Source organism: Geodermatophilus sp. SYSU D00684 (assembly GCF_054050455.1).
In genome coordinates, this window is record NZ_JBJGZI010000001.1 from 1 (window position 1) to 112,782 (window position 112,782).

Genomic DNA, 112,782 nt, shown 5'->3' on the forward strand with positions numbered 1-112,782 from the left:
CGGCGGCCTGCCGCGAGCCGGGCGGGCGCGCGGCCGGGCACCGCGGGCGGCGCGCGCCGAGGTCGTCGCCGGGGGCGGCAGAAATGGCCATAACTGCCACTCCGGTCAGACGTTGCGGCGGTACTGGCCGCCCACCTCGAAGAACGCGTCGGAGATCTGGCCGAGCGAGCACACCCGGACGGCGTCCATCAGCGCGTCGAAGACGTTGCCCCCCGACGTCGCCGCCTCCTGCAGCCGGGCGAGCGCGGCCGGCGCCTCGTCGGCGTGCCGGGCGTGGAAGTCGGCCAGCCGGTCCAGCTGGGACTGCTTCTCCGCCTCGGTGGCCCGGGCCAGCTCCAGCTGCTTCGGCGGGGCCTCGTCGCGACGGGGGTCGAGGAAGGTGTTGACGCCGACGATCGGCAGCGAGCCGTCGTGCTTGCGGTGCTCGTAGAGCATCGACTCGTCTTGGATCCGGCCGCGCTGGTAGCCGGTCTCCATGGCGCCCAGCACGCCGCCGCGCTCGGCGATCCGGTCGAACTCGGCCAGCACCGCCTCCTCGACCAGGTCGGTGAGCTCCTCGACGATCGCCGACCCCTGCAGCGGGTTCTCGTTGCCCGCCAGCCCCCACTCCCTGTCGATGATCATCTGGATGGCCAGCGCCCGGCGGACCGAGTGCTCCGACGGCGTCGTCACCGCCTCGTCGTAGGCGTTGGTGTGCAGCGAGTTGGCGTTGTCGTAGATCGCGCACAGCGCCTGCAGGGTGGTGCGGATGTCGTTGAAGTCCATCTCCTGCGCGTGCAGCGACCGCCCCGACGTCTGCACGTGGTACTTGAGCTGCTGCGACCGCGCGCCGGCGCCGTAGCGGTCCCGCATCGCGACCGCCCAGATCCGCCGGGCCACCCGGCCGATCACCGTGTACTCGGCGTCCATCCCGTTGGAGAAGAAGAAGCTCAGGTTGGGCGCGAAGTCGTCGATCGCCATGCCGCGGGCGAGGTAGGCCTCGACGTAGGTGAAGCCGTTGGCCAGCGTGAAGGCGAGCTGGCTGATGGGGTTCGCCCCGGCCTCGGCGATGTGGTAGCCGGAGATCGAGACCGAGTAGAAGTTGCGCACCCGGTGCTGGATGAACCACTCCTGGATGTCGGCCATGCAGCGCAGCGCGAACTCGGTCGAGAAGATGCAGGTGTTCTGCCCCTGGTCCTCCTTGAGGATGTCGGCCTGCACCGTGCCGCGGACGGTGGCCAGCACCCAGGCGCGGATCTCCTCGGCCTCGGCGGCGTCGGGCTCGCGGCCCTCCTCCTCGCGGAAGCGGTCCAGCCGCTGCTCGATCGCGGTGTTCAGGAACATCGCGAGGATCGCCGGCGCGGGGCCGTTGATCGTCATCGACACCGAGGTCGTGGGCGCGCACAGGTCGAACCCGTCGTAGAGCACGCGCATGTCGTCGAGGGTGGCGATCGAGACGCCGGAGGTGCCGACCTTGCCGTAGACGTCCGGCCGGGGCTGCGGGTCGCGGCCGTAGAGGGTCACCGAGTCGAACGCCGTGGACAGCCGGGTGGCCTCGTTGCCGGCCGACAGCACCCGGAACCGCCGGTTGGTGCGGAACGCGTCGCCCTCGCCGGCGAACATCCGCGCGGGGGCCTCGCCGGCGCGCTTGAACGGGAAGACGCCGGCCGTGTACGGGAAGGCGCCGGGCAGGTTCTCCCGCCGCAGGAAGCGCAGCAGGCCGGCGGCGTCGGAGGTCCGGGGCAGCGCGACCCGCGGCACCTTCGTGCCGGACAGCGTCTCCCGGGTGAGCGGCGTGCGGATCTCCTTCCCGCGGACCGTGTAGACGAACTCGTCGCCGGAGTACTGCTCCACCCGCGCCGGCCACTCCTCGAGCAGCTGGCGCACCTCGGGCAGCAGCTCGGCGTCGGCGGCCTCGGCCGCCGCCCTCGCCGCCTCGGCGGCGTCTCCGTCGAGCACCTCGGCCGCGGTGGTCAGGTGCTCGCGGCGCCGCACGACGGCGGCCTGCTCCTCGGTCAGCCGGTGGTGCGCGCGCACCGCCTCGGCCACCTCGGCGAGGTACCGCGACCGCGACGACGGGACGACGCTGGCCAGCCCGGTCGAGGCGCGCACGTCCACCCGCGGCAGCACGCCGGTGCCCGCGGGCAGGCCCTTCTCCACGAGCAGCCCGAGCAGGTGCTGGTAGAGCGCGGTGACGCCGTCGTCGTCGAAGCGGGCGGCGCTCGTGCCGAACACCGGCATCTGCTCCCACGGGACGCCGAACGCCTCGCGGTTGCGCACCATCTGCCGGGCGACGTCGCGGCGGGCGTCCTCGGCGCCGCGGCGCTCGAACTTGTTGATCGCGACGACGTCGGCGAGGTCGAGCATGTCGATCTTCTCGAGCTGGCTCGCGGCGCCGAACTCCGGCGTCATGACGTAGAGCGAGACGTCGCTGAACGGCACGATCGCCGCGTCGCCCTGCCCGATGCCCGGCGTCTCCACGATCACCAGGTCGAACCCGGCGGCCCTCACCGCGGCGAGGACGTCGTCGAGGTGCTCGGGCACCTGGGCGCCGGCGGCGCGGGTGGCCATCGAGCGGAAGAAGGTGTGCGCCCCGTCGCCGGACTCCAGGGCGTTCATCCGGATCCGGTCGCCGAGCAGCGCGCCGCCGCCGCGGCGGCGGGTGGGGTCCACCGCGACGACGGCGACCCGCAGCTTGTCCTCCTGGTCGCGGCGCAGCCGGCGCAGCAGCTCGTCGGTGAGCGAGGACTTGCCCGACCCGCCGGTGCCGGTGATGCCCAGCACCGGCACGGTGCGGGCCGCGGCGGCCTCGCGCACGCGGGCGGCGAGCGCCGGGTCGGCGCCGGCCTCCAGCACGCTGATCCCCCGCGCCAGCGCCCGCGGGTCGCCGGTGAGCAGCGCGTCGACGTCGGGGCCCTCGGTCGTCAGGTCGACGTCGCAGGCGCGGACGAGCTCGTTGATCATCCCGGGCAGGCCCAGGCGGGCGCCGTCCTCGGGGCTGAACACCCGCACCCCGCGCTCGGCGAGCAGGGCGATCTCCTCGGACACGATGACGCCCCCGCCGCCGCCGAACACCTGCACGTGTCCCGCCCCGGCGTCGGTCAGCCGCTCCTTGAGGTAGCTGAAGTACTCGACGTGCCCGCCCTGGTAGCTGGAGATCGCGACGCCCTGCACGTCCTCCTCGACGGCGGCGCGCACCACCTCGTCGACGCCGCGGTCGTGGCCGAGGTGCACCACCTCCGCGCCCTGGCTCTGCAGCAGCCGCCGCATCACGTTGATCGCCGCGTCGTGCCCGTCGAACAGGCTGGCCGCGGTGACGAAGCGGACGGGGTGGACGGGCACGTGCAGCTCCGCAGACGCCATGGCTGCACGGTAGGCCCGGTTTAGTAGGACGTCCAACCATCTCGGCGTGTCCCGCACGGGGCGTCGCGGACCGGCCCGGCGACGGCGCCCGGGTGGGAGGCTGGGCGGCGCTCCCACAGCCGTCCCGGGGAGGCCGGCCGATGACCCCAGACGACGTCCGCGCGGTCCTCGACGACCCGGTCGCCCGCCGCCTGCTCGACTCGGCGAACCCGGCGCGCCTGGCCTACGTCGCCCGCGACGGCGCGCCCCGGGTGGTCCCGGTCGGGTTCCTCTGGAACGGGACGACGATCGTCGTCGGCACCGTGCCGGGCTCGGCGAAGGTCGCGGCGCTGCAGGCGGACCCGGCGGTGGCGCTGACGATCGACACCAGCCCGCCGGCGTGGCCGCCGAACGTGCTGCTCGTCCGCGGGACCGCGCAGGTCACGCTCGTCGACGGCGTGTTCCCCGAGTACGTCGAGGGCGCCCGCAAGGTCACCCCGGCCGAGGTGTTCCCGCAGTGGGAGCAGGGCGTGCACGCCCTCTACGACCGGATGGCGCGGATCGACGTCACGCCCACCTGGGCCCGCGTCCACGACTTCGACAACCGCATCCCGCAGGCGGTGGAGGACCTCGTGCGGCAGAAGACGGGCACCTGACCGGCACGCGCGGGAACCCCTCGTCAGGTCCCGGCCGTCGTGTCAGGGTGCCCGCCGTCCCCGAACCGAACGGAGCAGCACCACCATGGCCTTCCGCAACCTGATGGCGAAGATCGGCGCCGGCAACGCGAGCGTCGACGCCGTCCTCGACCGCCCGGTGACCACCCCCGGCGGCACCGTCACCGGCACCGTGCACCTCACCGGCGGGCAGGTCGCCCAGGAGATCAACGAGATCCGGGTGTCCCTGCAGGCCACCGTCGAGGTCGAGAGCGGCGACAACGAGTGGAAGGAGAACGTCACCTTCGGCACCGCGCCGATCGCCGGCGCCGGCCGGATCGAGGCGGGCGCGAAGGCGGCGATCCCGTTCAGCTTCCCGGTGCCCTGGCAGTGCCCCTTCACGACGCTCGACGGCTGGACGCTGCGCGGCGTGAAGATCGGCCTGCGCACCAAGGTCGACATCCCCGGCGCGGTCGACCCCGGCGACCTCGACGCGGTGACGGTCGAGCCGCTGCCGGTCCAGCGCACCGTCGTCCGGGCGCTCGACGGCCTCGGTTTCCGCTTCCGCGGCGCGGACGTCGAGAAGGGCCGGCTGGCCGGCAGCGACCTGCCCTTCTACCAGGAGGTCGAGTTCGCGCCGCCGTCCTCGCTGCGCGGGCGCATCAACGAGCTCGAGGTGACCTTCCTGGCCGGCCCGCACGGCGTCGAGGTCGTGCTCGAGGTGGACCGGCGCGGCGGGCTGCTCACCGAGGGCCGCGACGTGGGCGGCCGGCTGCGGTTCGGCCACTCCGACACCGACGTCTCCGCGGTGGCCGCGCAGCTCGACGCCGCCGTCCGCCAGCTCGGCGCCCGGCGCGGCTGGCTCTGAGCACCCCCGACCGGGACACGGCGGCCGCGCGCCTGCGGGACCTCCCGCGGCGCGCGGCCGGCCGCCCCGACCTCCGCCAGGCCGCCGTCGCCGTCTGCGTCACCTGCACCGGCGACGTGCCGGCCCTGCTCGTCACCCGCCGCGCGGCCGGGCTGCGGGCGCACGGCGGGCAGTGGGCGCTGCCCGGCGGCCGGCTCGACCCGGGCGAGACCCCGGTGCAGGCCGCGCTGCGCGAGCTGGAGGAGGAGGTCGGGCTGGTCCGCGGGGAGGACGACGTCGTCGGCCTGCTCGACGACTACGTGACCCGCTCCGGCTACGTCATGACGCCGGTGGTCGTGTGGGCCGGCGACGCCGGGGAGCTGCGCCCGGCCGAGGCCGAGGTGGCCGCGGCGTACCAGGTGCCGCTGGCCGACCTCGACGTCGAGCCGGTGCTGGTGTCCATCCCCGAGTCCGACGCCCCGGTCATCCGGCTGCCGCTGCTCGGCGGCTGGGTGCACGCCCCGACCGCCGCGGTCGTGTACCAGTTCTGCCAGGTGGTGTGCCGCGGGCAGCCCACCCGCGTGGCCCACCTCGAGCAGCCGGTCTTCGCCTGGCGCTAGCGCGTCTGGTCCGGCGTCAGCGGCGGTGCCAGCGGGCGGCGCCGTAGGAGGCCAGCCCCAGCACGATCCCGGACAGGACGGCGCTGCGCTTCGCCACGTCGCCCTCGGCGCGGGAGGTCCACACCGCGGCGGCGTCCAGCGCGGTGAGCAGCAGCGTCACCTCGGTGGTGCGCCGTGCGTGAGGCGCCGGGGTGACCAGCAGCGCGGCGCCCATCGCGATGTTGCGGGCCGCGCCCAGGCGCACCAGCAGCGGCAGGGCGACGTCGCCCCGCGCGGCGTCGGGGCGCACCCCGAGCGCCCCAGCGATCCACCGGGGCGCGAACAGCGCCGCCGTCCCGATCCACATCGACAGCGACCCGACGGTCCTGCGGGTGACGTCCCAGTCGTGACTGCTCACGGGCGGCCCTTGCCCGCGGACGCCCTGCCCGAACCGGCGGTGTGCACCAGCACGACGGCGAGGAACGGCAGGGTCGCCCAGCTGGCCACCACGTCGCTGACCGTCGCCACGGTGAACGCCGCCGCCGACGGCGCGTCCAGCGGGCCGACCACGTGCTCGGGGCCGAGCGCGGCCACCGACGCCGGGACGGTCAGCAGCGCCGACACCGCGCCGCCGAGCACCACCCCGGCGAGGACTGCGGCCGGCGAGGTGCGCACCGCGCGCAGCGCGGTCGCCGTCCCCCGCCCGAGCGCGCCGGCGGGGCGCACCCGGCCGTCGCCGGGCAGGCCGGTGAGCGCGCCGGTCAGCCACAGCTGGGCGAGCAGGCCGGTGGCGAAGCCGACGACGTCGACCAGCAGCGCGTGCGCGAGGCTCGGGTCGTCGTAGACGAGCAGCTGGCGCAGCACGTCGGGGACGGTGTTGACCAGCGTGACCGCGAGCGAGAGGGCGTAGACCCGCCCGGCGTGCCGGCGCAGCAGTGCCAGGGCCTCGCGGACGACCGCGGGGACGCGCACGCCCGCCGTCGTCGTGCGCGGTGTCGTCACGTCCTCGTCGCGACGGCCTGGACCCAGCGGTCGCCGGCCGCCCGCCGCAGCCGCCCCGGCGGCACCTCCAGCCCGTGCGCGCTCAGCTCGGCCAGCAGCTGCTCGGTGGAGAACCGGTCGGCCGGGTGGCGGGAGACCGCGCGCAGCCACGGCGCGTCGACGAACCGCGCGGTCATCTCGGTCAGCGCCAGCTGCCCGCCCGGGCGCAGCACCCGCGCGACCTCGGCGACGGCGGCCCGCCAGTCCCGGATGTGGTGCAGCGCGTGGAAGTCGACGACGAGGTCGGCGCTCGCGTCGTCGACCGGGAGCGCGGTGGCGTCCCCGACGCGGAAGGTGACCCGGTCGGCGAGGTCGGCGCAGGCGATGCGGGCGCGGCCGACGGTGGCCGGGTACAGGTCGAACGCCGTCACCTGCGTGGCGCCGAGCCGCTCGACGGCGACCCGCGCGCCCAGGCCGCGGCGGCCGGTGCCGATCTCGACGACGCGCTCGCCGCGGGCGCCGAGGCGGCGCAGGATGCGCCCCTCGACCCGCAGGCCGATCTCGTACCGGAGGCGGGAGTCGACCCACAGGCGGTTGGCGTCGACGTAGGTGGGGGGCACGGCGCGGCTCCCGTGCGGGGCGGTCATGCCGGGCGGCTACCCACTCCGCGGGCGAGCGCACCGTAGACGTCGCGGGCGTGGTCGAAGACGAGGAAGTGCCCCTCGCCGGCGTGCCAGTGCGCGGTGACCGACGGCAGCATCCCGGCCAGCACCCGGCCGAGCGCGACCGGCACCTGCCAGTCCTGGGTGCCGTGCCAGATGTGGACGTGCTGGCGGACCTCCCCCACGGGGAAGCCCCACGGCCGGAACAGCAGCGCCCGGTCCTCGGCCAGCACCCCGGCGCCCTGGCGCAGCCCCTCGGTGAACGTGCGCGCCAGCACCCGCCGCACCGCGGGCCGGCCGATCACCCGCCGGTCGGCCGGGTTCAGCCGCAGCTGCAGGTAGCGGGGCAGCAGCTGCGGGCGGACGGTCAGCGGCGCGAACACCGGCAGCAGCAGCGCCGCCGTCGCCGGGGACGGGCGGTGCGCGGCCGCGCGGACCGACGTCGGCAGCCAGCCCGGCCACGGCCACGGGACGTCCGGCGGCGGGGCGCCGCCGAGGATCCCCACGGCGTGCACGCGGTCGGGCAGGGCGTGCGCGCAGGCCAGTGCGTAGGCGGCGCCGCCGGACAGCGAGAGGGCGGCGAACCGGTCGATGCCCAGGTGGTCGAGCAGCTGGACGACGTCGCCCGGCCAGTCGGTCACCCGCCGGCCCGGCTGCGGGTCGGAGGCGCCGAAGCCGGGCCGGTCCGGGACGACGAACCGCACGCCCCAGCGGCGGTAGGCGGCGGGGTCCTCGACGTGCCGCTCGAACCGGGAGCTGGGCGAGCCGTGGCAGCCGAGCACGGGCCGGCCGTCGGGGTCGCCCCACTCGGCGTAGGCCATCGTGCGGCCGTCGCGCAGCTGCAGCCGGCCCTCGCGGGGCCCGTCGGCGGTGTCGGTGCTGCCGGGGTGCATGCCCCGGGGCTACCCGGCGCAGGGGCGGGTCAGGCGCGGCGGCCGAGCAGCGCCAGGACCCGCGTCGGCCGGTCGGCGCCCTCCGGGGCGTCCACCTGCCGGCAGATGCCCTCCAGGTACAGGGCGTCGCCCCAGCTGCGGGCGCCGGACTCGATGCGGTCGAGCTCGGCCTCGGTCAGCGTCGCGTCCTGGCCCGTGGCGCGGGCGAGGTCCCAGCGGTGGACGACCATGTCCCACACGTAGAACTGCGCCAGGGTCTCCCCCACGGTCGTCGGGCCGGAGAAGCCGTCGTACCCGGCGTCGGCGACGGCCGGGTCGGCGACGACGGCGAGCACCCGGGCGGCGTGCTCGCGCAGCGCCGCGGCGGGGCCGGCGGCGACGTCGGGCGCGGGACCGAGGTCGACGCCACGGCCGGTGAGGAACTCCCGCTGGGTGCCGACGACGTGCGCCACCAGGTCCCGGGCGGTCCAGTCCTCGCAGGGCGTGGCGGCGTCCCACCCGGCGGCGGGCACGGCGTCGGCGACGGCGAGCAGCGGCTCGAGGACGGCGTCGTAGTCGGTGGCGATCGGGGTGGCGGTCGTCGTGTCCATGGCCCGAGCCTGGCCGGGTGCGGCAGCCTGCGTCTTGATGGAACCCGACAGCACCGCCGTCCCCCGCCGCGACACCATCGAGCGGGCGCACCTGCGCGACCCGCGCGACGCCTCGCACGTCATGTACCGCTACGAGGTCACGGGTCCCCTCGCCGCGCTGGTGCAGCGGTTCTGGATCCCGGTGTGGTCGGTGCCGCCCGGCGAGGAGGCGGTGCAGCGGGTGCTGCAGTACCCGGTCTGCCTGCTCGTCGTCGCGCCGGACTACGCCCGCTTCTACGGCGTCGTGTCGGGGCTGTCGACGACGACGCTGGCCGGTGACGGCTGGGCGGTCGGCGTCATGCTCACCCCCGCCGCGGGCGCGCTGGTGGCGGGCGGCCCGGTGGCCCCGTTCACCGACCGGCACGTCGACGTGGGCGAGGTGCTCGGCGACGACGGCGCCCGGCTGGCCGCCCGGGTCCGCGCGGCGATGGCGGCCGACCCGCACTCCCCCGCGGCGCACGCGGAGGCGCGGGCCGCCTACGACGACGCGCTGCGCCGGTTCCTGCCGGTCGACGAGGAGGGCGCGCTGGTCGACCGGCTGGTGGCGCTGGTCGAGTCGCGGCCGGACCTGACCCGTGTGGACCGGCTGTGCGCCGAGACGGGGCTGTCCGAGCGCGCGCTGCAGCGGCTGGTGTCCCGCCGGCTGGGGCTCACGCCCAAGTGGCTGGTGCAGCGGCGGCGGCTGCAGGAGGCCGCCGGCCGGCTGCGCGACCGGACGGCGACGCTGGCGGGGATCGCCGCCGACCTGGGCTACGCCGACCAGCCGCACCTGACCCGCGACTTCGCCCGGGTCACCGGGATGACGCCGGGCGAGTTCGCCGCGCGGTACGCGCAGGAGGAGCACGGCGCGGTAGGCACAGGAGGAGCAGCGCGCGGCACGGGGACTATCCCGTCGTCGTCTGCCGTTCCGGCTCGATCCAGACGGTGACCCGCTCGGTCCTGATGTTCTCCGGCGGGTAGGGCCGGCCGTCGTAGTTCTGCGACAGCTCGTCGATCTGTGCCCGTGCCTCGGGGCCGGTGGTCGTGTCGGTCACCCGGCCGCGCACCTCGGCGTGGCGGTAGGGGTCGGACTCGTCCCGGATGGCCAGGGTCACCCGGGCGTCGCGCTGGAGGTTCCCGAACTTGCGCCGCCCGGTCTCGGTGTTGACGAACAGCCGCTCCCCGTCGGTGCCGACCCAGATGTACTGGGTCTGGATGCGCCCGCTGGGCAGCAGCGTGCTGATCGCCGCGTAGTTGGGGCCCTCCGTGAGCTCGCGGGTGACCGGGTGGAGCGCGGGGCCGTCCTGGGCGTCTGCCACGGCGGCGCCGGTACCCCCCGCCGGAGGTGCGGCACGCGCCCGATCGCGCCGCACCGGCCGGCGGCCGACCGTGGGGAGGACCGCCCGAGGAAGGTCCGGGACCGTGGCGACCTGGCCGGCCGACGCCGCCGCGCCGGCGGCCGAGCAGGACCGGCTGGCCGCGCTGCGCCCGCCGCCGTGGTCACCGCCGGCGCAGCCGCGGGTCGGCGCCGTCGTCGCGGTCGGGGACGGGGACCGGCTGGTGGCAGCCGCGGTGCTGGGGGACGCGGCCGCCGTCGCGCGGGGACCGGCGGCGGGCCCCTACGCGCCGGCGCTGCTCGCGCTGCGGGAGGGGCCGCTGCTGGCCGCCGCGGTGGCCGCGCTGCCCCGCCGGCCCGACGTCCTGCTGGTCGCGGCGGCGGGACGGGACCACCCGCGGCGGGCCGGGCTGGCGCTGCACCTCGGTGCGGTGCTGGACCTGCCGAGCGTCGGCGTCACCGACCGCCCGCTGGCCGCCCGCGGCGACCCGCCCGGGCCGGCGCGCGGGGACACCGCTCCCCTGCTGCTCGGCGGCGAGGAGGTGGCGCGGGCGGTGCGCGTGGTGCCCGGCGTGCGCCCGGTGGTGGCCTCCGCCGGCTGGCGCACCGGCCCGGCGACCGCGGCCGCCGTCGTCCTGGCGACGACGGCCGGTGCCCGCACGCCGGAGCCGCTGCGCGCGGCCCGCCGGCTCGCCCGGCTCAGCCGCGCAGACCCTCGATGACCGCGGCCCCGTCTCCACCGCACCCGGGTCGCGGAGCAGGCGGCGTGTGCACGCCGCGGAGCACCGGCCGACCCCGCAGGGTCCTCGTCGGCCGTGGACGGGCCCTACCCGTGGGCGGGGTGGCCGTGGCTGTGCACGCCGTCGGGTCCGCGCCGCTCGTCGGGCACCGGGCCGCCGTCGTCGGCCGCGCGGCCGGCGGCGTCCTCGGCGCGGTTGCGGCGCAGGTCGACCACCCCGAGCACCAGCGCGGCGCCGGCGCCGAGGACGGACACGGCCAGCCCGGCCGCGGCCGCCGTCGGGTGGTCGCCGGACGCCGACAGCACGAGGTAGAAGAGCCCGGGCAGCGCCGCGGTGCCGACGGCGGCGCCGAAGCGCTGGGCCGTCTGCAGGCCCCCGCCGGCCGACCCGGCCATGGACACCGGCACGTCGCGCAGGGTCATCGTGATGTTGGGCGAGATGACGAACCCGCCGCCGATGCCGCCCACCAGCAGCGCCGGCGCGATCGCCCACCCGGCCGCCGACGGCGGGACCAGCAGCAGGACTCCCGCGGCCGCGGCGAGGCCGACCATGACGCCCGACAGCCCGAACACCGTCAGCCGCCGGCCGTGCCGCTCCACCAGCCGCCCGGCCACGACCGCCGCCGACGCCGACCCGAGCGCGAACGGCGTCACCGCCAGCCCCGACTGCAGCGGCGTGTAGTCCAGCCCGGTCTGGAAGAACAGCGCGAACACCAGCCAGATGCCGCTGAACCCGACGAAGTAGACGGTGCCCAGCGCCGCCCCGATGCCGTAGCCGCGTGTCTGCGTGACCAGCCGCGGGTCGAACACCGGCTGCCCGTCGCGGGCCACCACCCGCCGCTCCCACGCGACGAACACCGCGAGCAGGGCTGCCCCGACGAGGAACAGCCACCACAGCCGCGCCAGCCCGCCGGACTCGGCCTGCACCAGCGGGAAGAGCACGGCCAGCGCCCCGGCGCCGAGCAGCAGCACCCCGGCGACGTCGATCCGCCCGCGCCCGCCGCCGCCGCCGCGGGGCAGCAGCCGCAGGGCGAGCGCGAACGCGGCGACGCCGATCGGCACGTTGACGTAGAACAGCCACCGCCAGCCGCCCGGCCCGTCGGCCAGGCCGAGGATCGCGCCGCCCACGACCGGGCCCACGGCGGTGGAGATGCCGACCGTGGCGCCGAACAGGCCGAACGCCCGCCCGCGCTCGGCGCCGCGGAACAGCTGCTGGATGAGCGCGGAGTTCTGCGGCGCGAGGCACCCGGCCGCCAGCCCCTGCACCAGCCGGGCGGCGACCAGCCAGCCCACCGACGGCGCCGCCCCGGCCGCGGCGCTGGAGAGCACGAACCCGGCCAGCCCGAGCAGGAACAGCCGCCGGCGGCCGAAGGCGTCGCCCAGCCAGCCGGCGGGGACCAGCATCAGCCCGAAGGTCAGCGCGTACCCGGACACCACCCACTGCACGGTCGCGGGCGTCGCCCCGAGGTCGGACTGCAGCGAGGGCAGCGCGACCGACACGATGCTGACGTCGAGCAGGCTCATGAAGCCGACGACGAGCGTCACCGACAGCGCGGTCCACCGCTTGGGGTCCGGGCGGTACCCCTCGTCCCCGGCGGGGGCCTGCGGCGGGGCGTCGGTGGATGCGCGTGGCGGCACGGGGAGGGCCTCTTCCGGTGGTGCAACGGGGGCGCGGCCGCCGTCCGGCCGGCCGCGCCGTGCTGCCCTACCCGGTCGTGCCCCACCGACACCCGCGGGTGCCGGAGGCCGCGGTCGGCGTCCGCCGGCTGACACGGCGCAAGAACGGTCGGGCCGCGCGGCCGCCCGCCTCGCCAGACTCGACGCGTGACCCCGCCCGGCCGCGACCGCCTCCGCGAACTGCTCGACGCCGTCCTCGACGAGGACAACCGCACGCTGTCCGACATGGCCGGCGACGCGTACGCCTCGCCGTTCCACTTCAGCCGGCAGGTGTCCGGCGGCGCCGGGGAGTCCCCGGTCGCGCTGCGCCGCCGGGTGGTGCTCGAGCGCGCGGCCTGGCAGCTGCGGCAGGGCACGAGCGTCACCGACGCCGCCTTCGCCGCGGGCTACGAGTCGGTCGAGGGGTTCAGCCGGGCGTTCGCGCGGGCCTACGGCCGCAGCCCGGGCTCCGCCCACGCGGGCAGCGCCGCGCGGGACGGGCACTGGCTGCCCGCGCCCAACGGCATCCACTTCCACCCGCCGGCGTCGCTGTGGGTGGCGGACGAGCCCGCGCGCCGCGGTGGCGACGAGGTCGCCGCGCTGCTCGTCCACCACGGCGTCGAGGACACCCGCGCCCTGCTCGAGCTGGCCAAGGGCCTGCCCGGCGAGGAGTACCGGCGGGTGCGGGCGCCGGGCCTGACGGTCCTCGCCTGGGACGGCGCCGAGGAGACGCTCGCCGCCGTCCTCGACACCCTGGTCTGGTCGCTGGAGGTCTGGGTGGCCTCGATCGAGGGCGGGGAGCACCCCGTGCGCGGCGCCGACGACCCGGCCGCGCTCATCGACCGGCACGACGCCGTCGCGCCGCGCTGGCTGGCCGCCGTCCGCGAGATCGCCCGCCGCGGCGCCTGGGGCGACCGGCTGGTCGACGCGCTGTGCGAGCCGCCGGAGAGCTTCGTCCTCGGCAGCGTCGTCGCGCACGTCCTCACCTTCTCCGCGCACCGCCGGCTGCTCGCCCGGCACTGGCTGCGCGACGCCGGCGTCGCGGTCGACGCCGGCGACCCCATCGAGTGGCTCTCCCGGAGGGACCGATGACCCGCACCGTCTACTACACCGCCACGACCCTCGACGGCTTCATCGCCGGCCCCGGCCACTCGCTGGACTGGCTGCTCACCCGGGAGGCCGACCACGAGGGGGCGATGGGCTACAAGGCGTTCGAGAAGACCGTCGGCTCGCTGGTCATGGGCGCCTCCACGTACGAGTGGGTGCGCGAGCACGGCGGCCCGGACGCCTGGAGCTACGACCAGCCCGCGTGGGTGCTCACCCACCGGCAGCTGACGCCCTACGAGGGCGCGGACATCCGCTTCACCGCCGCGGACACCCCCGACGAGCTGCGCGCGCTGCACGCGGAGATGACCGCCGCGGCCGGCGACCTCGACGTGTGGGTCGTCGGCGGCGGCCCGGTGGCCGCGCAGTTCGCCGGGGCGGGGCTGCTGGACGAGGTCGTCGTCTCGATCGCGCCGGTCACCCTGGGCGCCGGGATGCCGCTGCTGCCGGCGCACGTCGAGCTGGTCACCCGGGAGGTCGCGCAGAACGGCGAGTTCGCCGTCGTGCGGTACGACGTCGTCCGTCCCGGCTGAGCCGTGGACCCGGGCGGCCCGTCCGAGGGGGCGGAGCGGGCCGCCGGGGTACGCCGCTCCGACCGGGACCACGGTCCCGTGTCGACACCTCGACGCGGCGACATGCCTCCGTGCCGATCCGGCGACGTGGCGACAGGTCGCCGGGTCGACGGCCGGTCAGGCGGTGCGGATCACCGAGACGTCGAACTCGACCTGGATGCGGTCGCTGACGAGCCACCCGCCCGTCTCCAGCGCCGTGTTCCAGGTCAGCCCCCACTCGCTGCGCTTGATCGCCAGCGCGCCCTCGAAGCCGACCCGGGTGTTGCCGAAGGGGTCCTTCGCCGAGCCGGTCATCGCGAACCCGACGGTCACCGGGCGGGTGACGTCGCGGATGGTGAGGTCACCGGTCACCTGGTAGGCGTCGTCGTCGACCTGCTCGATGTCGGTCGAGGTGAACACCATCTCCGGGAACCGCTCGACGTCGAGGAAGTCCGGCGACCGCAGGTGCGCGTCCCGGTCGGCCTGGCCGGTGTCGATGCTGGCCGTCCTGATCCGGATCGACACGCTGCTGGCCCCGGGCTTCTGCACGTCGAGGTGCGCCTCGCCCGCGAAGTCGGTGAACGACCCGCGGACGGTCGTCACCATCGCGTGCCGCGCCCGGATCCCGATCCGGGTGTGCGCCACGTCGATGGTGTAGTCGCCCGTGACGTCGGCCAGCGCGGCCGTCGCCGCGTCGAAGTCGGTGGGGTCGCTCTCTGCTGCCCGGTGCTTCGCCACGTGTCCGTCCTTCCCCCTCGCTGACACCCCATCCTCGCCGATCCCCGAGACACCGCCACCGCCGGGCTCCGGGAACGGGCCGCGGAGGGCGTCAGCGACCCGGGCGGAACGGGTTGCGGCCCGGCCGGAACAGCGTCTCCTGGGTCAGGCTCGCGGCCAGGACGCCGTCGCGGGTGGTCACCGACCCGGTGTACCAGCCGCGCCCGCCGGAGACCGTGTGCGGGACCAGGTCCATGAGCACCCAGTCGTCGAGCCGGGCCGTCCGGTGGAACCACACCGCGTGGTCCAGCGTCGGGCCGGGCGCCGCCTCGTCCTCGGGCAGCGCCGACAGCCCGGTGCCGATGTCGGACAGGTACGTGAGCGCGCAGGCGTGCACCAGCGGGTCGTCGGGCAGCCCGACGGTGGACCGCGACCAGAACCGGGTCGGCCAGGAGGCGGCCGGGTGTGGCTGCGAGGGACGGCGGCCGTCCATGGTGAACAGCCGGGGCAGCGCGAACGGCTCGCACTCCGTGGGGTCCTCGGCCGCCGGCGCAGCGGCCACCTGGACGTCGGGCCCGGCGGTGGGCGCCTGGAACGACGCCGACATCGACAGCACCACCTCGCCGCCCTGCACCGCGACCACCCGGCGCGCGGAGAACGACCCGCCGTCGCGGTCGCGGTCGACGCGGAAGACCGTCGGCCGGGCGGCGTCGCCGCTGCGGAGGAAGTAGCCGTGCAGCGAGTGCGGCAGCCGGTCGGGCGCCACCGTGCGACCGGCGGCGAGCAGCGCCTGCGCCGCGACCTGCCCGCCGTAGAGCGGGAACGGGTCGGTGAACACCAGCGTGCTGCGGTAGAGGTCCCGGTCGACCTCCTCGAGCGTCAGGACGTCGAGCAGGGTCGGGTCTCCCGCGGTCGCTGTCACGCTCCGGAACGTAAACGGACCCGGGGCCGCCGTCGGAGGCGACCCCAGGTCCGCGGGGCGGGGCGTCGTTACAGCAGTTCGAGGATGGTGGCGTTGGCCTGGCCGCCGCCCTCGCACATCGTCTGCAGGCCGTAGCGGATGCCGTTGTCCCGCATGTGGTGCACGAGCGTCGTCATGATCCGCGCGCCCGAGCCGCCGAGCGGGTGGCCGAGGGCGATGGCGCCGCCGTTGGGGTTGAGCGACTTCTCGTCGGCGCCGAGGTCCGCGAGCCACGCCAGCGGCACCGGCGCGAAGGCCTCGTTGACCTCGAAGACGCCGATCTCGTCGATCGACAGCCCCGACTTCGCCAGCGCCTTCTGCGTGGCCGGGATCGGCGCGGTCAGCATGACCACCGGGTCGGCGCCGGCGAGCACCGCGGTGTGCACGCGGGCGATCGGGCGCAGGCCGAGCTCGGCGGCCTTCTCCGACGTCGTCATGAGCAGCGCGGCCGAGCCGTCGGAGATCTGCGAGGAGTTGCCGGCGGTGATGACGCCGTCCTCCCTGAACGCCGTCTTCAGGGTGCCGAGCTTCTCCACCGACGACTCGCGGATGCCCTCGTCCTGGCCGACGACGGTGCCGTCGGGGGTGGTCACCGGGGCGATCTGGGCGTCGAAGCGGCCCTCGGCGCGGGCGGCGGCGGCCTTCTCGTGGGAGGCGACGGAGAACTCGTCGCACCGCTGGCGCGACAGGCCCCACCGCTCGGCGATCGTCTCCGCACCCAGGCCCTGGTTGATCTTCGCGCCGCCGTAGCGCTCGAAGAACCGCGTCCCGAACGGGTTGGCGTCCTGCCGCGCGCTGCCCATCGGCACCCGCGACATCGACTCGACGCCGCCGGCCACGACGACGTCGTACTGGCCCGAGACCAGGCCGGCGGCGGCGAAGTGCACCGACTGCTGCGAGGACCCGCACTGCCGGTCGACGGTCACGCCGGTGACCGTCTCCGGCCAGCCCGCGGCGAGCGCCGCCGTCCGGGCGATGTCGAAGGTCTGCTCGCCGACCTGGGACACGCAGCCCCAGATGACGTCCTCGATCTCGGCGGGGTCGATGCCGGCCCGCTCGGCCAGCGACGTGAGGACGTGCGCGGACAGGTCGACCGGGTGCACCCCGGACAGCCCGCCGTTGCGCTTGCCCACGGGCGTGCGCACCGCCTCGACGATCACCGCGTCACGCATGTCTGCTCCCTCCGACCTGGTGTGGTTCCCGGCACACTAACCCGCGCTCCTGGCCCGCTCGGCGGTCCGGGCCGGGCGGCGGGCCAGGAGTCCCGCCGCGAGGGCCGCGAGCAGCGCCGCAGTGGCCCAGCCCAGGCCGCTGCCGGCCAGCGGCAGGCCCGTCCCCTCGGTGGCCCGGACGACGAGCAGCACGGCGGCCACCCCGAGGGCGGTGCCGAGCTGCGCCGCGGTGTTCACCGCGCCGGCCGCCGTCCCCTGCAGCTCCGGGCCGACGTCGGTCCCCAGCGACGTCGCGGCCACCGAGGACAGCCCGATGCCCAGCCCCGCGACGGCGACCGCGGCCGGCACCACCCCCGTGCCCAGGCCCGCGCCGAGCAGCGCCGCGTCGCCGACGGCGATGACGGCCAGCCCCGCCGCGGCGGTGACCCGCGCCGGGGTGCGCCGCAGCACCCGCGCGGCCAGGCCCGCCCCGGCGACGACGCACAGGCTGAACGGCACCAGCGCCAGCCCCGCGGCGGTCGCGCCGAGGCCGCCGGCGTCCTGCAGGTGCAGCGTCGCGACGGTGACCGCCGAGCTGGTGGTCGCGGTGTTGGCCGCCGAGGCGAGCACGCCGCGGCGCAGACGGGGGTGCCCGACGGCGGCCCGCGGCAGGAGGGGGTCCGGCGAGCGCCGCTCGACCGCCGGCAGGCCCGCGGCGGCGGCGAGCCCGGCGAGCAGGAGCGCGACGCCGGCGGTCCGGTGCGCGCCGCCCTCGAGCAGCGACGCGCCGGCCACCACGGCCGCCACCGCGCCCGTGAGCACCGTGGCGCCGGTCAGGTCGAGCGCTCCCCCGCTCCGCCGCGCCGTCGGCGGCGCCGTGCGGCGCACCGCCGCCAGGAGCAGGGCGGCCAGCGGTACCTGCACCCAGAACAGCACCCGCCAGCCGGCCAGGTCGGTGAGCACGCCGCCGAGCACGAGCCCGCTCGCGCCGGCGGCCGCGCCGGTCGCGCTCCAGGCGGCCAGCGCCCGCCGCCGCGCGCTGCCCTCCTCCGTCGCGGCGGTCAGCAGGCGCAGCGCGGTCGGCACGGACAGCGCGGCCGCGGCCCCGAGGGCGCCGCGCGCCACCACCAGCACGCCGGCCGACGGCGCGACCGCGGCCAGCAGCGACGCCGCGCCGAAGCCGGCCAGCCCGGTCCCCAGGACGCGCGCGTGGCCGAACCGGTCGCCCAGGCGCGCGGCCGGCATGAGCAGCGCCCCGAACAGGACGGCGTAGACGGTCACCACCGGCGCGGCCGCCGACGGCGGCGCGCCGAGGTCGGCCAGCACCGTGGGCAGCGCCGCGACCACCAGCGTGGTGCCGAGGACGTCGACGAACTGCACCGCGCACAGGGTCGGGACCGCTGCTAGACCTGCCACGTGGAGCCGGATACCCGCTTCTTCATCGATGAAGCGCGCATCGGTTCCGATCAGCCCGAGGGGAAGCGGGGCCGCCCGGTGTCGCGGGCCCCACAGGAGCGCCGCACGCCCCTAACCTGCGCCGCGTGAGCCGAGACCGTCCCGAGCCCGGCGATCCCCCGGGCCGGCCGATCCCGCCGCGGCTCGACCCGCGCGCCGGTCGCCCGCCCCGCGACCGCACCCCCGGTGCCGCCCGGGCCGGCGCCCGCGGGAACCCGGCGCCGCGCCGCCGCTCCTCCGGGGGCGCCGTCGCCGCCCGCGTCGTCGCCGCCGTCGTGTCGGTCGTCGTGCTGGCCGGGAGCGGGTGGGGCTGGTACCTGGGCCGGCTGGCCGACTCGACGGTCAACCGCACGGACGCCATCCCGGCCGACGGCAACGCCGAGTCCGGCGGCATGCCCGAGGCGGTGAACCTGCTGCTGGTCGGCAACGACAGCCGGGCCGACCTCACGCCCGAGCAGCTCGCCGAGCTCGACGCCGGGGTCGACTCCGGCACGAACACCGACACGATGATCCTGGTGCACGTCCCGGCCGACGGGTCGGGAGCGTCGTTCGTCTCCTTCCCGCGGGACTCCTGGGTGGAGATCCCCGGGCACGGGACGGACAAGCTCAACGCCGCCTACGCCTACGGCGCCGCCGAGGTCGACGACGCCGCGCCCGAGAGCGAGAAGCAGGCCGCCGGCGCCCAGTTGCTGATCCGGACGATCAACCAGCTGTCGGGACTGCGGATCGACCACTACGCCGAGGTCGACCTGCTCGGCTTCTTCGAGCTCACCAGCGTCGTCGGCGGCGTCGAGGTCGACCTCTGCCACGCCGTCGACGACTCGCGGTACTCCGGCGCCGTGTTCCCTGCGGGGAAGCAGACGATCTCCGGCGCCGACGCGCTGAGGTTCGTCCGCCAGCGGCACGGCGTCCGGCCGGACGGCTCCCCCGCCCTCCCCCGCGGCGACCTGGACCGCATCGTCCGCCAGCAGGTCTTCATCGGCGGGGTGCTCCGCAAGATCCTGTCCCAGGACGTGCTGCTGGACCTCGGCAAGCAGCGGGAGCTGATCCGGGCGGCGTCGGAGTCGCTGACCATCGACGAGGACCTCGACCTGCTCGACCTCGCGCAGCAGATGCAGTCGGTGACGGCCGGAGACATCCGGTTCCAGACCGTCCCCATCGCCGACCCGAACGCGGAGAACGAGGCGGGCTCCTCGATCGTGGAACTGGCCGACGAGGACACGCTGCGCGCGTTCTTCGCGGGCCTGTCCGCCGAGCCCGAGGCGCCCGCGTCGGAGGCCCCGCCGCCGCCGGCGACGGTCGACCCGGCGGAGGTGTCGGTCGCGGTCTACAACGGCTCGGGCATCTCCGGGATCGCCGCGGAGGCCACGGCCGACCTGGAGGCCGCGGGCTTCCCGGTGGTCAGCACCGGCAACGCCGACAGCACCGACTACGAGCGGACGACGATCCGGCACGCCGCCGGCGACGAGGCGCTGGCCGCCACGCTCGCCGCGCAGGTCCCCGGAGCGGTCACCGAGGTCGCCGACGACGCCACGTCCGGCACCGTCCAGCTGATCCTGGGCGCGGACTTCACCGGCATCGGCCAGGCCACCACCCCGCCCGCGGACACCGGCGACACCGCTGCACCCACCGAGGAGCCCCGGACGGCGGCCGACACCGGCTGCATCAACTAGGACCCCGGCCCGCGGATGCCGCCTGCCGCCACGCCCGACGCGTACCGTCGTCTGCGCGGGCCGGCCCGAGCCGGCGGACCCGCGGCACCCTTCCTCTCGACGCGTCGGCGGGCGAGGAGGCCGAGATGACTGCCCATCCCGAGGACGTCCGGCCGCTCCCCGGATCGATCACGGTCCGGGAGGAGGGCGACGACCGGGTGCTGTGCCTGCGGGGCGAGGTGGACACCGCGGTCGCCACGCGGTTCAAGGAGCGCCAGGGGCGGACGCCGCTGCTCGTCGACGTCATCGACGCCGCCGGGGTGTCCTTCATCAGCTCGACCGCCGTCAGCGTCCTGGCCCGGTGCGTCGAGGCGTCCCACGCCGTCGGCCGGCGCCCGGTGCTGCGCGCCGCGTCGCCGATCGTGGAGCGCATCCTGCAGCTCAGCGGGCTGCAGGGCGACTTCGACCGCCCGCCCGCCCCGTCCGGCCGCTCCGAGACGCCGGGCTGACCGCCGGAGGGCGGGCTCCGGGCGGGGAGCCCCCCGCAGAATGGCCGCGTGCCCGCCGACCGCGCCCGCCCGGTGACCCTGCGGGACGTGGCCGCCGAGGTCGGCGTCTCGGCGAAGACGGTGTCCAACGCCTTCTCCCGGCCCGACCAGCTCTCCGCGGCGCTGCGCGAGCGCGTGCTCGCCGCCGCCCGCCGGCTCGGCTACCCGGGGCCCAACCCGCTGGCGGCGGGCCTGCGCCGCGGCCGGGTGGGCGCCGTCGGCGTCGCCTACGACAACGGGCTGTCCTACGCCTTCGCCGACCCGGTGGCGGTCGCGCTGCTGGCCGGGGTCACCGAGGTCGCCGAGCCCGCAGGGTCGGGGCTGCTGCTGGTTCCTGGCTCGACCGACCCCGCCCGGCGCCTGGCGGCGGTCACGGACGCCGTCGTCGACGGGCTGGTCGTCTCCTCGGTCGGCGACGAGGACCCGCTGCTCGCGGCGGCGATCGCCCGCGGCCTGCCGCTGGCCGTCGTCGACCAGCCGCGCCCGGACCGGCTGGCCGCCCTGGGGGCCCCGGCGACGCCGTGGGTGGGCGTCGACGACCGCGCCGCCGCGGCCGCCGTCGCGGGGCACCTGCTCGCGCTGGGCCACCGGCGGCTCGCCGTCGTCTCCTTCGGCATGCACCGCGACCCGATCAGGCCGGGGCTGGTCGACGTCGCCACCCAGGAGGCGGCCACCTACGCGGTCACCCGCGACCGGCTGGCCGGCTACCGCGACGCCGCGGAGCGGGCCGGGCTGGACTGGGCCGCCGTCCCGGTGTTCCACGGCGGGGACAGCACGCCCGCCGTCGGGGAGGCCGGCGCCGAGGCCGTCCTCGCCACCGCCCCCCGGCCGACGGCGCTGCTGTGCCTGAGCGACCGGCTGGCCGAGGGCGCCCTGCGCGCGGCGGCCCGCCGCGGGCTGCGCGTGCCGGAGGACCTGTCCGTGGCCGGATTCGACGACGCGACGACGGCGGCCGGGCTGGGCCTGACCACCGTGCGCCAGCCGACCCGGGAGAAGGGGCGGGCGGCCGGTCAGGCCCTGCTGGACCTGCTCGCCGGCCGGCCCGCCCCGCCGCCGCGCACCCTGCCCACCGACCTGGTCGTGCGGACCTCGACCGGCCCGGTCGGCTAGCGGCCGCGCCAGACCGGCGCGCGGCGCTCGGCGAACGCGGTCGCGCCCTCGCGGGCGTCCTCGGAGGAGAACACCGGCTCGATCAGCTCCTGCTGCCGCGCCCAGCCCTCCTCGGCGGTCCAGTCGGCGGTGCCGCGGGCGATCTCCTTGGTGGCGGCGACCGCGAGCGGGCCGTTGGCGGCGATGACGCCGGCCAGCTCGACCGCGGCCTCCAGCGCCCCGCCCTCGGCGACCACCCGGTTGACCAGCCCGACCCCGGCCGCCCGCTCGGCGTCGATCGGCTGCCCGGTCAGCAGCATCTCCATCGCCACCGCCTGCGGGATGCGCCGCGGGAGGAACAGCGCGGCGCCGGCGGCGGCCACCAGCGAGCGGGTCACCTCGGGCACGCCGAAGCGCGCCGAGGACCCGGCGACGACGAGGTCGCAGGCCAGCACCAGCTCGAACCCGCCGGCCAGCGCCCACCCCTCGACCGCCGCGACCAGCGGCTTGCGCGGCGGCGTCTGGGTGATCCCGCACAGCCCGCGGCCCTCGATCGCCGGCCGCTCGCCGCGCAGGAACGCCTTGAGGTCCATGCCGGCGGAGAACGTGCCGCCGGCGCCGGTGAGCACGCCGGCGCGCAGCTCGTCGTCGGCGTCCAGCTCGTCGACGGCCGCGGCGACGCCGCGGGCCACCGCGCCGTCGAGCGCGTTCTTCGCCTCCGGCCGGTTGATCGTGATGACCTGGACGGCGCCGCGGCGCTCCACCAGCACGGGCTCGGTCACGGTCCCTCCTCCTCCGCGGCGCACCGCGGCTCGTGCGCTCCCGTCATCGGGGGCGCGACCACTCCTCCAGGACGGCGGCGGCGTCGGCCGGGCCGGGGCTCACCGGCGCGGCGGGGCCGGCCGGGGTGCGCGAGAAGCGCGGCGCGGGGGCGGCCTGCCGGACGCCGTCGACCTCGACGAGCGTGCCGCGGGCGGCCAGGTGCGGGTGCGCGGCCGCCTCCTCCGTCGTGAGCACCGGGGTGACGCAGGCGTCGGTGCCGTCGAAGACGCGCTCCCAGTGCTCCCGCGGGTGCGCGGCGAACGCGGTGGTGAACAGCTCGCGCAGCCGCGGCCAGCCGCGCGGGTCGGTCTGCGCGGGCAGGTCGTCGCCGGCCAGCCCGAGCCCCTCCAGCAGCGCCGCGTAGAACTGCGGCTCCAGCGCGCCGACGGCGACGAACCGGCCGTCGGCGCAGGCGTAGACGTCGTAGTAGGGCGCACCCCCGTCGAGGACGTTGGTGCCCGGCCGGTCCGACCACAGCCCCATGCCGCGCATCGACCACAGCATCTGGGAGATCAGCGCGACGCCGTCGACCATGGCGGCGTCGACCACCTGGCCGCGGCCCGAGCGGGACCGCTCGTGCAGCGCGGCGAGGATGCCGACCAGCACCAGCATGGAGCCGCCGCCGTAGTCGGCGACCAGGTTCAGCGGCGGCCGCGGCACCTGCCCGGGCCGGCCGAGCGCGGCGAGCGTGCCGGTCAGCCCGAGGTAGTTGACGTCGTGGCCGACCCGGTCGGCCCACGGCCCGTCCTGGCCCCAGCCGGTCATCCGCGCGTACACCAGCCGGGGGTTGCGCTCGAGGCACGCGTCGGGGCCGAGCCCCAGCCGCTCGGCGACGCCGGGGCGGAAGACGTCGAGGAACACGTCGGCGTGCCCGGCCAGGCCGAGCACGAGGTCGCGCCCCTCGGGCGCCTTGACGTCGACGCCGAGCGAGCGCCGGCCGCGCATGACGACGTCGCGGGCGGCCCCGCCCAGGGACAGGCCGCCGGAGGGCCGCTCCACCCGGACGACGTCGGCGCCGAGGTCGGCCAGCACCATCGCGGCGTGCGGGCCGGGCCCGATCCCGCCGAGCTCGACGACCCGCAGGCCGGTCAGCGGGCCGCTCGCGCCCCCGCTCACGCCGCGGCCCGCAGGTGCCGGTCGAGGAAGCGCAGGATGCGCGCCCAGGCGTCCTCGGCCGAGGGGCCGTGGTATCCGACGCCGAGCACCTTCTCCAGCGCCGTGAACGGCCCGGCGTTGTGCCGGTTGAGGAACGAGTGCCCGGCGTCCGGGTACTCCTCCACGTCGTGCTCGACGCCGAGGTCGGTGAGCACCCGGTCCAGCCGGCCGGCGGCGCCGCGCAGCGCCCGGTCGCGGCCGCCGAAGCTGGCCACCACCGGGCAGGCGCCCTTGAGCACGCTCTCGGCGTCCTTCGGCAGCGGGCCGTAGTTGGGCGCGGCGACGTCGAAGCCGCGGGTGGCGCCGAGCAGCGCGAACTTCCCGCCCATGCAGAACCCGAGGACGCCGATCCGGCCGGTGCAGTCGTCGCGGTCGGCGAGGAACCGGCGGGCCGCCTCGAGGTCGCCGAAGGCCGGGCCCTCGCCGCGGTTCAGCGACCGGAACGTCGAGCGCAGACAGCGCACCGCGCCGCCGGCGGTGAACAGGTCGGGCGCGACGGCGAGGTAGCCGGCCGCGGCCAGCCGGTCGGCCTGCTGGCGGACGTCGTCGGTGAGGCCGAAGACCTCGTGCACGACCACGACGCCGGGCCAGGGCCCCTCCCCCACCGGCGGCACGGCGAGGTGGGCGGAGAGCTCCGGGGCGCTCGCGGCACCGGGGATGACGATCGTGGGCAGGGAGGCCTCCCGGGTCGCAGCGGCAGCGCAGGCGCCGCCGACGCTAGCCCGCGGGTGTGTCGGCCGTCTCACCGGCCCGTTCCCGGCGCACCGGGGTGGCGGTCACCTCGCGCGGGCCGCCGACCCCGTGGCCCGCGGCGCAGCGCAGCCCGAGCGCCACCGGCGCGCCGCAGTCCCGGTGGGCGAGCGCCAGCGGCGGGACGCCGTCCTCCGCGAGCCACCGGTCGCCCCACTGCATCAGCGCCACCAGCGCCGGGTAGAGGTCGCGGCCGCGCTCGGTCAGCCGGTACTCGTGCCGCTGCCGCGCGCCCTCCTCCTGGTACGGGACGCGGGTGAGCAGGTCCTGGGCGACCAGCGAGTTGAGCCGGTCGGTGAGCACCGCCTTGGGCGCCCCGAGCGCGCGCTGCAGGTCGGCGAACCGGCGCACGCCGAGGAACGCCTCGCGCAGCACGAGCAGGCTCCACTTCTCCCCCACCACGGCGAGGGTGCCGGCGACCGAGCAGCGCGCCCGGTCGTACCCGTCGGGAGGTGTGTCGGCCGTCACGGGTGCAGCCTAGGTCACGCTGGGTTCGCTTGACGAACCGTGCGCCGGGGAGGATGGTTGGAGATGCAGACCCAGCAGGTCGAGACAGCGATCACAGTGATCGGCGCCGCACCTGCACGGGCCCGCCGGTGACGACCGGAGGTGGCCGCCGCCGTGGATCGACCGGTGGCACCCCGCCCCGAGGAGGAACCGACATGACCCGCCTGCGCACCGCCCTGGCCTCCGCCCGCAGCACCCGCGCCCGCCGCCGCGACGAGCGCGAGCTGCAGCGCGCCCTCGCCGCCGCCCCGACGCTCGAGTCGGCGCACGAGATCACCGCCGCGGCCGCCCGCTTCTGACCGCGGCACCCGCGCCGCCCGCCGGCGCACCCCGACGACAGCCCCGTGGCCCCTCGGCCACGGGGCTGCTCCGCCCCGGGGCGCGGCGGTCCCGGGGTGTGGCCTGCGCCTCATCCGCGCCGCTAGGGTGGCACTGAGTGCCACCGGGGGTCGGTCCCGGGGACCGACCGGACGGAGACGAGATGGCCAACCCCTGGTTCGAGACGGTGGCCGAGGCGCAGCGGCGGGCCAAGCGGCGGCTGCCCAAGGGCGTGTACGGCGCGCTGGTGGCCGGCTCGGAGAAGGGCCTGACCGTCGACGACAACCTGCGCGCCTTCGACGAGCTGGGCTTCGCCCCGCACACCGCCGGCCTGTCCAACAAGCGCGACCTGGCCACCACGGTCATGGGCCAGGACGTCTCGATGCCGGTGCTGATCAGCCCCACCGGCGTGCAGGCGGTGCACCCCGACGGCGAGGTCGCCGTCGCCCGGGCCGCCGCCGCCCGGAACGTGGCGATGGGCCTGTCCTCGATGGCCAGCAAGCCGATGGAGGAGGTCATCGCCGCCAACCCGAAGACGTTCTTCCAGCTGTACTGGGTCGGCGACCGCGACACCATGGCCGCCAAGGTCGAGCGGGCGAAGCGGGCCGGCGCCGCCGGGCTGATCGCCACCCTGGACTGGTCGTTCTCCTACGGCCGCGACTGGGGCTCCCCGTTCATCCCGGAGAAGATCGACCTGGAGGCGGTCCGCCGCTACGCCCCGCAGGTCGCGCTGCGGCCGCGCTGGCTGTGGGAGTTCGCCAAGACGCGGAAGCTGCCCGACCTCCGCGTCCCCAACATGGTCGGCGACCCCGCCGAGACCCCGCCGACGTTCTTCGGCGCCTACGGCGCCTGGATGCAGTCGCCCATGCCGACCTGGGAGGACGTCGCCTGGCTCCGTGAGCTGTGGGGCGACGACCGGCCGTTCATGCTCAAGGGCGTCATGCGCGTCGACGACGCCAGGCGCGCCGTGGACGCCGGCGTCACCGCGATCTCGGTGTCCAACCACGGCGGCAACAACCTCGACGGCACCCCCGCCTCCGTCCGCGCCCTGCCGGCCATCGCCGAGGCGGTCGGCGACCAGGTCGAGGTGCTGCTCGACGGCGGCATCCGCCGCGGCTCGGACGTCGCCAAGTCCCTCGCCCTGGGCGCCAGGGCCGTGATGATCGGCCGCGCCTACCTGTGGGGCCTGGCCGCCAACGGGCAGGCCGGGGTGGAGAACGTCCTGGACCTGCTGCGCGACGGGCTGGGCTCGGCGCTGACCGGCCTGGCCCGGGAGTCCGCCGCCGACCTGTCCCGCGACGACCTCGTCGTCCCGCCCGGCTTCGAGCGGCGCCTCGGCGTCGAGGGCGCCGACGCCCCGGTCGAGGCCGTGCCCACCCGCCCCCGGCGGGCCCGCAGCGCCTGACCCCCCGGCCGGGGTCCCGTCGAGGGGCCCCGGCCGGGGTCGGCTCAGCCGCCGGCGACGAGGTCGCGACGGCGGGTCCAGCGGCGCTGCACCGCCGTCAGCAGCAGCCGCAGCGGCGCGGGCGCCCCGGCGAACAGCCGCGCCCGCTCCCCCGGCGTCCGGCAGGCGTCGACGATCCACGGCAGGACGAAGACCATGTGCCGCGGGCTGGTGCCCTTCCGGAAGCGGGTCTCCACCCGCGCGAAGTCCCCGGCCGAGACGAACCGGCGCACCACCGGGAACACCTCGCGCTCCTCCTCCTCGATGTGCTCGTCGAGCTCGTCGGCGAGCTCGGTGAGGACGGCGGCCAGCGGCCCGGCCTGCGCGGGACCGTCCTCGGCGAACCGGGCGAGCGCGGCCTGCGCGCGGTCCAGCACGCCCTGCAGCGCGGTGTGGTCGTCCGACAGCGGGCCCAGGTCCACGGAGTCCCCGGCCGAGGCCACGATGACCGGCCACAGGACGTCGTCCTCCCGGGAGTGGTGCACGTGCACCTCGTGCAGCACCGCCCCGGCGTGGCGGACGACGGCGCGCTGCCGCCCGGGCGGGCACGGCTCGCCGGCGGCGATGCGGGTGGCCGCGTCGGCCAGGAGCCGGCAGCCCGACCGCAGCGCGCGGTGCACGAGGGAGAAGCCGAACAGGTCGGGCTCGGCGTCGCCGGGCCGGCGCGGGGTGACGGGGAACGGCAGGGCGGGGACGGTCGAGGTCATGCCGGCACCGTGACGGCGCGCGGTTGGCAGCGGCTTGCGAGCCGCTGGTCGGCGGCCCCCGGGACAGGACGACACGCGACGTGACCTGGCCGTGACCGCTTCCGGTGGAACCTCCCCCGATCCCTCGGCGATCGGGCTCGCGCGCCATATGCTCGCGCCGCTATGGGGAGCGGGGGTGCCGGAACCGTCGGGTTCCGGGTGCTGGGCGACGTGGGTGCCGTGCGCGACGGCCGGCCGCTGGACCTGGGCGGCCGGCGGCAGCGCTCGGTGGTCGCCCGGCTGCTGGTCGCCGGCGGGCACGTGGTCCCCGCCGAGGTGCTGGTCGCCGACCTGTGGCGCGGCGCCTCCCCCGCCGACGCGCTGGGGACGCTGCAGGCCCACGTCAGCCACCTGCGCCGGGTGCTGGAGCCCGGCCGCGCCCCGCGCACGCCCGCGCGACTGCTGGTCACCGTGCCGCCGGGCTACGCGCTGCGCCCGGCCGACGACGCCGTGGACGTGCTCGAGGCGGTGCGGCTGCTCGACGAGGGCGACCGGCTGGCCGCCACCGACCCCGCCGAGGCGCGCGCCCGGTACAGCGCCGCGATCGACCTGTGGCGCGGTCCCGCCTACGCCGAGTACCGCGACGAGCCCTGGGCCGGTCCCGAGGCCGCCCGGCTGGACGAGCTGCGGCTGACCGCGGTCGAGCGCCGCGCCGCCGTCGCCCTGGACGCCCCCGGCGGGCGGGACCCGCTCCCGCAGCTGCGCGCGCACGTCGCCGAGCACCCGCTGCGCGAGGAGGGCTGGCGCCTGCTCGCCCTCGGTCTCTACCGGGCCGGACGGCAGGGCGAGGCGCTGGCCGCGCTCCGCGAGGTCCGCACCCGGCTGGCCGACGAGCTCGGCGTCGACCCCGGCCCGGAGCTGCGGGCGCTGGAGGAGGCCGTCCTCGCCCAGTCCCCCTCGCTCCTGCCGGCGCGTCCGCCGGCACCGCCGGTCGGCCGCCCGGCACCCTCTCCCGCGCCCGTCCCGGCCGCGGCTCCGGCCGCCCCGGCTCCGGCCGCCCCCGCGCCGGACGTGCCCCGCCCGGTCGGCCGCGACGCCGAGCTGGCCGCACTGGCCGCCGCGGCCGAGCGGGCGGCCGGCGGCCAGGTCGAGGTCGCCCTGCTCGCCGGCGAGGCCGGCAGCGGCAAGACCACGGTGCTGGACCACCTGCGCGCGGAGTACGCGGGCCGCGGCTGGACGACGCTGGCGGTGTCCTGCCCCGAGACCGACGGCGCCCCGCCCGGCTGGCCCTGGGCCGCGGCGCTGCGCGCGCTCGCCGCCGGGTACCCGCCCGCCGACCCGGCCCCGCTCGCCGCGCTGCTCACCGACGACGCCCCCGCCGTGCCCGGCGACCCGACCGGCAACCGGTTCCGGCTGCACCGCGCCGTCGCCGGCTGGCTGGCCGCGGTCGCCGCGCGGGCGCCGCTGCTGGTGACCGTCGACGACCTGCACCGCGCCGACCGGGAGACCACGGCGCTGCTGGTCGACCTGCTGCCCGCGCTGGCCGGGTGCCGCGTGCTCGTCGTCGCCGGGCACCGCCCGGAGGAGAGCGCCGGGCTGGCCGAGGTGCTCGCCGCGCTCGCCCGCCGCTCCCCGGTCGGGCTGTCGCTGCGCGGGCTGGACGCCGCCGCCGTCGACGAGCTGGTCGAGGACTGGGCGCTCACCCCCGTCGACCGCCGCACCCGCGCCGCGATCACCGCCCGCGCCGACGGCAACCCGTTCTACGTCCGGGAGCTGCTGCGGCTGGTCGACGCCGGCGCCGACGTCGACGCCGTCCCCGGCACGGTCCGCGACGTCGTCCGCCACCGGCTGGCCGGCCTGCCCGCGCGCACCGGCACGCTGCTGCGGCTGGCCGCCGTCATCGGCCGCGACGTCGACGTCGAGGTGCTGCTCGCCGCCGCGGCGCCGGCCGGCGGCGACGAGGACGAGGAGGCGCTGGTCGAGGCGCTGGAGACGGCGCTGGTCACCGGCCTGCTGGTGGAGCCCGGTCCCGGCCGGCTGCGCTTCGTGCACGCGCTGGTGCGCGACACCCTCTACGAGGACCTGTCCTCGCTGCGCCGCACCCGCCTGCACGGCCGGGTGACCGCCGTCCTCGAGCGGCTGCGCCCGGACGACGTCACCGCGCTCGCCCACCACGCCGCCGCCGCGGGCCCCGGCTCCGCCGCCGCGGCCGCGCGCTGGGCGCGGGCGGCCGCCGAGCTCGCCGGGCGGCGGTTCGCCCACGCCGACGCCGCCGTCATGTGGGGGCGCGCGGTCGAGGCGCACCGGCGGGCCGCGCCGGGCGACGCCGAGGGTCTCGCCTGGCTGCTCGGGGCGCAGGCGTACGCGTCGGCGCAGGCCGGGGCGGTCGGCGAGGCGCGCGCCCTGCGCAGCCGCGCGCTGGCGGTCCTGCCCGACGACGCCCCGGCCGGGCTGACCGCGGGCGTGCTGCTGTCATCGGACGTGCCGACGTTCTGGAACGCCTGGGTCGACCCGGTCGACGACCGCTTCGTCGCGCGCACCGAGCGGGCGGTCGCCGGCCTCCCCCCGGGCAGCGCACAGCGGGCCCGGCTGCTGGCGCTGCTGGCCCACGAGCTCGAGGAGCGCCACGACGAGCGGGCGGCCGGCGCCTCGGCCGGGGCGCTGGCCGAGGCCCGCCGCAGCGGCGACGCGGACGCGCTGGCGCACGCCCTGGCCGCGCGCCACTTCCACGCGATGCGCGACGTCGACCGCGGCGAGGCCCTGGCGCTGGGCGCCGAGCTGCTCGAGCTGGCGCAGCGCGAGCAGTGGGGCCTGTTCGAGGCCGTGGCGCGGCTGATGCTGCTGCAGGACACCTGCGCGGTGCTCGACCTGGAGGCCGCGGACGTGCACGCCGCGGAGGCCGAGCGGCTGGCCGCGGCCTACGGGCTGCTCCTGCTGCACGGCATCGCCCGCTGCTACGCCGGCATGCGCGCCGCCGTCGCGGGGCGGGTCGCCGAGGCCGAGGCGGTGTACGACGCCGCCGAGCAGGCCCTGCTCGAGGCGGGCTACTACCCCCAGGTCGCGCGGGCGCTGCGGCTGACCACGCAGCTCGGCCTGCAGCTCGGCAGCCCCGACGCGCAGCGGGTGGACCCGGACGAGATGGGTGCCCTGGTGCCCATGTCCCCCGAGATCTCGACCGAGACCTGGGCCCTGGCCCTGGTGCTCGACGGGCGGGCGGAGGAGGCGCGGGCCCGCTGCCCGCGCCACGACCGCGCCGCGCGCGACCTGTTCACGCCGTTCTTCGCGTTCGTCCGCGGCGAGGTCGGCCTGGCCCTGGGCGAGCCCGAGCGGATGGCCGAGGCCGAGGCGGAGCTGCTCCCCTACCGCGACACCGTGTGCGGGACGGAGACCGCGCTCATGGTCTTCGGCCCGACGGCGACGCTCTTGGCCCGGCTGGCCGCCGCGCGGGGCGACACCGCGGCCGCCGCGGCGCACCGCGAGGTCGCCATCGCCGTCGCCGGGCGCACCGGGCACCCCGGCTGGATCGCGGCCGCGAGGGCCGCTCCGGGCTGATCGGCAGCCGCGCAGCGACGTCCCGTTCATCGGCCGCCCTGCAGGGTCCCGGCGCGAGCGTGCGAGCGTGCGAGCGGCGGGGGGCAAGGGGGGTCCTTCGTCTAGCGCACGCCGGCGACGAGGTCCCGGCGGCGGCGCCAGCCCGGCTCGGCCGCGCGCAGCAGCACCCGCAGCGGCAGCGACGTCGCACCGAGCAGCCGGGCGCGCTCGCCCGGGGTGCGGCAGGCGTCGGCGACCCACGGCAGCGCGAACGCCGCCGACCGGGGCCCCGAGCCGCGCGCGCAGACGCCCTCGTAGCGGGCCAGGTCGCGCACCGACACGCACCGGCGGACCACCGGGAACACCTCGCGCTCCTCCTCCTCGACGTGCTCGTCGAGGGCGTCGGACAGCTCCGCGAGGACGGCGGCCAGCGGCGCCGCGGCGTCGCGACCGGCGGCGGCGGCGGCGAAGGCGGTGAGCGCCGCGTCGGCCCGGCCCAGCACCGCCCGCAGCACGGCGTGGTCCTCGGTGAGCGGCTCGAGGTCGGCGGCGTGCGTCCCGGCGGAGGCGGCCACCACCGGCCACAGGACGGCGTCCTCCCGCGCGGTGTGCGCGCGCACCTCCCGCAGCACGCACCGGCCGAAGGCGACGACCGCCCGCCGCCGCTCCGCCGGCCAGACCGCCCCGGCGGCGGCCTCCGCGGCGACGCCGGCCAGCAGCCGGCAGCCGGCGCACAGCGCGCGGTGCGCCAGCGCCAGGCGGGTCACGTCGGCCTCGGGGTCGCCGGGCCGGCGGGGCGTGACGGGGAACGGCAACGGTGCGGTCGCGGTCACGGGTGCCACCGTCGCCCGGCCCGGTTGCCGGTGACTTGCGTCCGACTACCGCCGCGGCGGAAGCCCCCGGGACCGCCGGGCGTTGCAGCGGGCAACGAACCTCGTCGTCCCAGGAGCTCCCCCATGCGCATCCCGCTGTCCGTGCTCGACCTCGCCCCCGTCGCCCCCGGGGAGACCTACGGCAGCAGCATCGCCGGGAGCGTCGCGCTGGCGCAGCGGGCGGAGGAGGCCGGCTACCGTCGGGTCTGGTACGCCGAGCACCACAACATGCCGACGATCGCGTCGTCGGCCACCAGCGTGCTCATCGCGCACGTCGGCGCGCACACCTCCACCATCCGGCTCGGCGCCGGCGGCGTCATGCTGCCCAACCACTCGCCGCTCACGATCGCCGAGCAGTTCGGCACGCTCGAGGCGGTGCACCCCGGGCGCATCGACCTGGGCCTGGGCCGCGCGCCCGGCTCGGACCAGAACACCATGTACGCCCTGCGCCGCGACGCCGCCTCCGCCGAGCGCTTCCCCCAGGACGTGCTCGAGCTGCAGGGCTACCTCACCGGCGAGTCGCGGGTGCCCGGCGTGCAGGCCGTCCCCGGCCGCGGGTCGGACGTGCCGCTGTACGTGCTCGGCTCGTCGATGTTCGGCGCCGGCCTGGCCGCCGCGCTCGGCCTGCCCTACGCCTTCGCCTCGCACTTCGCGCCGCAGCTGCTGGAGTCCGCGGTGGCCGCCTACCGCCGCGACTTCCGCCCCTCCGCGCAGCTCGACGCCCCGTACGTGATCGCCGGGGTGAACGCCGTCGCCGCCGACACCACCGCGCAGGCGCAGGAGATGCTGCAGGCCACCCGCCGCCGGCTCGCCGTCGGCCTGTTCGGCCAGGGCCGCGACCTCGACGACGACGCCGCCGAGCTGCTGCTGTCCTCGGGCGCGGGCCGGCACGTGGACTCGATGCTCACGCACACCGCCGTCGGCACCCCGGCCGAGGTCCGCGAGCGGCTGACCGCCTTCGCCCGGCTCGCCGACGCCGACGAGCTGATCGTCGCCCACCAGGCGCCCGGCACCGAGGCGCGGCTGCGCTCGGTGACGCTGACCGCCGAGGCGATGGAGTCCGTCGCCGCCTGAGTCGGACGGGGGGCAGAAATGGCCATTTCTGCCACTCCGGACGCCGGGGCGTCGGGATGAGCCGGGGACGGCCCTCGGCGAGGATGACTCGGTGCACGCCGAGACCGTCCTCCTGCTCGTCCTGGCCGCGGTCGCGGTGATCGTGGCGGCCCGCTGGCTGGCCGGCCGCACCGGCATCCCGGCGGCCGCGCTGCTCACCGTGACCGGGCTGGTCTACGCGCTGCTGCCCGGCCCGAACCTCACGCTCGACCCCGAGATCGTCCTCACCGTCCTGCTCCCGCCGCTGCTCTACAGCGCCGCGCTGGACTCCTCGCTGATCGCGATCCGCGCCAACATGCGGACCGTCGTCGGCCTGTCGGTGCTGCTGGTGCTGGTCACCGCGCTGGTGATCGGCGCCGGGTTCGCGCTGTGGGTCCCCGGGGCGACGCTCGCCGCCGGCATCGCCCTGGGCGCCGCCGTCGCCCCGCCGGACCCGGTGGCCGCGCTCGCCGTCGGCCGCCGGGTCGGGCTGCCCCCGCGGCTGGTCACGCTCATCCAGGGCGAGGGGCTGCTCAACGACGCGACCGCGCTGACCCTGCTCAGCGTCGCCGTCGCGGCCGCGGTCGGCGACGGTTTCTCCACCTGGTCCGCGCTGGGCCAGTTCGCGCTCTCCGCCGCCGGGGGCGTCGCCGCCGGGCTGGTCGTCGCCTACGGCGTCCGGCCGCTGCGCCGGCTGCGCCGGGACCCGCTGTCGTCCAACGCGGTCTCGCTGGCGACGCCGTTCGTCGCCTACCTGCTGGCCGAGTCGGTGCACGTGTCCGGCGTGCTGGCCGTCGTCGTCGCCGGGCTGGTCATCGCGCACAACGCGCCGTACTGGCAGTCGGGCGCCACCCGGCTGCAGACCGACGCGGTGTGGAAGCTGGTGGACTTCCTGCTCGAGGGCGTCGTCTTCCTGCTCATCGGCCAGCAGCTGCCCGCCGTCATCCGCGGCCTGGGCCAGTACGCGCCCTCGACCGTCGTCGTCGCCTCGCTGATCACCGTGGGCGCGGTGCTGCTGGTCCGGCCGCTGTGGCTGTGGCTCACCGAGCACGCGCCGCAGGCGCTGCACATGCGGCTCAGCGGTGCTCCCGCCGCCGACGAGGACGACGACCCCTCGACCCCGCCGCGGCAGCTGTCCGGCCGGGAGATCGCCGTGCTGAGCTGGGCCGGCACCCGCGGCGTGATCAGCCTGGCCGCCGTCTTCACGATCCCGCTGACCACCGACGCCGGCGACCCGTTCCCCGACCGCGACCTGCTGCTGTTCTGCGCCTTCCTCGCCGTGCTGGTCACCCTCGTCGGCCAGGGCGCGACCTTCGCGCCGCTGGTCCGCCGGCTGCGGCTGCGGGCCGACGCCGCCGACGCCGCCCGGCTGCGCAACCAGGCGCGCGTCGCGGCGGTGGACGCGGGGCTCGCCCGGCTCGACGAGCTGCAGGCCGAGCGGCACGACCACGTCGACGACGCCGCGATCGAGTCGATCCGGGCCGCGCTGCGCACCCGGCGGACCCGCTACGAGCGGCGGCTGGAGGTCCTCGTGGACGCCGAGGGCGAGGTGCCGATGTCGCCGGAGTACGAGGCGGCGCTGCGGGTGCGCCGGGCGGTCATCGACGCCGAGCGCGAGGAGCTGCTGCGCTGGCGCGACCTCGGCCGGCTGCCCGACGAGGGGCTGCGCACGCTGGAGCGGGAGCTGGACCACCAGGAGCACCTGCTCCCGGCCCGCCCGGCCTGACGGTCAGGGCCGGCCGGCGCGGGGGACGTCGACCCGGGCGACCTCGACCCGGCCGGCGCGCGGGCCGCCCTCGGCCCAGGTGGGCGCGGTGCAGACGAACAGCGTCCGCCCGTCGTCGCCGCCGAGCGTGCAGGCGTAGGACAGCGAGCCCGACCCGACGGGCACCCGGCCGGTCACCTCGCCGCCCTCCCGCACGCGCAGCACCTCGGCGGTGCGGGCGGTGGCGAACCAGACGTGCCCCTCGGCGTCGAGGCAGATGCCGTCGGGCGCCAGGCCCGGCGTCTCCGCGAACACCCGGCGGCCGGACAGCGAGCAGTCGTCGGCGACGTCGAAGGCGGTGAGCCGGGCGCCGTACGTCTCGGCGACCACCAGCGTCCGGCCGTCGCCGGTGAGCGCCATGCCGTTGGGGAAGCGCAGGTCGGCCGCGACGACGGACGCGGTGCCGTCGGGGTCCACCCGCACCAGCCCGGTCGGCTCCACCGGCGCGCCCCCGACCAGGTCGAACCCGAAGCTGCTGACGTAGGCCCGGCCGGCCGCGTCGACGACCAGGTCGTTGGCGCGGGAGCGGGTCAGGCCGGTGAGGTCGGCGCGCACCACCGGCCGACCGCCGGCGACCTCGAGCAGCGCGCGGCGGGTCATCGCGACGACGAGCAGCGTCCCCTCCGGCGTCCAGCCCAGCCCGGACGGCGCGTCGTCCAGGTCGAGGACCGTCGTCAGGACGCCGTCCGGGGTGAGCGTGCGCACCCGCCGGTCGTGGAAGTCGGAGAACCACAGCCGGCCGTCGTGCCAGCGCGGGCCCTCGGGGAAGCCGAGGTCGGAGGCCAGCGTCGTCGTCGCGTCCACGGCGGGCAGCGTAGGAGTGCGGCGCCCCGGCTCAGGGGCGGTACCGGGTCTGGCCGTGCGGCCCGCCGAACAGCAGCACCTTGTCCGGCGGGACCCGGTACACCCGCGCGCCGCCCTCGGTGGCCCCGCCGGAGGAGCTCAGCTCGACGAACTCGTCCCCGCGCACCGCGAAGTGCCAGTCCTCGCCGTACTTCGCGTACCAGGCGTCGGCCAGCACCTGCAGCTCCCCGGGGTCGGTGACCCGCACCGCGACGCCCTCGACGACGACGTCGCGCCCGCTGTCCCAGCCGTGCGCGCCGGTGCTGCCGGTGGTCACGGCCACGTGCGGGTTGCCGTCGAGGTTGCGCGCCTTCTGCTCGTCACCGCCGGTGCAGAAGGCGAACGCGCCGTCGTGCCAGACGCCGACGAGCGGGACGGCGTGCGGCCGGCCGTCCGCGCGGACGGTGGTGATCCAGTAGAGCTGGGCGTCGGCGAGCAGCCGCTCGACGTCGGCCCAGGGGGGTGCGGTCGCCGTGGCGTCGCCGTACCGGGGGTCGATCTGTCCGGTCGTCATGCCCTGTGAGACCGGCGCGGGGCCGGCGGCTCATCGCCGCCGGGTCAGCCCCCGGCGGCGCCGGTGCAGCCGAAGAGGAACGCGGGCGGCACGTTCCACGGCGTCACCCGCGTCCGGACGTCGGCGAACCGGCGGCGCAGCTCGCCGAGCACCAGCGGCGAGTACTGGATGACGACCGCGGTGCCGCCCGGGCGCAGCGCCCGGGGCAGCTGGTCGAGCAGCCGGCGGCGCAGGCCCGCCTCGAGCGAGGTGAACGGCAGCATGGAGACGACGACGTCGGCGCGCTCCCCGTCGAGGAGGCCGTCGAGGCCCTCCGCGGAGCCGCACACGACCTGCAGCCGGGGGTCGTCGAGGCGCTCGGCGAGCCGGCGGGCCAGCTGCGGGTCGATCTCCAGCGCGACCAGCCGGGCGCCCGCGCCGAGCCGGGCGAGGATCTCACGGGTGGCCACCCCGGTGCCGGCCCCGAGCTCGACGACCAGGCCGGCGGCCGGGACGTCGGCGAGGTCGAGCATGGCGCGGACCGCCGTCCGGGACGTCGGGAGCACCGCCCCCACCTGACGCGGGTTGGTGACGAAGGCGCGCAGCAGCCGCACGCCGTCGCCGAGGGTCTGCGGCACGGGTTCCCCCCTCCGCCGCCCCGGGCGGCGCGGCTCACCGGACCCTGTCACGGATCGCCGCGCCCGACGACCGCTCAGCCGGCCCGGTGGGCGTCGAGCCAGGCGACGACGTCGTCGAGGACCTGCTCCTTCTCCGGCTCGTTGTGCGGCTCGTGGAACAGCCCCTCGTAGACCCGGTGGGTGAGGTCGGGCGAGCCCGCGTGCTCGCGGACCACCTCGCTGGCCGCCGGCGCCACCAGCCGGTCGGCGGTGCCGTGGACGACCAGCAGCGGCAGCCGGAGCCCGCGCAGCCGGCCGGGCATCGCGGCGGCGGTCTGCATGAGCGCGGCGCCGGTGCGGGCGACCATCCTGCCGTTGTGGTTGAGCGGGTCGGCCCGGTAGGCGGCCACCACCTCGGGGTCGCGGCTGACCGCCTCGACGTCGAGGGTGAGCACGCCGAGGCCCGGCGTCAGGCGGGCCAGCAGCGGCGCCACCGCCCGCTGCACCGGGGTGGCGGCACTGGTGTCGAGCGCGGGCGCCGAGACGACCGCGCCGACGATGCGCGCGTCCGGGTCGCCGGTCAGGTACTGCAGCGCGATGAGCCCGCCGAGGCTGTGGCCGTAGACGAACACCGGGACGCCGGGGTGCCGGTCGGCGGCGGCGCGGACGGTCTGCGCCACGCCCTCGACGGTGCCCGCCATGCTCCCGATGTCGCCCCGCCGGCCGGGCGACCGGCCGTGGCCGGGGTGGTCGGGCGCGTAGGAGGCGTAGCCGCCGCGGCCGAACCGCTCCGCCACGTGCGCGTACCGGCCGCCGTGCTCGTGCACGCCGTGCACGAGGACGACGACGCCGGCCGGGTCCGGGACGCTCCAGCCCTGCCAGTACTGCCCCGAGGGCAGCGTGCCCTGCCCGTGCCGCACCGCTGTGGTCACGCGTCCTCCCGATCCGTCGCCCGCGCCCGTCCCGGGCGCCGTCGCGCACCGTAGCCCCCGCGGCCGCGCGGGGGCCGACCGCTAGCGTCCGCCCGGTGACCGCCCGCCCCCGCCGCCTGACGCGCCTCGCCGCGCTCGGCCTCGCCGTCGCCCTCGCCCGCCGCGCCCGCACCGTCGCCGCCGTCCCGCCCGGGCTCCGCCGCCCGGACCTCTGGCTGCCGCTGTCGATCGGCTCGCGGGCCGAGCTGCGGATCGGGCGCCGGCTGTTCGGGTCCCGGGTCACCGCGCCGGTGGCCGGGGTGACCGTGACGGAGCACGACGTCCCCGGCGGGCAGGACGTGTTCGTGTACGAGCCGGCGCAGCGCAGCGGCGGCGCGCTGCTGTGGGTGCACGGCGGGGGCACGGTCCTCGGGCACCCCGAGAGCGACCACGACCTGTGCAGCCGGATGGTCCGCGACCTCGGCGTCGTCGTGGTCAGCGCCCGCTACCGGCTGGCCCCCGAGCACCCGTTCCCCGCCGCGCTCGACGACCTGCTGGCCGCGCTGTGCGAGCTGCACCGGCGGGCCGGGGAGCTCGGCGTGGACCCGGCGCGCGTCGCCGTCGGCGGGGCCAGCGCGGGCGGCGGGCTGGCCGCGGCACTCGCGCAGCGGGCGCACGACGAGGGCGTGCCGGTCGCCTTCCAGCTGCTGGTCTACCCCATGCTCGACGACCGCACGGTGCTGCGCGGCAGCACCGCCGGCCGCGGGAAGCTGGTCTGGACGCCGCGGTCCAACCGCTGGGCGTGGACCGCCTACCTCGGGCACGCGCCGCGGGCCGACGAGCTCCGCCCCTACGCCGCCCCGGCCCGCCGGCTGGACCTCGCCGGCCTGCCGCCGGCGTGGATCGGCGTCGGCGACCTGGACCTGTTCCACGACGAGGACGTCGCCTACGCCCGGCGCCTGCAGGCGGCCGGCGTGCCGGTGGAGCTGCACGTCGAGCCGGGGATGTACCACGCCGCCGAGGTGGAGCTGCAGACCACGGTCGCCCCCATGCGCGCCTTCCGGCAGGCCGCGTTCGACGCCCTCGGCGCCGCGGTCGGCGCCGCGTGACCCAGCAGGACACCGCACCGCGGTTCGTGGCGCCCGCAGGGACGGTCACCGCCCGGCGGTCCGACGGCGTCGTGCGGGCCACCGGCATCCGGTACGCCCGGGCGGAGCGGTTCCGCCCGCCGGTGCCCGAGCCGCCGGCGGCCGGTGTCGTCGACGCGACGTCGTGGTCGCCGGCCTGCCCGCAGCCGCCGGCGCCGGAGCTCGAGCTCATGGTCACCGACCCCATGGGCGAGCTCGTCGCCGACGAGGACTGCCTGCGGTTGTCGGTGACCGTGCCGGAGGACGCCTCCCCCGGCGACGCCCTGCCGGTCATGGTGTGGGTGCACGGCGGCTCCTACGTCAGCGGCGCCGGCGACGCCCCGGCCTACGACCCGGCCGCGCTCGTGCGCGAGCAGCGGGTGGTCGTCGTCAGCGTCACCTACCGGCTCGGGCTGCTCGGCTTCCTCGGCGACGGCGCCGGCCGGCCGGCCAACCTGGGCCTGCTCGACCTCGTGGCGGCGCTGCGCTGGGTGCAGGCGAACGCCGCGGCCTTCGGCGGCGACCCGGACGGGGTGACGCTGTTCGGCGAGTCCGCCGGCGGCGACGCGATCGCCCACCTGATGGCGGCCGACGGCGCCCGCGGGCTGTTCCGCCGCGCGGTCGTGTCCAGCGCCCCGCTGGGGCTGTCCCGCGGCCGGGCGCGGATGAGCGCCGCGATGGCCGCCGAGGCCCGCTCGCTGGACGCCGCCGCGCCGGTCGCGGAGGTCGTCGACGCGCAGGCGCGGGTGGCGGCGCGCGCCCGGCGGTACGGGCTGGTCGCCGCGATGCCGTTCGGCACCCAGTACGGCCTCCCTCCGCTGCCGGCCGAGGAGGCGGTCGAGGACGCGTGGGCGGAGGCGGCGCCGGAGGTCGACCTGCTGGTCGGCACCAACAGCCGCGAGGTGGCGCTGTTCGCCGCGCTGCTGCCGCCGGCCGCGCGGCTGGCCCGCGTGCCCGTCGTCGGCCGGCCGCTGGTGGAGGCGGTCGTGCGGGTGCTCACCCGCCGCATCTACGCCCGCGACGCCGCCCGGGCCGCCCGCCGGCACCGCGCGGCCGGCGGCCGGGCGGTGCACTACACGCTCTCGTACGGCACCGGTGCCCTCACCGGGGCGCACGCGATCGACCTGCCGCTGCTGTTCCCGCACCGGCGCACCTGGGAGGCCTCGCCGCTGCTGGCCGGCACCCCGTGGGACGACGTCGTCGCGGCCGGCCGGGAAGTCCGCCGCGCGTGGGCGCACTTCGCCCGCACCGGCGACGTGCCCGCCGACCCGCCGCCGTTCCTGTCCGTGGACCGGGGCTGAGCGCTCAGCGCGGCTCGGCGGGGCTCCCGGACGGGCCGGGCCCGAGGTCGCGCTGCAGCCAGGCGACGTCGTGCCAGGCGCCGTCCTTCCAGCCGACCCGCCGGTAGGTGCCCACGGGCTCGAAGCCCAGCGCCCGGTGCAGGCCGAGGCTGGCGTCGTTGGGCAGCGCGACGCCGGCCAGCGCGACCCGGTACCCGCGGGCGGCCAGCCGGTCGAGCAGCGCCGTGTACAGCAGCCGCCCCGCGCCGGTGCGCCGCCGGCCGGGCTCGAGGTAGACGCTCACCGTGCACGACCAGCGGTAGGCCTCGCGGGCCATGAACGGCCCGGCGTACGCGTAGCCGCGCACCGCGCCGTCCGCCTCGAGCACCAGCCACGCGTGCCGCTCCTGCGCGGCGGCGATCCGGCGGGCCATCTCCGCCGCGGTCGGCGGCTCGGTCTCGAACGACACCGCGGTGCCGGTGACGTAGGGGGCGTAGACGTCCCGGCAGGCCGCGGCGTCGTCCGGGCCGGCGTCGCGGACGGAGGTCACGCCCGCGACGCTACGGCCGCCGGCCCTCAGGCCGGGGTGAGGACCGGGTGCTCCCGCCACAGCACCGGCTCGCCGCGGCGGTCCTGCTTGGACTGGTACATCGCCTGGTCGGCGCGCTTGGTCAGCGCCGCGGCGTCGAGCCCAGGCTCCCCGCAGGCCACGCCGAGGCTGGCCCGCAGCGGCACGGTGCCGGCGGTGATCTCGGCCGGGACCGCCAGCGCCGCCTGGATCCGGGCGCCGAGCGAGGCGGCCGCCGCGGGTCCGTCGACGCCGCGGCTGACGACGAGGAACTCGTCGCCGCCGATCCGCCCGACGATGTCGTCGCGGCGCAGCACGCCGGACAGCCGCGCGGCCGTGGTCGCCAGCAGCTCGTCGCCGGCGTCGTGGCCGAGGGTGTCGTTGACCGGCTTGAAGTCGTCGAGGTCGACGAAGACCACCGCCGTCGCCGCCGCGTCCGGCCCGGCCAGCGCGGCCTCCAGGACGGCGATGGTGGAGGCGCGGTTGTGGCAGCCGGTCAGCGCGTCGAAGGTCGCCTTGGCGGTGAGCTCCTCGCGCATGCGGGCGCTGTCGGTGACGTCGGAGACGCACACCAGCGCGCCGGGTGCGCCCTCGCGGTCGCTGAGCGCGACCAGGCTCACCGCGCACACCCGGGCCTCGCCGGCCGGGGTGCGGATGCCGACCTCGACCGCCGCGTCCACGCCGTCGCCGAGGACCCGCGCGAGCGCCGCCTCCAGCGCCGCCCGGCCGGTCTCGTCCACCCGCGCCGCGACGTCGTCCCAGCCGGTCACCGCGGGCACGCCCAGCAGCACCGGCAGGCGGGAGTTGGTGTGCACGACCTCCCGCTCGGGGGTCAGCTGCGCGATGCCCTGCGGCAGCGCCTCGGTCAGCCGGCGCAGCAGCCGCTCCTGCTGCTGCAGGGCCTCGTGCGCGGCCATCTCGTCGGAGACGTCGCTCATCTGCGTCACGACGACGGCGTCGGCGGGGTCGTCGGCGGCGACGTACTGGTTCTCCAGCTCCAGCCACGCCCACGTGCCGTCGGCCCGGCGGTGCCGCAGCCGCACCCGCTGGGCCTCCTGGCGGGACAGCAGCTCCAGCCAGTTGGCGATCGCCCGCTCCTGGTCGTCGGGGTGGACGAACTCCGAGGAGCGCTGGCCGACCATCTGCGCCGGCGTCCAGCCGAGCATCCGGGTGGTGCGCTCGTCGATCTCGGTGATCACCGCCAGGGACGTCTTGCGGACCGTCGCCGTGCGCGGCCGCCGCGACACCTCGAGCCCCGCCAGCGGCGCGGGCCCGCGGTCGCCGGCGGCCGCGTCGAGCACGTCGAGGGCACCGAGCAGGACGCCGTGCTGCTCGCGCAGGTCGACGAAGGTGAGCGACAGCGGCACCGCCGGCTCGCCCCGGCCGTGGACCGTGGCCAGGCCGACGCCGTTGGTGCGGGCCCGCTCGAAGGCGGTGACGACGAACATCGCGTCGGCGGGGACGATCGCGTCGAGGAACGTGGTGCGGTCGGCCGGCGGGGTCATCACCCGCTCCGGCGGGACGCCGAGCGAGGCCGGCATCGGGACGAGCACGCCGTCGGAGGCGATCGCGGCCAGCACGGCGTCGGGCAGCCGGAGCAGCGAGGACAGGACGTCCGCGCGCTCGGCCGGCGTCCTCGGGGTGGCGGTCACGTCCTCCCATCGGTGCGGCCGGGGCGGTCCTTGAGCGGCCGGTGTGGCCCGACTCACCCTCCGGGGTCGGCCCTCGGCGTGTCGCCGGGCCGGATGGCAGCATGGTCGTGAACGGGGCCCGCCGGTCGAGATGCCGGACGGCGGTGCACGCCGACTCCGGGCCCGCCCGGCTGGAGGTGCCGCGGTGCAGTCTGCGGCCAGTCCCACGACCACGACGAGGACCACGACCACGACTCCCCTGCACGCCCGCCTCGACCTCGCGGGCTGGCTGCTCGGCGCCGTCCGCGGCTGGCACGCCCGCGACGACGCCGGCCCGGCGGCGCGCGCGGTCGCCGAGGACCTGGCCGCCGTCCTCCCCGAGGGGTGCAGCGTCGCGGTCACCCTGCTCGGGCCCGGGCGCTCCCCCGCGGCCCCGGTCGGCAGCGCCGGCCCGGCCGCCGGGCTCGACGCCGCCCAGCTCCGCCTGTCCGAGGGCCCGCTGTGCGCCGCGCTCGCCGGGACGCCGGCGGGCAGCGCCGACCTCGGCCGGGACCTGCGCTGGCCCGCGCTCGCCGAACGGGCCGCCGCCGCCGGCGTGCAGCGCGCCACCTGCCTGCCGCTGGACACCGGCAGCGAGGTCGTCGGGGCGCTCTCGGTGTACGTGGCCGGCCCCGGGCCGGGGCCCGACCGCGCGACGCTCGCCTCGGTGGCCGGGCACGCCGCGCTGGCGCTGCGCACCGTGCGGCGGACCGCGCACCTGACCGTCGCGCTGGACAGCCGGGACGTCATCGGGCAGGCCAAGGGCGTGCTCATGGAGCGCTACCGGATCACCCCCGACGCCGCCTTCGGCCTCCTCGTCCGCGCCTCGCAGGACACCGGCCGCAAGGTGCGCGACGTCGCCCGGCTGGTCACCGAGACCGGGGAGGCCCCGGTCGGCGCGCCCGCGGACGGCCCGCGGTGACCGGCGGCGCGCACGACTTCGTCGTCCTCGACAGCGAGGAGGCGCACGCGCAGGTCGTCGGCGACTTCGTCGCGGACGGGGTGCGCCGCGGCGAGTGCGTCCTGGTCACCGCCCTCGGCGAGCGCGAGGAGCGGCTGTGGGCCCGGCTGCGCCGCGCGGGCGTCGTCGGCGAGACCTGGGAGCCGGCCGCCACGACGGCGGTCCGGCTGGTGCCGCCGGACCCGGCCGAGCTGCCCGCGGCGGTCACCGGGGCGCTGTCCGAGGGGTGGCCCGCCGTCCGGTTCACCGGCGCGATCACCACCCCCGGCGTCAACGCGTTCGAGGCCGTCGTCGCCGAGCTGACCGCCCGGCACCCGCTCACCGTGCTGTGCCCCTACTTCCGCGACCTGCTCGAGCCCGGCCAGCACGCGGACCTCACCGCGCTGCACCGCGCGCAGGTCGACGCCACCGCCGAGTACGACGACGGCGTCTTCCGGCTGACCCGGCGCGGCGACCGGCTCTACCTCGCGGGCGAGCTGGACTCGGCCAACGCGGACGCGCTGCGCGCGGTGCTGCAGGCGACGCTGGCCGGGGGCGGCGCGTGGGACCTCAGCGACCTGCGCTTCCTCGACGTCGGCGCGGCCGACTCCCTGGTCGCGGCGGCCGCCGGCCCGCCCGGGCTGACCGTCGTCGGCGCCTCGCGGCTGACCGCCCGGCTGGTCCGCCTGCTGGCCGACCGCTACCCCGACCGCGCGGTGGAGCTGGTCGACGCGACCTCCGAGGGCGCCGGCCGGTGACGGAGCCGGACGCCGCACCGGTGCACCGGTGCGCGTTCCACGCGGGACGGGCGGAGGCCGGCGCGATCGCCGCGGACCTGTGCCGCCGCGCGCTGGCGGCCGGGCGGCCCGTGGTCGCCCACGTCGACGACGAGCTCCGGCGGGAGGTGGTGGCGCGGCTGCCCGCCGCCGCCGGGGTCGCGTTCGCGCCGCACCGCGGCCTCGCCGAGCGGTCGCTGGGGTCCCTGCTCGGCGAGTGGACCGGGCGGCGGCCGCCCGGCGGGGACGGCCCGGTCACCGTGCTGTGCCAGCAGGCGTTCCCCCTCGTCCCCGACGCCGGGCTGTGGCACCGGGCCGAGCACGCCACCACCGCGGCGGTCGCCGGCCACGGGCTCGCGGTCACCTGCCTGGTCGACACCGCCGAAGGCGGCCCGCCCGAGCGGCTCGCGGTCGCCCGCGCCACGCACCCGGTGCTGTGGTGGGACGGCGGGGACGTCGCCAACCCCGACCTGCGGCCGCCGGCCGGCCCGCCGGGCGGCGGCGGCGTCCTCGTCGCCGACCGGCTGGTCGACCCGTCCGCGGGCACGGACAACCGCCGCTGGTGGGATGCCTGCCTGGCCGCCGCCGGGCTGGCCCGCACGCGGCGGGAGGAGCTGGTGCTCGTGCTGCACGAGGCGGTCGGCACCGCGGCCGTCCTCGACGGCGACCCGGCCGGTGCGCGGGGCGGCGTCCGGGTCAGGGTGGTCCGGCACGGCGGCACGCTGACCGCCGAGGTCGCCGTCCGCTCCGGCTGCCCGCCGCTGGAGGCGCACGCGGTGCCCGCGGACCGCCGGCTGCTCATGCTGTGGCTCGCCGGGAAGGTCTCCCCCGCGGTGTCGCTGGGCGTGCGGCCCGACGGGACCGGCAGCCGCATCGTGGTCCGGGCGCTGGACCCCGACACCGCCTGACCGCTCCCCGGCGTGTCGCGCACCTCACCGCGGCGACCCTCGTTGGTCACCGGGGGTGGTGGACCGATGACCGACAGCGGGGTGGACGGGGGCGCGGTGGACGCGTGCGTGGTGGACCCGCGCCGGCCGGGGCAGGCGCGGGCCTGGGTGCGCGCGGCGGCCGCGGCGCGCGGCTGGCCGCCGGACGTCGTCGAGGAGGTGCTGCTGCTCCTGTCGGAGGTGCTGGTCGCCGACGCGGCGGCGCCCGGCCCGCGGCCGGTGCGCCTGCTCGACGACGGGCCGGGCCTGGAGGTGCGCGTGGCCGGCCGGCTGCCCGGGGACGCCGGCCGGCTCGCCCTCGCCGCGTCCGCGGCCACCGCGGTGCGGGTCGAGGCCGGCGACGGCGGCTGGGTGCGCCTGACGGCGGGACCGGGCGGCCCGGCCCCGGCCTGAGCCGGGGCCGGACGCGGCGTCAGGTCGGGAGCAGCCGCCCGAGGACGCCCTTGACCGTGGGGCCCACCCGGTAGGACTGCACCAGCCAGGCGTTGCAGGTGATCACCGCGCCGGCCAGGGCCGGGACGGCGGCCTGGGTGAACCGCTGCCGGGCCTGCCACTTCCGGATCTCCGGCGGGGTGCCCTCGGAGGGCAGGGTCGCGTCCTTCACCTCCAGCCCGCCGCCGGCGGCCGCCTGCTCGGCCAGCCGGCCGATCTGCCTGCCGGTGTAGGCGGCGTAGGCGGTGGCGCCGGCGCCCGCGACGGTGAGCGCGGCCTTGAGCGTCCCCACCGTCCCGTACCCCTCCTGCAGGGCCAGCCGCTGGGTGTTCGACCGGGTCAGCTGCAGCCCGGTCACGAGGGTGGCCGCGATCCCGCCCCACTGCGCCGGCGCGAACCGGCCCCACGCGGAGCTCGCCACGCGGACCTTGTCGAGGCCCGCGGTCAGGTCGCTGCCGGACTTGTTGACGCCGGCGATGCCCATCACCGAGCCGCCGAACCACAGGGCGGTGCCGAGGTCGTGCACCGCCTGGGTCAGGAAGCGGTCGTCCGGGCTGGTGGTCGTCCTCACGAGTGCTCCCGTCCGGGTGCCGCGCACCCGCTGGACCGTCCGCCCGGGTCCCCGCTGCTGAGGGGGCGGACGTCCGGGGCGGCTACCCGCGCCACGCCGGGGTCACTCCGACGCGCTGGCCGTGTCCCCCTGCGCCTGCTCGCTGCTGGGCGGGCCGATCCACACCGTCTTGGCGTTGGTGAACTCGTACATGCCGAGCTCGGTGAGCTCGCGGCCGTAGCCGCTCTGCTTGACGCCGCCGAACGGCAGCTCGGGGTAGCTGGTGACCATCCCGTTGACGAACGCCATGCCGCTCTCGACGTCGCGGATGAAGGTGGCCCGCTCCTGCTCGTCCTCGCTCCACAGGTTGGCGCCGAGGCCGTAGGGGTGGCTGTTGGCGATCTCGATGGCCTCCTCGAGGCCGTCGACGGTCCACAGCGCGGCGACCGGGCCGAAGACCTCCTCGGCGTAGAGGTCCATCTCCGGCGTGATGCCGGTGAGCAGCGTCGGCTCGTAGAACCAGCCGGGGCGGTCGGGCCGCTTCCCGCCGACGACGACGGTCGCGCCCTTGTCGACGGCGTCCTGCACGTACCGCTCGACGTCCTCGCGGCCGGACTCGGTGGCCAGCGGGCCGACCTGGGTGCCGTCCTCCATCGGGTCGCCGACGGCGAGGGCGGCCATCTTCTCGCCGAACAGCCGGGTGAACTCCTCGGCGACGTCGGCGTGCACGAAGAACCGCTTGGCCGCGATGCAGCTCTGCCCGTTGTTCTGGCAGCGCGCGGTGACCGCGACCTCGGCGGCGCGGTCGAGGTCGGCCGAGGGCATGACGATGAACGGGTCGCTGCCGCCGAGCTCGAGCACCGTCTTCTTCAGGGCGTCCCCGGCGATCGAGGCCACCGACTGCCCGGCGGGGGCGCTGCCGGTGAGCGTGGCGGCGGCGACGCGGTCGTCGCGCAGGACCCGCTCGATGGTGGAGGAGCCGATCAGCAGGGTCTGGAAGACGTCGGCGGGGAAGCCGGCCTTGCGGAACAGCTCCTCCATGTACAGCGCGGTCTGCGGCACGTTGCTGGCGTGCTTGAGCAGCCCGACGTTGCCGGCCATGAGCGCCGGGGCGGCGAAGCGCATCGCCTGCCAGAGCGGGAAGTTCCACGGCATGATCGCCAGCACGACGCCGATCGGCTGGTGCACCAGGTAGGCCTGCTCGGCCCCGACGGCGCCGGCGTCGGCGGGCTTCGGCTCGAGCATCGCCGGGCCGTTCTCGGCGTAGTACCGCAGCGCCTTGGCGCACTTGGCGACCTCGGCCTTCGCCGCGGCCAGCGTCTTGCCCATCTCGGTGACCATGAGCTCGGCGACCTGGGCGGCGTCGCCGTCGAGGACGTCGGCGGCCGCGCGCAGCCAGCCCGCCCGCTCCTCGGGACTCGTCAGCCGGTAGCTGCGGAAGGCGGCCGCGGCGCGGCCGATCCTCTCGTCGAGGGCCTCGTCCGACAGCGGCTCGTAGGTCTTGAGCGTCTCGCCGGTGGCCGGGTTGATGGTGGCGATGGCCATGTCGGTCCCTCCCTCGTCGGCGCGCGGGGCTGCACGCCGTCCCGGGCAGAGCCCCTACCCGTCCCCGGCCTGCTCACGCTCACCCGACCGGGAGCCCGGCCAGCCCGGCGACCAGGCCGAGCACGGCGCACACGCCGAGGGTGCGCAGCACCGACCAGCGGACGCGGAAGAGCAGCACCGCCGCCACGGCGGCGATCGCCAGCGGCACCCAGCGCAGCGTCGTGGGGTCGGGCAGCTCGAGGGCCAGCGGCCCGGCGTCGACCTCGGTGGTCCCGGAGAACAGTGTGTGGACGGCGAAGTAGACGCCCAGGTTCGCGACGACCCCCACGACCGCGGCGGTGATGCCGGTGAGCGCCGCCGACAGCGACCGGTTGCCGCGCAGCCGCTCCATGTAGGGCGCGCCGAGCAGCACGAACAGGAAGCTCGGCACGAAGGTCACCCAGGTGACCAGCAGCGAGGCGAGGACGGCCGCCACCCACGGGTCCAGGTCCCCGGACGCCCGGTACGCGCCGAGGAACGCGACGAACTGGACCACCATGATCAGCGGCCCGGGCGTGGTCTCGGCCAGCGCCAGCCCGCGCACCATCTCCCGCGGGGTCAGCCAGCCGTAGACCTCGACCGCCTGCTGGGCGACGTAGGCCAGGACCGCGTAGGCGCCGCCGAAGGTGACCACCGCGGCGCCGGAGAAGAACAGGCCCTGCTGGGTGAGGACGCTGCCGCCGCCGGTCAGGACGGCGACCGCCGCGACCGGCAGCCCCCAGACGAGCAGCCCGACCAGCAGCACCCGGACGGTGCGCCGCGCGCTGGGCGCCTCGTGGTGCAGGACGTCGTCGGGGACGACCGGCGGCGGGCCGGCGTCGGGCCCCTCGGCCGCCTTCCTCCGCGGCAGCGCCGACGGCCACCACCGGCCGAGGGCCCAGCCGGCGACCCCCGCGAGGGCGACGACGACCGGGAACGGCACGCCGAACAGCGCGAGCGCGAGGAACGCGACGACCGCCAGGACGACCAGGGCGCGGCTGTCGAGCGCCTTCTTCCCGACGCGGACGACCGCCTGGACGACGATCGCCAGCACCGCGGCTGCCAGGCCGGTGAAGACGGCGGTGACCGCGGTGGTGTCCCCGAAGGCGACGTAGACCGCCGAGAGCGCCAGCAGGGCCAGCACGCCGGGCAGCACGAACAGGCCGCCGGCGACCAGGCCGCCGCGGGTGCCGTGCAGCAGCCAGCCGACGTAGGTGGCCAGCTGCTGGGCCTCGGGGCCGGGCAGCAGGGTGCAGTAGTTCAGCGCGTGCAGGAACCGGCGCTGGCCGATCCACCGGCGCTCGTCGACCAGCTCGCGCTGCATGACCGCGATCTGGCCGGCCGGGCCGCCGAAGGTCTGCAGCGAGACGAGGAACCAGGCGCGCACCGCCTCGCGGAAGGACGGGTAGGCCGTGGCGGGCGCCACCGTCGGCCCGGCGGGGGTCGGGTCGGTCATCGGGGGCTCCGTCGGGTCAGGCCGGCTCACGGCCGAGCAGCAGGCGGCGGCGGGTGTACTCGTAGAGGCCGTCGAACAGCGGGCCGGAGACGGCGAGGGTGCGCTCGTCGTCTCCGGTCATCGACAGGCCGCGCAGCAGGACGTCGAGGCCGGGTGCCTCGGGGGCGTCGAAGCGGCCGTCATCCAGGTCGGCCTCGTGCACGATCTCGCCGATCCGCTCGAGCACGGGGTCGTCGAGCCCGTGGACGCGCAGGATCGTCTCGAAGGAGCAGTCGCCGCCGACGTGGCCCAGCGCGACACCGCGCATGTCGAACGGGGTGGCGTCGGGAGGGACGTCGGCGAGGTCGGCGACGAAGACGAACTGGGCGTCCGGGTCGACGAACCGGCGGATGAGCCACGCGCAGGCGGCGCGGTCGACGTGGATCCCGGCGCGGGTCGCCCACCTCACGGCCGGACCCCCCGCCCGGCCGTGACCGGCTCGCCGGCCGCGGTCGCCAGGGCGCGCAGCGCCGCGCCGGCGGCGTCCCGCTCGGGCGGGGGGAAGAAGTCCCGCCGTCCGACGGCCCGCCACTCCGCCCGCAGCCGCCGCAGCGCGCGGGCGCGCCCGGCCGGCGGTTCCGCGACCGCCGCGGTGCACTGCGCCGCCAGGTCGCGGTACTCCTCCGCCCGGGCGGCGGCCATGCCGGCCGCCAGCTCGCGCTCCTGCCCGGCGGTTGCCGGGTGCGCGGTCCAGATGCCGGCGCTGCCACCGGCGGCCAGGACGTCGTCGGCGAGCCACTCGAGCGCCTCCCGCGTGCGGGCGTCGGCCGGCAGCGCCACCACGCCGTCGGCCAGCTGCGCGACGCCGAGCCGGCGCAGCCGCCGCCACAGGGTCGTCCGCGGCCCCGAGGGCTCCCGCGGCAGGCGGTAGGACAGCAGGACCCACTCGCCGGTCGCCGTCACGACGCTGATGCAACCACGGTTGCACCGTCCACGTCCAGGGCCCATGACGACGCACGGGTCAGGCCGCCGGCGCGAGCAGCGGCGCCGGGATGGCGATCTCGGTACCGTCCGGTCGCCGGGTGCGCCATCGGCCGTCGGGTTGTCGTTCGACCCGGAAGCCGTGGTGGACCTTGGTGTGGTGCCGTTCGCACAACAGGGCGCTGTTGTCGAGCGAGGTCTCGCCGCCGTCGATCCAGTGGACCAGGTGGTGCACGTCGCACCACCACGTCGGCGCGCCGCAGCCGGCGAACACGCACCCGCCGTCGCGCAGTTCCGCCGCCTTGCGGATGTGCCGGCTCATCAACCGCTGCTCCCGGCCCAGGTCCAGCGGGGCGCCGTCGGGGCCGAACACCACCCGGGACACCGCCCCGTCGCAGGCCAGCCACCGCGCCCGGGCGGCGGAGATCGTCGCCCCGAAGCCCATCGCCCCGGCGTTCGGGCTCCCGTTGGGGTCGACCAGGTCGTCGACGTCGATCACCACGGCGATCTGCGGCCTGTGCCCGCGCAGCGTGGGCAGCGTCCCGGCGGCGAGGGCGTTGTCGGCGACCTGCACCAGCGCATCCCCGAGCCGCTGGGCGCGGGTGCGCTCGTCCCCGGCCGGGCGGTCGGCCTGCACGTGCGCCTCCAGGGCGGTCTGCAGCCGCTCCCCGCCGACCGCGTCCAGGTGGCCGCGGAAGGACAGCGACCCGTCGGCGTGCTTCGACAGGGTCAGTGACCGGCCCTCGGTCGGATCGGGCTCCGGCCCGTCGGGATCGAGGTCGGTGCAGTAGTGCTGCACCACCTGGACCAGGTCGGCGTGCGCGCACTCGACCGCCACACCGGTGAACACGGCGTCGATCACGGTCAGGTCCACCCCGGCCGCCGCGGCCGCGGCCAGTCGTTCGGGCGTCACCGCCTTCGCCGCGACCGCGACCTGCTCGGCCGACACCAGCCCCGCCCCGTGCGCCTCGACCAGCGCCGGCAGGTGCTCCAGCGCCCGCCCGTTGCGCACCAGCCGCGACGCCTCCGCCGTGGACAGCCGGCAGTGCCCGCGCAACCAGGAGGCCATCGACCTCAGGCCGTCCCGCTCGGGCGCCTGGGACAGCTCCGCGGACCGCACCGCGCGGGCCAGCCGGGCGTCGATCCGGTTCCGTTCGGCGACCAGCGCGGCGACGTCGTCGAGGACGTCACCGCCACCGGAATCACCCGAACACATGATCGAAGTCTAGTGGATCCGACAGCCTCGCGCAGTGCGAATCCCCAGGTCACAGGCCTGTCCACAGACCTCGCTGACCCCTTGCGCGGCGACCAGCGGGTACCTCCGCGATGACTCCCGCGGGGCACACCGGTCACCCCTGCATGACCCTCGTCATCGGCGACATCACCGTCTCCCTCGACGGCTTCGTCAGCGGCTCCGGCGACGGCGTCGAGGCCCTCCACGCCTGGGCGCTGCAGAGCGACCACCCCGTCGACCGCGGCGTCCTGGAGCGGCACGCGGCCGCGAGCGGTGCCGTCGTCATGGGCCGGCGCACCTTCGACGACGTCGACCGGGGGTGGAGCGACGGGATGGGCTACGGCGCCGCCGTCGACGCCCGGCCGCCGTTCTTCGTCGTCACCAGCAGCCCGCCGGAGCACCACCGGCTCGCGGCCACGCACGACTTCACCTTCGTGACCGCGGGCCCGCCGGCGGCCCTGGACCGGGCGCGGGAGGCCGCCGGCGACCGCGACGTCTTCGTCATGGGCGGCGGCGCGCTGGTCGGCTCCTGCCTGCGCGACGGCCTGCTCGACGAACTGCGCCTGCACCTCGCCCCTGAGGTCCTCGGCGCCGGCACCCCGTTGTTCACCGACGCCGGCCCGCACCGACTGGAGCAGGTCGCCGTCGAGGTCTCACCCGTGTGCACGCACCTGACCTACCGGGTGCGCCGCTGACTCAGGGGCGGCGGGAGCGGAAGTCGCCGCGGCCGGTGTCGCTGCGCCAGTCGTCGAAGGACTCGCCGGTGAGCTCCTCGAGCAGCGCGACGTCGGGCAGCAGCGGCGCCAGGACCTCGCGCCGCACCTCCACCGGCATCGGCGGCCGCGGCGCCCGCTGCGCGTGCAGCGCGGCCAGCAGCGGCCGGGACGCCTGCCGCCACACCCGCGGCGGGGCGTACGCGCCGAGCGCCGCGCCGGCGCGGGCGACCCGCGCCAGCGCCCGGTAGCGGGTGGTGTCGGCGACGAAGGGCTTCACGTTCTCCGGCGCCACCGTGTGCGCCACCCCCTCCTCGACGCCGAGGAAGGCGCTGACCCGGTCCAGCGTCTCGCGCGGGGAGTCGACCAGCTGCCGGTACCGCAGCAGGAGCACCTGCTCCCGGGGCAGGACGGAGTACAGGTCGCGCAGCTGCTCGCCGTAGCGGCCGAGCCCGCGGTAGTGCCAGAACGGCGCCCAGCCGGCGGCGACCCGGGACTCCTCGCGCTCGACGGCGGTGGCGAAGTCGGCCTCGGGCTCCAGCCCGTCGGCGCGCAGGTGCACCCAGTTCGACCAGGCGCGGTCCACCGGGTCCCGCACGATCGCGACGACGCGGACCCCGGGGACGTCGGCGGCCAGCCGGCGGTGCGCGGCGCGGTCGTACAGGTAGAACGGCGTGCTCTCGCCGCGGACCGTCCCGGGCGGGGCGCCGTCGAACAGGCGCAGGTAGTCCGCGCGGCGCCAGACCCACTCACGGGCGCTGTGCGCGTCGCCCGGACCGCGCTGGCCGCTGCGCGCGGGCGGGCCGCCGTCGGTCAGGTAGTACTTCGGCTCCTTGACCGGGGACAGGTAGAGCCCCGGGTGGGTGGCCAGCGCGGCGTGCAGCGCCGTCGTCCCGGCCTTGGGCGCCCCGGCCAGCACGAACTGGGGCAGCCGGTCGGCGTCGGTGCTCATCGGTCCCCTCCCTGCCCGCGGCGGCCCGCGGTGTACACACGGGGAGGCCCGCCCCCTCCCCCGAACGGAGCCGCCGCGTGACCGCGTCCGCGCCCCGCCCGCCGGCGCCCGACCGCTTCTGGTCCGACGCCGAGGTCGTCGTCGAGCCCGAGGACCCGCGCCCGGGCTCGTGGGCCGGCGGCCCGTCGGCCCAGCTCGTCGACGGCACGTGGTGGCTGGCCTACCGGCTGCGCCGCCCGGTCGGTGAGGGCCGCGGCTTCGGCAACGTGGTGGCCCGCTCCGACGACGGCGTGCGCTTCCAGCCGGTGGTCGCGATCGGCAAGGAGCGCTTCGGCGCCGAGTCGCTGGAGCGCCCGGCGCTGGTGCACACCCCCGACGGCCGCTGGCGGCTCTACGTCAGCTGCGCGACGCCGGGCTCGAAGCACTGGCGGGTCGACCTGCTCGAGGCGGACACCGTCGAGGGGCTGGCCACCGCGCAGCCGCGCACGGTGCTGCCCGGCGACGCCGCCACGGCGCCCAAGGACCCGGTGGTCCGCTGGGACGGCGACCGGTGGCACCTGTGGGCCTCGGTGCACCCGCTCGACGACCCCGGCGCCACCGACCGCATGACCACCGAGCACGCCACCAGCCCCGACGGCGTCACCTGGACCTGGCGCGGCACCGCCCTCGCCGGCACCGAGGGGAGCTGGGACGCCCGGGGCGTGCGGTTCACCGCGGTGGTGCTCGACGGCTCGCGCACCTGGGCGCTCTACGACGGCCGGGCCACCGCGGAGGAGAACTGGGAGGAGCGGACGGGCCTGGCCGAGCACGACGGCGAGCTGGGCTTCCGCGCCGCCGCGGGCGGGCCGTACCTGCAGAGCCCGCACGCGCCGCACGGGCTGCGCTACGCCGACGTCGTCGCGCTGCCCGGCGGCGGGGCGCGCTGGTTCTACGAGGCCACCCGCGCCGACGGCGCCCACGAGCTGCGCACCGTCGTCCTCCCCGCCTGACCGGCCCGTCCGCGTGCTCGACACGCGGTAATCCCTACCAGACCGATGGACTTGACAGGGTTTGCCGGGCGGGGTCGGATGGTCGACGTGGCACCCGCCCTGACGCTCACCCGCCGGTCCGCCGTGGACCTGCTGCGGGTGGCCAGCGCGCTGTGTCCGGCCGCCTGAGCGCCCGACCGCCCCTCGCCACCCTCCGCGCCGCCCCGACCGGATCCCGGCGTGCCCTGCTCAGGAGAACCCGTGACCCCCCTGCTGCCCCCTGCCGACCTCGCCGCGCGCACCGCCCCCGCGCGCACCACCTCCGCCGCCGCCCTGGCCGCCGCGCTGCTCGCCGTCGCCGACGAGTGGCTGCCCCGCGTCGAGTACCGCGAGGGCAGCCGCTGGACCGGCCTGCTCCCGACCGAGGACGCCGCCGGCCTGGTCGACCCCTCCCTGCGCGCCGACCTCGCCGACGCCCAGGTGTGGCTGCTGACCTGGCTGCCCGGCCAGGGCACCCCGCTGCACGACCACGGGGGCTCGGCAGGCGCGTTCGCCGTCGTCGGCGGGGTGCTCACCGAGGACGTCGTCGGCGGGCGCCCCGGCGCCGTGCGCGAGGCGGCCACCGAGCTGTGGGCCGGCCGGGTGCGGCCGTTCGGCCCCCACCACGTGCACCGGGTGACCAACCGCGGGACAGTGCCCGCCGTGAGCGTGCACGCGTACACCCCGCGCCTGTCCCTGATGACCAGCTACCGCCTCGAGCACGGCACCCTGCTGCGCACCGGCACAGAGCAGGCAGGCGTCGACTGGTGACCGGCCGTCCGCCCGGCGCGAAGAGCGTCGACCAGCTGTTGGAGGAGGCGCGCTCGCGGATCACGCGGGCGACGCCGGAGGAGGCCGCGCGGCGGGTCGCCGACGGCGCGGTGCTCGTCGACATCCGCCCGCAGTCGCAGCGCGAGGCCGACGGCGAGGTGCCCGGCGCGCTCGTCGTCGAGCGCAACCACCTGGAGTGGCGGTTCGACCCGGAGAGCGACGCGCGGGTGCCGCAGGCCACCGGCTACGACGTCGACGTGGTCGTGCTGTGCCAGGAGGGCTACACCTCCAGCCTGGCCGCGGACGCGCTGCGCTCGCTCGGCCTGGCGCGGGCCAGCGACGTGATCGGCGGGCACCGCGCGTGGGTGGCCGCCGGGCTGCCCACCACCGGCGCGAGCGCCTCCTAGACCGGTGCGGGGACGGCGGCGCGCGACGGAGGCCGCCGCCGTCCCCGGACCACCGCCGTCAGGCCCTGGTCACAGGACGGCGATGCCGGGCTCACCGTCCGCCACGCCGGTGAGCACGCGGAAGGTCCGCTCCGCCATGAGGTCCGCGCCGAGGTCCCGCTCCGCCCGCGCCCGGGCCCGCGCGCCGAGGGCGGCCCGCCGCGCCGGGTCGGTGAGCAGGCCGCGCAGCGCCGCGGCGAGCGCGCCGGCGTCGTCGACCGGCACGACGACGACGTCCTCCCGCAGCGCGCGCCGCACCCGGCCGACGTCGGTGCTCACGCACGGCAGCCCCTCGGCCATCGCCTCCAGCAGCACCAGCGGTCCCGCCTCCACCCGGGAGGACACCACGAACAGGTCCAGGCCGCCGAGGAAGGCGCGGTGGTCGTCCACCCAGCCCGGGAAAGCGACGGGCAGGCCGTCGGCCGCGGCGCGCAGGGCGTCGCCGTCGCGGCCGGCGCCGCCGACCACCGCCTCGAACGGCACGTCGAGCCGGCGCAGCGCGGCGAGCAGGACGTCGAAGCCCTTCTGCGCGGTCAGCCGGCCGAACGCGCCGATCCGCGGCACCGCGTTGCCGGCCGGCCCGGCGGGGTCGGGCGGCACGTCGACGCCGTTGGGCACGACGAGCGCCCGCGCCGGGTCGACGCCGAGGTCGGCCACCACCTGCAGGCGGCCCTCCTCCGAGGGGCTGACCACCGCGCCCATCCCCCGGTAGAGCGCGGACAGCACGCCGTGCTCCTCCCCGCCGCGGGTGTCGCCGACCAGGTGCAGCACGCCGACGGTGGGCGCCACCTGCTGCGCGGCGGCCACCGCGGCGGCGTTGGAGGCGGGGTCGACGAGGTTGACCACCACGACGTCGGGGCGCTGCGCGGCCAGCGCCGCCCGGGTGCGCGGCGCCGCGGCGGTGTGCCGGGTCAGCGGGACGACGGTGCGCTCGACGTCGAGGTGCGCGAAGCCGTCCGCCACCGGCTCGGCGCACACCAGCGACGCCGTCCAGCCGTTGTCGGCCGCGCGGCGCAGGTGGTGCGTCAGCCACACCTCCGCCCCGCCCCAGCCACTCGAGTCCGCGACGAACGAGACCCTCACGAGGCGGCCAGTTCGAGCGCGGCACCGGCCACCGCGGACGGCGAGACGGTCGACGCGCAGCGGAACTCGATCGGGCAGGCCAGGTGCGGGCACGGCGCGCACGCCACCGCCGGGGTCAGCGCGCGGTGCCGCGGGCCGGGGTGCGCCCACCGGACCGGGTCGCCGGGCAGGAAGACGGTGACGCTGCGGGCGCCGACGGCCGCGGCCAGGTGCGCGGAGCCGGTGTCGTTGCCGACCAGCACCGCGCTGTCGCGCAGCAGCGCGGCCAGCCCGCCGAGGCCGGTGGCGCCGGTGAGGTCGACCGCGGGGGCGCGCATCGCCGCGACCACCCGGGCGGAGATCTCCCGCTCGCCGGCCACCCCGGTGACGACGACGTCGAGCCCCTCGGTGGCCAGCGCGTCGCCGACGGCGGCGTACCGCTCGACCGGCCAGCGCCGGGTGGGCGCCGACGCCCCGGGGTGCAGGACGGCGTAGCGGCCGGGCTCCAGCCCCGCGGCGGCGAGCGTGGCGGCGTGCTCGGCCTCGTCGTCGGCGGTGAGCGGGAAGCCCATGCGGGCGTCGCCGCCGGGCGGCAGGCCCAGGTGCTCGAGCAGCGCCACGTGCCGCGCGGCCTCGTGCAGGTGCAGCGGGTAGCGCAGGTGCAGCGCCTCGGTGCCCGGCGGCGGCTCCCAACCGGTGGGCGCGAAGCCGCCGGTGAGCCGGGCGCCCAGGGCGGCGGTCACCCGGTTGGCGGCCGGCCGGTCGCCGTAGGCCTGCAGCGCCAGGTCGAACCCGCGGTCCCGCGCCGCGGCGGTGAACGCCGCCCACCCGGCGCGGTCGACCGGGCCGTCGGGTACGCCGTCCGCGCCGGGGAACGGCAGCAGCGCCACGGGGACGCCGAGGCGCTCGACCACCGGCGCCATGCGGCCGAAGGTCACCAGCGTGACCTCGACGTCGGGCCGGGCGGCGCGCAGCCGGCGCAGCGCGGGCACGGTGCACAGCAGGTCGCCCAGGCCCACCCGCAGCCGGACCAGGGCCAGGCGTCGGACGGCGGGGTCGGCGAGGGGCGCGGTCACCAGCGCCCACTGCCCCGCCGCACCGGCTGCGTAACACAACTCCATGACGCCCAACCGACGCGTGTCGCCGCTTCGTGGTGCACTACACGCTCGCCTGCCCCCCTGGTTCCCGCCGACGCCGGAGGTCCCCTGCGTGTCCCGCCCCGCTGCCGCCCTGCACGTGCTGCGCCTGTGCAGCGTGTTCGAACCGCCGGCGGCCCGGCCGGCCACGGCGCCGGGGGCGCTGCCCGGGGAGCTGGACGCCCGCGCGGCGCGGTTCGACCCGATCGGCGGCATGCAGAACCACACGGCCACGCTCACCCGCTGTCTCGACGCCGCCGGCGTCGCGCAGACCGTGGTGACCGCCCGGCTGGCCGGCCCGCGCGGGACGACGTCGCTGGGCCGCGGCGCCCGGGTGTCCCGCACCGGGCTGCCGGTGCCGCGGCTGCGGCAGCTGTGGGCGCTGTGCGGGCTGCCGGCGGCGCTGCGCGCCGGCCGCCGGGTGCCGGTCGACGTCGTGCACGCCCACCAGGGCGAGGACCTCGCCACGCTGCCGCTGGCCCGGCTGGCCGCGCGGGTGCACCGCGCCCCGCTGGTGGTCACCGTGCACTGCAGCGTCGGGCACACGCTGACCGGCCGGAGCCCGAAGGTGCGGCTGCTGCGGGCCCTCGGCGGCTGGGTCGAGCGCAGCACGTTCCGCCGCGCCGACGCCGTCGTCGTCCTCACCGGGCGGACCGCGGCGGCCCTGCGCGCGGACGGCGTGCCGGCCGACCGGCTGTCCACCATCCCCTCCGGCTTCGACCCGGCGCTGTTCTCCGGCGGCACCCCCGACGTGTTCCCCGGGGTGGCGCGGCCGCGGATCGGCTACGTCGGCCGGCTCGCGCCGCAGAAGGACCCGGCCACGCTGGTGCGCGCGTTCGGGCGGATGCGGGAGGAGGCGTCGCTGGTCGTCGTCGGCGACGGGCCCGACCGGGCGCTGGTGCACCGGCTGGCCGCCGAGAGCCCCGCGGCCGGCCGGATCACGCTGGCCGGCTTCGTCGAGCACGCCCGCGTGCCCGCGGTGCTGGCCTCCCTCGACGTCCTCGTGCTGCCCTCGGCCTACGAGGAGATGGGCTCGGTGCTCACCGAGGCGATGGCCGCGGGCCTGCCCGTCGTCGCCAGCGACGTCGGCGGGATCCCCGAGGTGGTGCAGGACGGGCGCACCGGGCTGCTCGTGCCGCCCGGCGACGTCGGCGCGCTGGCCGCCGCACTGGACCGGGTGGCCGGCGACGACCTGCTGCGCGCCCGGCTGGCCGCCGGCGCCCGCGCCCGCTCGGCCGCGTACGGGTGGCCGGCGCTGTCGGCGCGGGTGGCCGCCGTCTACGACCGGGTGCTGGGCGTCGACTCCGGCCTCGAGCCCGCCGCGTGACCCCGCGGGTCGCCGTCCTGGTCCCGGTGCACGACCAGGCGGCGTTCCTGCCCCGGGCGCTGGAGTCGCTGCTCGCCCAGGAGGAGACGGCGTGGGAGGCGGTGGTCGTCGACGACGGGTCCCGCGAGCCGGTCGCCGTCCCCGCCGACCCCCGGCTGCGGCTGGTGCGCACCGACGACAACCGCGGCCTGGGCGCGGCGCTCAACCGGGCGCTGGACGAGACCACCGCCCCGGTCGTCGCCTACCTGCCCGCCGACGACGTCTGGTTCCCCGCGCACCTCGCCACGCTGCTCGACGCCCTGGCCGACGACGGCGTGGCGCTGGCCCGCGCCGACCTCGACGAGCCGGCCGATCCCCCCTACGCGCAGCTGGTGCAGGTGGCCCACCGGCGCACCGGCGACCGCTGGACCGAGCGCGGGGAGCTGGAGACCGACGACCTCGACCGGCTGATGTGGTCGCGGGTGACCGCATACGGGACGACGACCGGCACCGGCCGGGTCACCTGCGCGTGGACGCGGCACCCGGGCCAGCGGTCGCGGGCGATCCGCGAGTCGTCCGACGGCGGCCTCAACGTGTTCCGCAGCCGCTACCGGGTGGCCGGGCCGCTGCGCTTCGCCTCCACCGACGGCGGGGAGACCGACGAGGTCGTCCGGTACGCGCGGTTCCGGGAGCGGGCACACCCGCCGTCGCCGGACGGGCTGCGCGTCCTGGTGGTCGGCGAGCTCGCGTTCAACCCCGAGCGGGTGCTCGCGCTGGCCGAGCGCGGGCACTCCCTCACCGGCCTGTGGACCACCGACGGCCTCGGCGACTCCACCGTCGGGCCGCTGCCGTTCGGGCACGTCCCCGACCTCGACCGCGACCGCTGGCGGGACGGGGTCCGCGCGCTCGCCCCCGACGTCGTGTGGGCGCAGCTCAACTGGCGGGCGGTGCCGTTCGCGCACGCCGTGCGGCAGGCGTTCCCGGACCTGCCGTTCGTGTGGCACTTCAAGGAGGCGCCGCAGCGCAGCGTCGTGCGCGGCGAGTGGCCGCTGCTCGCCGACCTCGTCTGCGGCGCCGACGCCTGCCTGTTCGCCACCGAGGAGGAGCGCGACTGGTTCGCCCTCGCGCTGTCCGGCCGGGTCGACCCCGCGCGGCTCGGCGTCCTCGACGGCGATCTGCCCAAGCGCGACTGGCTCGACGCGCCGTTCTCCCCCCGGCTCTCCGACGCCGACGGGCAGCCGCACGCCGTCCTCGCCGGCCGGCCCTCGGGACTGGACCTGGACTGGGTGCTGGCGCTGGCCGACCGCGGCGTGCACACCCACCTGTACGGGCAGGTCCGCGCGCCGGGGGCGAAGGGCTCGTGGACCGGCTGGCTGGACGAGGCGCTGGCCCGCGCGCCGGGGTTCGTGCACGTGCACCCCGCCGTCGGGCCGGAGGACTGGGTGCGCGAGCTGTCCCGCCACGACGCCGGCTGGCTGCACCGCTTCGACTCGGCCAACGGCGGCGACCTGCGGCGGGCCGGCTGGGACGACCTCAACTCCCCCGCCCGGCTGCCGGTGTACCTGGCCGCGGGGCTGCCGCTGCTGCAGCGGGCCAACCCCGGCTCGCTGGTCTCGGTGGAGCGGGTGCTGCGCGCCGACGGGACGGGGCTGTTCTACCGCTCCGCCGACGACGTCGCCGCGGCCCTGCACGCCGAGCTCGGGACGCGCGCGGGGCACGCCGCCGCCGTGGCCGCGCGGGAGCGGCACGTCTTCGACGCGCACGCCGACCGCCTGGTGGACCTGTTCCGCTCCATCGCCCGGTAGAACCGTCGGACCCCGCTCCTACCGTCGGCGCCGTGACGGGTGAGCTGCGCTGGGCGGTCACCGACGGGCCGGACGGCACCGCGGCCGTCGAGCTGCCGCGCGACGACGACGACGCGTGGCGCCTGGAGCAGCAGGCCCGCGGCGGCTTCTGGTGCGCGCGCGAGGCCGGCGGCTGCGGCGGCCGGCTCGAGGTCGCGCACGGGCCGCGACCCGCGTTCCGGCACGTGGGGTCCGCCGCCTGCGGGTTCGCCCGGCGCGGCACCGCGGCCGGCCCCGCCTACGACGCGCTGCGCTACCGCCGCCCCCTGACCGCGTGGCTCACCGGCCAGGCGCACGAGGCCCGGGTGGTGCGGGCGCCCGACCCGGGCGGCCACCCCGGCCTGCACGTCGTCGTGCCCGGCGCGGGCGTCCTCGAGGTCCAGCTCGCCCCGCTGGCCGACGACGCCTGGCGGGAGCGGGACGACGTGCTGCGGCGCGCGGACGGGCGGGTCACCTGGCTGCACGGTCCCGACGCCGAGGTGTCCGCGGCCGCCGAGGCGCGGGTGCGCGGCGCCGCGCTCGTGGTGCGCCGGCACGACCGCGGCCTGATGGTCGGCGTCCGGGACGCCGGCGCGGCGGTCCGCTGGGTGCGGCTGACCGCCTGCCGGCTGACCGCCGACGGGCTCGACGTGCCCGGCCTCGCCGAGGCCCGCGCCCGGCACGCGCGGCGCACCGCCGAGCGGGAGGCGGCCGCCCGGCGGGCGGGCCGGGCCGCGCGCGGCGCGGAGCGGCCCGGCTTCGAGCAGCTGACCTTCCCCGTCGCGGAGCGGGAGGCGCCCGGCCCGGAGCTGGCGGTCTAGGACGCCTCGGCGCGCGGCGGCTCCTCCGGCTCCCGGTCGGGCCGGACCCGGCCCGGCAGGCGCAGCACCGGCAGGTGCAGGTGCGGCAGGTGCCGCGGCAGCGGGACGTGCGGGTGCGGCAGCCGGTCCACCAGGGCGGCCGGCAGGCGCACGTGCGGCAGGTGGAGGGAGCCGCGGCGCGGTTCCTCGGGCGGCTGCGGCCGCGCCCGGCCGAGGGCCGCCGTCCAGGCGCTGCGCGCCCGCGCCGCCTGCGCCCGCGCCGCGGCCTGGGCCGCGCGGTGGTCCCGCTCCCAGCGGGCGGTGTTGCTGCGTGCCATCGCGGTGACCAGCGCGGTCAGCACGACGAACCCGACGACGCTGACGACAGCCCAGCCCATGGCGGCCCTCCCCTGGACCGCGCCGCACAGCCCGGGAGCCCGGCGTCCGCGGCGGTGACCGCAGGATCCCGCCGCCCCGGTTCCGCGACAAGTCGGTCCGCGCGCCCCGCCGCGCGACGCGCCGACACGACCCTCCCGGCTCGCGGCCGGAGCACCCGGGTCCGGGGTGGGTCGTGCTCTGCCCCGCCCGGCGGGGCAGAGCACGACTCCGCGCGGGACTCCCTGCTGGCACCCTCGCCGCGTGGCCTCGGCGGCGGGATGGGCAGCGACGACGGCCGGCGCCCTGCTCGTCCTGCTCGTGCTGCGGGACATCGTGCACACGCTGTGGCACCCCAGCGGCCGCCGCGGGCTGAGCCGGCGGCTCATGCAGGCGGTCTGGCGGGCCGGCCGGGGAGCGCGGCACCGGTCCGCGGCCGGCTTCCTCGGCGGGCCGATGGCGATGGTCGTCGTCGTGCTGGTCTGGATCGCGCTGCTGGTGACCGGCTGGACCCTCGTCTACTGGCCGCACCTGCCGCACGGCTTCGTCTACGGCAGCGGGCTGGAGTCCGGCCGCAGCGGCGTGCTCGACGCCGTCTACCTGTCCCTGGTCACGCTGGCGACGCTGGGCTTCGGCGACATCGTCCCCGAGAGCCCGTGGCTGCGGATCGCCGTCCCGGTGCAGGCCCTCGTCGGCTTCGTCCTGCTGACCGCGGCGGTGACCTGGGTGCTGCAGGTGTACCCGGCGCTGAGCCGGCGGCGGGCACTGGCGCTGCGGCTGTCCCTGCTCGGGCGGGCGGCGCTGCCCCCGGCGGACGTCGACGCGGGCCTGGTGCGCGAGGTCGCCGTCGACCTGGCGCAGGTGCGGGTCGACGTGACCCAGCACGCCGAGACGCACTACTTCCGCGACGTCGACCCCGAGACGGCGCTGCCGCTGCAGCTGCCGGTCGCGCTGGCGCTGGCCGAGGCGGCCGGCCGCTCGGCCGACCCGCAGGTCCGCGCGGCCGCGGCGCTGCTGGGCCTCGCGCTCGAGGACCTGACCGGCGTGCTCGACCGGCAGTTCCTCCACCGCGGCGGGGACGTGCGGGCCCGGGTCGCGGCCTACGCCGACGACCACGGCCACCCGCCCGACGGGGCACGCCCGGTTCGGCCGGGGGACGGGGGGTAACCCCGCCGCGGGTCGAGCCGCGGCCCCGCAGCCCCGGCTCCCCGGAGGTCCCGCAGACGTGTCCGACACGCCCACCCCCGAGCTGCAGACCATGCCGCCCGGCCTGTACGACCTGGTCACCTACTCGCTCGCCGGCGCGGGCCTCGCCCTGGTCGCCTACCTCCTCCACTCGTGGACCAGCCGGGACGAGGTCGGCGCCCGCTACCGCCCCGCCGTGCTCGCCGGCCTGTGCATCGCGGGCGTCGCGGCGCTGTCGTACCTGGTGCTGTACCTGAAGTGGGACACCGGCTTCGACCTGCAGGACGGCGTCTACGTGCCGAACGCCGAGGCGCGCGCGACGCTGTACCCGCGGTACGCCGACTGGTCGGTGACCGTCCCGCTGCTGACCGCGCAGCTGCTGGCCGTCTGCTCGCTCACCGGGGCCCGGGCGCGCACCCTGCGGTTCACCACGATGGCCGCGGCCTTCCTCATGATCCTCACCGGCTTCCTGGGCAGCCAGGTGCTGGCCCAGGGCCGCGACGTCGGCGCGCTGGTGCTGTGGGGCTGCACCAGCACCGCCTTCTGCGCCTACCTGTACGCCGCGCTCATCGGCGCCGTCCGCTCCTCGACGGCGTCGATGAGCGTCGAGGCCGGGACCAGCCTGCGCAACGCGGCCGTCGTGCTGCTGGCCGCCTTCGGCGTCTACCCGCTGGTCTACGCGGTCCCGGTGTTCGTCGACGTCACGCCCGCGTGGCTGACCGGCATGCAGGTGGCCTACTCCGCCGCCGACGTGCTGGCCAAGGTCGGCTTCGGCGTGCTGGTCCACAAGGTGGCCAAGCTGCGCACCGCCGAGGACGTCGCCGCCGGCGTCGACACCCACCCCCGCTCGGTGTGGGTGAGCAACGTGCACCAGAGCGAGGCGGTGCTGCCGGGCACGCAGACCGAGCACCGCAGCACCCGCTTCGAGGACAACACCGTCTTCGACGCCCCGGTGTTCGCCACGCACCCGGCCTATCCGCACGAGCACCACGAGGTCGAGCACCTGCCCGGGCGGGACCCCGGCAGCCGGGTCTCCGCCGGCCGGTACGGGGCCGCCTGGACGGCCGACCGGACCTGACCGTGCCGTCCCCCGCCGGTCCGGTCACCGCCCCCGCGCGGGTCGCCACCGCCGTCTCGCTGACCGCGGTGGCGGCGGTGGTCGCCGTCGAGGTCACCGTCGGCTGGGGCGACCTGGCCTGGCTGCCGCTGGCGGCGGGTCTCCTGCTGGGCCTCCCGCACGGGGCGGTCGACCACCTGGGAACCGGCGGGCGGCTGCCGCGCCGGGCGCTGGCCGCCCTCGGCTACGCCGCCGTGGCCGCCGCCGGGTGGCTGCTGTTCCGGGCGGCGCCGGGGCCGGCGCTGGTCGTCTTCGTGCTCGTGTCGACCTGGCACTTCGGCACCGGGGAGACCGCCTTCGCCGACCTGCGGGCCGGCCGGCCCGTTCACCGGCAGGCGACGGCGTCCGTGGTGCTGGGCGCGCTCGTCCTGCTGGTCCCCCTGGCCCGCGGGGCGGACGGGGCCGCGCCGGTCGTGGCCGCGGTCGTGCCCGGCAGCAGCGGCGTCCTGCCGGCCGCCGTCGTCGCGACGGTGCTGGTCACCGTGCTCCCGGCGGCCGCCGCGCTGGCCGCCGAGCGGCTGCTGGCCGGCCGGTGGCTGGAGGCCGCCGAGGTCGCCGTCCTGCTGGTGCTCGTCCTGGTCGTCCCGCCGCCAGCGGCCTTCGGCGTGTGGTTCGGCTGCTGGCACGCCGTCCGCCACGTGGCCCGCCTCGTCGCCACGGACCCGGCGAACGCGGACCACCTGGCCCGCGGGCGGCTCGGCGCGCCGCTGCGCCGGTTCGCCGTCGCCGCGGCGCTGCCCACCCTCGCGGTGCTCGCGGTCCTGGCGCTGCTGTGGCCGGCCGCGGGAGGCTGGCACGGGTCCCTGGCCACCGCCCTGCCCGTCCTGGCGGCGCTCACGCTCCCGCACGCGCTCGTCGTCGCCCGGCTCGACCGGACGGCCCGCCGGGACCCGCCGCCCGGGACGGCGCCCGCCGCCCCGGCCCGACGCAGGGAACGGAGACCGACGTGACCGTCGCCACGCAGATGCTCGACACCTACCCGGCCGACCTCGGCGGCATCGACCGCGAGCGGCTCACCGCCTGCATCGAGGCGTGCGTCGAGTGCGCGCAGGCGTGCACCGCGTGCGCCGACGCCTGCCTGTCCGAGGAGATGGTCGCCGAGCTGCGGAAGTGCATCCGCACGAACCTGGACTGCGCCGACGTGTGCGAGGCGACCGGGCGGGTGCTGTCCCGGCACACCGGCTACGACGCGAACCTCACCCGCACCGTCCTCGAGGCGTGCGCCGCCGCCTGCCGCGCCTGCGGCGACGAGTGCGCGTCCCACGCGGAGATGCACGAGCACTGCCGCGTCTGTGCCGAGTCCTGCCGGCGCTGCGAGCAGGCCTGCCGCGACCTGGTGGCCACCCTCGGCTGACCGGCCCGCGGGCGCATGGCAGCGTGTGCGCCCGTGGTGAGCGTCCTCTCGATCCAGTCGCACGTCGCCTACGGCCACGTCGGCAACTCCTCGGCCGTCTTCCCGCTGCAGCGGCTCGGCGTCGAGGTCTGGCCGGTGCACACCGTCCAGTTCTCCAACCACACCGGCTACGGCGCGTGGACCGGCCGGGTGTTCGACGGCCAGGCCATCGAGGAGGTCGTCGACGGCATCGCCGACCGCGGCGTGCTCGGCACCGCCGACGCGGTCCTGTCCGGCTACCTCGGCTCGGCCGACATCGGCCACGCCGTGGTCGGCACGGTCGGGCGGGTGCGCGCGGCCAACCCCGACGCCGTCTACGCCTGCGACCCGGTCATCGGCGACGTCGGCCGCGGCGTGTTCGTGCGGCCCGGCATCGAGGAGTTCATGCGCGAGGTCGCCGTCCCCGCGGCCGACGTCGTCACGCCCAACCACTACGAGCTCGACCTGCTCGCCCGGACGGCGACCCGCACCCTCGCCGAGGTGCAGGACGCCGTCGCCGCGGTGCAGGCGCTGGGCCCCCGGGTGGTGCTGACGACGTCGCTGGTCACCGACGACACCCCCGACGACGCCGTCGACCTGCTCGCCTCCGAGGGCGGCCGGCACTTCCGCGTGCGCACGCCGCGGCTGTCGGTGTCGGTCAACGGCGCCGGCGACGCGATCGCGGCGCTGTTCCTCGCGCACTGGCTGGACACCCGCTCGGCCGGCGAGGCGCTCGGCCGGGCCGCGGCCAGCGTCTGGGGGCTGCTGCGGCGCACCGAGAAGGCCAGGTCGCGGGAGATCCTGCTGGTCGCCGCCCAGGACGAGTTCGTGGCGCCGTCGCGCACCTTCCCCGTCGACGAGGTCTGAGGACGGACCACCCTCCTCCTCACCCAGCGGGCGGGCGCGCGCCGACCTAGCGTCCCCCCGTGGACCTGTTCCGGACGAAGTCGGTGGAGGCCGTCCGCGCGGACGCCGGGAACGACGAGGGGGCGCCCGACCGCGGCGGGCAGCTGCGCAAGCGGCTGTCCGCCCGGCACCTGGTCGGGTTCGGCATCGGCATCGTCATCGGCACCGGGATCTTCACGCTCACCGGCGTGACGGCGAAGAACAGCGCCGGCCCGGCGGTGGTGGTCTCCTTCGCCATCGCCGGCGTGGTCGCCCTGCTCGCGGCGGTCTGCTACGCCGAGCTGGCCTCGGCCGTGCCGACGGCGGGCAGCGCGTACACCTACACCTACGCCACGGTCGGCGAGGTCGTCGCGTGGATCATCGGCTGGGACCTGTTCCTCGAGTTCGCCCTGGGCGCGGCCGTGGTCGCCCGCGGCTGGTCGGGCTACGTCGGCAACCTGCTGGACCTGCCGCCGTCGATGTTCGGCGAGACCGCCACGGTGAACGTCGGCGCCGCGTTCATCGTCGTCGTCCTGACGCTCGTGGCGGTGCTGGGCATCCGCGAGTCGGCGCGGGTCACCGGCGTGCTCGTCGTCGTCAAGGTCGCCGTCTGCCTGTTCGTCATCCTGGCCGGGGTCTGGTTCGTCCGCGGCGCCAACCTCACCCCGTTCGTGCCGCCGTCGCAGCCGGCCGAGAGCGGCAGCGGGCTGGCCCGGCCGCTCATCGAGGTGCTCGCCGGCCTGGAGCCGGTCGCGTTCGGCGTCGGCGGGGTGCTCACCGCGGCGGCCGTCGTCTTCTTCGCCTACACCGGCTTCGAGGCGGTGGCCAACCTGTCGGAGGAGACCCGGCGCCCGGCGCGGGACGTGCCGCTCGGCCTGCTCGGCACCCTCGGGCTGGCCACCGCGCTCTACGTCGGCGTCGCGTTCGTCGTCGTCGGGATGGTCGAGTACACCGACATCGACGAGGGCGCGCCGATCGCCGACGCGTTCGACCAGGTGGGGCTGGGCTGGGCGTCGTCGCTGGTGTCGATCGCCGCGGTGGCCGGGCTGACCTCGGTGATCCTGGTCGACCTGATCACCATCGGCCGGATCGGGTTCGCCATGGGCCGCGACGGGCTGCTCCCGCCGGCGGTGGCCCGGGTCAGCCCGCGCACCGGCGTCCCGGCGCGGGTCACGCTGCTGTTCGCCGTCCTGGTGCTGGTGCTGGCGACGTTCGTGCCGCTCGGGACGCTGGCCGACCTGGTGAGCATCGGGACGCTGTTCGCCTTCCTGCTGGTGGCGGTCGCGGTGCCGGTGCTGCGCCGCACCCGCCCGCAGCTCGAGCGGCCGTTCCGGGTGCCGTTCTCCCCCGTGCTGCCGGTCGTCGCCGCGCTGGCCTGCCTCTACCTGATGCTCAACCTGAGCATCGAGACGTGGCTGCGGTTCCTGGCCTGGCTCGCGCTCGGGATGCTGGTGTACGTCGCCTACGGCTACCGGCACTCCCGGGTGCGCGCGGCCGCCCGGGAGCGGGCCGCCGGGCGGGTGTGAGGGCCGGTCGCCGCCGTGCCGGACACGCGTGCGGCGGGCGGCCGGGGCGAGCACGATGGGGGCATGACCCCTGAGGACCAGGCGCAGCAGGCCGCCGAGCGCGCGGAGGCGGCCGGCCGGCGCACCCGCGAGCTGGCCGACCGGCTGTTCCGCCTGAACTCGGGCCAGGTCCCGTCCGAGCACGACGTCCGGGCGGCGAAGGAGGCGGCCGAGGACTCCGCCGAGCGCGCGGAGGCGGCCCACCGCCGCTCCGCCGCGCGGCACGAGCACTCCTCCCAGCTGCACGAGCGCACGGCCCGGCTGCACGACGACGCCGCCGCCCGCGGGATCGGCGACGCCGCGGAGCACCGCCGCCGGGCGGCCCAGCACCGCGACGAGGCCGAGGAGGACCGGCGGCAGGCGGCCGCCGACGGCGCCGCGGCCCGGGAGGGCTCGCCGTGAACACCGACCCGCTGCCGGACCGGCGCGTCGTCGACGACCTCGCCGAGCTCGCCGTCGCGCACGAGGAGCTGCGGGTCGCCGAGGAGGAACTGCGCGCGCAGCAGGAGGAGATCGCCCGGCTGGTCGCGCGCTTCGACGACGAGCGCCGGTGGCACGAGCACGTCGCCGCCGTCCTGCCCGTCGGCCTGTTCGTCACCGACGGCGCGGGCAAGCTGGTGGAGGTCAACCCGGAGCTGGCCAGGCTGGCCGGGGTCCCCGTGCCCCGGCTCGCCGGCAAGCCGCTGACCGTCTACCTCGAGCCCCGGGACGTGCCCGGCCTGCGGGCGGCGCTGCGCGCGCTCAGGTCGGGGCAGGTCGACGCGTACCGCGCCCCGGTCACCGTCCGCGGTCGCAGTGGCGCGAGCGCCGAGGGGCAGCTGTTCGGCGCGCCGGACGTGGTCGACCCGGACCCGCTGCGGGCGCGGATCCGCTGGGTCCTGGTCACCGACGACAGCGGCATCCCGCTCGGCCCGCCCGAGGTCCCCGGCGGCGCGCCCGCCGCCCGCGACGGGGAGGGCACGCCGGTCACCGTGGCCGAGGCGCTCACCCAGCTGACCCGGCTGGCCGGCACCGACGGCGACCGCCGGCAGCTGCTCGGCCGGATGGCGGCGCTCACCCAGAGCGCCGTCCCGGCGGCCAACTGGGTGAGCATCACCATCGGCTCCCCCACGGCGCCGCGGTTCCTCGGCAGCGACTCCACGGTCGCCCAGGAGGCCGACGGCCGGCAGATGCGCGCCGAGCAGGGCCCGTGCCTGGACGCCGCCGCCACCGGCGAGGTCGTCGTCACCGGCGACCTGCGCACCGACCCCCGGTGGCCGGCGCTGGCCCGGCTGGCCGCGGTCGGCCCGGTGCGCAGCGTCCTCGCGGTGCCGATGGCGCTGACGGGCGAGCCGACCGGCGTGCTCAACGTCTACTCGTCCCGGGCCGACGCCTTCGGGCCCGCGGACCGGCGGATCGCCGAGCTGGTCGCAGTGGCGCTCGCGGCCGTGCTGCAGGAGGTCGGCGAGCGGGAGGCGCTGCACCGGCTCACCGCCAACCTCGAGCAGGCGCTGTCCACCCGGGCGGTCATCGACCAGGCCAAGGGCGTGCTCATGGGCCGGCTCGGCGTCGACGCCGACGACGCGTTCGCCCGGCTGGTCACCCTGAGCAACCGGCTCAACGTCAAGGTCCGCGACCTCGCCCAGCTCGTCGTCGAGGGGCACGCCGACGAGGTGATCGCCGCCGCCCGGTGATCAGTCGACGGGGTCCATGAGGACGACGGCGCCGCCGCCCTGCCCGGCGCGGGGCGCGAAGGCGCTCACCGTCACCCGGACCTGCACCGGCCGTCCCCGCCGGTTGACCGCGCGCAGCTCGACGGTCTCGTGCGAGGGCTCCTCACCGGCCACCTGCCGGCGCAGCAGCGGGTGCAGGTCCGACACCGGCAGCCCGATGTCCAGGTTGAGCAGGTACTGGCCGCTGACCTCGTCCTGGCGCAGGCCCCACAGGTCCTCGGCCGCGGAGTTCCACGCCAGCACCCGCAGGTCCCGGTCCACGACGACGACGCCGGCGCGGAAGCTGGAGAGCACGCCGGTCATGAACTCGTTGAGCGTGGCGACCTCGTCGGTGCTCGAGCGCAGCTCCTCGTTGGTCGTGTGGAGCTCGTCGTTCATCGACTGGAGCTCCTCGTTCATCGTCTCGAGCTCCTCGTTGGTGGACTGGAGCTCCTCGTTGGTGGTCTCCAGCTCCTCGACCGTCGACTGGAGCTCCTCGTTGGTGGTCTCCAGCTCCTCGTTGGTCGACTGCAGCTCCTCGTAGGCCGTCTCCAGCTGCCGGTTGGCGTACTCCAGCTCCCGCTGCAGCCGCCGGTAGGGGGTGACGTCCTCGAACACGACCGTGACGCCGAGCGGGGTGCCGTCCTCGCGGGACAGGGGCAGCACCTGGACGTCGAAGACGAGGGCCTCCGTGCCCGCCTGGTGCCGCTCCACGCCGCGCAGCCACACGGCGCGCCGGCCGCTCACCGCCTCGGCGATCGCGCCGCGCAGCTCGACCGGGCGGTAGGACACCTCGAGGTCCTGGAACGGCCGGCCGACGTCGCGCTCGTCGACGTGGAACAGCCGCTGGGCCTGGTGGTTGACCAGGGCCAGCCGCCCGTCGGCGTCGAGGACCAGCTGCGCCCCCGGGGAGGAGAGCATCGCCTGGCGCCGCAGCCGGGACAGGTCGCCCAGCCCACCGTCGAGCTCGCTGCGCGGGACGGCCGGGACCGCCCGGCGCTCGGGCTGCCCCCCGCCGTCGCGCTTCCGGAAGAACCGGCGGGTGAGGTCGACCGGGACGAACAGCTGCGCGTGCGAGAGCAGCATCTCGGCCTTGCCGAGGAAGAGCAGCCCGTGCGGGGCGAGCGCGAAGTGCAGCCGGGCGAGGATGCGGTTCTGCGTCTCCGCGTTGAAGTACATGAGGGTGTTGCGGCACAGCAGCAGGTCCACGTGCGAGATGGGCGCGTCCTGCACGAGGTCGTTGCGGCCGAAGATGACCGAGCGCCGCAGGTCCTTGCGGAAGGCGAACCGGGTGCCCTCCTGGGTGAAGTACCGCTCCACCTGCTCGGGGGTCAGGCCCGCCATCTCGCGCTCGGTGAACAGCGCCTGGCGGGCCTGGGCCAGCGCCTCCTCGTCGACGTCGGTGGCGTAGATCTTCACCCGCTCGCGGAACTCGTCGATGCCGAGCGCCTCGGCCAGCAGGATCGCCAGGCTGTACGCCTCCTGCCCGGACGCGGAGCCCGCGCTCCACACCCGGATCCGCGGTCCGGCGGCGGCCAGCAGGTCCGGCAGCAGCCGGTCGCGCAGGTGGTCCCAGGCCGGGCGGTCGCGGAAGAAGCTCGTGACGTTGATGAGGATCGTGTTGAACAGCGGCGCGAACTCGTCGGGGTGGACCTCGAGGAAGTCCTGGTACTTGGCGACCGAGGTCGTGCCCACCTCGGCCATGCGCCGGCGCACCCGGCGGACCAGGCTGGGCCGCTTGTAGCCGGTGAAGTCGAAGCCGCGCCGCTCGCGCAGGTACACCAGCAGCGACTCGAAGTCGGGGTCCAGGCCCGCGGCGGCGTCGCTGAAGGCGTCGGCCTCGCCGTCGTCGGGCTCGGCGTCGTCGGCCAGCAGGTCGGCGTCCTCCGCCGGGTCGCCGGCGGGCAGGTCGTCGGTCCTCACGTCACCGTCGCCCGGGCCGGGGGTCGTTCCGTCGTCGCTCACCGGGTCCTGGTCCCGCCGTCTCTCGTCGGCCACGGGTCAGGCCCCCGCCGCGCCCTCGGCGGGGTCGCCGAGCCTGTCGTCGACCTGGTCCGGGAGACCCTCGCCGTTGAGCGCACCGCGTTCGAGGAGGTCCCGCAGCAGCGAGGCGGCCCCGAGCGCCTCGTCGTGCCGGCGCCGGAAGGCGAGCGCGCTGTGCCGGTGCCCGCTGTCCTCCGCGCGCAGGCCCATGCGCAGGCTGAGCGCCGCCCGCTCCTCCAGGCCGCGCAGCGCCATCCACAGCGCGCCCTCCAGCGCCTCCGCCTGCTCGGCGGCCAGCGCCTCGGGCGACCAGGCGTGGCCGACGCGGCACCGGTACCGCTCCAGGCCGCCCTCGCTGATCGAGAACAGCGCGCCGTGGCAGCTGGGGCAGCCGAAGCCCGACGGCGTCCCCGGCCGCGTGTCCTCGTCCATCGCCTCGCCGTCGAGTCGGGCCATGTCCGTCTCCGTCGTCATGAGCTGGGTGGGTGCCGGGGCCATGGCGCCGACCTCCTCGCGCACCAGCCGGTCCAGCAGCTTCGGCAGCTCGGCGAGCCCGGCGACGTGGTCGGCCCCGCCGACCTCCACCGCGTGCAGCGGCATGCTCGGGTAGAGCGCCTCCTCCGGGTCCTGCGCCATCGCCGCCCCGCCCCGGGCGCGGACGGCGATCGTGCCCGCGGTGCCGTCGTCGAGCGCGCCGGACAGGACGACCGAGACCACCCGGGGGCCGTGCGCGCGGGCGGCCGAGCGGAACAGGACGTCGACCGCCGGCCGGTGGCCGTTCTCGCGCGGCCCCCGCGACAGCTGCAGGCGGCCGTCGGCCACCATCAGGTGCCGGTCGGGCACGGCGACGACGACCGTGCCGGGCTCCAGCCGCATCCCGTCCCGGGCCGCGGACACCGGCAGCGCCGACACCCGCCCGAGGATGGCCGGCAGGGCGCTGCGGCCGCTGGAGGGCATGTGCAGCACCACCAGGACCGCGGCGGGCAGGTCCCGGGGGAGGCCGGCGAGCAGGTCGCGCAGCGCCTCGACACCGCCGGCCGAGGCGCCGATCACCACCAGGTCCCGGTGCATCCGGCACCGCCTCCTCCCGTGCTGGGCGCGCTCCCGGCTCACAGGGGCGTCACCGGAACGGTAGTTGCCTCCCGGTCGGCTGACCGCGTGGCGTGCACGGGTCGACCGCGAGGATGTCGCCATGGACCTCAACGCCGACCTCGGGGAGTCCTTCGGTGCGTGGACCCTCGGCGACGACGCCGCGATGCTGCAGGTGGTGACCAGTGCGAACGTCGCCTGCGGCTTCCACGCCGGGGACCCGCTGACCCTGCGGCGGGTGTGCGCGCAGGCCGCCGACGCCGGCGTCGCCATCGGTGCGCAGGTGTCCTACCGGGACCTCGCCGGCTTCGGCCGCCGGTTCCTCGACGCCGCGCCCGACGAGCTCGCCGCCGACGTGCTCTACCAGCTCGGCGCGCTCGACGGCCTGGCGCGGGCGGCGGGGACGCGGGTGCGCTACGTCAAGCCGCACGGGGCGCTGTACAACGCGATCGTGGCGCACGAGGAGCAGGCCGCGGCGGTGGTGTCCGCCGTCGCGGCGTACGACCGGTCGCTGCCCGTGCTGGGGCTGCCCGGCTCGGCGTTCCTGCGGCTGGCCGGCGAGGCGGGGCTGCCCACGGTGGCCGAGGCGTTCGCCGACCGCGCCTACACCCCGGCCGGCACGCTGGTCCCCCGCCGGCAGCCGGGCGCGGTGCTCACCGACGCCGGCGAGATCGCGCGGCGGTGCGTGGCGATGGCCGCCGGGGAGCCGGTGACCGACGCCGAGGGCGGCCCGCTGGTGCTGGCGCCGGACTCGATCTGCGTGCACGGCGACACCCCCGGCGCGGTGGCGATCGCCCGGGAGGTCCGCGCCGCGCTCACCGCCGCCGGCGTCGCACTGGCGCCGTTCGCCTGATGCGCGTCCTGCCGAGCGGGTCGGCCGCGCTGCTGGTCGAGCTCGACGACCTCGACGCCGTCCTCGGGTTCTCCGCCGCGCTGCGCGACCGGGCGCTGCCGGGCGTCGTCGACGTCGTCCCGGCCGCGCGGACGGTGCTGGTCGTGGCCGACGGGGACCTCGCCGACGTGCGGGCCGCGCTGGAGCGGCTGCCGTGGCGGCCGGGCCGGGCGGGCACCGGCGAGCGGGTCGAGCTGCCGGTCCGCTACGACGGCGCCGACCTCGCCGACGTCGCGGAGCTGCTGGGCACCGACCCCGATGGCGTCGTGGCGGCGCACGGCGGGCGGGAGTGGACCGTGGCGTTCTGCGGGTTCTCCCCCGGCTTCGGCTACTGCGTCCCCGACGCCGACCCCTGGGACGTGCCCCGGCTGGCCACCCCGCGCACCCGGGTGCCGGCCGGGTCGGTGGGCCTGGCCGGTGGGTTCACCGGGGTCTACCCGAGCGCGTCGCCGGGCGGGTGGCGGCTGGTCGGGCACACCGACGTCGCGGTGTTCGACCTGGACCGCGACCCGGCCGCGCTGCTGCGCCCGGGCGTGCGGGTGCGGTTCGTGCCGTGCTGACCGTGCTGTCCCCCGGCCCGCTGACCACGGTGCAGGACCGCGGGCGCCCGGGGCTCGGCGGGATCGGCGTGGGCCGGTCGGGGGCGGCCGACCGCGCGGCGGCCGCGCTGGCGAACCGGCTGGTGGGCAACGGCCCCGCGGCCGCGGTGCTGGAGGTGACCCTCGGCGGGCTGGCGGTGCGCGCCGAGGGCGACCTGCTCGTCGTCACCACGGGCGCCCGGTGCCCGGGGTCGCCGGTGCACGCCGCACCCGGACTGCTCCGCGCCGGGGCGACGCTGGCGCTCGGGACGCCGGCCGCGGGGCTGCGCACCTACCTCGCCGTCCGCGGCGGGATCGCCGTCCCGCCGGTGCTGGGCTCGCGGTCGACCGACGTGCTCTCCGGCCTGGGCCCGGCGCCGCTGCGGGCCGGGGACGTCCTGCCGGTCGGCGATGCCGCCGGCCCGCCGCCCGGCGTCGACGTGGCGCCGGTCGCCGACCCGCCCGCCGGCGAGGTGACCGTGCGGCTGCTGCCCGGCCCGCGCGCCGACTGGCTGAGCTCCCCGGCCCGGGACGCGCTGGGGTCGGCCGCGTGGACGGTCACCGCGGACAGCAACCGGGTGGGGCTGCGGCTGGCCGGCCCCCGGCTGGACCGCGCGGTCGAGGGCGAGCTCGCCAGCGAGGGGCTGGTCCGCGGCGCGGTGCAGGTGCCGCCGTCGGGGCAGCCGGTGCTGTTCCTCGCCGACGCGCCGGTGACCGGCGGCTACCCGGTGGCGGGCTACGTCGCCGACGACGACGTCGACCGCTGCGCGCAGCTGCGCCCCGGGCAGGTGCTGCGGCTCCGCCCCTAGTCGCGCAGCAGCGTGACGTCGACGGCGAGGGTGCGGAACGGGTTGGGCAGGCCGAGCGCGGCGGCCCGCTCCGGGTCGTCGACCTCGCGCACGTCCCGGACGAGGCTCTCCTTGACCCCGAACACCGCGTCGGAGTCGAGGTAGGGCGAGTCGGCGACGAACACGTGCGTGGTGACCGGCCGGTACCCGGGGGCCGCGGCGATCACGTGCAGGTGCGCGGGGCGGTTGGGGTGCCGGCCGGTGGCGGCGAGCAGCTGCCCGACCGGGCCGTCGTCCGGGATGGGGTACCAGCGCGGGACGACCGAGCGGAACCAGAAGCGGCCGTCGTCGTCGGTGGTGAACAGCCCGCGCAGGTTGCCCGGCGGCTGCACGCCCGGCTGCTGGACGTCGTAGAAGCCGTCGGCGTTGGCCTGCCAGACGTCGACGGTGGCGCCGGCCAGCGGCTCGCCGTCCGGGCCGGTGACCCGCCCGGACACCAGGCACGGGGTGCCCTTGCCGTCGAGGGCGATGTCGTCGCCGAGCCGCCGCTCCGGCGACGCGACCTGGTGGAAGGGGCCGAGCACGGTGGACTCGGTCCCGGTGCCGCCGCTGCGGTGGTTGATCGTCTCCACCAGCATCGAGACGCCGAGGACGTCGGAGAGCAGGACGAACTCCTGGCGCACGGCGTCGCTGGTGTGCCCGGTGCGGGTGAGGAAGTCGATCGCCGCGGCCCACTCCGCCTCGGTGAGCTCGACGTCCTTGACGAAGGCGTGCAGGTGGCGGACCAGCGACGTCACCACCTGCCGCAGCCGGGGGTCCGGGGTGCCCGCGAAGCTGGCGGCGACGACGTCGGCCGAGCGCTCCTCGCTGAACAGCTCGTGCATGCGGGCCACTCTCCCGGGGCCGTGCACCTCCGCGGAAGTGCACGGCCCCGGGCGCTCAGAACGGGTAGGCGGGCAGGTCGCCGCGCACGGTGACCCACTGGGTCTCGGTGAACGCCTCGATGTTGGCCTGCGGGCCGCCGTGCCGGGAGCCGGTGCCGGACGCCCCGACGCCGCCGAACGGGGCGACCGCCTCGTCGTTGACCGTCTGGTCGTTGATGTGGACCAGACCGGACGGGATGCGCTCGGCCAGCTCCAGGCCGGCGTAGACGTCGCGGGTGAGGATGCCCAGGCTCAGGCCGTACTCGGTGCCGGCGGCGAGCTGCGCGACCTCGTCGAGACTGGAGAACGGCGTCACCGGCGCGACCGGTCCGAAGATCTCCTCCTGGTAGGCCGGGTGGTCGATCGCGACGCCGCCGAGGACGGTCGGCCGGTAGAACAGCCCCTCGTAGGTGCCGCCGGTACGCACCGTGGCGCCCTGGTCGACGCTCGCGGTGACCAGCCCGTGCACGCGGTCGCGCTGGCCGGCGTCGATGAGCGGGCCGAGCGCGACCTGCTCGCGGAACGGGTCGCCGACCGGCAGCTTCTCGACCTTCTCGGTGAGGACGGCGGTGTACTCCTCGGCGATCGACTCGTGCACCAGGTGCCGGCTGGTGGCCATGCAGATCTGGCCCTGGTGGCTGAACGTGCCCCACGCGCCGACGCTGGCGGCGGCGGTCACGTCGACGTCGGGCAGCACGATCAGCGCGGAGTTGCCGCCGAGCTCGAGGTGCGCGCGCTTGAGGTGCTGCCCGGCGAGCGCGCCCACGATCCGGCCGGCCCTCGTCGAGCCGGTGAAGGCGATGACCCGCACCTGCGGCGCGGTGACCAGCGCCTCGCCGACGTCGGCCCCGCCGGGCAGCACCTGGAAGACGCCGGCCGGCAGCCCGGCCTCCTCGAAGACCCGGGCGAACACGGCGCCACCGGAGACGGCGGTGCGCGGGTCGGGCTTGAGGACGACGGCGTTGCCGAGCGCGAGCGCCGGGGCGATCGCGCGGATGGCGAGGATGGTCGGCACGTTGAACGGCGCGATGACGCCGACGACGCCGGCCGGGACGCGGCGGGCGAAGCTCAGCCGCGGCGCGCCGGTGCGCAGCAGCTCCCCGTAGGGGTGGCTGGGCAGCGCGGAGGCCTCGTAGCACTCCTGAGCGCTGGTGTGGACCTGGAAGTCGCCGAACGGCTGGATCGCGCCGGACTCGCGGGCCAGCCAGCCCTTGATCTCGTCGGCGTTGTCCTCGAGCACCTGGCCGGCCCGGCGCAGCACCCGCGCGCGCTCCTCGAACGGGGCTGCCGCCCACGCGCGCTGGGCTGCCGCCGCCCGCTCGGCCGCCGCGTGGACGTCCTCGGGGGTCGCTTTGCCGACCGGCGCGATGACGTCGCCGGTGGCCGGCTCCACCGCGTCGTAGGTGCCGCCGGACCCGTCGGTCCAGGCGCCGGTCCAGACCTTGCCCTGCCACGCGCCGTCGTCCAGGAGTGCCACGTCGTCCCTCTCCTCGTCCTGCTGCTGGTCTCGCTGTTCCCCGTGCGCCTGCGATCCTCGCGGAGGTGTCCCGTGGCCGCCGCACAAGGGGTCAACGAGGTCTGTGGACAGCGACCTGACCTGCGAATTCATACTGCACGAGGCTCATGGATCCACTAGACTTCGATCATGTGTTCGGGTGATTCCGGTGGCGGTGACGTCCTCGACGACGTCGCCGCGCTGGTCGCCGAACGGAACCGGATCGACGCCCGGCTGGCCCGCGCGGTCCGCGCCGCGGAGCTGTCCCAGGCACCGGAGCGGGACGGGCTGAGGTCGATGGCCTCGTGGCTGCGCGGGCACTGCCGGCTGTCGCCGGCGGAGGCCGCCCGGCTGGTGCGCAACGGGCGGGCGCTGGTGCACCTGCCGGCGCTGGCCGAGGCGCACGAGGCGGGGCTGGTGTCGGCCGAGCAGGTCGCCGTCGCCGCGCGGGCGGTGACGCCCGAACGGCTCATCGCGGCCGCGGTTGCCGGGGTGGACCTGGCGGTGATCGACGCGGTCCTCAGCGGTGTGGCGGTCGAGCGCGCACACGCCGACCTGGTCCAGGTGGTCCAGCACTACTGCACCGACCTCGATCCCGACGGGCCGGAGCCCGATCCGACCGAGGGTCGGTCGTTGACTCTGTCGAAGCACGCCGACGGATCCGTGTCCGGCCGGTTCCACCTCGATGCCGTGGGCGGCGAGAGGGTCCAGGCCGCGCTCGAGGCGCACGTGCAGGCCGACCGCCCGGCCGGGGACGAGCGCACCCGCGCCCAGCGGCTCGGGGATGCGCTGGTGCAGGTGGCCGACAACGTGCTCGCGTCCGGGAGCCTGCCGACGCTGCGCGGCCACAAGCCGCAGATCGCGGTCGTGGTCGACCTGGCGGACCTGGTGGATCCGCACGGCGGGCCCAACGCCGGGCGGATGGGCTTCGGGGCGACCATCTCCGCCACCCGCGCCCGCTGGCTGGCCTGCGACGGCGCGGTGTCCCGGGTGGTGTTCGGCCCCGACGGCGCCCCGCTGGACCTCGGCCGGGAGCAGCGGCTGATGAGCCGGCACATCCGCAAGGCGGCGGAGCTCCGCGACGGCGGCTGCGTGTTCGCCGGGTGCGGTGCGCCGACGTGGTGGTGCGACGTCCACCACCTCGTCCACTGGATCGACGGGGGCGACACCTCGCTGGAGAACTCAGCCCTGTTGTGCGAACGCCACCACACCAAGGTCCATCACGGTTTCCGCGTCGAACGACAACCCGACGGCCGATGGCGCACCCGGCGACCGGACGGCACCGAGATCACCGCCCCGGCGCCCCTGCTCTCCCCCGCGGCCTGACCGCGCCCCGGGGGAGCCTCGGCGTGCCCGCCGGGCGTCAGGTCTCGGACCAGACGCCGAGCTGGTTGCCGCTCGGGTCGGTGAAGGAGAACCGGCGCCCGCCCGGGAAGGCGTACGGGCCGTCGACGACGCGGCCGCCGGCGCTCGTCACGGCGTCCACGGAGGCGTCCAGGTCGGCGGAGTAGAGCAGCACGAGCGGGCCGCCGGGACGGACCTCGTCGTCCAGGCGCAGGCCGCCCACCTCGGACGCCGGGTCGCCCGGGTCCTGGATCCCGGCGTAGCCGGGGCCGTAGTCGGTGAACCGCCAGCCGAAGGCGTCGGCGTAGAACCGCCGGGCCCGGTCGAGGTCGGTCACGGCGAGCTCGACGTAGTCGATGGCGTGGTGCCGGTGCTGGGACGAGGAGTCGGCCATGCGCGGCAGACTGCACCCGGGCAGTGACGGGACCGGGCGCCACCGAGAGGCGGGCGGCGACCGGGGCGTTCCTCCCCGTGACGACTCACCGCGCCCGTCGAACGCGTCCGCGGCACGTCCCCGAACGGCCCGGGACCGCCCCGATCCCTACCTACCGTTCTGCTCATGAGGGCCGTGGGAGTGCAGGCGGGAGGGGCGTACCTGGACGGGATCCGGAGCCGGCTGCTGCTCGCGGTCCTCGTCGGCCTGGGTGCCGCGCTGTTCCACTACTGGCTGGACGACGAGGTGACCGCGACGGTCCTCGTCGGGCTCGTCACCGTCGCCGCGATCGCGCTCACGCCCAGTCCCGCGGAGCCCGCCGGGCGGGACTGAGGCCCGGGTCAGCCGGCGCGCATCTCCTGGAGGATCGGGCCGGCGACCTTGAAGGCGTGGTTGGCGGCCGGGACGCCGGCGTAGACGGCGGCGTGCTGGATGACCTCGGCGATCTGGTCCTCGGTCAGGCCGTTGTGCACCGCCGCGCGCACGTGCAGCGCGAACTCGTCCCAGTGCCGCAGCGCGATGCAGATCGACAGCGTGGCGATGCTGCGCTCACGCCGCTCGAGGCCCGGCCGCTGCCAGACGTCGCCCCACGCCACCCGGGTGATGAAGTCCTGGAACCCGGCGGTGAACGGCGTCGTGTTCGCCACGGCCCGGTCCACCCACGCGTCGCCGAGCACCTCGCGCCGGGTGCGCATCCCGGCGTCCCGGCGGGCGTCGTCCGAGTCGAGGGGCGCCCCGCTCACGCGTGACCCCCGGCGGCGTCGAGGTGGCCGAGCAGCGCGCCGGTGACCTCCAGCGGCTGCTCCAGGTTGGGCAGGTGCGCGCCCGGGCTCACCGACAGCAGCGAGGCGCCGGCGATCCCGTCGGCGATCAGCTGCTGGTGCGGCGGCGGCAGCGCCGGGTCCTCCGCGCCGGACACCACCAGCGTGGGCGCGGTGATCCGCGCGAGGTCCGCGCGGGCGTCGAAGTGCCCGACCGCCTCGCAGCAGCTGGCGTACCCCTCGTCGTCGGCGCCGGCGATCATCGCCTCCAGCCGCGCCACGAGGTCCGGGTGCTGCGCGGCGTGACCCGGGGTCAGCCAGCGGCCCACGATCGCCGGCGCGAGAGGCGCCGTCCCGCCCGAGCGGGCCTGCACCGCCCGGTCGAGGAAGCCCTGCGGCTCCGGCTTCGCCGAGGTGCACAGCAGCGCCAGCCGGCCCACCCGCTCGGGCTCGCGCGCGGCCAGCCGCATCGCCGTCATCCCGCCCAGCGACAGCCCCACCACGTGCGCGCGCCGCACTCCCAGCCGGTCCAGCAGCGCGACGACGTCGTCGGCGAGGTCGTCGACCGTGTACGGCCCGGCCGGCGCGGGCGACTCCCCGTGCCCGCGGGTGTCGTAGGTGACCACGCGGTACCGCTCGGCCAGCGCCGGCACCTGCGGATCCCACATCCCCCGGGTGGCCCCCAGCGAGTTGGACAGGACGACGACCGGCGCGTCGGCCGGCCCGTCCTCGGTGTAGCTGACCTCGACCGCGGTCACGGTGCCCCTTCCACCAGCTGCTCGTGCTCGGCCAGCGCGGCGTCCACCTGCGCGCCGGCCTCCCCCACGTCCGGCGTGGCCGCGGCCAGCACCGCGGCGACGTCGACGTCGGTCCGGGTGGCCACCACCTCGGCCAGCGTCCGGCCCGTCTCGTGCGCGTGCCGCGCGGCCTCCGCGGCCGCGTCGTGCGCCGTGCCCCGCCCCAGCGACGGCGTCAGCGCCTCGGCCAGCGCGCCGGCCAGCGACCCCTCGCCGGCCTCGGACACGGCCTCGGCCATCCGGCCGACGTCGGGCCGCAGCCCGCGCAGGCTCTCCGCCAGCCAGGATGCGGCCGACCCCACGGTGACCAGCAGGTCGGTCAGCGTCGGCCACTCGCTGTGCCACGCGCCGGCGGCCCGCTCGTGCTCCTGCTCCATCGCGCCCAGCAGCGTCGCCACCAGGCCCGGGGCCCGCCGCGCGCACGCCCGCGCCGAGATCGCCGCCACCGGGTTGCGCTTGTGCGGCATCGCCGAGGACCCGCCGCGCCCCTCGCCGGCCTCGGCGACCTCGGCCACCTCCGACTGGGCGAGCAGCAACACGTCGACGGCGACCGTCGCCACCACGCCCGCGGCCGCGCCGAGCGCCCCGGCGAGGTCGGCCACCGGCAGCCGCGTGGTGAACCACGGGACGGCGGGCGCGACCAGCCCCAGCTCCTCCGCCAGCGCCGCCCGCACCGTCACCCCGGCGCCGCGCGACGCCGCGAGCGTCCCGACCGCGCCGCCGTACTGGACCGGCAGCGAGGCGACCACCTCGGCCAGCCGCAGCCGCGCGCCGTCCAGCCCGGCGAGCCAGGTGGCGGCCTTGAGCCCGAACGTCGTCGGCAGCGCCTGCTGCATCAGCGTGCGGCCGACGACCACGTCGTCGCGGTGCGCCCGCGCCAGCCTCGCGCAGGAGTCCGCCGCCGCGGCCAGGTCGGCGTCCAGCGCCGCCACCGCCCGCCGGGCGAGCAGCAGCAGCGCGGTGTCGAGCACGTCCTGGCTGGTGGCGCCCACGTGCACGGCGACGGCGTCGCGCTCCCCCACCGCGGCCTGCAGCGCCCGCACCAGCGGCGGCACCGGGTTGCCGGCGTCCGCGGCGTGCGCGACGACGGCCGCGAGGTCCAGCCGAGAGGGGTCGGCGCAGGCGGCGGTCACCGCGTCGGCCGCTGTCGCGGGCACCAGGCCCGCCGCGGCGGCGACGCGGGCGAGGGCCGCCTCGACCTCCAGCAGCGCGCGGAACCAGGCGTCGTCGGACACGGCCGCCGCCGTCCCGCCCCGGGCGAAGGTGCCGGCGAACAGACCTGTCACGACGTCCTTCCTACCGGCGGCCAGCAGACCGAGCCCGCTCAGACGGCGAAGAAGACCGTCTCGCGGTCCCCCTGCAGGTGCACGTCGAAGCGGTAGCCGTCCTCGGTGGGCTGCGCGAGCAGCGTGGCCCGGCGGTCCTCCGGCAGCGCGGCCAGCACGGGGTCCGCCGCGTTGGCCTCGGCCTCGTCGGCGAAGTAGATCCGGGTGACGACGCGGTCGAGCAGGCCGCGGGCGAACACCGAGACGTCGACGTGCGACGCCTGCAGGCCGCCCTCGCCGTCGGGCACGCGGCCCGGCTTGAGGGTGAACAGCGCGAACTCGCCGGACCGGGTCTGCGCGCGGGCGTACCCGCGGAAGCCGGGGTACGTCGAGGGCCCGCGCGGGTCCTCGGGCGAGGAGAAGCGGCCGTCGGGGTCGGCCTGCCAGGTCTCGACCATCGCGTCGGGGACGACGTCGCCGGCGCCGTCGAACACCCGGCCGCGGATCCAGAAGCCGCCCGGGGTGCCCTCGGCGGCGGCCCACTCGCCGTCCGGCCAGGTCAGGCCGATCGCGAGGTAGGGCCCGACGGTGGCGCTGGGGGTGGTGCCCAGCCGGAGGGGCCCGGTGAGGAAGCCGGTGCCGCGCTGCCCGGAGCGGGGCTGGAAGGGGACGGCCGGGTCCGGCGGGACGTCCAGCGGGTTCGCGCTCACGCCACGTCCCCGTCGTCGTCGGTCTCGAACGGCGTCTGCTCGGTGCCGCGCAGCACGATGTCCCACTCGAAGGCCAGCGCCCAGTTGTCCTGGGTGCGGTCGAGGGAGTACCGGCTGACCGCCCGGTGCCGGGCCGCCGGCGGGATCGCGTTGAAGATCGGGTCCTGGCCGAACAGCGGGTCGTCCGGGAAGTACATCTGGGTGACCAGGCGCTGGGTGAACGCCCGGCCGAACAGGCTGAAGTGGATGTGCGCCGGCCGCCAGGCGTTGTGGTGGTTGCCCCACGGGTAGGCCCCGGGCTTGATCGTCATGAACTCGTAGCGGCCCAGGCTGTCGGTGACCACCCGGCCCAGCCCGTCGAAGTGCGGGTCCAGCGGCGCGGGCCAGTTGTCGGCGACGTGCCGGTAGCGGCCGGCCGCGTTGGCCTGCCACACCTCGACCAGTGCGTCGGGCACCGGGCGGCCGTCGCTGTCCAGCACCCGCCCGTACACCAGGATCCGCTGGCCGATCGCCTCGCCGCCGTTGCGCAGGGTCAGGTCGGCGTCCGACGGCAGCACCCGGTCCTCGCCGAGCACCGGGCCGGTGACCTCGGTGAGCCGGTGCGGCAGGTCCACGGGGGTGCGCAGCGGCGCGCGCAGCGCGGTGCTCCGGTAGTCCGGGAAGCCGACGGGCGTCCGCGTCCCGTCGGGTTCGCGCAGGTACCGCGGCAGGACGAGCCTGCCCTCCGACGTGGTCCCGGTCATACCGGGAACGTACGTCCGCGCGGCGACGGCGGGCGAGCGCCGGGTCCCGCCCAGCGGAAGGCGGCCGCCCGGTCAGCGGGCCGCGGACGACGCCGCGAGCGAGGCCAGGTGGGCGTGCACCAGCGTCACCGCGAGCGCGCCCTCCCCCACCGCCGAGGCCACCCGCTTGACCGAGCCCTGCCGTACGTCGCCGGCGGCGAAGACGCCCGGCGTGCTCGTCTCCAGCAGCGCCGGCGGCCGGTCGAGCGGCCAGGCCGGCGTGACGTCGTCGCCGGTCAGCAGCGCCGCCCCGGTGAGCAGGAAGCCCCAGCGGTCGCGGGCCAGCGTCCCGGCCAGCCAGTCGGTGCGCGGCTCGCTGCCGATCATCACGAACAGCATCCCCGGCTCCTCGGTCTCCGCGCCGGTGTCCAGGTCGCGCAGGACCACGGTCTCCAGGACGTCGCTGCCGCGCCCGCCGGCCACCTGCACCCGGTACCGGACGTCGACCCGCGGCAGCGCCTCCAGCTCGCGGATGAGGTAGTCCGACATCGTCTCGGCGAGCGAGTGCCGGCGGACCAGCACGGTCACCCGCTCGGCGTAGCGGGAGAGGTACACCGCCGCCTGCCCGGCCGAGTTGCCGCCGCCGACGACGAACACGTGCCGCCCGGCCATCGCCGGCGCCTCGCTGACCGCGGCCCCGTAGAAGACGCCGCGGCCGGTGAACGCCTCGAGCTCCGGGACGCCGACCCGCCGCCAGGCCGCGCCGGTGGCGATGACCACGCTGCGCGCCCGCACCGCCGTCCCGTCGTGCAGCGTGACCCGGTGCAGCCCGTCCTCGGTGCGCAGGGACGCGGCGGTGCGCATGAAGGAGAAGGTCGTGCCGAACGCCCAGGCCTGCAGGTAGGCGGAGAACGCCAGCCGGCTGCCGCTCACCCCGGTGGGGAAGCCGAGGTAGTTGCGGATCAGCGAGCTGGTGCCCGCCTGCCCGCCGACCGCCTCGCACTCCAGGTGCAGGGTGTCCAGGCCCTCGGAGGCGGCGTACACGCTCGCGCCCAGGCCCGCGGGCCCCGCGCCGACGATCGCGACGTCGTGGACCGCGTCGGGGTCCAGCGGGTCGAACAGGCCGAACGCCTCGGCCACCTCGAGGTCGGTCGGCGCCTCGAGCACGGTCTGCTCGGGCCGGAACCGGACGACGACGACCGGCAGCCGCGGCTGGTCCAGCTCCAGGTCGGCGAGCATCGCCCGGCCCTCGGGCGAGGCGGCCTCGTAGACGCCGAGCGGGATGCGGTTGCGGGTCATCTGGTCGCGCAGGTGCTGGGCGTGCGGGTCCCACCGGTGCCCGATGATCCGCACCGCCTCGAAGCCGCCGCCGCGCCGCGAGGACCACTCGTCGAGGATCTCCGTCACCGAGCGGTGGAACTCCTCGTCGGGGCAGCCCTGCGGGGCGTACACCCAGCGGTCGAGCTGGCCGACGGTGATCGCCTCGAAGATCGGCCGGGCGGTCTCGAACGCGCCCCACCGGACCAGGGCCACGGCGATCGCGCCGGGGTGCCGCGCGTGGCAGGCGCGCAGCACCTCCAGGCCGTCGGGGTCGTCCTCCCCGAGGCCGCCGAGGAGCACGGCCACCGCCGGGTCGCCCGCCGCGGACAGCGCGGCGTCCAGCTCGCCCGGGTCGGTCCCGGACACGACGCGGTAGTCGCTGCCGTAGCGGCGCTCGAGCTCCCGGGTGGTCGAGGTGCGCAGGCCGGCGTCCCGGGCGACGACGGCCAGGGCGGTGCCGGTCACGACACCGCTCCGGGCGGGCGGGCGGGGGCGGGGGTCAGGGCACCGTGCACGGGGCTCTCCGGGTGCGCGCATCCCCCGTGCGGACCGTGGGCGCGGCCATGCAACCACTCCCCCGGGCCCGCTGTCACCGGGTTCCGGGGCGCCTCCGCCGTCCCTAGACTCCGCGGCGTCGGCGGGCGGCGCGCCCGTCGGCGGGCGGGAGGTGCTCGTGGCCGCTCCGGCGGGGACGCCCGGGATGCCGCGGACCATCGCGACGCCCGACCAGCGGCTGCGCGTGTTCGTGTCCTCCACCCTCGAGGAGCTCGCGGCCGAGCGGCGCGCGGTCCGCGACGCCGTCGCCCGGCTGCGGCTGACCCCGGTGATGTTCGAGCTGGGCGCGCGCCCGCACCCGCCGCGCGACCTCTACCGCGCCTACCTCGCGCAGAGCGACGTCTTCGTCGGCGTCTACGGCGACCGCTACGGCTGGGTGGGCCCGGACATGGCGGTGTCGGGCCTGGAGGACGAGCTCGTGCTGTCCGAGGGGATGCCGCGGCTGCTCTACGTCCGCACGCCGGCGCCCGGCCGCGACCCCCGGCTGGCCCGGCTGCTGGAGCGGGTGCAGGCCGAGGGCGGCGTCTCGACCACGCCCTACCGCGACCCGGCCGAGCTCGCCGAGCTGGTCGCCGACGACCTGGCCGTGCTGCTCAGCGAGCGCTTCACCCGGCCGGCCCCGGCGCCGCCCGGGCTGGCCGCCGGGTGGCTGCCGACGCCGCCGACGCCGATGGTCGACCGCGCCGCGGAGCTCGCCACCGTCACCGGGCTGCTCGGCGACCCGGCGGTGCGGCTGGTGGTGCTCACCGGGCCCGGCGGCATCGGCAAGACCCGGCTGGCGCTGGCCGCGGCCGCGGCGGTGGAGCCCGGCCGCGACGGCGTGTGGTTCGTCGACCTCTCCGGCGTCCGCGACCGCGCCGACGTGCCCGCGGCCGTGGCCGAGGCGGTCGGGGTGTCCGCCGAGGGCAGCCGCCCCCTGCTCGACCAGGTGGCCGACCGGCTGGCCGGCCGCCGGGCGCTGCTCGTCGTCGACAACCTCGAGCAGGTCGCCGGCGCCGCCCCCGACCTCGCGACGCTGCTGGCCCGCTGCCCGCTCACCCAGCTGCTGGTCACCAGCCGCACCGTGCTGCGGCTGCGCGGCGAGCACGACGTGCCGATCGAGCCGCTGCGGACGCCGGCCGCTGACGACGACCCCGGCACGGCGCCCGCGGTGCAGCTGTTCGTCGCCCGCGCCCGCCAGGCCGACCCCTCCTTCGCGCTCACCGCCGCCACCGCCGGCCCGGTCGCCGAGCTGGTGCGCCGGCTGGACGGGCTGCCGCTGGCGGTCGAGCTGGCCGCGGCCCGGGTGCGCACGCTGCCCCCGCGGCTGCTGCTGGCCCGGCTGGACCGCGCGCTCGACCTCGGCGACCCCGACGTCGACGTGCCCGACCGCCAGCGCACGCTGCGGTCGACCATCGCCTGGAGCCACGACCTGCTCGACGAGCGCGGCCGGGCGCTGCTGGCCCGGCTGTCGGTGTGCGCGGACGGCTGCACCCTCGACACCGCCGAGGTGGTGGGGGCCGGCCCGATCGAGGACGGCACCGGCGACCTCGACGTCCTGGAGACGCTGTCGGACCTGGTCGGGCACAGCCTGGTCACCCCCACCGACACCGGGGACGGCGAGCCCCGGTTCCGCATGCTCGAGCTGGTCCGCGCGTTCGCCGCCGAGCGGCTGCGCGAGCGCGGCGAGGAGGAGGCGACGCGGGTCCGCTGGGCGCAGCACCTGGCCCGGTTGGGCGCCGAGGCGGGCGCGGGGCTGGCCGGCCCGGCCGCGCGGCTGTGGCGGGACCGGCTGGACGCCGAGACCGCCGACCTGCGCGCCGCGCTGCGGTGGGCGGTGGCCACCGACCGCGCGGACCTCGCCGTCCGGCTGACCGCGCCGCTGGTCCGCTGGTGGTGGGCGCGCGGGCTGCTGCCCGCGATGGCCGGGCTGGCCGAGCAGACGGCGGCGCTGCCGTCGGCCGCCGCGCTGCCGCCGGACCTGGCCGGCCGGCTCACCTGGGCGCGGGCCTCGCTGCGGATCGCCCTCGGCGACCGGGCGGGCGCGGCCGGCCTGCTCGACGGCGTGGTCGACGACGCCCGCAGCCGCGACGACGCGTGGCTGCTCGGCCACGCCCTCGGCGCGCGGGCGATGTGCCTGCCCCCGGCCGACCCGCGCGTCGTCCCGCAGCTGGACGAGGCGCTGGCCCAGCTGCGGCGCAGCGGCGACGGCTGGTCGGTCGCGTTCAGCGGGATGCTGCGCGTGGCCGTCGCGCTGGCCGGCGGGGACGTGGCCGCCGCCGAGCGGGTCGCGGCCGAGGCGCGGGAGCTGGCCGCGGCGGCCGCCGACGACCAGCTCGCCGCGCTGCTCGGCGACGCCCTGGCACTGGCCGCGCTGCTGGCCGGCGACCTGCCCCGCGCGCGGGCCCGGCTGGACGAGGCCGTGGCGCTGCACCGGCGCACCCGCGACCTGGAGGGCGCCGCGACCTGCCTGGAGGTGCTGGCCGCGCTCGCCCTCGCCGAGGGCCGGCACGCGGCGGCGGCCCGGCTCGCGGGCGCCGCCGACGCCGCCCGCGCCGGCCTCGGGGTGGCCCGCTGGTCGCCGCACCAGGCGCTGGCCGACCGGCTCCGGGAGGCGCTGCGCGCCGCGCTCGGGGACGACGAGGAGGCGCGCGGGCGGGCCGCCGGCGCGGCGCTGGGCCCCTGGGCGGCGCTGGACGAGGAGCTCGCGCGCCCCTCCTGAGCGGCGCCGCCCCGGTCAGCCGACGGCGACCGGCGGGTACTGCGGCAGCGGTCCGGTCCCCGGGTGGGCCACGGTGAACCGGCCGTACTCGTCGTCCCGGCCGGGGTGCACCGGCGCGGGGGCGGCGTCCGCGGCGCCCAGCGGCCGGCCCGCCGGCAGCGTGCTGCGGTACTCGACGGCGCGGAAGGCGGCCAGCGGCGCCAGGGACAGCCCGATCGCGCGCAGCCCGTCGGCGACCGGGTGCTCCCCCAGCGCGAGCTCGGCGCCGCCGGGCCCGGGCCGGGCCTGCCACCGGGCGAGCACCGGGATCCGCGTCTCCAGCAGCCGCCCGCCGCGCACCGACCACAGCGTCCGCGCCGGGCTGCCGCGCAGCGCCGGGCCGCGGGCGCGCACGGTGTGCACCAGCACGTCGGCGCCGGCCTCGGACAGCCGGACCCGCTGCCGGCCGGGCTCGTCGAGGAAGTCCATGTCGCCGAGCCACTTGGGCAGCCCCCACTCGGCCCGGCCGAGGTCGCGGGCCTCGCGGGAGGTCACCGGCAGCTGCAGCACGAAGCCGCCGACCGCCGGGCGGGCAGCGCCGCGCGCCGCCGGTCCGACGACGCCGGCCGTGACGCCGACCTCGCCGTAGGGGGCCAGCGCGTGCGTGCCGCCGTCGGCGTCGGTCCAGGTGACGGTGCGGTAGCGGAAGGCGTGCACCGCCACCAGCGTGCGGCCACCCGGCACCGGGATCGGCCGGACCAGCGGCCGGCCGCCGTCGCGGGGCAGCAACGCGGCGACCGCGGCCGCCGACGCCAGGTGGTAGGAGCAGGCCACCGCCGCGTCGTGGTAGGCCAGCGGCAGCCGGACGGGGTCGGTCACGGCGCCCAGCACACCGGCGCGCGGCCCGGACCGGCAGGGTCCGAGGTCCCGCGGCTTCCGCTGGGTGGGAGACTGGCGGGGTGGCGGGCGGCGCGGGCGAGCGGGGGCGGTCGGTGACCTCCCGGGCGCTCGCCGTCCTCGACGCCTTCGACGCGAGCGCGCCGCGGCTGACCCTGACCGAGATCGCCGAGCGGTCGGGCACGCCGCTGACCACCGCGCACCGGCTGCTCGCCGAGCTCACCGGCTGGGGGGCGCTGGCCCGCCGCGCCGACGGCCGCTACGAGATCGGCCGCAAGCTCTGGGACCTCGGCCTGCTCGCGCCCGTGTCGCTCGAGCTGCGCCAGGTGGCCGCGCCGTACCTGCTCGACGTGCACACCGCCACGCGGGACACCGTCCACCTCGCCGTCCGCGACGGGCTCTCGGCGCTGTACGTCGAGCGCATCTCCGGGCGCGAGTCGGTGCCGGTGGTCAGCCAGGTGGGCAGCCGGCTGCCGCTGCACGCCACCGGCGTCGGCAAGGTGCTGCTCGCCGCCGCCCCCGACGACGTCGTCGCCGAGGCCCTGGCCGCGCCGGCCCGCGCCACCCGGCACACCGTCGTCGAGCCGGCCCGGCTGCGCCGGGAGCTCGCCGAGGTGCGCCGCCGCGGCTGGGCGCGCACCGCCGAGGAGATGTCGCTGGGCACGCTGTCGGTGGCCGTGCCGGTGCGGGTGGAGCGCGGCGGCGGCACCGCCGTGGCCGCGGCGCTCGGCATCGTCGTCCCCAGCCACCGGCGCGACCTCCCCCGGCTGGTGCCGGTGCTCGAGGTGGCCGCGCGGGGCATCGGCCGGGCGCTGGCCCGGGCGGCGCACCTGAGGTGAGCGGCACTTCCGCTGAGCGGCAGGCCGAGGTGTCCACCCGCGGGTAGCCCGGGTCACACTCGCCGGCATGCGCACCCAGGTGGGGATCATCGGCGCCGGCCCGGCCGGCCTGCTGCTGTCGCGGCTGCTCGCGCTGCAGGGCATCGACTCGGTGGTTCTGGAGAACCGCTCGCGCGAGTACGTCGAGGCGCGCATCCGGGCCGGCATCCTCGAGCAGAACACCGTCGACGTCCTCACCGAGGCCGGCATGGGCGACCGGCTGCACCGCGAGGGCCTCGAGCACCGCGGCATCCACCTGCAGTACCCGGGCACCCGGCACACGCTGGACTTCCCCGAGCTGTGCGGGCGGCGGGTGTGGGTCTACGGCCAGACCGAGGTGGTCAAGGACCTGGTCGCCGCACAGCTCGCCGGCGGCCCGCCGCTGCACTTCGAGGTCTCCGACGTCGCGATCGAGGACGTCGACACCGACAGCCCGCGCGTCCGGTTCACCGACGCCGACGGCACGGCGCAGGTGCTCGAGTGCGACGTCGTGGCCGGCACCGACGGCTTCCACGGCCCGTCGCGCGCCGTCGTCGCCGAGGGCACGCAGCAGCGGCTGTGGGAGCGCACCTACCCGTACGCGTGGCTGGGGATCCTCGCCGACGCCGCCCCGGCCACCGACGAGCTGATCTACGCCTGGCACCCCGAGGGGTTCGCGCTGTACTCGATGCGCTCGCCGTCGGTGTCGCGGCTGTACCTGCAAGTCGACCCGTCCGAGAAGATCGAGGACTGGTCCGACGACCGGATCTGGGCGGGCCTGGCCACCCGGTTCGCGCACGAGGGCTGGGAGATCAGCACCGGCCCGGTGCTGGAGAAGTCGATCCTGCCGATGCGCTCGTTCGTCAGCGCGCCGATGCGCCGCGGCCGGCTGTTCCTCGCCGGCGACGCCGCGCACATCGTGCCGCCCACCGGCGCCAAGGGCCTCAACCTCGCCGTCGCCGACGTCGTCCTGCTCTCCCGCGCGCTGGTCCGGCTGCTGCAGGAGAAGGAGACCGACCTCGCCGACGCCTACTCCGACACCGCGCTGCGGCGGGTCTGGCGGGCCACCCACTTCTCCTGGTGGATGACCTCGATGCTGCACACCACCGGCGACCCGTTCGACGCCGAGCTGCAGCTGTCGCAGCTGCGCCGGGTGTGCTCGTCGGAGGCCGCCGCCCGCGAGCTGGCCGAGAACTACACCGGCCTCCCCTACTAGAGGAGGTCGCGGACCCGGCCGGCGGTGCCGGGCGCCAGCGGCAGGTGCGGCAGCACGCCGGTCACCTCCTCGGGCTCCAGCCCCTGCTCGGCCAGGACGGCCACCAGCCGGGCGGCGTCGTCCGGGGGCACCGGGGCGGGCAGGCCGGCGTCCCGGACGGCGGCCAGCGCGAGGAACAGCGCGCCCGAGAGCCCCTCGTCCGGCTCGGGCTCCCGACCCCCGCCCGCCCGGCCCGGCGCGGCCGCGGCGCGGGTGGCGGCCTCGGCGGCGCGGACCAGCGACAGCGGCAGCCCCTCGGACTCCACCTCCAGCAGCGGGGTGCGGCCCAGGGCGGCCAGGACGAGGTGCTCGGCCTCGGTGCGCAGCGGCTCCTCCCACTCCATCGCGCGCACGACCTCGCCCAGGTCGGTGCCGTCCTCGCCGAGCTCGTCGAGCAGCTCGGCCCACTGCGCCGGCCGGGTGCGGCGGGCGCGGTCGGCGGCGAGCACGCAGGTCTCGCGCACGAACGGCTCGACCACCTCGCGGTCGAACCGGTCGGCGAACACGGTGCCGTCGGCGTCGACGGCGTTGAGCGCGTCCTGGAAGCTGCCCGGGCGGGCGTCGCCCAGCTCGATCCGGCCGTCCTCCTCGCCCGACAGCGGCTGCCCGGTGGCGGCGCGGTCGCCGATGGTGGAGCCGGTGGCCACCAGCCGGCCGCGCAGCCGCAGGTGGTGCGGCCGGTCGGACAGGCCCACCGCCCAGGCGCAGGACTCGGCGATCAGCGCCGCGCGGCGCTCCCGCAGCACCTCGCGGCCGAGCAGGCCGAACCAGTCGACGTCGAAGGTGGAGCCGTCGGAGGAGAAGTCGTCGAAGGAGGCCACGCTGTCGAACACCCCTCCTTGCTACCCCTCTCCCAGCGGTCCGTGGAGGAGCGCCGCCACGGTGGCCGCCGCCCCGCGGGTGCGCAGGGAGTCCAGCGCCGCCGAGTAGGCGGCCGTGAAGCGGGGCCGGTCGCCGAGGTCGCCGAACAGCTCGCGGTCGGCCAGCGGGGCGAGCGGGTCCTCCCGGGACCGCCGCGCCGCGGCGACCAGGCGGTCGCGGCGGGCGTCGACCAGCCCGGCGGCGTCCCCGCGGCGCTCGAGCGCGTGCACCCACGCCGCGACCACCGCCGCCGAGCGCCGCACCTCCCCGCCCCGGTCGAGGTTCGCGCGCAGCACCGGGAACAGGAACTGCGGCAGCCGGTCGGAGGCGTGCTCGACGATCCGGGCGAGGGTGTCGCGCACGTGCGGGTTGCCGAACCGGGTGACCAGCTCGGCGCGGTAGCGGCGCAGGTCGGTGCCCGGGACCGGCGGCAGCGTCGGCGTCCCCTCCTCCTCCAGGTAGCCGACCAGCAGCTCGCGCAGCAGCGGGTCGCGCGTCGCCTCGTGCACGTGCTCGTGGCCGAGCAGCGGGCCGAGGTGGCCGAGCACCTGGTGGCCGGCGTTGAGCAGCCGCAGCTTCATCAGCTCGTACGGCGCGACGTCGCCGACCACCTGCACGCCGACGTCCTCCAGCGGCGGCCGCCCGGCCGGGAACACGTCCTCGAGCACCCACTGCGTCCACGGCTCGCACACCACCGGCCAGAGGTCCTCGACGCCGAAGGTCGCGGCGAGCCGGGCGCGGTCGTCGTCGGTGGTGACGGGGGTGATCCGGTCGACCATCGACGACGGGAACGGCACCTCCCGGGCCACCCACTCGCCGAGGGCGTCGTCGCGCAGCCCGGCGAACGCGGCGAAGCTGCGCCGGGCCAGGTCGCCGTTGCCGGGCACGTTGTCGCAGGAGGCGACGGCGAACGGCGGGAGCCCGCGGGCGCGGCGGCGCACCAGCGCCTCGGTGACCAGGCCGAACACCGTCGCCGGCGCGGCGCCCGGCCGCAGGTCGGCGAGCACGGCGGGCGCCGTCGCGTCGAACTCGCCGGTGGCCGCGGACGCGTTGTAGCCGCCCTCGGTCACGGTCAGCGTGACGATCCGGGTGCCCGGCGCCGCCATCGCCTCGACCACCGCCCCCGGGTCGTCCGGCGCGAGCCGGTAGCCCACCAGCGAGCCGACCACCCGGGCGGTGAGGTGCCCGTCGGGGTGCTTCTCGACCAGCGTGTACAGGCGGTCCTGCGCGGCCATCACCTCGGCCATCCGGCGGTCGGCGGGCAGCACGCCGACCCCGCAGACCCCCCAGTCCTCCCCCGCGCCGGCCTCGAGCAGCCGGTCCAGGTACAGCGCCTGGTGCGCGCGGTGGAAGCCGCCGACGCCGAGGTGGACGACCCCCGCCCGCACCGCGGCGCGGTCGTAGCGCGGCGTCCGCACCGACGCGGGCAGCTCGCCCAGCGTCGCGGCGCTCAGCCGGGTCATCGGCGCTCCTCGGGGTCCGGGACGGGCCCTGCTCCTACCCCGCCCGGGCGGGCACCGGCACGCGCTGCAGGTCGGCGGCGACGACGAGGTCGCCGTCGAACTCCTCCCGCGCCTCGTCCGCGAAGGCGCTCGGGTCGGCGTAGCGCTGGGAGAAGTGGGTGAGCACCAGCGTGCGCACCCCCGCCTGCGCGGCGACCCGGGCGGCCTGCCGGGCGGTGAGGTGGCCGTACCGGTCGGCCAGGGCCGCGTCGGCCGCGAGGAACGTCGCCTCGATGACCAGCAGGTCCGCGCGGTCGGCGAGGGCGGGGACGGCGTCGCACATGCGGGTGTCCATGACGAAGGCGAACCGCTGGCCGGGCCGCGGCGCGCTGACCTCGGCCAGCCGCACCGTCCGCTCCCCCACCCGGAGCGCGCCCTCGCGCTGCAGCCGGCCGACGTCGGGGCCGGCCACGCCCGCCGCGGCCAGCCGGTCCGGCAGCATCCGGGCGCCGTCGGGCTCGGTCAGCCGGTAGCCGAAGGACTCGACCGGGTGGCTGAGCCGGCACGCCTCCAGCACGCCGGCGGGGTCCTCGGCCAGCCGCCCGTCCCCGGACACCGGCTCCTCGCGGACCTCGGCGAGGTCGGCGAACGGGGTGGCGTGCCGCAGCCGGTCGAAGAAGACCTGCCCGGACGCCGGGTAGTGCGCGACCACCGGGTGCGCGACGCCGTCCAGCGACATCCGCTGCACGACGCCGGGCAGGCCCAGGCAGTGGTCGCCGTGGAAGTGGCTGAGCAGGATCCGGTGCACCGCGCTGCTCGGCACCCCGGCCAGCAGCATCTGCCGCTGGGTGCCCTCGCCGGGGTCGAACAGGAACCCCCGGCCGTCCCAGCGCAGCAGGTAGCCGTTGTGGTTGCGGGTGCGGGTGGGCGCCTGGCTCGCGGTGCCGAGCACGACCAGCTCCCGCGCCGCCACCGCCGCGACGCTACTGGCGACGGACCGGAACGGCCTCCCTTATCCGAAGAGGTCGGACAGGAAGGACTCCTTGCGCTTCTTGCCGTGCGAGCCGTAGGAGCCGTGCGACGACGAGTGCGAGGAACCGCGCACCGCGCCGAGCACCTCGTTCACCACGGCGCCGAGCCCCGCGCCGCCGGCGGCCGGATACTGGCCCCCGTGCTGCTGCGGTGCGCCGTGCTGCTGTGGCGGCTGCTGGGCGCCGTGGCCGCCGGAGTGCGCGGCGGCCGGCGCGGCGTGCCAGGAGTTCTCGGCGTCGATGAGCCGCTCGAGCTCCCCGCGGTCGAGGAAGATGCCCCGGCACTCGGTGCACTGGTCGACGTGGACGCCGTTGCGCTCGTAGGTGCGCATCGTGCCGTGGCACTTGGGACAGACGAGATCCATGCCGCACGGTACGACGCACGCGGGACCCCCGGAGACCGGGACCGCGTGCCAGGGTGCGCGCCCGTGAGGACAGAGCGCACGGTGACCCTCCGCTTCGGCACGGCCTCCCGGCGGAGCACCACCCACACCAACCTCTCCGCCGTCCGCAGCGACGGGCCGGTCCTCTGGGTGGCCGGCGACGAGACCGCCACGATCGAGCGGCTGGTGGCCGACGACCCCGCCGACCCCACCTCCTACGGCGACCAGACCACCTTCTCCCTCGCCGACCTCGTGCCGCTGCCCGGCGGCACCGGCCCCGGGGTCGAGGAGGAGGCCGACGTCGAGGGCCTGGCCCGCACCGGCGACGCGCTGTGGGCGGTCGGCTCGCACAGCCTGCGCCGCCGCCGCATCCGCGACGAGCACGACGGCGAGCAGGCGCTGCGCCGCCTCGCGCGGGTCACCGGCCAGCCGCGCCGGCAGGTGCTGGTGCGCATCCCGGTGGTCGACGTCGACGGGCTGCCCACCCTGGTGAAGGACGACGGCGCCCGCAGCGCCGCCGTCTTCGGCACCCGCGGGAAGGACCTGCGCGACCTGCTCGCCGACGACGAGCACCTCGCGCCGTTCCTCCCCATCCCGGGCAAGGACAACGGCCTCGACGTCGAGGGCATCGCGGTCTCCGGCGAGCGCGTCTACCTCGGCCTGCGCGGCCCGGTGCTGCGCGGCTGGGCGGTGGTGCTCGAGCTGCGGCCGGTGGTCGACGAGCGCGACCCCGCCCGGCTGCGCCTGCGGAAGTTCCCCGACGGCCGCCGCTACCGCAAGCACGTGCTGCGGCTGGGCGGCCTCGGCGTGCGCGACCTGTGCCCGCAGGGCGAGGACCTGCTGGTGCTCGCCGGCCCGACCATGGACCTCGACGGCCCGGTGTACGTGTACCGCTGGCACGGCGCCCGCGCGGCGGAGGAGCCGACCGTCGTCCGCGGCGACCTGCTCACCCGCGAGCTGGCGCTGCCCTACGGCGACGGCGACGACCACGCCGAGGGCATCGGCCTGCTCGGCCCGGCCGGGGACGGCCGGCTGCTGGTCGTCTACGACAGCCCGGCCCCGGCGCGGCTCACCGCCGACGGCGGCGTGCTGGCCGACGTCGTCCGGCTGCCCTGAGTCAGCCGACGCGCACCGGCCGGGCGGCGACGACCCCGGCCGCGGCCAGGCCGAGGCCGACGGCCAGCAGGAGCAGCAGCGGCGCGGTCCACCCGCCGGTCGCCTCCGACAGCGCGCCGACGACGACCGGGCCGAGCGCGCCGACGCCGTAGCCGACCAGCTGGCTCATCCCCGACAGGCGGGCCGCGGCGCCGGCGTCGGCCGCGCGCAGCACCACGAGGGTGACCGCCAGCGCGATGCCGGCGCCCTGCGCCAGCCCGCCGACCACCGCCCACGCGGACCACGCCCCGGGCGCGGCGAGCAGCCCGGCGACCGGCGCCACCCACAGCGCGGCGACCCCGAGCGCGAGCCCCGCCTGCCCGGAGGTGCGGGCGAGCACGGCCGGCACCAGCAGGCTGCCCGCGATGCCGAGCACCTGGTAGACGGAGGCGGCCACCGAGCCGGTGGCGGCGTCGGTACCGGCGCGGTCGGCCAGCAGCGTGGGCAGCCACGCGGTGAGCGAGAAGTACAGCGTGGAGTGCAGCGCCTGCACCGCGGTCACCGCCCACGCGACCGGCGACCGCCACATCGGCCGCCCGCCGGCGGAGCGGGCGCCCGGGGCGGGGCCGGCGGTGTCGGCGTGCCGCGCGGCCGCCGCCCAGACGACCGCCGCGACGACGGCGAGCACCCCCTCCGCGGCGAGCGCGCCGCGCCAGCCGAGCACCGCCGCCAGCGGCGCGGTGAACGCAGCGCCCGCGGCGGCGCCGGCCACGAGGGCCGCGGTGTAGAGGCCGGTCACCGTGCCCGCGCGCCGGCCGAACCCGGCCTTGACCACGGCCGGGAGCAGCACGTTGCCCACCGTCATGGCCGCGCCGGCGAGGAAGGTGCCGGCCAGCAGCACCGAGGCGCCGTCGAGGACCCGCAGCCCCTGCGCGGCCGCCAGCAGCACCAGCGAGCCGAGGACCGCCGCGCCTGCGCCGACCCGGCGCCCGACGGCGGCCGCGGCCGGCGCCAGCAGCGCGAAGCACAGCACCGGCAGCGTGGTCAGCAGGCCGGCGGCGGCCGCGGACAGGCCGAGGTCGGCGCGGACGTCGTCGAGGACGGGGCCGACGGCGGCGATCGCGCCCCGCAGGTTGAGCGCCGTCAGCAGGACGGCGGCCAGCAGCAGCCGGCCGCCGGGCGACGCGGCCGGCACGGCCCCATCCTGCGCCGCCGCCCGCGGACCCGCCGGTTCCGGACCCGGTGCGGATCGTGAAACACGAGTCGCTAGTGTCCCAGCGGCCCGTGGTCCAGCTCACACAGCGGTGAGCTCGCGGGCGACCCAGGAGGCCCCGTGCGCATCCCCGTCCCACGCTCCCTCGGCAGGTCCGTCCTCGCCCTCGCCACCGGCGCCGCGCTCGTCACCGGCGCCGTCGTCACCGCCGGCCCGGCCGCCGCGGTGCCCGGCAACGGCAACGGCGGCGGCGTCGGCAACGCCGCCCCGACACTGGTCCAGACCGACGAGGGCAGGCTCCGCGGCACCCGGCTCGACGGCTACCGCACCTTCGAGGGCATCCGGTACGCCGAGGCGCCGGTCGGCGACCTCCGGTTCCGCCCGCCCGTGCCGGTCGCGCCCTTCCGCGGGATCGCCGACGCCACCGCCCCGCACGAGCCGTGCGCCCAGCTGGCCAACGGCACCACCAACGCGTTCCAGACCTCGAACGAGGACTGCCTGTTCCTCAACGTCACCACCCCGGCGGGCCTGGACGCGGCGCGCTCGGACCTGCCGGTGATGGTGTGGATCCACGGCGGCTCCTGGGTCTACGGCAACGGCGCCAACTACGACGCCGCGAAGCTGGCCGTCGAGGGCGACGCCGTCGTCGTGACGATCAACTACCGCCTCGGCCCGATGGGCTTCATGGCCCAGCGCGACCTGTCCGCCGCCAACGGCCCGGTCGGCTCCGGCAGCGCCGGCCTGCTCGACCAGCAGGAGGCGCTGCGCTGGGTGCAGCGCAACATCGACGCCTTCGGCGGCGACCCGGACAACGTGACGGTCTTCGGCGAGTCCGCCGGCGCCTCCTCCGTCTGCGCCCAGCTGGCCTCCCCCACCGCCGCCGGCCTGTTCGACAAGGCGATCGCGCAGAGCTACAGCTGCACCACCACCTACGACACGCTGGCCACCGAGGAGGCGACCGGCCAGGGCGTCGCGACCGCCGTCGGCTGCGCCGGCGCGGCCGACGTCGCCGCCTGCCTGCGCGCCGTGCCCGCCGAGGCGCTGCTGCGCGCCTGGCCCGGCGGCTCGTTCGTCGTCGGCGGGTCGTCGCTGCCCGAGCAGCCGGGGGCGGCGATCGCGGCCGGCCGGTGGAACCGCGTGCCGGTGCTGCACGGCAACCTGCAGGACGAGAACACGCTGTTCACCCCGCTGTCGCTGCCCGAGGCCCAGCGCCAGGCGCTGCTGTCGGCCGACCCGGCCGTGTACACCGCCACGCTGCAGCAGCGGTTCGGCACCCGGGCCGCGGCGGTCGCCGAGCGCTACCCGCTGGCGGAGTACGGCTCGACGCTGCGGGTCCTGGCGGCGGTGGCCAGCGACGTCGGCAGCGCGCTGTCGACCTGCACGCACGTGGGCGCCTACGACCTGCTCCGCGGGCAGCAGCCGGCAGTGTTCGCCTACTCGTTCCGCGATCAGGACGCCCCGGCGCTGCTGGACTTCCCGTACGACCCGGCGCGGTACGACGAGGGCGCCCAGCACGCGGGCGAGCTGCCGTACCTGTTCCCGGGCCTGTTCGGCGGCCCGCTGACCGCCGAGCAGCAGGCGCTGTCGACGACGATGGTCCGCTACTGGACCAACTTCGCGGCCACCGGGGACCCGAACGGCCGCGGCGTCCCGGCGTGGAACGCCTACCGCACCCCGGCCGACGTCCAGGGCCTGGACGTCGCCGCGCAGGGCGGCGTCGGCCCGGTCGACGTCGCCGCGGACGCGAACTGCGCCTTCTGGGCCGGCCGCTGAGCACCTGAACGGCTCGGTACCCGCGCGGCCGAGCACCACCCCGGGCCCCGGGAGCGGCACGTCCGGTGACCGCCACCCGGGGCCCGGGGCCCGTCCCGCCCCACCCGTCCCACGCCCCGAGAGCCGGATCTACTGATCGGTAACAGATGTGGGATCGTCGGGGAACACGTCGAGACGGCGTCACACCGCCGTCAGGAGAGAGGTCCCATGCGGTTGCAGCTTTCCCCGGAGATGGAGGCCTTCCGGGATGAGATGCGCACCTTCTTCACCACCCAGGTGCCGCAGGAGATCCGCGACACCGTCGCGGCCCACCGCCACCTGACCCGCGACCAGTACGTCGAGGCCCAGCGCGTCCTCAACGCCGCCGGCCTGGCCGTGCCGCACTGGCCGGTCGAGTGGGGCGGCCGGGACTGGACGCCGCTGCAGCGCCACATCTGGCGCGAGGAGATGCAGCTCGCCAACGTCCCCGAGCCGCTCGCGTTCAACGCCAGCATGATCGGCCCGGTCATCGCGAGCTTCGGCAACCAGGAGCAGAAGGAGCGCTTCCTGGCCAAGACCGCGAACCTCGACATCTGGTGGTGCCAGGGCTTCTCGGAGCCCGACGCCGGCTCCGACCTCGCCTCGCTGCGCACCACCGCCGTCCGCGACGGCGACGACTGGGTGGTCAACGGCCAGAAGACCTGGACCACCCTCGGCCAGTACGCCGACTGGATCTTCTGCCTGGTCCGCACCGACCCGACCGCGGAGAAGAAGCAGCGCGGCATCTCGATGCTGGTCTTCCCGATGGACACCCCGGGGGTCACCCTCCGCCCGATCCAGCTCATCGACGGCGGCCACGAGGTCAACGAGGTCTTCTTCGAGGACGTCCGCGTCCCCGCCGAGAACCTGATCGGCGAGGAGAACCGCGGCTGGGACTACGCCAAGTTCCTCCTCGGCAACGAGCGCGTGGGCATCGCCCGCGTCGGCGCCACCAAGAAGCTGATCGCGCAGGCCAAGGCGCACGCGCGTGAGGTCGTCGTCGCGGGCCGGCCGCTGTCGCAGGACCCGCGGCTGACCGCGCGCATCGCCGAGCTCGAGAACGAGCTGCTGGCCCTGGAGCTGACCGCGCTGCGCGTGGTCGCCAACTCCGCCGACGGCAAGCCGCACCCGGCCTCCTCGGTGCTCAAGCTGCGCGGCTCCGAGCTGCAGCAGGCCGCCACCGAGCTGCTGGTCGACATCGCCGGCCCGCTGTCGGTCGCGTCCTTCGCCGACGGCGGCTCGCAGGTGCCCCAGTGGGCCCGGGTGGCCACGCCGGAGTACCTGAACTACCGCAAGGTCTCCATCTACGGGGGCTCCAACGAGGTCCAGCGGACCATCATCGCCGGCACGATCCTGGGGCTGTGAGCTAGCAGTGGACTTCCAGTACGACAGCGAGCAGAACGACCTCCGCGAGGCCGTCGCGGGCCTGCTGGGCCGCGCCTACGGCGACAGCGAGCGGCGCCGCCAGGTGGTCGCCACCGACCCCGGCTTCGACGAGAAGACCTGGGCGCAGCTGGCCGAGATGGGCGTCCTCGGGCTGCCCTTCGCCGAGGAGGACGGCGGCATGGGCGCCGGCCCGATCGAGGTGGCCCTCGTCGCCGAGGAGATCGGCCGGGTGCTCGCGCCCGAGCCGTTCGTCGAGGCCGTGGTCCTCGCCGGTGGCCTGGTCGCCGCCGTGGGCACCGCCGAGCAGCGGGCGGCGGTCCTCGGGCCGCTGTCCGAGGGCGCCAGCGTGCTCGCGTTCGCGCACGCCGAGCCCGGCACCCGGTGGAGCCCCGCGGCGGCTGCCGTCACCGCCACGCAGGACGGCGGCACCTGGCGGCTGACCGGCGTCAAGGAGCCGGTGCCGAGCGGCGCCCGCGCCGACGTCCTCGTGGTCAGCGCGGTCACCGACGGCGGCACCGCCCTGTTCCTCGTCCAGGGCGACGCCGAGGGCCTGACCCGCACCGGCTACCGCACCCACGACGGAACCCGCGCGGCCAACGTCACCCTCGACGGCACCCCCGCGGAGCTGCTCGGCGAGGGCACCGCGGACCGCACCGCCGACGTCGAGCGGGCGCAGGCCCTGGCCCGGATCGCCTACAGCGCCGAGGCCGTCGGGGCGATGGACACCGCGCTGAAGACGACCGCGGAGTACCTGAAGACCCGCAAGCAGTTCGGCGTCACGCTCAACCGGTTCCAGGCGCTGACCTTCCGCGCGGCGGACATGTATGTGTCCCTGGAGCTGGCCCGCAGCACCGCGCTGTGGGCGAGCATGGTCGCCGACACCGGCGGCGACGTCGTCACCGCCGCCGACCGCGCCCGGCTGCAGACCAGCCGCGCCGGCCGGCACGTCGGCAAGGAGGCCATCCAGCTGCACGGTGGCATCGGCGTCACCGCGGAGTACTCGGTCGGCCACTACACCAGCCGGCTGACCGCGATCGACCACCTGCTCGGCGACGGCGACTGGGCCGCCGACCGGCTGGCCGCGGCCGTCGACTCGTACCCGACGGTCGACCCGCTCGGCGCGCCTTACACCGGCGCCTGAGCGACCGCACCACGTAGACGGCCGGCGTCCCCTCTCCCGGGACGCCGGCCGCTGCCGTTCCCGCCGGCCGACCACCTAGGGTCCGGCGGGTGCTCGCCTGGCTCCTGCTCCCCGCCGTGCTCGCGACGGTCCTCGCCTGGGCCGCCGCGCGGCTGGTCCGCCGGCGCGCCCGGGGCCGCCGCGCCGGCCGGGTCGCCGCCGTCCTGGTCGCCGTCCTCGCCTGGCTGGCCGTCGCCGCGGGCGGGCTGCAGGTGTGGGCGCGGGCGTCGCTGGACTCCTCCGGCATCGCCCGCGCGGTCGTGTGGATGGACGCCGACGTCGACGACCGGCTCCGGTTCCCCGAGCTGCCGGTCCCGGCCGGCGGCACCCCGCTGCCGCTGACCGCCGGCTCCCTCCCCGGCGGCGTCCTCGAGCAGGTGACCGTCCCCGGCGGCGGCACCGAGGACCTCGCCGCGCTGCTGGACCGCACGCAGACCACGGGCTTCGTCGTGCTGCGCGGCGACGAGGTGCTGCTCGAGCGGTACGGCGCCGGCGGCTCCCGCGAGGCGCCGATGACGTCGTTCTCGGTGGCCAAGTCGGTGCTGTCCACGCTGGTCGGCCTGGCGATCGACCGCGGCGCGATCGGCGGCCTGGACGACCCGGTCACCGCCTACGTCCCCGAGCTGCTCGACCGCGACCCGCGCTTCGGCGCCATCACGCTGCGGCACCTGGTGACCATGTCCTCGGGCCTGGCCTACGAGGAGCAGGGCCTGCCCTGGAGCGACGACGCGCTCACCTACTACGACGTCGACCTGCGGCGGCTCGCGCTGTCGGCCGAGGTCGCGCGGGAGCCGGGGCGGGAGTGGCTGTACTGCAACTACAACCCGCTGCTGGTGGGCCTGGTGCTGGAGCGCGCCGTCGGCCGGCCGGTCGAGGAGTTCGCCGCGGAGGCGCTGTGGGGCCCGATGGGCGCCGAGGCCGACGCGAGCTGGAGCGCCGACAGCGCGGCCAGCGGGTTCCCGAAGATGGAGAGCGGGTTCAACGCGCGGGCGCTGGACTGGGCCCGGTTCGGGCTGCTGTTCGCCCGCGAGGGCCGCGCCGGCGAGCGGCAGGTGGTGCCCGCCGCGTGGGTCGCCGAGGCCACCGCCCGGGACACCTCCGCCGACCCGGCCGAGCACTACCAGTACTGGTGGTGGGTGGACACCGAGCGCGAGGGACGGTTCTACGCCCGCGGCAACAAGGGCCAGTACGTCTACGTCGACCCGGCCACCGACGTCGTCGTGGTCCGGCTCGGCCGCGAGGAGGGCATCGAGGGCTGGCCCGCGGTGCTCCGCGACGTCGCCGACCAGGTGGGCGCGGTCGCCTAGTCGCCGACGACGGCGCGGCGCAGGTCCTCGGCGTCGGCGCGCACCTGCTCGAGCACCGCGGTGATGCCGTCCTCCCGCAGCAGGCCGCCGCTGAGCCGCTCGACCGGCACCGGCACGTGCTCCGGGTCGGCGTAGCGGGCGCCGAGCTCGAACGCGATCCGCAGCAGGGTGCCCTCGGCGGAGGCGGGGTCGTCGACGGCGGCCAGCGGGGCGACCATCGCCGGCGGGAAGCCCCACTGCTCCAGCGCCACCGCGGACAGCCGCAGCGCGGAGATGCCGTACCGGCACACCTCCGCGGTCCGCCGGGCGGCGAACGGGCGCTGCGCGGCGGCCAGCTCGCGGTAGCCCTCGGGGTCGTCGGCGTGCAGCAGCGCCACGCCGACCTGGGCGAGCAGCCCGAGGCACAGCGCGTCCTGCGGCCGGCTCCCGAAGCGCGGGGCCAGCGCGGAGGCGGCCAGCGCGATGCCGGTGCTGGTCTCCCAGAACCGCTCGGGCAGCTGCGACTCGTCGTCCAGGCAGGTCAGCGCGACCGTCGCCATGGTGCGCACCGCGGTGAAGCCGACGACGGTGACGGCGAACTGCAGCGTCGTCGCCCGCCCGCTCATGCCGAAGTAGGCCGAGTTGGCCAGCTTCATCACCCGGCCGGCCAGGGCGACGTCGGCGGCGAGCACGTCGGCGAGGGTGCGGGCGCTGGCGTCCTCGGTGTTGGCGACGGCCACCACCTGCGCGGCGACCGGGCGCTGCGCGGCCATGGTGTCGATGCCGGCGAGCAGCCGGTCCAGGTCCACCGCCGGGCGGGACAGGGGCACCGCGGTCACCGGGCACCCACCCAGGTGGCGACCGCCGCGCCGTCCATCGGCTCGGCCAGGGAGAAGCCCTGCAGGTAGGTGGCCCCGAGCTGGGTTAGCGCGGCCGCCTGGGCGGGGGTGGCCACGCCCTCGGCGACGGTGGACAGCCCCAGGCTGCGGGCCAGCGCGATGACGGCGCTGGCGATCTCGACGTGCCCGTCGGCGAGCTCGGCCACGAAGGACCGGTCCACCTTGAGGCAGTCGACCGGCAGGTGGCGCAGGTAGGCCAGCGAGGAGTAGCCGGTGCCGAAGTCGTCGATCGCCAGCGCCACCCCGAGGTCGCGCAGCTGCTGCAGCAGTGCGCGGGCGGCGACGGGGTCGGTCATGAGCGCGGACTCGGTGATCTCGATCGACAGCCGGGCCGGGGCGACGCCGTGCCGGTCCAGGGCGGCGACCACCTCGCCGGGCAGGGCGGCGTCGAGCTGCAGCGCCGACACGTTGACGTTGACCTGGGGCGGCGCGGCCGCGCCGAGCGCGCGGTCCCACTCGGCCACCTGGCGGCACGCCTCGTCGAGCACCAGCAGGCCCAGGGCGCCCACCAGCCCGCTCTCCTCGGCCAGCGGCACGAACGTCGCGGGGCTGATCGGGCCGCGCTCGGGGTGCATCCAGCGGGCCAGCGCCTCGACGGCGTCCAGCGAGCCGTCGGCGGCGGAGACGATCGGCTGGTAGTGCAGGCCGATCTGCCGCCGCTCGATCGCGTCGCGCAGGTCGGCGACCAGCCGCAGCTTGTCGCGGGCCTCGGCGCGGCCGGCCCGGTCCAGCACCCGCACCCGGCCCTTGCCGCCGGCCTTGGCCTGGTACATGGCGATGTCGCAGTCGCGGACCAGGTCCGCGGCGTCGGCGTGCTCGGGGGCCTGCACGGTGACGCCGACGCTGCAGTGCGGCCGGAACCGCACGCCGGCCAGGTGCACCGGCACCGCGAGCGCGGCGACGATGCGCTCGGCCAGCGCGGCGGCGTCGGCCTCGTCGACGTCCTCGCAGACGACGACGAACTCGTCCCCGCCGAAGCGGGCGACCAGGTCGCCGGGGCGGACCGTGGCGCGCAGCCGGTCGGCGACCTCCACCAGCAGCTCGTCGCCGGCCTCGTGGCCGAGCGAGTCGTTGACCACCTTGAAGTCGTCGAGGTCCAGGAACAGGCAGGCCAGGCCGCGGCCGCCGGCGGCGAACCGGCCGGTGAGGTGCTGGTCGAGCAGCGTGCGGTTGGGCAGGCCGGTCAGCGGGTCGTGCTGGGCCTGGTGGGCCAGCCGCGCCTCGAACGCCATCCGGTCGGTGACGTCCTCGACGGTGCCGAGGAAGCCCGCGCCCGCGCCCGGCGTGAAGACGTGGCCGAAGCGCAGCACGGTGGTCCGCTCGGTGCCGTCGGGGCGCACCAGGCGCGCCCGCACCTCGCCGTCCCCGCCCTCGAGGACCGCGGCCACGACCTCGACGACGGCGCCGAGGTCGTCCTCGTGCACGCAGGCGGTCCACCCGGTGCCCAGCAGGACCTCGGCGGGCCGCCCGGCCAGCCGGCAGAACGCGTCGTTGACGTGCGCCAGCCGCATGCCCTGCTCGGACAGCAGCGTCGGGACCGGCGAGCGCTCGCTCAGGGTGGCGAAGCGGCGCTCGGCGGCGTCGGCGGTGGCGCGCGACACCCGGTCCGCCTCCGCGGTCCCGGGCGTGACCACCAGCGTCCACGCGTCCCCGCCCGGTGCCGGGGTCGCCCGCACGACGGCGTCGGTCAGGCCGCCGTCCGCGGTGCGGACCTGCAGGGCCAGCCGGGAGGTGTGCTCGCGGCGCAGCAGCAGCGGGAGCTCGCCGGCGGCGAGCGTGGGGACCAGGTCGGCGACCGGCCGCCCGGCGAGGTCCTCCGGGGCGGGACCGAGCAGCCGGACGGCGCCCTCGTTGGCCCAGGTGACCCGCGGCGTGTCCCCGATGGTCTCCGCCACGAGCAGGGCGGTCCCCACGCCCCCCGCCGCGGCGGAGAAGACCGCGGCCACCACCTCCGGGGTCACGGCACCGGCCGGACCCGTGACGGGCGGGCTGGCGGGCACGGGCGTCCTCCTGGGCTGCGGCCGGCGTGGTCGGCGTCCCCGCACGGGGACACCCCTGCTGCGTCGGCACCCGTGGGGCCGGACTCCAGCGGGGGACGCCGGCCCCTCACCCCGAGGGGTGGGTCCGGCCGCCTGCGATCCGCGTCACGATCGGGTCCAGGGGGCGAGGGATGCCGGTGCGCCTGACACCATGCAGCCCCGGGGTGGCAGAGCCCGCCTCCCCCGCAGCACCACCCCCAGGCCCGCCGGCAACGACGCCGGCCCGAGCTGTCGTTGGAGTGCGCGTGCTCATCGGTGTGCCCGCAGAGACCCGGCGGAACGAGACGCGGGTCGCCGCGACCCCCGCGAGCGTCGGCCGGCTGTGTGCCCTCGGCCACGAGGTCCTCGTCCAGTCCGGCGCCGGGGAGGCGGCCAGCTGCCCCGACGAGGCCTACGTCGCCGCCGGCGCGCGGATCGGGTCGGCGGCCGAGGCGTGGGGCGCCGACGTCGTGCTGCACGTCAACGCCCCGACCCTCGACGAGGTCGCCCGGCTCCGGCCGGACGCGGTGCTGGTCAGCCTGCTGGCCCCGGCCCTGGCGCCCGAGCTGCTCGACGCGCTGACCGCCCGCGGCGTGACCGCCCTGGCGATGGACGCCGTCCCCCGCATCTCCCGCGCGCAGTCGCTGGACGTGCTGTCCTCGATGGCCAACATCGCCGGCTACCGGGCCGTCGTCGAGGCCGCGCACGCCTTCGGCCGGTTCTTCACCGGGCAGGTCACCGCGGCCGGCAAGGTGCCGCCGGCCAAGGTCTTCGTCGCCGGCGCCGGCGTCGCGGGGCTGGCCGCCATCGGCGCGGCGAGCAGCCTGGGTGCGATCGTGCGGGCCACCGACGTCCGGCCCGAGGTCGCCGAGCAGGTGCGCTCGCTGGGCGGCGAGTACGTCGGCGTCCCGGCCGACGAGAGCGAGGCGCAGTCCAGCGGCACCGGCTACGCCACGGTCACGTCCGAGGACTTCGACGCGCGGGCCGCGGTCATGTACGCCGAGCAGGCCCGCGACGTCGACGTCGTCATCACCACCGCGCTCATCCCCGGCCGCCCGGCGCCCCGGCTGCTCACCGAGGACATGGTGGCGAGCATGAAGCCGGGCTCGGTGGTCGTGGACATGGCCGCCGCGCAGGGCGGCAACGTCGCCGGCTCGGTGCCCGACGAGGTGGTGGTGACCCCGAACGGCGTCACGATCATCGGCTACACCGACCTGCCGGCCCGGCTGCCCGCGCAGTCCTCGCAGCTGTTCGCCACCAACCTGGTCAACCTGCTCACGCTGCTCACCCCCGGCAAGGACGGGCGGCTGGTCCTCGACATGGACGACGTCGTGCAGCGGGCGATGACCGTGACCCGCGACGGCGAGCTGCTGTGGCCCCCGCCGCCGGTGCAGGTCTCCGCCGCCCCGGCCGCCGCCGCGCCGCCACCGGCGCCGCTGCCGCCACCGGAGAGGAAGGCGGCGACGCCCCAGCGGCGGGCCGCGCTGGTGGGCCTGGCCGCCGCGCTGCTGTTCCTGCTGGCCGCGTTCTCCCCCGACCAGCTCATCGGCAACCTGACGGTGTTCGCCCTCGCCGTCGTCGTCGGCTTCTACGTCATCGGGCACGTGCACCACGCGCTGCACACCCCGCTGATGAGCGTCACCAACGCGATCTCCGGGATCATCGTGGTCGGCGCCCTGCTGCAGCTGGGCCACGTCAGCACCGTGGTCACCGTGCTCGCGTTCCTCGCCGTCCTGCTGGCCAGCATCAACGTGTTCGGCGGCTTCGCGGTGACCCGCCGCATGCTCGGCATGTTCCGGAGGGCCTGACCGCCATGACCGCCACCAGCGCCGCGTCCGCGGCCTACATCGTCGCCGGCCTGCTGTTCGTCCTGAGCCTCGCCGGCCTGTCGAAGCACGAGACCGCCAAGGCGGGCAACGCCTACGGCATCGCCGGCATGGCCATCGCCCTGGTCGCCACCGTCGGGCTGGCCTGGCGCAACGGCGACGCGCTCGCCGTCGGGCTGATCGCCGTCGCCATGGCCCTCGGCGCGGCCATCGGCCTGTGGCGGGCGCGCATCGTCGAGATGACCGGCATGCCCGAGCTCATCGCGCTGCTGCACAGCTTCGTCGGCCTGGCCGCGGTGCTCGTCGGCTGGAACGGCTACCTGTCGGTCGAGGGCGCCCCGGCCGGCGAGGCCGAGGAGCTCGGCCTGCCGGTGGGCATCCACTCCGCCGAGGTCGCGATCGGCGTCTTCATCGGCGCGGTCACCTTCACCGGCTCGATCGTCGCGTTCCTCAAGCTGTCGGCGCGGATCAAGAGCAACCCGCTGGTGCTGCCGGGCAAGAACGCGCTGAACCTGGGCGCGCTCGCGGCGTTCGCCGTCCTGACCGTCGTCTTCGTCGTCTCGCCGAGCCTGGGCGTGCTCGCCGCGGTCACCGTGCTGGCGCTGGCGCTGGGCTGGCACCTGGTCGCCTCGATCGGCGGCGGCGACATGCCGGTCGTCGTCTCGATGCTCAACAGCTACTCCGGCTGGGCGGCCGCGGCGTCGGGCTTCCTGCTCGATAATGACCTGCTGATCATCACCGGCGCGCTGGTCGGCTCCTCGGGCGCCTACCTCTCCTACATCATGTGCCAGGCGATGAACCGCTCTTTCATCTCCGTCATCGCCGGCGGCTTCGGCAACGAGGGCAGCACCACCGGGACCGGCACGGTCGAGGGCGAGCACACCGAGACCACCGCCGAGGAGGTCGCGCAGCTGCTGCGCGACGCCGACAGCGTCGTCATCACCCCCGGCTACGGCATGGCGGTCGCGCACGCGCAGAACGCCGTCGCCGACCTCACCCGCACCCTGTCGGACAAGGGCGTGCCGGTGCGCTTCGGCATCCACCCGGTTGCCGGGCGGCTGCCGGGGCACATGAACGTGCTGCTGGCCGAGGCGAAGGTGCCCTACGACGTCGTCCTGGAGATGGACGAGATCAACGACGACTTCCCGAAGACGTCGGTCGTGCTGGTCATCGGCGCCAACGACACGGTGAACCCGGCCGCGGCCGAGGACCCGGGCTCCCCCATCGCCGGCATGCCGGTGCTGCACGTGTGGGAGGCCGAGCACGTCGTCGTGTTCAAGCGGTCGATGAGCACCGGCTACGCCGGTGTCCAGAACCCGCTGTTCTTCCGCGAGAACACCCGGATGCTGTTCGGCGACGCGCGCGAGCGCGTCGAGGACATCCTGCGGGCGCTGTGAGCGTGCTCGTCAGCCCGGCGTGGCTGATCGGCGGGCTGCGCAACGTGCCGGGCTTCCTGGCCACCGACGGGCGGGGACTGGCGTTCGTCAGCGACACCCCGGTGTTCGACGTGCCGCTGGGCGCGGTCACCGAGGTCTCGTGGCCGTGGTGGTGGTTCGGCGGCGGGCTGACGCTGTCGGCGGCCGGGCAGCGGTGGAAGGTCACGTTCGTGCGACCCAACGGGATGCCGACCCCGCAGCCGTCGATGCTGGCGTCGTCGGTGGGCACCGTCGGGGTGCTCACCGGGACCCTGCCGCCGCACGTCCTGGCCGACCTCGACGCGCTGCGCGGGCTGGCCGACGTCCGCGACGGCCGCGCGGCCGGGCGGCGCTGGCGCGAGGTGCTGCCGGGCTGAGTTGCGGCGTGGTCGGCACGGGCGCGACGGTGGACGACGTGGACCCCTTCCGCCTCGGCATGCCGAAGATCCCCGGCCTCACGGAGCTGCTCACGCTCCTGCAGACGCAGACCGAGGCACTGGCCCAGCTGCCGCGCACGCTGACCGACCTCAACGCCGCCGTCCGGGAGCTCATCGCCGCCACCTCGACGGCGACGTCGGCCATCTCGTCGGCGCAGCGCACCGCCGAGCGGCTGGAGGGGCTGGTCGGCGAGCTGGAGGAGCCGGTGCGGGCGCTCAAGCCGGGGCTGGAGCGGGTCGCGCGGGTGCTCGACGACCCCGCGGTGGAGGCGGTGCCGGACATCATCCGCACCATCGACGAGGACCTGATGCCGATGATCGCGACGCTGCGTCAGGCGCAGTCGCGGGTCGCCGGGGTCACCGGCCTGCTGCGCCGCCGGGGCCGCCCCGACGACCGCCCCGACGACGCGGACGCGGCCGGCTGACGGTCGCCGCGGCCGCCGTCCAGTGCGGCGGGCGCCCGAGGACGGCGGGCAGCCGGGTGCCGGCGTCGCCGCGGGCGGCGGCCACCTGCGGGCGGGTGAGGAACAGCGCACCGCTGAGGTCGGCGCCGCGCAGGTCGGCCGCGCGCAGGTCCGCGCCGAGCAGGTCGGTGCCGGTGAGGTCGGCGCCGCGCAGGTCCGCGCCGATCAGGTAGGCGCCGCGCAGGCTCACCCCGCCCAGGTCGGTCCGGCGCAGGTCGGCGCCGACCAGGTCCGCGTCGCGCCGGTCCCGCCCGCCGGCGCGGACGGCGGCGCTGACCCGGCCCAGCAGCTCCCCCGCCTCCCCGCGGACCGCTCCGGCGTCGACCGCTGCCAGCTCGGCCGGTGGGCCCGCGGCCAGCCGCTCCGTGCGCCCGAGCGCCGCGGTGACCTCCCCGTGCAGGCCGGCCGGCAGCGGGAGCGCGGCCGCCTCGGTGAGGTACCAGAGCAGCTCGTGCAGCTGCCGCAGGACGGGGAACGCCGCCGCGACGCCGGGGTCGGTGGCCGGGTCCTCGACCGCGGCCGCCCGCACCAGCCGCTGGCCGGCGCCGAAGCAGTCGAAGACCGTGCAGCCGGGGAAGCCGCGCTGCCGCAGGTCGGCGTGGATGCCGCAGCGGGCGGCGGCGGTGAGGTGGACGCAGGCCCGGCCGGCCGGCTTGTCGATCGCGAAGTCGGCCGAGGCGGCGAAGGCGGGCAGCACGCAGCACAGCCCGGCGCAGGACGAGCAGTCGGCGGCCAGGTCCCGCCGCCGGTCGGCGGGGGCAGCCGCCGGCGGGGCGGGAGGGGTCACCGATCCAGGGTAGGGGCCCCCTCCCCGTCGAGATCCCGCGATCTCGCACACGACGGGGCCACTCGAGGGGCGAGATCGCGGGATCTCGACCGGGGGTGCGGCCAGGATGACGGGCGTGGACGTGCTGAGCAGCCGCGTGCTCCTGCGGCCCACCGACCCCGCGCGCTCGCAGGCGTTCTACCGCGACGTCCTCGGGCTGGCCGTGTACCGCGAGTTCGGGCCGCCGGGGCACCGCGGGGTGGTGTTCTTCCTCGGCAACGGCCTGCTCGAGGTCTCCGGCCGCGCCGACCAGCGCCCGCGCGGGCTGGCGCTGTGGGTGCAGGTGCGCGACCTGGCCGCCGAGGTGGCGCGGCTGGCCGCGGCCGGCGTCCCCGTCGTCGCGGAGCCCGGGCGCATGCCGTGGGGCCTGCTGGAGGCGACGGTCGAGGACCCCGACGGCGTGGCGATCGTGCTCGTCGAGGTCCCCGCCGACCACCCGCTCCGGGTCGACGTCCGCCCGCCCGGCTGAGGCGACGGGCAGGAGGGCCCTTGCTCAGTCGGTGCCGGACTCCATCGCGGCGCGGTCGAGCAGCTCGTCGTCGGCCGGGGCGGTGCGGCCGGCGATCGCCTGCGCGCCACCCTCGGTCATCCGGTCGATGAGGCCCGTGGCGGCCGCCTGCGCGGCGCCGATGACGGCCGGCTCGGCCCCGCCGCCGACCATGCCGAGGCGCGCGTACTGCTCGAGCTTGGCGCGGGAGTCGGCGATGTCGAGGTTGCGCATGGTCAGCTGGCCGATCCGGTCCGTGGGCCCGAACGCGGGGTCCTCGGTGCGCTCCATCGACAGCTTGTCCGGGTGGTAGCTGAACGCCGGGCCGGTGGTGTCGACGACCGACCAGTCCTCCCCGCGCCTCAGCCGCAGCGTGACCTCGCCGGTGACGGCCATGCCGACCCACCGCTGCAGCGACTCCCGCAGCATGAGCGCCTGGGGGTCCAGCCACCGGCCCTCGTACATGAGCCGGCCCAGCCGGCGGCCCTCGGTGTGGTAGGTGGCGAGGGTGTCCTCGTTGTGGATGGCGTTGACCAGCCGCTCGTAGGCGGCGTGCAGCAGCGCCATGCCCGGCGCCTCGTAGATGCCGCGGCTCTTGGCCTCGATGACCCGGTTCTCGATCTGGTCGGACATGCCGAGGCCGTGCCGGCCGCCGATCGCGTTGACCTCGAGCACCAGGTCGACGGCGGAGGCGTACTCCTTGCCGTTGACCGAGACGGGCCGCCCGTTGGCGAAGCCGATCGTCACGTCCTCGGGCTCGATCTCGACGGCGGGGTCCCAGAACCGGACGCCCATGATCGGCTCGACGATCTCGATGCTCGCGTCGAGGTGCTCCAGCCGCTTGGCCTCGTGGGTGGCGCCCCAAATGTTGGCGTCGGTGGAGTAGGCCTTCTCCGCGCTGTCCCGGTAGGGCAGGCCGTGCGCGGCCAGCCACTCCGACATCTCCTTGCGGCCGCCGAGCTCCTCGACGAACCGGGCGTCCAGCCACGGCTTGTAGATCCGCAGCGACGGGTTGGCCAGCAGGCCGTACCGGTAGAACCGCTCGATGTCGTTGCCCTTGAACGTCGAGCCGTCGCCCCAGATCTGGACGTCGTCCTCGAGCATGGCGCGCACCAGCAGCGTGCCGGTGACCGCGCGGCCCAGCGGGGTGGTGTTGAAGTAGCTGCGCCCGCCGGAGCGGATGTGGAACGCGCCGCAGGTCAGGGCCGCCAGGCCCTCCTCGACCAGCGCCTCCCGGCAGTCGACCAGCCGGGCGATCTCCGCGCCGTAGGCGGTGGCCCGGCCGGGCACCGAGGCGATGTCGGGCTCGTCGTACTGCCCGATGTTCGCGGTGTAGGTGCACGGGACCGCGCCCCGGTCGCGCATCCAGGCGACCGCCACGGAGGTGTCGAGACCACCGGAGAAGGCGATCCCGACGCGTTCGCCGACGGGCAGGGACGTGAGCACCTTGGACACGAGAGAGATTATGCACGACCACGCATGACCATTCACGGGCGGGGTCGGGGCCCCCGGACCGGTGGGGCAGGATCGCAGGAGTGCCGGACCTCTCCCTCGGCGACGACCTGCGCGCTCTCGTCGACGCCTCCCCCTCCCCGTTCCACGCCGTGGCCGAGCTCACCCGCCGGCTGACCGCCGCCGGGTTCACCGAGCTGGCCGAGGCCGACGCGTGGCAGCTCGCCCCCGGCGGGGCGCACGTCGTGGTGCGGCAGGGCAGCCTCGTCGCGTTCCGGCTGGGCAGCGCCCCGCTCGCCGACGCCGGCATGCGGCTGGTCGGCGCGCACACCGACTCCCCCACGTTCAAGGTCCGGCCGCGGTCCGACGTCCGGCAGGCCGGCTACCGGCTGGTCGGCGTCGAGCCCTACGGCGGCGGGCTCTGGCACACCTGGCTGGACCGGGAGCTGACCGTCGCCGGGCGGGTGGCGCTGCGCGGCGGCCGGACCGTGCTGGTCCGGCTCGACGGCGCCCCGCTGCGGCTGCCGTCGCTGGCCATCCACCTCGACCGCGGCGTCCGCGAGGGCCTCACCCTCGACCCGCAGCGGCACCTGGTCCCGGTCTGGTCGCGGGACCTGGACACCGAGCCCGGGCTCACCGAGGCGCTCGCCGCGGCCGCCGGGGTGGCGCCGGGCGACGTCGTCGGGCACGACCTGGTGCTGGCCGACACCCAGCCCGCGGCCCCGGCCGGCGCCGACGGCACGTGGGTCGCCGCGCCACGGCTGGACAACCTGGCCAGCTGCCACGCCGGCGTGACGGCGCTGGTCGGCGCGGCGCCCGGCGAGCGCACCCAGGTGCTGGTCGCCAACGACCACGAGGAGGTGGGCAGCGGCTCGATGTCCGGGGCGCGCGGCAGCTTCCTCGAGGAC

At 77.1% G+C, this 112,782-nt stretch carries 111 protein-coding genes (1 of these 111 only partly in view); 56 read left to right on the forward strand and 55 right to left on the reverse strand.

Going from position 1 to position 112,782, the window contains the following annotated elements; genetic code table 11:
- Window positions 1–105: 105 nt before the first annotated feature.
- Window positions 106–3,342: a fused isobutyryl-CoA mutase/GTPase IcmF gene (gene icmF / locus ACI79L_RS00005; RefSeq protein ID WP_456934791.1), complete on the reverse strand. Its 3,237-nt coding sequence runs from the start codon at window positions 3,340–3,342 to the stop codon at window positions 106–108.
- A gap of 140 nt (window positions 3,343–3,482) precedes the next feature.
- Here icmF and ACI79L_RS00010 point away from each other — a divergent pair, with 140 nt between their 5' ends.
- The 3 genes from ACI79L_RS00010 to ACI79L_RS00020 all read left to right on the forward strand — a co-directional run bounded on the left by ACI79L_RS00010 (window position 3,483) and on the right by ACI79L_RS00020 (window position 5,441).
- Window positions 3,483–3,977 (forward strand): pyridoxamine 5'-phosphate oxidase family protein, encoded by a 495-nt coding sequence (locus ACI79L_RS00010; RefSeq protein ID WP_456934792.1) that lies wholly within the window; start codon window positions 3,483–3,485, stop codon window positions 3,975–3,977.
- A gap of 85 nt (window positions 3,978–4,062) precedes the next feature.
- The gene (locus tag ACI79L_RS00015; protein ID WP_456934793.1) at window positions 4,063–4,842 is read left to right on the forward strand and encodes a sporulation protein; all 780 of its coding nucleotides are present in this window, start codon (window positions 4,063–4,065) and stop codon (window positions 4,840–4,842) included.
- Window positions 4,843–4,874: 32 nt separating this feature from the next.
- The gene (locus tag ACI79L_RS00020) at window positions 4,875–5,441 is read left to right on the forward strand and encodes an NUDIX hydrolase (RefSeq protein ID WP_456935050.1); all 567 of its coding nucleotides are present in this window, start codon (window positions 4,875–4,877) and stop codon (window positions 5,439–5,441) included.
- Between the two features lie 16 nt (window positions 5,442–5,457).
- Here the strand turns inward: ACI79L_RS00020 and ACI79L_RS00025 are convergent, their stop codons facing one another.
- The 5 genes from ACI79L_RS00025 to ACI79L_RS00045 are packed head-to-tail and all read right to left on the reverse strand — an operon-like array spanning window position 5,458 to window position 8,546.
- Window positions 5,458–5,838 (reverse strand): DUF4267 domain-containing protein, encoded by a 381-nt coding sequence (locus tag ACI79L_RS00025; protein WP_456934794.1) that lies wholly within the window; start codon window positions 5,836–5,838, stop codon window positions 5,458–5,460.
- Window positions 5,835–6,422 (reverse strand): hypothetical protein, encoded by a 588-nt coding sequence (locus ACI79L_RS00030; protein ID WP_456934795.1) that lies wholly within the window; start codon window positions 6,420–6,422, stop codon window positions 5,835–5,837. The genes ACI79L_RS00025 and ACI79L_RS00030 overlap by 4 nt, the downstream gene beginning before the upstream one ends.
- Window positions 6,419–7,048 (reverse strand): class I SAM-dependent methyltransferase, encoded by a 630-nt coding sequence (locus ACI79L_RS00035; protein ID WP_456934796.1) that lies wholly within the window; start codon window positions 7,046–7,048, stop codon window positions 6,419–6,421. Before ACI79L_RS00035 ends, ACI79L_RS00030 begins: the two co-directional genes overlap by 4 nt.
- Window positions 7,045–7,956: an alpha/beta fold hydrolase gene (locus tag ACI79L_RS00040; RefSeq protein ID WP_456934797.1), complete on the reverse strand. Its 912-nt coding sequence runs from the start codon at window positions 7,954–7,956 to the stop codon at window positions 7,045–7,047. Before ACI79L_RS00040 ends, ACI79L_RS00035 begins: the two co-directional genes overlap by 4 nt.
- A 29-nt stretch (window positions 7,957–7,985) precedes the next feature.
- On the reverse strand, window positions 7,986–8,546 hold the full coding sequence (locus tag ACI79L_RS00045; protein WP_456934798.1) for a TIGR03086 family metal-binding protein: 561 nt from the start codon (window positions 8,544–8,546) through the stop codon (window positions 7,986–7,988).
- 37 nt (window positions 8,547–8,583) lie between these two features.
- Here ACI79L_RS00045 and ACI79L_RS00050 point away from each other — a divergent pair, with 37 nt between their 5' ends.
- Window positions 8,584–9,513: a helix-turn-helix domain-containing protein gene (locus ACI79L_RS00050; protein WP_456934799.1), complete on the forward strand. Its 930-nt coding sequence runs from the start codon at window positions 8,584–8,586 to the stop codon at window positions 9,511–9,513.
- On the opposite strand, the gene ACI79L_RS00055 is transcribed toward ACI79L_RS00050, so the two are convergent.
- A complete protein-coding gene (locus ACI79L_RS00055) occupies window positions 9,470–9,883 on the reverse strand; it encodes a TIGR03618 family F420-dependent PPOX class oxidoreductase (protein ID WP_456934800.1) in 414 nt (137 codons plus the stop codon). The genes ACI79L_RS00050 and ACI79L_RS00055 overlap by 44 nt on opposite strands.
- 103 nt (window positions 9,884–9,986) lie before the next feature.
- On the opposite strand from ACI79L_RS00055, the gene ACI79L_RS00060 reads away from it, so the two are divergent.
- The gene (locus ACI79L_RS00060) at window positions 9,987–10,622 is read left to right on the forward strand and encodes an endonuclease V (protein ID WP_456934801.1); all 636 of its coding nucleotides are present in this window, start codon (window positions 9,987–9,989) and stop codon (window positions 10,620–10,622) included.
- 104 nt (window positions 10,623–10,726) lie between these two features.
- Here the strand turns inward: ACI79L_RS00060 and ACI79L_RS00065 are convergent, their stop codons facing one another.
- A complete protein-coding gene (locus ACI79L_RS00065) occupies window positions 10,727–12,277 on the reverse strand; it encodes an MFS transporter (protein WP_456934802.1) in 1,551 nt (516 codons plus the stop codon).
- Between the two features lie 186 nt (window positions 12,278–12,463).
- On the opposite strand from ACI79L_RS00065, the gene ACI79L_RS00070 reads away from it, so the two are divergent.
- Both ACI79L_RS00070 and ACI79L_RS00075 read left to right on the forward strand, forming a co-directional pair.
- Complete coding sequence (locus ACI79L_RS00070) at window positions 12,464–13,387, forward strand: helix-turn-helix domain-containing protein (RefSeq protein ID WP_456934803.1); 924 nt, start codon at window positions 12,464–12,466, stop codon at window positions 13,385–13,387.
- Window positions 13,384–13,932 (forward strand): dihydrofolate reductase family protein, encoded by a 549-nt coding sequence (locus tag ACI79L_RS00075; RefSeq protein ID WP_456934804.1) that lies wholly within the window; start codon window positions 13,384–13,386, stop codon window positions 13,930–13,932. The genes ACI79L_RS00070 and ACI79L_RS00075 overlap by 4 nt, the downstream gene beginning before the upstream one ends.
- 156 nt (window positions 13,933–14,088) lie before the next feature.
- Here the strand turns inward: ACI79L_RS00075 and ACI79L_RS00080 are convergent, their stop codons facing one another.
- The 4 genes from ACI79L_RS00080 to ACI79L_RS00095 all read right to left on the reverse strand — a co-directional run bounded on the left by ACI79L_RS00080 (window position 14,089) and on the right by ACI79L_RS00095 (window position 18,159).
- On the reverse strand, window positions 14,089–14,688 hold the full coding sequence (locus tag ACI79L_RS00080; RefSeq protein ID WP_456934805.1) for a YceI family protein: 600 nt from the start codon (window positions 14,686–14,688) through the stop codon (window positions 14,089–14,091).
- Between the two features lie 91 nt (window positions 14,689–14,779).
- Window positions 14,780–15,589: an acyl-CoA thioesterase gene (locus ACI79L_RS00085; RefSeq protein ID WP_456934806.1), complete on the reverse strand. Its 810-nt coding sequence runs from the start codon at window positions 15,587–15,589 to the stop codon at window positions 14,780–14,782.
- A gap of 68 nt (window positions 15,590–15,657) precedes the next feature.
- Window positions 15,658–16,800 carry a thiolase family protein gene (locus tag ACI79L_RS00090; protein WP_456934807.1) on the reverse strand — a complete coding sequence of 381 codons (1,143 nt, stop codon included), beginning with the start codon at window positions 16,798–16,800 and terminating at the stop codon, window positions 15,658–15,660.
- Window positions 16,801–16,836: 36 nt separating this feature from the next.
- On the reverse strand, window positions 16,837–18,159 hold the full coding sequence (locus ACI79L_RS00095; protein ID WP_456934808.1) for an MFS transporter: 1,323 nt from the start codon (window positions 18,157–18,159) through the stop codon (window positions 16,837–16,839).
- Between the two features lie 161 nt (window positions 18,160–18,320).
- Between ACI79L_RS00095 and ACI79L_RS00100 the strand changes: the two genes are divergently transcribed.
- The 3 genes from ACI79L_RS00100 (at window position 18,321) to ACI79L_RS00110 (ending at window position 21,544) form a co-directional block, all read left to right on the forward strand.
- A complete protein-coding gene (locus ACI79L_RS00100) occupies window positions 18,321–19,907 on the forward strand; it encodes an LCP family protein (protein ID WP_456934809.1) in 1,587 nt (528 codons plus the stop codon).
- Window positions 19,908–20,032: 125 nt separating this feature from the next.
- On the forward strand, window positions 20,033–20,395 hold the full coding sequence (locus tag ACI79L_RS00105; RefSeq protein WP_456934810.1) for an STAS domain-containing protein: 363 nt from the start codon (window positions 20,033–20,035) through the stop codon (window positions 20,393–20,395).
- A gap of 48 nt (window positions 20,396–20,443) precedes the next feature.
- Window positions 20,444–21,544, forward strand: a complete 1,101-nt coding sequence (locus tag ACI79L_RS00110; RefSeq protein WP_456934811.1) for a LacI family DNA-binding transcriptional regulator — start codon at window positions 20,444–20,446, stop codon at window positions 21,542–21,544.
- Here the strand turns inward: ACI79L_RS00110 and ACI79L_RS00115 are convergent.
- From ACI79L_RS00115 to ACI79L_RS00130, 4 genes are all read right to left on the reverse strand, one after another.
- A complete protein-coding gene (locus tag ACI79L_RS00115; protein WP_456934812.1) occupies window positions 21,541–22,305 on the reverse strand; it encodes a crotonase/enoyl-CoA hydratase family protein in 765 nt (254 codons plus the stop codon). The two genes, ACI79L_RS00110 and ACI79L_RS00115, sit on opposite strands and share 4 nt — an antisense overlap.
- Window positions 22,306–22,348: 43 nt before the next feature.
- Window positions 22,349–23,461: a CaiB/BaiF CoA transferase family protein gene (locus ACI79L_RS00120; RefSeq protein WP_456934813.1), complete on the reverse strand. Its 1,113-nt coding sequence runs from the start codon at window positions 23,459–23,461 to the stop codon at window positions 22,349–22,351.
- The gene (locus tag ACI79L_RS00125) at window positions 23,458–24,105 is read right to left on the reverse strand and encodes a dienelactone hydrolase family protein (RefSeq protein ID WP_456934814.1); all 648 of its coding nucleotides are present in this window, start codon (window positions 24,103–24,105) and stop codon (window positions 23,458–23,460) included. The genes ACI79L_RS00120 and ACI79L_RS00125 overlap by 4 nt, the downstream gene beginning before the upstream one ends.
- A gap of 112 nt (window positions 24,106–24,217) precedes the next feature.
- A complete protein-coding gene (locus tag ACI79L_RS00130) occupies window positions 24,218–24,718 on the reverse strand; it encodes a winged helix-turn-helix transcriptional regulator (RefSeq protein ID WP_456934815.1) in 501 nt (166 codons plus the stop codon).
- Window positions 24,719–24,912: 194 nt separating this feature from the next.
- Between ACI79L_RS00130 and ACI79L_RS00135 the strand changes: the two genes are divergently transcribed.
- On the forward strand, window positions 24,913–25,056 hold the full coding sequence (locus ACI79L_RS00135) for a hypothetical protein (protein ID WP_387993827.1): 144 nt from the start codon (window positions 24,913–24,915) through the stop codon (window positions 25,054–25,056).
- Window positions 25,057–25,238: 182 nt separating this feature from the next.
- The gene (mftD, locus tag ACI79L_RS00140; protein ID WP_456934816.1) at window positions 25,239–26,480 is read left to right on the forward strand and encodes a pre-mycofactocin synthase MftD; all 1,242 of its coding nucleotides are present in this window, start codon (window positions 25,239–25,241) and stop codon (window positions 26,478–26,480) included.
- Window positions 26,481–26,524: 44 nt separating this feature from the next.
- Here the strand turns inward: mftD and ACI79L_RS00145 are convergent, their stop codons facing one another.
- A complete protein-coding gene (locus tag ACI79L_RS00145; protein ID WP_456934817.1) occupies window positions 26,525–27,226 on the reverse strand; it encodes a hemerythrin domain-containing protein in 702 nt (233 codons plus the stop codon).
- A 210-nt stretch (window positions 27,227–27,436) separates the two neighbouring features.
- Between ACI79L_RS00145 and ACI79L_RS00150 the strand changes: the two genes are divergently transcribed.
- Window positions 27,437–30,757, forward strand: a complete 3,321-nt coding sequence (locus ACI79L_RS00150) for a BTAD domain-containing putative transcriptional regulator (RefSeq protein ID WP_456934818.1) — start codon at window positions 27,437–27,439, stop codon at window positions 30,755–30,757.
- Window positions 30,758–30,858: 101 nt separating this feature from the next.
- Here ACI79L_RS00150 and ACI79L_RS00155 read toward each other — a convergent pair whose 3' ends face one another.
- On the reverse strand, window positions 30,859–31,569 hold the full coding sequence (locus ACI79L_RS00155; RefSeq protein ID WP_456934819.1) for a hemerythrin domain-containing protein: 711 nt from the start codon (window positions 31,567–31,569) through the stop codon (window positions 30,859–30,861).
- A gap of 123 nt (window positions 31,570–31,692) precedes the next feature.
- Between ACI79L_RS00155 and ACI79L_RS00160 the strand changes: the two genes are divergently transcribed.
- Both ACI79L_RS00160 and ACI79L_RS00165 read left to right on the forward strand, forming a co-directional pair.
- Window positions 31,693–32,682: an LLM class flavin-dependent oxidoreductase gene (locus ACI79L_RS00160; protein ID WP_456934820.1), complete on the forward strand. Its 990-nt coding sequence runs from the start codon at window positions 31,693–31,695 to the stop codon at window positions 32,680–32,682.
- A gap of 91 nt (window positions 32,683–32,773) precedes the next feature.
- Window positions 32,774–34,426: a Na+/H+ antiporter gene (locus tag ACI79L_RS00165; protein WP_456934821.1), complete on the forward strand. Its 1,653-nt coding sequence runs from the start codon at window positions 32,774–32,776 to the stop codon at window positions 34,424–34,426.
- Window positions 34,427–34,429: 3 nt separating this feature from the next.
- Here the strand turns inward: ACI79L_RS00165 and ACI79L_RS00170 are convergent, their stop codons facing one another.
- From ACI79L_RS00170 to ACI79L_RS00185, 4 genes are all read right to left on the reverse strand, one after another.
- Entirely contained in the window at window positions 34,430–35,269 is an 840-nt protein-coding gene (locus ACI79L_RS00170; RefSeq protein WP_456934822.1) for an SMP-30/gluconolactonase/LRE family protein, read from the reverse strand.
- Window positions 35,270–35,300: 31 nt separating this feature from the next.
- Window positions 35,301–35,822 (reverse strand): pyridoxamine 5'-phosphate oxidase family protein, encoded by a 522-nt coding sequence (locus ACI79L_RS00175; RefSeq protein ID WP_456934823.1) that lies wholly within the window; start codon window positions 35,820–35,822, stop codon window positions 35,301–35,303.
- A gap of 44 nt (window positions 35,823–35,866) precedes the next feature.
- Complete coding sequence (locus ACI79L_RS00180) at window positions 35,867–36,439, reverse strand: class I SAM-dependent methyltransferase (RefSeq protein WP_456934824.1); 573 nt, start codon at window positions 36,437–36,439, stop codon at window positions 35,867–35,869.
- 74 nt (window positions 36,440–36,513) lie between these two features.
- Complete coding sequence (locus ACI79L_RS00185) at window positions 36,514–37,350, reverse strand: alpha/beta hydrolase (protein ID WP_456934825.1); 837 nt, start codon at window positions 37,348–37,350, stop codon at window positions 36,514–36,516.
- A gap of 95 nt (window positions 37,351–37,445) precedes the next feature.
- On the opposite strand from ACI79L_RS00185, the gene ACI79L_RS00190 reads away from it, so the two are divergent.
- Complete coding sequence (locus ACI79L_RS00190; RefSeq protein WP_456934826.1) at window positions 37,446–38,438, forward strand: alpha/beta hydrolase; 993 nt, start codon at window positions 37,446–37,448, stop codon at window positions 38,436–38,438.
- Window positions 38,435–39,757 carry a carboxylesterase family protein gene (locus ACI79L_RS00195; RefSeq protein WP_456934827.1) on the forward strand — a complete coding sequence of 441 codons (1,323 nt, stop codon included), beginning with the start codon at window positions 38,435–38,437 and terminating at the stop codon, window positions 39,755–39,757. Before ACI79L_RS00190 ends, ACI79L_RS00195 begins: the two co-directional genes overlap by 4 nt.
- A 4-nt stretch (window positions 39,758–39,761) precedes the next feature.
- Here ACI79L_RS00195 and ACI79L_RS00200 read toward each other — a convergent pair whose 3' ends face one another.
- Window positions 39,762–40,286, reverse strand: a complete 525-nt coding sequence (locus tag ACI79L_RS00200; RefSeq protein ID WP_456934828.1) for an N-acetyltransferase family protein — start codon at window positions 40,284–40,286, stop codon at window positions 39,762–39,764.
- Window positions 40,287–40,312: 26 nt separating this feature from the next.
- Window positions 40,313–41,956, reverse strand: coding sequence for a diguanylate cyclase domain-containing protein (locus ACI79L_RS00205; RefSeq protein ID WP_456934829.1), 1,644 nt, complete (start codon window positions 41,954–41,956; stop codon window positions 40,313–40,315).
- Window positions 41,957–42,140: 184 nt separating this feature from the next.
- Here ACI79L_RS00205 and ACI79L_RS00210 point away from each other — a divergent pair, with 184 nt between their 5' ends.
- The 4 genes from ACI79L_RS00210 (at window position 42,141) to ACI79L_RS00225 (ending at window position 45,030) form a co-directional block, all read left to right on the forward strand.
- Complete coding sequence (locus tag ACI79L_RS00210) at window positions 42,141–42,896, forward strand: ANTAR domain-containing protein (protein ID WP_456934830.1); 756 nt, start codon at window positions 42,141–42,143, stop codon at window positions 42,894–42,896.
- Entirely contained in the window at window positions 42,893–43,672 is a 780-nt protein-coding gene (locus tag ACI79L_RS00215; RefSeq protein ID WP_456934831.1) for an MEDS domain-containing protein, read from the forward strand. Before ACI79L_RS00210 ends, ACI79L_RS00215 begins: the two co-directional genes overlap by 4 nt.
- Window positions 43,669–44,598 carry a hypothetical protein gene (locus tag ACI79L_RS00220; RefSeq protein WP_456934832.1) on the forward strand — a complete coding sequence of 310 codons (930 nt, stop codon included), beginning with the start codon at window positions 43,669–43,671 and terminating at the stop codon, window positions 44,596–44,598. The genes ACI79L_RS00215 and ACI79L_RS00220 overlap by 4 nt, the downstream gene beginning before the upstream one ends.
- Before the next feature lie 66 nt (window positions 44,599–44,664).
- Window positions 44,665–45,030, forward strand: coding sequence for a hypothetical protein (locus ACI79L_RS00225; RefSeq protein ID WP_456934833.1), 366 nt, complete (start codon window positions 44,665–44,667; stop codon window positions 45,028–45,030).
- Between the two features lie 19 nt (window positions 45,031–45,049).
- On the opposite strand, the gene ACI79L_RS00230 is transcribed toward ACI79L_RS00225, so the two are convergent.
- From ACI79L_RS00230 to ACI79L_RS00255, 6 genes are all read right to left on the reverse strand, one after another.
- A complete protein-coding gene (locus ACI79L_RS00230; RefSeq protein ID WP_456934834.1) occupies window positions 45,050–45,640 on the reverse strand; it encodes a hypothetical protein in 591 nt (196 codons plus the stop codon).
- A 102-nt stretch (window positions 45,641–45,742) separates the two neighbouring features.
- Window positions 45,743–47,164 carry an NADP-dependent succinic semialdehyde dehydrogenase gene (locus ACI79L_RS00235; protein WP_456934835.1) on the reverse strand — a complete coding sequence of 474 codons (1,422 nt, stop codon included), beginning with the start codon at window positions 47,162–47,164 and terminating at the stop codon, window positions 45,743–45,745.
- A gap of 79 nt (window positions 47,165–47,243) precedes the next feature.
- Window positions 47,244–48,638: a chromate efflux transporter gene (gene chrA, locus ACI79L_RS00240; RefSeq protein WP_456934836.1), complete on the reverse strand. Its 1,395-nt coding sequence runs from the start codon at window positions 48,636–48,638 to the stop codon at window positions 47,244–47,246.
- Window positions 48,639–48,654: 16 nt separating this feature from the next.
- Window positions 48,655–49,086, reverse strand: a complete 432-nt coding sequence (locus ACI79L_RS00245) for a chromate resistance protein ChrB domain-containing protein (protein WP_456934837.1) — start codon at window positions 49,084–49,086, stop codon at window positions 48,655–48,657.
- Window positions 49,083–49,580, reverse strand: a complete 498-nt coding sequence (locus ACI79L_RS00250) for a Chromate resistance protein ChrB (RefSeq protein WP_456934838.1) — start codon at window positions 49,578–49,580, stop codon at window positions 49,083–49,085. The genes ACI79L_RS00245 and ACI79L_RS00250 overlap by 4 nt, the downstream gene beginning before the upstream one ends.
- Before the next feature lie 58 nt (window positions 49,581–49,638).
- Window positions 49,639–50,814, reverse strand: coding sequence for a DUF222 domain-containing protein (locus ACI79L_RS00255; RefSeq protein ID WP_456934839.1), 1,176 nt, complete (start codon window positions 50,812–50,814; stop codon window positions 49,639–49,641).
- Between the two features lie 143 nt (window positions 50,815–50,957).
- On the opposite strand from ACI79L_RS00255, the gene ACI79L_RS00260 reads away from it, so the two are divergent.
- Window positions 50,958–51,527, forward strand: coding sequence for a dihydrofolate reductase family protein (locus ACI79L_RS00260; RefSeq protein WP_456934840.1), 570 nt, complete (start codon window positions 50,958–50,960; stop codon window positions 51,525–51,527).
- 1 nt (window position 51,528) lies between these two features.
- On the opposite strand, the gene ACI79L_RS00265 is transcribed toward ACI79L_RS00260, so the two are convergent.
- The gene (locus ACI79L_RS00265; protein WP_456934841.1) at window positions 51,529–52,497 is read right to left on the reverse strand and encodes a sulfotransferase family protein; all 969 of its coding nucleotides are present in this window, start codon (window positions 52,495–52,497) and stop codon (window positions 51,529–51,531) included.
- Between the two features lie 77 nt (window positions 52,498–52,574).
- Here ACI79L_RS00265 and ACI79L_RS00270 point away from each other — a divergent pair, with 77 nt between their 5' ends.
- From ACI79L_RS00270 to ACI79L_RS00285, 4 genes are all read left to right on the forward strand, one after another.
- Window positions 52,575–53,486 (forward strand): hypothetical protein, encoded by a 912-nt coding sequence (locus ACI79L_RS00270; RefSeq protein ID WP_456934842.1) that lies wholly within the window; start codon window positions 52,575–52,577, stop codon window positions 53,484–53,486.
- A gap of 78 nt (window positions 53,487–53,564) precedes the next feature.
- Entirely contained in the window at window positions 53,565–53,654 is a 90-nt protein-coding gene (locus tag ACI79L_RS00275; RefSeq protein WP_456934843.1) for a putative leader peptide, read from the forward strand.
- 72 nt (window positions 53,655–53,726) lie between these two features.
- Window positions 53,727–54,275, forward strand: coding sequence for a cysteine dioxygenase (locus ACI79L_RS00280; protein ID WP_456934844.1), 549 nt, complete (start codon window positions 53,727–53,729; stop codon window positions 54,273–54,275).
- The gene (locus ACI79L_RS00285; protein WP_456934845.1) at window positions 54,272–54,682 is read left to right on the forward strand and encodes a rhodanese-like domain-containing protein; all 411 of its coding nucleotides are present in this window, start codon (window positions 54,272–54,274) and stop codon (window positions 54,680–54,682) included. Before ACI79L_RS00280 ends, ACI79L_RS00285 begins: the two co-directional genes overlap by 4 nt.
- A 69-nt stretch (window positions 54,683–54,751) precedes the next feature.
- Here the strand turns inward: ACI79L_RS00285 and ACI79L_RS00290 are convergent, their stop codons facing one another.
- Both ACI79L_RS00290 and ACI79L_RS00295 read right to left on the reverse strand, forming a co-directional pair.
- Complete coding sequence (locus ACI79L_RS00290) at window positions 54,752–55,804, reverse strand: glycosyltransferase (protein ID WP_456934846.1); 1,053 nt, start codon at window positions 55,802–55,804, stop codon at window positions 54,752–54,754.
- Window positions 55,801–56,904 (reverse strand): glycosyltransferase family 9 protein, encoded by a 1,104-nt coding sequence (locus ACI79L_RS00295; RefSeq protein WP_456934847.1) that lies wholly within the window; start codon window positions 56,902–56,904, stop codon window positions 55,801–55,803. Before ACI79L_RS00295 ends, ACI79L_RS00290 begins: the two co-directional genes overlap by 4 nt.
- Before the next feature lie 88 nt (window positions 56,905–56,992).
- Here ACI79L_RS00295 and ACI79L_RS00300 point away from each other — a divergent pair, with 88 nt between their 5' ends.
- Genes ACI79L_RS00300 through ACI79L_RS00310 form a run of 3 tightly spaced genes read left to right on the forward strand, consistent with a single transcriptional unit; the run spans window position 56,993 to window position 60,869 of the window.
- On the forward strand, window positions 56,993–58,246 hold the full coding sequence (locus tag ACI79L_RS00300; protein ID WP_456934848.1) for a glycosyltransferase: 1,254 nt from the start codon (window positions 56,993–56,995) through the stop codon (window positions 58,244–58,246).
- The gene (locus ACI79L_RS00305; protein ID WP_456934849.1) at window positions 58,243–60,030 is read left to right on the forward strand and encodes a glycosyltransferase family 2 protein; all 1,788 of its coding nucleotides are present in this window, start codon (window positions 58,243–58,245) and stop codon (window positions 60,028–60,030) included. The genes ACI79L_RS00300 and ACI79L_RS00305 overlap by 4 nt, the downstream gene beginning before the upstream one ends.
- A gap of 32 nt (window positions 60,031–60,062) precedes the next feature.
- Complete coding sequence (locus tag ACI79L_RS00310; RefSeq protein ID WP_456934850.1) at window positions 60,063–60,869, forward strand: hypothetical protein; 807 nt, start codon at window positions 60,063–60,065, stop codon at window positions 60,867–60,869.
- Here the strand turns inward: ACI79L_RS00310 and ACI79L_RS00315 are convergent.
- The gene (locus ACI79L_RS00315) at window positions 60,866–61,246 is read right to left on the reverse strand and encodes a hypothetical protein (protein WP_456934851.1); all 381 of its coding nucleotides are present in this window, start codon (window positions 61,244–61,246) and stop codon (window positions 60,866–60,868) included. The genes ACI79L_RS00310 and ACI79L_RS00315 overlap by 4 nt on opposite strands.
- A gap of 241 nt (window positions 61,247–61,487) precedes the next feature.
- Between ACI79L_RS00315 and ACI79L_RS00320 the strand changes: the two genes are divergently transcribed.
- The 8 genes from ACI79L_RS00320 to ACI79L_RS00355 all read left to right on the forward strand — a co-directional run bounded on the left by ACI79L_RS00320 (window position 61,488) and on the right by ACI79L_RS00355 (window position 69,020).
- Complete coding sequence (locus ACI79L_RS00320; RefSeq protein ID WP_456934852.1) at window positions 61,488–62,390, forward strand: potassium channel family protein; 903 nt, start codon at window positions 61,488–61,490, stop codon at window positions 62,388–62,390.
- 58 nt (window positions 62,391–62,448) lie between these two features.
- Complete coding sequence (locus ACI79L_RS00325; protein WP_456934853.1) at window positions 62,449–63,486, forward strand: bacteriorhodopsin; 1,038 nt, start codon at window positions 62,449–62,451, stop codon at window positions 63,484–63,486.
- Window positions 63,487–63,488: 2 nt separating this feature from the next.
- Entirely contained in the window at window positions 63,489–64,475 is a 987-nt protein-coding gene (locus ACI79L_RS00330; RefSeq protein ID WP_456934854.1) for a beta-carotene 15,15'-dioxygenase, Brp/Blh family, read from the forward strand.
- Window positions 64,472–64,879, forward strand: a complete 408-nt coding sequence (locus ACI79L_RS00335; protein WP_456934855.1) for a four-helix bundle copper-binding protein — start codon at window positions 64,472–64,474, stop codon at window positions 64,877–64,879. The genes ACI79L_RS00330 and ACI79L_RS00335 overlap by 4 nt, the downstream gene beginning before the upstream one ends.
- 33 nt (window positions 64,880–64,912) lie before the next feature.
- Window positions 64,913–65,764 (forward strand): pyridoxal kinase PdxY, encoded by an 852-nt coding sequence (gene pdxY, locus ACI79L_RS00340; RefSeq protein WP_456934856.1) that lies wholly within the window; start codon window positions 64,913–64,915, stop codon window positions 65,762–65,764.
- Between the two features lie 59 nt (window positions 65,765–65,823).
- Entirely contained in the window at window positions 65,824–67,308 is a 1,485-nt protein-coding gene (locus tag ACI79L_RS00345) for an amino acid permease (protein ID WP_456934857.1), read from the forward strand.
- Between the two features lie 63 nt (window positions 67,309–67,371).
- Entirely contained in the window at window positions 67,372–67,749 is a 378-nt protein-coding gene (locus ACI79L_RS00350) for a hypothetical protein (RefSeq protein ID WP_456934858.1), read from the forward strand.
- Window positions 67,746–69,020, forward strand: a complete 1,275-nt coding sequence (locus tag ACI79L_RS00355) for an ANTAR domain-containing protein (RefSeq protein WP_456934859.1) — start codon at window positions 67,746–67,748, stop codon at window positions 69,018–69,020. Before ACI79L_RS00350 ends, ACI79L_RS00355 begins: the two co-directional genes overlap by 4 nt.
- Here ACI79L_RS00355 and ACI79L_RS00360 read toward each other — a convergent pair whose 3' ends face one another.
- Both ACI79L_RS00360 and ACI79L_RS00365 read right to left on the reverse strand, forming a co-directional pair.
- Window positions 69,021–70,961, reverse strand: coding sequence for a CheR family methyltransferase (locus ACI79L_RS00360; protein ID WP_456934860.1), 1,941 nt, complete (start codon window positions 70,959–70,961; stop codon window positions 69,021–69,023).
- A 78-nt stretch (window positions 70,962–71,039) separates the two neighbouring features.
- The gene (locus ACI79L_RS00365; RefSeq protein ID WP_456934861.1) at window positions 71,040–72,092 is read right to left on the reverse strand and encodes a chemotaxis protein CheB; all 1,053 of its coding nucleotides are present in this window, start codon (window positions 72,090–72,092) and stop codon (window positions 71,040–71,042) included.
- A 121-nt stretch (window positions 72,093–72,213) separates the two neighbouring features.
- On the opposite strand from ACI79L_RS00365, the gene ACI79L_RS00370 reads away from it, so the two are divergent.
- Genes ACI79L_RS00370 through ACI79L_RS00380 form a run of 3 tightly spaced genes read left to right on the forward strand, consistent with a single transcriptional unit; the run spans window position 72,214 to window position 74,389 of the window.
- A complete protein-coding gene (locus ACI79L_RS00370) occupies window positions 72,214–72,963 on the forward strand; it encodes a LamB/YcsF family protein (RefSeq protein ID WP_456934862.1) in 750 nt (249 codons plus the stop codon).
- Window positions 72,963–73,562 (forward strand): 5-oxoprolinase subunit B family protein, encoded by a 600-nt coding sequence (locus ACI79L_RS00375; RefSeq protein WP_456934863.1) that lies wholly within the window; start codon window positions 72,963–72,965, stop codon window positions 73,560–73,562. Before ACI79L_RS00370 ends, ACI79L_RS00375 begins: the two co-directional genes overlap by 1 nt.
- Window positions 73,556–74,389: a 5-oxoprolinase subunit C family protein gene (locus ACI79L_RS00380; protein WP_456934864.1), complete on the forward strand. Its 834-nt coding sequence runs from the start codon at window positions 73,556–73,558 to the stop codon at window positions 74,387–74,389. Before ACI79L_RS00375 ends, ACI79L_RS00380 begins: the two co-directional genes overlap by 7 nt.
- On the opposite strand, the gene ACI79L_RS00385 is transcribed toward ACI79L_RS00380, so the two are convergent.
- Complete coding sequence (locus ACI79L_RS00385) at window positions 74,386–75,252, reverse strand: intradiol ring-cleavage dioxygenase (protein ID WP_456934865.1); 867 nt, start codon at window positions 75,250–75,252, stop codon at window positions 74,386–74,388. The two genes, ACI79L_RS00380 and ACI79L_RS00385, sit on opposite strands and share 4 nt — an antisense overlap.
- A gap of 55 nt (window positions 75,253–75,307) precedes the next feature.
- On the reverse strand, window positions 75,308–76,768 hold the full coding sequence (locus ACI79L_RS00390) for a benzaldehyde dehydrogenase (protein WP_456934866.1): 1,461 nt from the start codon (window positions 76,766–76,768) through the stop codon (window positions 75,308–75,310).
- A gap of 168 nt (window positions 76,769–76,936) precedes the next feature.
- On the opposite strand from ACI79L_RS00390, the gene ACI79L_RS00395 reads away from it, so the two are divergent.
- Complete coding sequence (locus ACI79L_RS00395) at window positions 76,937–78,112, forward strand: DUF222 domain-containing protein (protein ID WP_456934867.1); 1,176 nt, start codon at window positions 76,937–76,939, stop codon at window positions 78,110–78,112.
- Between the two features lie 37 nt (window positions 78,113–78,149).
- Here the strand turns inward: ACI79L_RS00395 and ACI79L_RS00400 are convergent, their stop codons facing one another.
- A complete protein-coding gene (locus tag ACI79L_RS00400) occupies window positions 78,150–78,524 on the reverse strand; it encodes a VOC family protein (RefSeq protein WP_456934868.1) in 375 nt (124 codons plus the stop codon).
- A 165-nt stretch (window positions 78,525–78,689) separates the two neighbouring features.
- On the opposite strand from ACI79L_RS00400, the gene ACI79L_RS00405 reads away from it, so the two are divergent.
- The gene (locus ACI79L_RS00405) at window positions 78,690–78,896 is read left to right on the forward strand and encodes a hypothetical protein (protein ID WP_456934869.1); all 207 of its coding nucleotides are present in this window, start codon (window positions 78,690–78,692) and stop codon (window positions 78,894–78,896) included.
- A gap of 8 nt (window positions 78,897–78,904) precedes the next feature.
- Here ACI79L_RS00405 and pcaC read toward each other — a convergent pair whose 3' ends face one another.
- From pcaC to ACI79L_RS00435, 6 genes are all read right to left on the reverse strand, one after another.
- Window positions 78,905–79,306 carry a 4-carboxymuconolactone decarboxylase gene (gene pcaC / locus ACI79L_RS00410; RefSeq protein WP_456927909.1) on the reverse strand — a complete coding sequence of 134 codons (402 nt, stop codon included), beginning with the start codon at window positions 79,304–79,306 and terminating at the stop codon, window positions 78,905–78,907.
- A complete protein-coding gene (gene pcaD / locus ACI79L_RS00415; RefSeq protein ID WP_456934870.1) occupies window positions 79,303–80,082 on the reverse strand; it encodes a 3-oxoadipate enol-lactonase in 780 nt (259 codons plus the stop codon). The genes pcaC and pcaD overlap by 4 nt, the downstream gene beginning before the upstream one ends.
- Complete coding sequence (gene pcaB / locus ACI79L_RS00420) at window positions 80,079–81,407, reverse strand: 3-carboxy-cis,cis-muconate cycloisomerase (RefSeq protein WP_456934871.1); 1,329 nt, start codon at window positions 81,405–81,407, stop codon at window positions 80,079–80,081. Before pcaB ends, pcaD begins: the two co-directional genes overlap by 4 nt.
- Window positions 81,408–81,445: 38 nt before the next feature.
- Window positions 81,446–82,096, reverse strand: a complete 651-nt coding sequence (pcaG, locus tag ACI79L_RS00425; protein WP_456934872.1) for a protocatechuate 3,4-dioxygenase subunit alpha — start codon at window positions 82,094–82,096, stop codon at window positions 81,446–81,448.
- The gene (pcaH, locus tag ACI79L_RS00430) at window positions 82,093–82,839 is read right to left on the reverse strand and encodes a protocatechuate 3,4-dioxygenase subunit beta (protein WP_456934873.1); all 747 of its coding nucleotides are present in this window, start codon (window positions 82,837–82,839) and stop codon (window positions 82,093–82,095) included. The genes pcaG and pcaH overlap by 4 nt, the downstream gene beginning before the upstream one ends.
- Before the next feature lie 72 nt (window positions 82,840–82,911).
- Window positions 82,912–84,603 (reverse strand): FAD-dependent oxidoreductase, encoded by a 1,692-nt coding sequence (locus ACI79L_RS00435; protein WP_456934874.1) that lies wholly within the window; start codon window positions 84,601–84,603, stop codon window positions 82,912–82,914.
- A 235-nt stretch (window positions 84,604–84,838) separates the two neighbouring features.
- Here ACI79L_RS00435 and ACI79L_RS00440 point away from each other — a divergent pair, with 235 nt between their 5' ends.
- The gene (locus ACI79L_RS00440; protein ID WP_456934875.1) at window positions 84,839–87,394 is read left to right on the forward strand and encodes an ATP-binding protein; all 2,556 of its coding nucleotides are present in this window, start codon (window positions 84,839–84,841) and stop codon (window positions 87,392–87,394) included.
- Window positions 87,395–87,409: 15 nt separating this feature from the next.
- On the opposite strand, the gene ACI79L_RS00445 is transcribed toward ACI79L_RS00440, so the two are convergent.
- Window positions 87,410–88,252, reverse strand: a complete 843-nt coding sequence (locus ACI79L_RS00445; RefSeq protein ID WP_456934876.1) for an acetoacetate decarboxylase family protein — start codon at window positions 88,250–88,252, stop codon at window positions 87,410–87,412.
- Window positions 88,253–88,332: 80 nt separating this feature from the next.
- Between ACI79L_RS00445 and ACI79L_RS00450 the strand changes: the two genes are divergently transcribed.
- Both ACI79L_RS00450 and ACI79L_RS00455 read left to right on the forward strand, forming a co-directional pair.
- Entirely contained in the window at window positions 88,333–89,109 is a 777-nt protein-coding gene (locus ACI79L_RS00450) for an IclR family transcriptional regulator (RefSeq protein WP_456934877.1), read from the forward strand.
- Between the two features lie 67 nt (window positions 89,110–89,176).
- Complete coding sequence (locus ACI79L_RS00455; protein WP_456934878.1) at window positions 89,177–90,343, forward strand: 4-hydroxybenzoate 3-monooxygenase; 1,167 nt, start codon at window positions 89,177–89,179, stop codon at window positions 90,341–90,343.
- Here the strand turns inward: ACI79L_RS00455 and ACI79L_RS00460 are convergent.
- Genes ACI79L_RS00460 through ACI79L_RS00475 form a run of 4 tightly spaced genes read right to left on the reverse strand, consistent with a single transcriptional unit; the run spans window position 90,340 to window position 94,081 of the window.
- Window positions 90,340–91,215: a hypothetical protein gene (locus ACI79L_RS00460; RefSeq protein ID WP_456934879.1), complete on the reverse strand. Its 876-nt coding sequence runs from the start codon at window positions 91,213–91,215 to the stop codon at window positions 90,340–90,342. The genes ACI79L_RS00455 and ACI79L_RS00460 overlap by 4 nt on opposite strands.
- Before the next feature lie 9 nt (window positions 91,216–91,224).
- A complete protein-coding gene (locus ACI79L_RS00465) occupies window positions 91,225–92,706 on the reverse strand; it encodes a mannitol dehydrogenase family protein (RefSeq protein ID WP_456934880.1) in 1,482 nt (493 codons plus the stop codon).
- 34 nt (window positions 92,707–92,740) lie between these two features.
- Window positions 92,741–93,658: a ribonuclease Z gene (locus ACI79L_RS00470; protein ID WP_456934881.1), complete on the reverse strand. Its 918-nt coding sequence runs from the start codon at window positions 93,656–93,658 to the stop codon at window positions 92,741–92,743.
- Window positions 93,659–93,697: 39 nt separating this feature from the next.
- Window positions 93,698–94,081, reverse strand: coding sequence for a TFIIB-type zinc ribbon-containing protein (locus ACI79L_RS00475; RefSeq protein ID WP_456934882.1), 384 nt, complete (start codon window positions 94,079–94,081; stop codon window positions 93,698–93,700).
- Window positions 94,082–94,144: 63 nt separating this feature from the next.
- Here ACI79L_RS00475 and ACI79L_RS00480 point away from each other — a divergent pair, with 63 nt between their 5' ends.
- The gene (locus ACI79L_RS00480; RefSeq protein WP_456934883.1) at window positions 94,145–95,215 is read left to right on the forward strand and encodes a DUF3616 domain-containing protein; all 1,071 of its coding nucleotides are present in this window, start codon (window positions 94,145–94,147) and stop codon (window positions 95,213–95,215) included.
- Window position 95,216: 1 nt separating this feature from the next.
- Here the strand turns inward: ACI79L_RS00480 and ACI79L_RS00485 are convergent, their stop codons facing one another.
- Complete coding sequence (locus ACI79L_RS00485; protein WP_456934884.1) at window positions 95,217–96,389, reverse strand: MFS transporter; 1,173 nt, start codon at window positions 96,387–96,389, stop codon at window positions 95,217–95,219.
- Window positions 96,390–96,527: 138 nt separating this feature from the next.
- Between ACI79L_RS00485 and ACI79L_RS00490 the strand changes: the two genes are divergently transcribed.
- The 4 genes from ACI79L_RS00490 to ACI79L_RS00505 all read left to right on the forward strand — a co-directional run bounded on the left by ACI79L_RS00490 (window position 96,528) and on the right by ACI79L_RS00505 (window position 102,071).
- Window positions 96,528–98,180, forward strand: coding sequence for a carboxylesterase/lipase family protein (locus ACI79L_RS00490; protein ID WP_456934885.1), 1,653 nt, complete (start codon window positions 96,528–96,530; stop codon window positions 98,178–98,180).
- A 207-nt stretch (window positions 98,181–98,387) separates the two neighbouring features.
- Entirely contained in the window at window positions 98,388–99,563 is a 1,176-nt protein-coding gene (locus ACI79L_RS00495; protein WP_456934886.1) for an acyl-CoA dehydrogenase family protein, read from the forward strand.
- Between the two features lie 7 nt (window positions 99,564–99,570).
- Entirely contained in the window at window positions 99,571–100,725 is a 1,155-nt protein-coding gene (locus tag ACI79L_RS00500; protein ID WP_456934887.1) for an acyl-CoA dehydrogenase family protein, read from the forward strand.
- An 89-nt stretch (window positions 100,726–100,814) separates the two neighbouring features.
- A complete protein-coding gene (locus ACI79L_RS00505) occupies window positions 100,815–102,071 on the forward strand; it encodes a serine hydrolase domain-containing protein (RefSeq protein ID WP_456934888.1) in 1,257 nt (418 codons plus the stop codon).
- Here the strand turns inward: ACI79L_RS00505 and ACI79L_RS00510 are convergent.
- Complete coding sequence (locus ACI79L_RS00510) at window positions 102,068–102,889, reverse strand: HDOD domain-containing protein (RefSeq protein WP_456934889.1); 822 nt, start codon at window positions 102,887–102,889, stop codon at window positions 102,068–102,070. The two genes, ACI79L_RS00505 and ACI79L_RS00510, sit on opposite strands and share 4 nt — an antisense overlap.
- Entirely contained in the window at window positions 102,886–104,949 is a 2,064-nt protein-coding gene (locus ACI79L_RS00515; RefSeq protein ID WP_456934890.1) for a putative bifunctional diguanylate cyclase/phosphodiesterase, read from the reverse strand. Before ACI79L_RS00515 ends, ACI79L_RS00510 begins: the two co-directional genes overlap by 4 nt.
- 296 nt (window positions 104,950–105,245) lie before the next feature.
- Between ACI79L_RS00515 and ACI79L_RS00520 the strand changes: the two genes are divergently transcribed.
- From ACI79L_RS00520 to ACI79L_RS00535, 4 genes are read left to right on the forward strand one after another with little or no spacing between them, the layout of a single operon-like run.
- Window positions 105,246–106,775, forward strand: coding sequence for a Re/Si-specific NAD(P)(+) transhydrogenase subunit alpha (locus ACI79L_RS00520; RefSeq protein ID WP_456934891.1), 1,530 nt, complete (start codon window positions 105,246–105,248; stop codon window positions 106,773–106,775).
- Between the two features lie 5 nt (window positions 106,776–106,780).
- Window positions 106,781–108,190, forward strand: a complete 1,410-nt coding sequence (pntB, locus tag ACI79L_RS00525; RefSeq protein ID WP_456934892.1) for a Re/Si-specific NAD(P)(+) transhydrogenase subunit beta — start codon at window positions 106,781–106,783, stop codon at window positions 108,188–108,190.
- Entirely contained in the window at window positions 108,187–108,585 is a 399-nt protein-coding gene (locus ACI79L_RS00530) for a hypothetical protein (RefSeq protein WP_456934893.1), read from the forward strand. The genes pntB and ACI79L_RS00530 overlap by 4 nt, the downstream gene beginning before the upstream one ends.
- 38 nt (window positions 108,586–108,623) lie before the next feature.
- A complete protein-coding gene (locus ACI79L_RS00535; protein WP_456934894.1) occupies window positions 108,624–109,070 on the forward strand; it encodes a hypothetical protein in 447 nt (148 codons plus the stop codon).
- Here the strand turns inward: ACI79L_RS00535 and ACI79L_RS00540 are convergent.
- Window positions 109,003–109,896, reverse strand: a complete 894-nt coding sequence (locus ACI79L_RS00540) for a pentapeptide repeat-containing protein (protein WP_456934895.1) — start codon at window positions 109,894–109,896, stop codon at window positions 109,003–109,005. The genes ACI79L_RS00535 and ACI79L_RS00540 overlap by 68 nt on opposite strands.
- 115 nt (window positions 109,897–110,011) lie before the next feature.
- Here ACI79L_RS00540 and ACI79L_RS00545 point away from each other — a divergent pair, with 115 nt between their 5' ends.
- Window positions 110,012–110,404 carry a VOC family protein gene (locus ACI79L_RS00545; RefSeq protein ID WP_456934896.1) on the forward strand — a complete coding sequence of 131 codons (393 nt, stop codon included), beginning with the start codon at window positions 110,012–110,014 and terminating at the stop codon, window positions 110,402–110,404.
- 24 nt (window positions 110,405–110,428) lie between these two features.
- On the opposite strand, the gene argG is transcribed toward ACI79L_RS00545, so the two are convergent.
- Window positions 110,429–111,877: an argininosuccinate synthase gene (gene argG / locus ACI79L_RS00550; RefSeq protein WP_456934897.1), complete on the reverse strand. Its 1,449-nt coding sequence runs from the start codon at window positions 111,875–111,877 to the stop codon at window positions 110,429–110,431.
- Between the two features lie 80 nt (window positions 111,878–111,957).
- Between argG and ACI79L_RS00555 the strand changes: the two genes are divergently transcribed.
- Window positions 111,958–112,782: the 5' portion of a M18 family aminopeptidase gene (locus ACI79L_RS00555; RefSeq protein WP_456934898.1), read on the forward strand. Its footprint extends 447 nt past the window's final position; 825 of the gene's 1,272 nt are visible here — the first part of the coding sequence; it begins with the start codon at window positions 111,958–111,960; its stop codon lies beyond the right edge, outside the window.

Bases quoted from the DNA above. Each gene is read 5' to 3' on its own strand.
- ACI79L_RS00400 (WP_456934868.1), bottom strand. From the start codon at position 78,524: ATGGCCGACTCCTCGTCCCAGCACCGGCACCACGCCATCGACTACGTC.
- ACI79L_RS00295 (WP_456934847.1), bottom strand. From the start codon at position 56,904: ATGGAGTTGTGTTACGCAGCCGGTGCGGCGGGGCAGTGGGCGCTGGTG.
- ACI79L_RS00315 (WP_456934851.1), bottom strand. From the start codon at position 61,246: ATGGGCTGGGCTGTCGTCAGCGTCGTCGGGTTCGTCGTGCTGACCGCG.
- ACI79L_RS00495 (WP_456934886.1), top strand. From the start codon at position 98,388: ATGCGGTTGCAGCTTTCCCCGGAGATGGAGGCCTTCCGGGATGAGATG.
- ACI79L_RS00365 (WP_456934861.1), bottom strand. From the start codon at position 72,092: ATGCACCGGGACCTGGTGGTGATCGGCGCCTCGGCCGGCGGTGTCGAG.
- ACI79L_RS00475 (WP_456934882.1), bottom strand. From the start codon at position 94,081: ATGGATCTCGTCTGTCCCAAGTGCCACGGCACGATGCGCACCTACGAG.
- ACI79L_RS00160 (WP_456934820.1), top strand. From the start codon at position 31,693: ATGCGCATCCCGCTGTCCGTGCTCGACCTCGCCCCCGTCGCCCCCGGG.
- ACI79L_RS00050 (WP_456934799.1), top strand. From the start codon at position 8,584: ATGGAACCCGACAGCACCGCCGTCCCCCGCCGCGACACCATCGAGCGG.
- ACI79L_RS00040 (WP_456934797.1), bottom strand. From the start codon at position 7,956: ATGCACCCCGGCAGCACCGACACCGCCGACGGGCCCCGCGAGGGCCGG.
- mftD (WP_456934816.1), top strand. From the start codon at position 25,239: ATGGCCAACCCCTGGTTCGAGACGGTGGCCGAGGCGCAGCGGCGGGCC.
- ACI79L_RS00145 (WP_456934817.1), bottom strand. From the start codon at position 27,226: ATGACCTCGACCGTCCCCGCCCTGCCGTTCCCCGTCACCCCGCGCCGG.
- ACI79L_RS00045 (WP_456934798.1), bottom strand. From the start codon at position 8,546: ATGGACACGACGACCGCCACCCCGATCGCCACCGACTACGACGCCGTC.
- ACI79L_RS00035 (WP_456934796.1), bottom strand. From the start codon at position 7,048: ATGACCGCCCCGCACGGGAGCCGCGCCGTGCCCCCCACCTACGTCGAC.
- ACI79L_RS00075 (WP_456934804.1), top strand. From the start codon at position 13,384: ATGACCCGCACCGTCTACTACACCGCCACGACCCTCGACGGCTTCATC.
- icmF (WP_456934791.1), bottom strand. From the start codon at position 3,342: ATGGCGTCTGCGGAGCTGCACGTGCCCGTCCACCCCGTCCGCTTCGTC.
- ACI79L_RS00405 (WP_456934869.1), top strand. From the start codon at position 78,690: ATGAGGGCCGTGGGAGTGCAGGCGGGAGGGGCGTACCTGGACGGGATC.
- ACI79L_RS00175 (WP_456934823.1), bottom strand. From the start codon at position 35,822: ATGACGACCGGACAGATCGACCCCCGGTACGGCGACGCCACGGCGACC.
- ACI79L_RS00255 (WP_456934839.1), bottom strand. From the start codon at position 50,814: ATGTGTTCGGGTGATTCCGGTGGCGGTGACGTCCTCGACGACGTCGCC.
- ACI79L_RS00105 (WP_456934810.1), top strand. From the start codon at position 20,033: ATGACTGCCCATCCCGAGGACGTCCGGCCGCTCCCCGGATCGATCACG.
- ACI79L_RS00385 (WP_456934865.1), bottom strand. From the start codon at position 75,252: ATGCACGAGCTGTTCAGCGAGGAGCGCTCGGCCGACGTCGTCGCCGCC.
- ACI79L_RS00370 (WP_456934862.1), top strand. From the start codon at position 72,214: ATGGACCTCAACGCCGACCTCGGGGAGTCCTTCGGTGCGTGGACCCTC.
- ACI79L_RS00015 (WP_456934793.1), top strand. From the start codon at position 4,063: ATGGCCTTCCGCAACCTGATGGCGAAGATCGGCGCCGGCAACGCGAGC.
- ACI79L_RS00395 (WP_456934867.1), top strand. From the start codon at position 76,937: ATGTGTTCGGGTGATTCCGGTGGCGGTGACGTCCTCGACGACGTCGCC.
- ACI79L_RS00260 (WP_456934840.1), top strand. From the start codon at position 50,958: ATGACCCTCGTCATCGGCGACATCACCGTCTCCCTCGACGGCTTCGTC.
- ACI79L_RS00440 (WP_456934875.1), top strand. From the start codon at position 84,839: ATGCCGCGGACCATCGCGACGCCCGACCAGCGGCTGCGCGTGTTCGTG.
- ACI79L_RS00090 (WP_456934807.1), bottom strand. From the start codon at position 16,800: ATGCGTGACGCGGTGATCGTCGAGGCGGTGCGCACGCCCGTGGGCAAG.
- pcaH (WP_456934873.1), bottom strand. From the start codon at position 82,839: ATGACCGGGACCACGTCGGAGGGCAGGCTCGTCCTGCCGCGGTACCTG.
- ACI79L_RS00225 (WP_456934833.1), top strand. From the start codon at position 44,665: ATGACCGACAGCGGGGTGGACGGGGGCGCGGTGGACGCGTGCGTGGTG.
- ACI79L_RS00375 (WP_456934863.1), top strand. From the start codon at position 72,963: ATGCGCGTCCTGCCGAGCGGGTCGGCCGCGCTGCTGGTCGAGCTCGAC.
- ACI79L_RS00265 (WP_456934841.1), bottom strand. From the start codon at position 52,497: ATGAGCACCGACGCCGACCGGCTGCCCCAGTTCGTGCTGGCCGGGGCG.
- ACI79L_RS00350 (WP_456934858.1), top strand. From the start codon at position 67,372: ATGACCCCTGAGGACCAGGCGCAGCAGGCCGCCGAGCGCGCGGAGGCG.
- ACI79L_RS00455 (WP_456934878.1), top strand. From the start codon at position 89,177: ATGCGCACCCAGGTGGGGATCATCGGCGCCGGCCCGGCCGGCCTGCTG.
- ACI79L_RS00235 (WP_456934835.1), bottom strand. From the start codon at position 47,164: ATGGCCATCGCCACCATCAACCCGGCCACCGGCGAGACGCTCAAGACC.
- ACI79L_RS00465 (WP_456934880.1), bottom strand. From the start codon at position 92,706: ATGACCCGGCTGAGCGCCGCGACGCTGGGCGAGCTGCCCGCGTCGGTG.
- ACI79L_RS00135 (WP_387993827.1), top strand. From the start codon at position 24,913: ATGACCCGCCTGCGCACCGCCCTGGCCTCCGCCCGCAGCACCCGCGCC.
- pntB (WP_456934892.1), top strand. From the start codon at position 106,781: ATGACCGCCACCAGCGCCGCGTCCGCGGCCTACATCGTCGCCGGCCTG.
- ACI79L_RS00010 (WP_456934792.1), top strand. From the start codon at position 3,483: ATGACCCCAGACGACGTCCGCGCGGTCCTCGACGACCCGGTCGCCCGC.
- ACI79L_RS00275 (WP_456934843.1), top strand. From the start codon at position 53,565: ATGGTCGACGTGGCACCCGCCCTGACGCTCACCCGCCGGTCCGCCGTG.
- chrA (WP_456934836.1), bottom strand. From the start codon at position 48,638: ATGACCGACCCGACCCCCGCCGGGCCGACGGTGGCGCCCGCCACGGCC.